Genomic DNA, 111,209 nt, shown 5'->3' with positions numbered 1-111,209 from the left:
CTGCACCGCCCGCAATCGCCGCCGGCCCCGCAGGCCGCGGCGACCTCCTTGGAGGTGGATGCGCCCCGTTCGACGGCGTCGGACACGGTCTGGCTGGTGGCCCCGACGCACAGGCATACGTACATTCAGCGCACCTCCTGCACGTCCAGAACGCTCCTTCACCGACGGGCTCGTGTTAGCGAAGTCTACCCTAACAAGATTAGTGGAGTCTAACCTTACTTCGGCCGCCACCAGGGTGATTCAAGTCACGCCCCACGCACTGAGCGAAGCCATGCCTTGCTGGCAGATCGCCGGTCGGCATGGCAAAGTCCGCTATGGGCGTGCGCGTCACAGTGCCCATGGTCGGCTAGCCAGGACAGCTCATACCGGAGGAGGAACATGCAAGGGGACCCGGACGTTTTGCGGCTGCTCAACGAGCAGCTGACCAGTGAGCTGACGGCAATCAACCAGTACTTCCTGCACTCGAAGATGCAGGAGAACTGGGGTTTCACCGAGCTGGCCAAGCACACCCGCGACGAGTCCTTCGACGAGATGCGGCACGCCGAGGAGATCACCGACCGCATCCTGCTGCTCGACGGCCTGCCGAACTACCAGCGAATCGGATCGTTGCGCGTCGGCCAAACCCTGCGCGAGCAGTTCGAGGCGGACCTGGCCATCGAGTTCGATGTGTTGAACCGGCTCAAGCCGGGAATCATCATGTGCCGGGAAAAACAAGACACCACCAGCGCCAACCTGTTGGAGAAGATCGTCGCCGACGAGGAATTGCACGTCGACTACCTGCAGACCCAACTGGAGCTGATGGACAAGTTGGGCGAGGAGCTCTACTCCGCGCAGTGCGTGTCCCGGCCCCCGACCTGATCCGGCTCGGGGTCCACCGGCACCGACAGGAAGCATGACGACCCCGAGCCCACCAGCGGCTCCGGCCACCCCCGCCGCGGGTTCCGGGCCCGGCAACGTCGCGGTCGACCCGCAGCGCCGCAATTTCATCTTCGTCGCGATCCTGCTCGGCATGCTGATGGCAGCGCTGGACCAGACCATCGTGGCGACCGCGCTCCCGACGATCGTCGCCGATCTCGGCGGTGCCGGCCATCAGTCCTGGGTGGTCACCAGCTACCTGCTGGCCTCGACCATCGTCACCGCGCTGGTCGGCAAGCTCGGCGATCTGTTCGGCCGCAAGCGGGTGTTCCAGGCGGCCGTGGTCTTGTTCATCACCGGGTCGGTGCTGTGCGGGCTCTCCCAGTCGATGGGCACGCTGGTGGCGGCGCGCGCGCTGCAGGGCGTCGGCGGCGGCGGACTCATGGTGACCGCCATGGCGCTGATCGGCGAGATCATTCCGCTGCGGGATCGCGGTCGCTACCAGGGCGCGATGGGCGCGGTGTTCGGGGTGACCACCGTGATCGGGCCGCTGCTGGGCGGCTACTTCACCGACCACTTCACCTGGCGCTGGGCGTTCTGGATCAACGTGCCGATCTCGGTCGTCGTCTTCTTCGTCGCGGCCGCCGCCATCCCGGCGCTCTCCGAGCGCTCCAAGCCGGTCATCGACTACGCAGGGATCGTGTTCGTCGGCCTGGGCGCGACCGGCCTCACGCTGGCCACTAGCTGGGGCGGGACCACCTACGCCTGGGGCTCGCCGACCATCATCGGGCTCTTCGCCGGTTCCGTGGTCTCGCTGTGCGTCTTCGCCTGGGTGGAAAGCCGCGTCGCCGCACCCATTTTGCCGACCCGGCTGTTCGGCAATCCGGTCTTCACGGTGTGCTGCGTGCTGTCCTTCGTGGTCGGGTTCGCGATGCTCGGCGCCCTGACGTTCCTGCCGACCTACATGCAGTTCGTCGACGGGGTCTCGGCCACCACGTCGGGCCTGCGCACGCTGCCGATGGTGCTCGGGATGCTGACCACCTCGATGGGCAGCGGTGTGCTGGTCGGGCGCACCGGCAGGTACAAGATCTTTCCGGTCGCCGGCACGGCGGTGATGGCCGTCGCGTTCTTGCTGATGTCCCGGATGGATCCGTCGACCTCGGCCCTGGTGCAGTCGCTGTACCTGGTGGTGCTGGGCGCGGGGATCGGGATGTGCATGCAGACGCTGGTCCTCATCGTGCAGAACACCTCGAGCTTCGACGACCTGGGCGTGGCCACCTCGGGGGTGACGTTCTTCCGCACGATCGGCAGCTCGTTCGGCGCGGCGATCTTCGGCTCGCTGTTCACCAACTTCCTGCACAGCCGCATCGGGCCGGCGATGGCCGCCTGCCGGGCGCCCGCCGCGGCGGCCGCCTCACCGGAGGCCCTGCACCGGCTGCCCCGCAACGTGGCCGCGCCGATCGTGACCGCCTACGCCGACTCGCTCACCCACGTGTTCTTCTGGGCGGTACCCGTCGCGCTGCTCGGGCTGGTCCTCGCGCTGTTCCTGCGCGAGGTGCCGCTTCGCGAGATCCACGACAGCACAACCGATCTCGGCGACGCGTTCGGCATGCCGAGCGCGGAGACGCCGGATCAGATGCTGGAGAACGCGGTCGAGCGGATGCTGCGCGGCGTCCCCGGCATGCGGCTGCGCAGCATCGCCATGCGCCCCGACTGCCGGCTGGACGTGGCCGGGTTGTGGGGCGTCCTGCGCATCAACCGCTTCGCGCAGCTGAACGGCGCGGCGCGGCTCACCGACATCGCCGACTCCCTGCGCGTCCCGTTCGAGGTCCTCGAGCCCACCTTCGCCCGGCTGATCAGCGCCGGCTTCGCCCAGGGCGACGGCGACCGGATGTGGCTGACGCCGGCGGGCGCTCAGCAGGTCGACTACGTGCACGCGCTGCTGGTGGCCTGGCTGGTCGACAAGCTGGCGCGGTCACCGGGCTTCGAGGGCCGCCCGGACCGGCGCTCGGTGGAGACCGCGCTCAACCGCGTCGCGGGCCGCGTTGTGGCGCAACGCGATTGGAACGACGATCATCCCACCACCAAGATCCTGACGACGGCCGCGGGAGCGGGTAGCCGGTAGGTATTGGTCACGGGCGTAATATCGCGCCATGAGCCGAATCGGAACCTTCGCCGACGACGACATCTACAGCTGGGCCGCCAAGTCCCCCGACCTCGGCGGCGCGATCGCCAACTTCAGCCAGGCCGTCTACACCAAGAACCGGCTGCCGCTGCGCACCCGGGAACTGGCCCGGGCGGTGATCGCCCACGACAACGAGTGCACGGTGTGCCTGAACACCCGCGACGCCGACGGCCCCGCCGCGGGCGTGGACGAGGAGCTCTACGAGCACGCCCTGGAGTGGCGCACCTGGCCCGGATACAGCGAACAGGAGCGGCTGGCCGCCGAGTTCGCGCACCGGTTCGGCACCGAACACACCAAGCTGCGCGACGACGAGGACTTCTGGAGCCGGTGCAGCGAGCACTTCTCGGAGGAGTTGCTCGCCGACCTGGCGATGTCCTGCGCGCTGTGGGTCGGGATGGGGCGGATGCTGCGGACCCTGGACATCGGGCAGGCCTGCAAGCTGACCCTGCCCGGCCGCGCCTAGCCCGCGCGCCTTCCTTCGCGACACTGACGTGGCGGCGACGACACGCCGTGAAACACCGCCCTGGTGCACGTTTCGCGCAGACCCGGGGGAGGGGCGCCGGTGAAGATCCGCTTCGGCGTCGGGCTGGGCGCCGGCACCGGTCCCGGCGAGCTCGCCGGCATCGTCGACCACCTGGAGAGCAACGGCGTCGACTCGCTGTGGTTCTCCGAGCTGGTGTACTCCCCGGCGGTGGACCCGATGGTCGGGATGGCCTACGCGCTGGCCCGCACGAGGAACCTGAAGGTCGGCACGTCGGTGGCCGTGCTGCCGGGGCGACACCCGGTGCTGGTCGCCAAGCAGTTGGCGTCACTGGCGGCGCTCGCCCCCAAGCGGGTGCTTCCCGCCTTCGGGCTGCGCTCGGCGATACCGGCCGAGCGTGAGGTGTTCGTCGTGCCCGAGGGGGAGCGGGCCGCGGTGTTCGACGAGTCGCTGCGGGTGCTGCGGGCGGCGCTGACCGACGACGCGGCCAGCTTCGCCGGCCGGTACTTCACCGTCACCGCGGCCGCGGTCGCTCCCCGGCCGGTGCCCCCGTTGGACATCTGGCTGGGCGGCTCCGCGCCGGCGGCGTTTCGCCGCATCGGCGCGCTCGCCGACGGCTGGCTGGGCAGCTTTTTGACCCCGGCCGAGGCCAAGGCGGGGCGCGTCGCGATCGAACGAGCCGCCGAGCAGGCCGGCCGGCGCATCGAGCCCGATCATTTCGGCATCTCCCTGGCGGTCGCGGACGGCGAGCTGTCCCCAGAGATGGCCGCGGTGGTGCGCCGCCGCCGTCCGGACGTGGATCCGGCCGAGCTGATCGCCGCCGGCTGGGACCGGCTGCACCGCCAGCTGGACGCCTACATCGACGCGGGGCTGTCGAAGTTCGTCATCCGGCCGGCGGGCGGCACACCCGTCGACGGCTTCCTCGACCGGTTCGTCACCGAACTGCTCGCCCGCCAGACTGATCGCGCCGACGCCGGACAATGACTGCCATGACAGGACTGCCATGACGGGCACACCGCTGGCCGCCGCGGCGATCGCCCAGCTGGAGGCCGAAGGCGTCGACACCGTCATCGGCACGGTCGTCAACCCGGCCGGGCTCACGCTGGCCAAGACGGTGCCGATCCGGCGGACCAACGCCTTCGCCGACCCCGGGCTGGGCGCCAGTCCCTCCTGGCACGTGTTCGCCATCGACCAGACCGGCATCGCCTTCACCCCCACTGTCGGGGTGGTCGGCGATCAGCGCCTGCGCCTCGACCTGTCGGCGCTGCGCATGATCGGCGACGGCCTGGCGTGGGCGCCCGCCGGCTTCTTCGAGCAAAACGGCGCGCCCGTTCCGGCGTGCGCGCGGGGCACCCTGGGCCGGATCCAGGACGCGCTGCGTGCGGCGGGGATCGAGGCGGCCGTCGGCCACGAGATCGAATTCCTGCTGGTCGCCCCGGACGGCGGCCGCCTGCCGTCGACGCTGTGGGCGCAGTACGGCCTGGCCGGCGTGCTCGAGCACGAGGCGTTCGTGCGCGACGTCATCGGGTCGGCGACGACGGCCGGTGTCCCGATCGAGCAGTTCCACCCCGAGTACGGCGCCAACCAGTTCGAGCTCTCCCGGGCGCCGCAACCGCCGGTGGCCGCCGCCGACCAGCTGGTCCTGATGAGGCTCATCGTCGGCCGCGCCGCACGCCGACACGGGTTGCGCGTCAGCCTGTCCCCGGCGCCGTTCGCCGGCAGCGTCGGATCCGGCGCGCACCAGCACTTTTCGCTGACCCGGTTCGAAGGGGAGCCGGAGGGCCCGCTGTTCTCCGACGGCACGGGCGCCCAGGGCATGACCGCCGCGGGGGAGAGCGCCGTGGCCGGCGTGCTGCGCGGCGTGCCCGACGCGCAGGGCATCCTGTGTGGATCGATCGTGTCCGGGTTGCGCATGCTCCCCGGCAACTGGTCGGGCGCGTATGTGTGCTGGGGCACCGAGAACCGCGAGGCCGCAGTGCGTTTCATCAAGGGCGGCCCCGGCAACCCGCGCGGGGCCAACGTCGAGGTCAAGGTCATCGACCCGTCGGCCAACCCGTACCTGGCGTCCGCGGCGATACTCGGCCTGGCCCTGGACGGGATCCGGCGCGGCGCCACGCTGCCGCCCGAGACCACCGTCGACCCCGCCCTGCTCTCCGACGCCGACCGCAACCGGGCCGGAACCGTGCTGCTGCCCGCCGACCAGTCCGCGGCGATTGCGGCCCTTGACGATTCCGCGTTGCTGCGTGACATCCTGGGCGATCCCGCGGTCGACATGGTGGTCGCCGTCCGACGCCTGGAGCGGGAGCGCTACGGCAATCTCGCCGCCGAGCAACTGGCGGACAAGTTCCGGATGGCCTGGAGCGTCTGAGTGCATCCGAGTGTGTCTGACCTGGCGCACCGCATCGCCGACGTGACACTGATCGATCAGCACGTCCACGGATGCTGGCTGACGCCGGGGGACCGGCAACGGTTCGAGAACGCGCTCAACGAGGCCAACACCGACCCCATCACGCACCCCGGTTTCGACTGCCAACTCGGCTTCGCCGTCCGCGCCCACTGCGGACCCCTGCTCGGCCTACCCAAACACGTTGCACCGGAAGACTATTGGTCCCGCCGCGGCCAGCTCGGGGAGACGGAACTGGCGCGGCTGTTCCTGACCGCCGCCGGGGTCAGCGACTGGCTGGTGGACACCGGAGTCGGCGGCGGGGTGGCGGACACGGGGGAGATGGCGGCGCTGTCCGGCAACCGCGCGCACGAGGTCGTGCGCCTCGAGGAGGTGGCCGAGCAGGCCGCGCACGCCCCGGGCGACTACGCGGCGGCGTTCGACGAGATCCTGCACCGGCGCGCGGCGGGCGCCCAGAACGCGCGCCACCGGGGGGGCCGGGGCGAGCAGGGGCGGGAGCGGGGCGGCGCGCGGGCCGAGCGGGGCGGAGAACGGGGCCACCCCGGCGGGGGCGTCGCGCAGGGGAGGGGCCGGTGGCGCGACCGCGGCGGTGTGCGGCTGACGGATCTGGTGCTGCTGCGCTTCGGGCTGCACCGGGCGCTGCGGCTGCGCAAGCCGCTGCAGTTCCACGTCGGCTTCGGGGACCGCGACTGCGACCTGGACAGGGCCAACCCGCTGCTGCTGCTCGACTTCCTGCGACAGTCCGGCGACACCCCGATCGTGCTGCTGCACTGCTATCCCTACGAGCGCGAGGCCGGCTATCTGGCGCAGGCGTTCAACAACGTCTACGTCGACGGCGGGTTGAGCGTGAACCACCTGGGGGCCCGGTCGCCGGCGTTCATCGCCCGCCTGCTGGAGCTGGCGCCGTTCGGCAAGATCGTCTACTCCTCGGACGGCTACGGCCCCGCCGAGTTGCATTTCCTCGGTGCGGCGTTGTGGCGCAAAGGCATTCACCGCGTCGTGAGCGGCTTCGTCGCCGACGGCGAGTGGAGCGAGGACGACGCCGTCCGGGTGGTCAACCTGATCGCCCGCGACAACGCCGCCCGCATCTACCGGGTTTGATGCCGGGCGGCGCCGGGGTATACCCGCCGACATGGCGACGATGGGGGACGTCCTGGACTGGGCGCGCAGGCAGGTGGTGTCGCGGGTCCCCAAGGCCGACCTCGACCAGCGCGACCCCGACTACATCCGCGACCAGCTGCCGGGGACCTGGCTGCTGGCCTCGTTCTACTTCCGCGCCGACGTGCGGGGGCTGGACCGCATTCCCGCCGAGGGCCCGGTGCTGCTGGTCGGCAACCACAGCGGCGGCAACGTGCCCCCGGACACGTTCGTCTTCACGCTGGCGTTCTGCTCGTACTTCGGCGTCGAGCGGCCGTTCTACCAGCTGGCCCACAACCTCGTCGTCTCCGCGCCGCCGCTGGGCTGGTTGCGCAAGTTCGGCACCGTCGCCGCGAACCCCGAAAACGCCCGTCTGGCATTGGATTCCGGGGCCGCGCTGCTGGTGTATCCGGGCGGCGACTACGAGGTGTTCCGGCCGTCGTGGGAACGGCACAAGGTCGACTTCGGCGGCCGCATGGGATACGTGAGGCTGGCCCGCGAGGCGGGCGTGCCGATCGTCCCCGTCGCCAGCGTCGGCGGCCAGGAGAGCGCGCTGTTCCTCAACCGGGGGCAGTGGCTGGCCAAGCTGCTGATGGCCGACAAGCTGCTGCGGCTCAAGAGCATCCCGATATCGCTGGCGCTGCCGTGGGGCCTGAACATCAGCGACCTCGCGGGGCACCTTCCGCTGCCGACCAAGATCGTCATCGAGGTGCAGCATCCGATCGACGTCGACGGGGACGATCAGGCGGTGCACGACAAGGTGATGGCGAGCCTACAGGGCGGCGTGGACCGCCTGGCCGCCGAACGCCGGTTCCCGGTGCTGGGCTGATGCGCGTCGAACGCCGCTGTATCGTCCGCGCCGACCGCGACGCGGTGTGGAAGATCATCAGCGACCCCGACCGCTACCCCTCGTTCATGACGAACCTGGAACGGTGGGAGCCGGCCAACGACCAGCCGCCCGGGGCCGGGGCGCGGTACACCGTGCACTGGAAGATCGGCTCGGTGCCCGTCGGCGGCCTGATCGAGGTGGTCGAATTCGACGAGGGCCGCGACCTGGCGTTCGTGGGCATCACCGGAATCACGCTGCGGGGGCGGATGCGGTTGCGTGACTGCGGCGACGGCGGCCGCACGAAGGTGACCTTCCGGCTCTCCTACCAGGCGCCGGGCGGGTTGATGGGCTACATCGCCGACCGGATCGCCGTGCGTCAGGTGGGCCGCACGCTGTCCGAGACCCTCAGGCGGCTCGGACGGCTGGCCGAGTCATAGCGCCCATTGCCCGCGTCACGGCGCCGGGCGTGGCTGACCTCAGACCAGTCCCGACGCGTCGAACACCCAGCTGGTGTCCGCGCTCGCGAGGTTCTCGAAGTGGTTCGGCGGCGCGAAGGCCACCAGGCTGTTGAAGTCCCAATAGTCTTTCCACACAGCCACTTTCCCGTCCGCCACCTTGTGCACGGTGACGAACCTCAGCACGCCCTGCTCGCCGGTGCCGAAAGTCCACGTCTCCGAGTGCTCGTAGATGACGTCGGGGCCGTTGGACACCAGCAGACCGTCGTGGTTCTCATAACCCGCCAGCGGCTCGAGCCCCATCTTCAGCCGCTTCACGATGTCGTCGGGACCGCGCGCCGCCAACGCCGGAACGGGCATGTCGACGTAGAGGCAGTCGTCGGCCAGGAACGTCTTGACCGCGTCCCAGTCCCGCCGGGAAAGGGCCTTCCATAGCCCGAGCACCACATCCTCGACCGCGAGCGTAGAAACGTCTGTCATAGCGGCCAATTAACTAGGTTGTTGGACAGGTGTCAACCGCGGCCGTTGTTGCTCACCACGGTGACCGCACAGCGCCGCCGGACTGGTTCGGCCGCCACCTCGGCGGGCAGTGCACGGCCTCAGCCGTCGACCCGGGCCATCGACCGCGCCGGCCCGAGGGTGACCGGCAGTGACGACCAGCCGCGCAAGACCCGGGTGTCCCGCCTGCTGCCGCTGCCCGCGGCCCGCGCCTCGGGGAATCGTTCGAAGAACGTCCGCAGCCCGACCTCTCCCTCGGCGCGCGCGAGCGCGGCGCCCAGGCAGAAGTGGCGCCCGCCGGAGAATGCGAGATGCCTTCCCGCGTTGGGCCTTTCGATGTCGAAGCGATGCGGATCGTCGAACACGGCCGGGTCCCTGTTGGCGGCCGCGAGGACGATCACCACCAGTTCGCCGCCCTTGACCCGCATTCCGGCCACCTCGACGTCGTTGCGCGCCACGCGCGCGGTGAGCTGCACGGGCGGGTCCAGCCGCAGAATCTCCTCAACCGCATTGGGCCACAGCTCGGGCCGTTGCCTCAGCAAGTCCAGGTGCCCGGGCGTGTCCAGCAGCATGCGAATCCCGTTGCCCAGCAGGTTGACCGTGGTCTCGAAGCCCGCCGCCAGCACCAGACCCGCGATCGCCTGCAGCTCGGTCCGATCGAGATGCGTCTCGGCGGAACCGCTTTCGGCCATCTGGATGAGCTGGCTCATCAGATTGTCGCTGGGGGCCCGGCGCAACCGGTCCAAGTGCCCGGTCAGCCAGGAGTCGAACCCCGCGATGCCCCGCTGGACGTTGCGGTACTGCCGCCACCGCAGCCCGATGTCCAGGCTGGGGGCGGCGAGCTCCCCGAACCCCAGGACGCGCGGCCGGTCACGCTCGGGCACGCCCAAGATGTCGCTGATGATCGCGACGGGAAGCTGTGAGCAGTACCGGCCGACGATGTCGACGACGCCGGAGTCACCGGACTCGTCCGCCAGCCGGTCCAGGAGACCGGACGCGGTGCCCTCGACCCCGTCCCGCAACGCGGCCACGGCGCGCGACGTGAACACCGCCGACACGGTCTTGCGGTAGCGCGTGTGGTCGGGCGGCTCGACGGCCAACAACGACGGCGCGCGCAGCGGATGGAGCAGATCATCTCGGGTGCGGGTTTCCAGCCAGCGCAGCGGCGCCGGCAGATTGGCGCCCATGTTGATCACGCGGAAGTCGTCGGAGCGCAGTAGCTCGTGGGCGAGCGCGTGGTCAGCGGTCAGATAGTTGGTACGGCCCCTGACGAGCGGACCCAGGGACCGCAGTTCCTCGTAGAACGGGATCGGGTCGGCGGACACCGTCGGGTCGGCGATCAACCTGGCCTGCAGATCACCCCGCCGGGCCGCCATGGCCGCCACACCGCGGATGAAGCCGTGTAGCGCAAGCCAGTGCAGTCTCTCCTTCATCGATCCTCCATCGATGAGCCGGTTTTCAACCCAGCGTAGGCCGGATTTCCCTCAGCACTCGGCGGAGATCTTGAAGTCGGTGGTCACCACCTTGTCGGGGTTGCTGCTGTTGATCCCGTAGGCGCTGCCCGAGATGGTGTACAGGTCGTTGGTGGTGTCCGCGTGCGCGCTGCCCACCCCGCCCTCCCAAAAGCTTCCGGTGAACCCGTCGACGTTGCGGATCTTCACCCACTGCGGGATGGCCCGGTACCCGCTGAGCAGCACCACAGCCTCGACCCGCCCGTCATGGTCGCGCAGGTCGAGGGTCCGGTACGACTGGTCCTGGCTGCACGCGGCGGGGCTGACGGTGTGGGTGACGCCGCCGAGCGTGAGGTGGGCCGCTTTGCGGGGTACGGTCTGGGCCTGCGCGCACCCGGCGACGCTGGCGGCCCCGACGATCAGGGCGAAACCCAGTGCGGACAAACGGTTTTGCACCCGTCCTCCTCTGTCTGTCATGGCCTCTTCGGCATCAGCGCCGGCAGGGACTTGACGATGCGAGCCCGCACGAACTCCGGGCTGATGCCCTTGAGCACATCGATGACGCGGATGCTCCTGGGCACGTACCAGTGCAGCCGCGACGGATGCTGGTAGGCCTGCCACGCCGCCTCGGCCACCGCGCTCGCGGGCATGAGGCGGAACAAGCCCTTGGTGGGCGCGCCGGCGCGCAGTTCTTCGGCGGAGGCGGGGACCGCGGCATCGTCGGAATGGTTCGGGGTGTTGGTCAAGATGGCGGTGTCGATCAATCCCGGCAGGACGTCGGCGACCCGCACCCCGTGTCGATCCCATTCGACGCTGAGCGCTTCGGTCAGCCCTTTGATCGCGTGCTTGGTCGACGAGTACACGGCGATGCGCGGCATCCCGTAGGTGCCCGAGGACGACGACGTCGAGAACATCAGGCTGCCGGGCGCCTTCTTGAGGTAGGGCAGCGCCCCGTACGCACCGGTCAGCACGGCCTTGAAGTTCACGTCCACCACCCGCATGGCCGCCTCGTACGGCACGTCCTCAAACCAGCCGGACTCGCCGATGCCGGCGTTGTTCCACATCATGTCCAGACCGCCGCCGGGGTTGCCCGCGCAGAAGTCCGCGAGGGCGGTGTCGAGGGCCGCCTTGTCCGTCACGTCGACGGTGCGGGTCCACAGCCGATCCTCGCCGAGCTCGCGCTGCAGATCCCTCAGCCCCTCCTGGTTGCGGTCCACCGCCCCGACGCGCCAGCCCTTGCCGTGGAAGAGTCTGGCGCCCTCGCGGCCCATGCCACTGCCGGCGCCGGTGATGAAGATCGACTTCACGGCGCCCCGGATGCCGACTGGGCCTCGACCACTTCTTTGATGCGGTTCAGCGTCTTGGTCATGTCCCGGACATTGCGCCGCCTGCGCAAGAAGCCGCCCATCAACCAGTACAGGCCCAGCCAGGGCGCGGGGCTGAGCCGGAACGACTCGGTCACGTCCGTGCCCGCGCCCATCGGCGCCAACCGGTAGTGCCAGTTGTTGACCGCCCGGTCCCCGACCAGAACTTCAAACCCGAACTCCCGACCCGGTTCGCACGCGGTCACCTTGCAGGTGGTCCAATACACCGGCCCAATTTCGTTGCGCCGAACATGCCCCCGAAACTTCGCACCGAGCGCCGGTCCCGTCGCGCCACCGAGCCACTCCGCCTCAAATACCTCGGGGGAGAACTTCCCGGTGTTGCGAATGTCGGCGATCAGGTTCCAGATCTTGTCCGCCGGCGCCGCCATGTGCACTGTCGCCGAACCTTCCATGGCCTGATCCAAGCACATGGCGGCACCGCGTCATAGGTCTCGCGGACCGGCCGCCGATCAGTGCGGAACCGCCGCCTGGATCAGTCCGTTGATGATCTGCTTGATGCCCTGCGCGGGGTGCGAGTACCAGGCGATCGGGACGCCCGACTCGGCGCCGCACTTCGGCCACGCCTCGACGCCCTGGTCGGCGAAAACCCGGTTGGCAACGGCGATTTGCTGTTCGCGCGACGCGGCCGCGGGGTTACCGACGCCGCCGTACTGGGCCCACGTGCCGGGCTTGAATTGCAACCCGCCATACTCACCGTTCCCGGTGTTGGCGTGCCAGTTGCCGCCGGATTCGCATTGCGCGACGGCATCCCAGTTCGGGGTGACATCGGCACTGGCGACGGTGGCAGAGGAAATCAGCGACGCTGCAACGAACCCGCCGACCACCACGGACTTGACGAGAGTCTTGCAGAGTTTTCTCATGTCAAGGTTTTCGGCGGGCGTGTTCAAAGTGTTACCAATCCGAAAATGGCGCGATATAGGCCCTCTATCGGCCAAAATGGCTCATTTGGGAAAGAACTGAACTTTTAAGAATTAATGAGAAATAACTAAATCAACCTTGGCAATACGACCGGGTCGCCGCCCCGAGGGCCTGCTGATACAGGCCGTCGAGCCGGCGAGCGCCGATGACTTCGCGTCGCGCGGTGTCCAGCCAGTCACTGCACGCCGGCGAGCGCAGCGCGTCCCAGTCGACCGCGATCTGCGCCAACATCTGCTGGTTGAGGGCGTCGATCGTCGACCGCGACGCCGACAGGTCCGGCGCCGTGACGGGCGCCGTGGCGGGGTTCAGCTTCCAATCGGCGAAGCGCTGATATTCGATGGCCTCGGTGGCGGCGATCTGATCGCCAAAGATTCGGGCCACGTACTCCGGGTCGGCCCCGCCCATTCGCCGGGCGTCGGCTCGCACGCTATCCAACTCGGCCCGGACGCGTACCGGGTCCTCGATGGCGCCGTGGGTGTTCCACTTCGCGGCGGCCACCGCCTCGGCGACCTGCAATCGCTGCGCGGCGGCGTCGACCAATCCGGTCAGGGGGCCGGCGTCGTCGGCGCGTGCCTGCGGTGCGACCAGCACGGCCGTCAGCGCGGCCACGAGGGCCCACGGTCGCCTGCTCATGGCGTTCATTCTCGCGCGCCGCCGAGGCGCCTTGGGCCGCGAGTTAGCCTGGCTGCAGGTCCCGATGACTGACGTTCCAATTGCCAAGGGGCGCATTCCGAACCGGCGCGGCCGATTCGGCGACTCCCTGCGCTCGACGCCGGGTCGCGCGCTGATCGGCGCCGCGCTGACGCTGCCGCTGTTGCTGGGCGGGGCGTTCGTGTCGGTGGAGCGCCTGCATTCGAAGCCGTCGGACGTCCTCGACCATCCGGCCGACCCGGTCACCGACCAACAGAGCAAGGACCAAGTCATCGCGCCGGCCCGGCAGATCGTCGCCCTCACCGGCCTGAGGACCGCGTCGGCCGGCTACCTGTTGATGTCCTGCAAGAACCGGGACGACCCGCCCTACCAGGGCGCCGTCTACCTGACCTTCGGGCTCCCGGCCGGCGAACGGGCCGACACGTACTTCGACACCATCGCCTCGGCGCTGGGCTCCCACGGCTGGGCCGAGGGGGCGCCGCAGAACGACCACGCTTTCGGGCACGTCTTCTCCCGCGACGCGGTCACGGCGACCGTCTACAGCGACGGCGACGCGCCGGGCGTGGGCGTGGTCCGCATCTACGGCCAGTGCCGGAACCTCAACGACCACCGCACCGACCCGACGGGCTGGGTCGACGTGACCGGCGAGGTCACCTCGCCGCGCTGACCGCCCTCAACGCACTACTGCGCCCGACGATGTCGTCGGGCGCAGTAGCGACGTCGGGGGAGGAAGCGGTTATCCACCGCCCCCGGGGGTGGCGCCCAGGGAGCCCTGCAGGTCACCCTTCATGGCGTTGAGCTGCGCTCCCCAGTACTCCCAGCTGTGAGTCCCGTTGGCGTTGAAGTTGAACACCGCGTTGTGGCCTCCGGCCGCGTTGTAGGCGTCCTGGAACTTCAGGTTGCTGCTGCGCACGAAGTTCTCCAGGAACTCGGCCGGCATGTTGGCCCCGCCCAGCTCCGACGGGGTGCCGTTGCCGCAATAGACCCAGAGCCGGGTGTTGTGCGCGACCAGCTGCGGGATCTGCACGGTCGGGTCGTTGCGCTGCCAGGCGGGGTCGCTGGACGGGCCCCACATCGCGTCGGCCTTATAGCCGCCGGCGTCACCCATCGCCAGTCCGATCAGCGACGGTCCCATCCCCGAGGACGGGTCCATCAGGGCCGACAGCGAACCGGCGTAGATGAACTGCGCGGGATGGTAGACGGACAGGATCATCGCCGACGAACCCGACATCGAGATGCCGATCGCGGCGCTGCCGGTGGGCTTGACGCTCCGGTTGGAGCTCAGCCACTGCGGCAGCTCGCTGGTGATGAAGGTTTCCCACTTGTAGGTGGAGCAGCCGGCCTTGCCGCAGGCGGGCTGGTACCAGTCGGCGTAGAAGCTGGACTGGCCACCGACCGGCATGATGATCGACAGGCCGGACTTGTAGTACCACTCGAACGCCGGGGTATTGATGTCCCAGCCGTTGTAGTCGTCCTGAGCGCGCAAGCCGTCGAGCAGGTACACGGCCGGGGAGCCATCACCACCGCTCTGGAATTGGACCTTGATGCTGCGGCCCATCGCGGCGGAAGGCACTTGCAGGTATTCGACCGGCAGCCCCGGACGCGAGAAGGCGCCCGCGGTCGCCGCCCCGCCGGCGAGACCGACCAGGCCGGGAAGCGTCATAGCCGCTGCCGCGCCGACCAAAAGCCGGCGCCCCCAGGCCCGAAACTTGTCGCTAACGTCTGTCATTCCTGCCCCTTGTCGCTGTGTGATGCTGCTCTCAACCAGGAAATTTACCGTGAGAATCGCCCAAATGTCGATCTAGACGCGGGGACGTATCAATTTCATATCGCTTTTAACGGCGAATTTCGCACTCGGGATAACCGGGTCGGCCCGCCACCGCCGGGACTCATCCGTCGCGAAGGGCCAGGCAGCGGCGCCCCTTCGGAAAAGCCCGGCTGGACCGCGCCCGACCCTGCGCGCACGGCGCCGAGCCTGCGCCCGCGGCGTCCGGGCGGCCCGTTTGACGGCCCTGGGCGCAGTCTCGATCCGGGCGATGGCCGGGTGCGCAGCGCTGCCGCCTGCGGGTTTGCTTCGGGTATTGCACCGGTGTCACAGGATCCGCGGACACCGCGTAGGCTCTCACGAGCAAGCCGACGGAGACCACGCCGTCCCGGGTCGTTCCGGCTCTCACGAAACGTCGCGTCCCCCGCGGTGCGAAGTCTGGGGCCGAGAGCATCGGCGACCGGGACCGATTGAGGTGCAGATTTGGATACGGTACTAGGGCTGTCAGTGACGTCGACCGCCGTCGGGTGGGTCCTCGCTGAGGGGCACGGCGCGGACGGCACCATCCTCGACCATCGGGAGATGGCGCTGCGCGCCGGGCGCGGGGTCCACGCCGTGAGTACCGCAGAGCAGGTGGCGGACGAAGTCTTGCGGGTGGAAGCGCAGGCGGCCGCCAGCGATCACCACCTGCGCGTCGTCGGAGTGACCTGGAACGACGAAGCGTCGGCCCAGGCGGCGCTGGTGCTCGAGGCGTTGACGGGAGCGGGATTCGACAACATCGTGCCGGTCCGACTGCTCGAGGCGGTCGAGACTCTGGCGCGGGCCATCGCGCCGGTCATCGGTTACGAGCAGACCGCGGTGTGCATCCTCGAGCACGAGTTCGCGACCGTGGTCATGGTCGATGCCCACGAGGGTGAGACGCACACGGCGATCAAGCAGGTACGCGGTGGTTTCGACGGGCTGACGACCTGGCTGAGCGGGATGTTCGAACGCGATGGATGGCGGCCGGGCGGTGTGGTGGTCGTCGGCGCGGGCAGCGAACTCAACGGATTCTCCTGGCAGCTCGAGAAAGCGCTGCCGGTGCCGGTTTTCGCGCAAACCATGGCGCAGGTGACGATCGCCCGGGGCGCGGCGCTGGCAGCGGCCCGCAGCACCGAGTTCACCGACGAGCAGCTGGTGGTGCGCCGCGCCGAACCCGCCGCGACGCCCGCGCGGCCCCGGCGGTGGTCCTACACCGGGGCAATGACCGCGCTGACCGCCGGTGCGATCATGTTCGTCAGCTCGGTGTCGGCAGCCGTCGGACTGCAGCTGGCTCCCCAGGGCGAGGGCGCAACACCCCGCCACGCGGTCCATTCACCGACGCCGCAGGTCGCCGAGGCCGTTTCGCCGGCCGTCGGATCGGTACCCCAGCCGGCGGCCGAACCTGCGGTGCCCGCGGGCCGGCCGGGGGAGCGCCAGGACGCACCCGCCGAGCAGCAGCCGGATCCCGACGGCCGCCAGGCGCACTTGACCAGGGTGCTCGAGCACATCCCCGGCGACGCGGGCGGGTCGGAGCCTCAGGCACCGCAGCCTTGATCAGTCCTTGGCGTGGACCGCGCTGAACGACACCGATACCTCGTCGGTGACCTGCACTGAACCCATCAGCAGGGAGTAGGGCTTGACGCCGTAATCCCGTTGGCGGACCGTCGATTCGACGGACAATCTCCACGAGTCGCCGAGATCTTCTGTGCGCAGGTCGATTACGTGGCTTCGCGACTTGCCCTTGATGTGCAGCGTGCCGTCCAGGCGGTACCCGTCGCCGGTGGGGGTGACGGTGTCGGCGACGAAACGGATCTCCGGGTAGCGCCCGGAATCCAATGACCTCATCGCGTTCGACTTCACGATGGCCTTCTCCGGCCCCGACAACGACTTGACGCCACCCTCGCCGCGCAACACCTCGAACGAATCGACGTCGACGGTCAGCTCCGCACCGGCGGGCTCGTCGCCCGCCCAACTCACGGTGGCCCGCCAGCGGGTCATCGCGATCGTGAGGCGATGCCCCATCCGCGCGGCGCGGCCCGTGACACCGGTCCGGATCAACAGCTCGCCGTCCGAGGCGTCCAGGGTCCAGGCGGTGGTCATGACCGACGCCAGGTCACATCGTGAGGACGGTGCGGTAGTGGGCGCGGCCGTCTTCCATGGCCGCATAGCCCTCTGCGGCCTGTGCCAGCGGCAGCTCCTCGATCCACGCGCGCACACCGGAGAGCACCGCGAAATGCATTGTCTCCTCAACCTCTTTCGCGGTGCCGGACGGGTGGCCGACGACGCTGAGGCCGGGGTTGATCAGCTGCACGGGGCTGACCGGCAGCGGGTCGGCCGTCACGCCGATCGCGATCAGCTCGCCGCGGGGCTGCAGCCCCCCGACGGTGTCCGCCATGGCCGCCGAATTGCCGGCGGTGCCCAGCACGACCGCCGCCCCACCCAACGCCTGCAGCGCCTCGGCGACATCACCCCTGGTGGAGTCGATGTAGTGGTGGGCGCCCAGCTTTCGGGCATCCTCGGCCTTGGCGGCGCCGCGGGCGATCGCGATGGTCTCGAATCCCATGGCCCGGGCGAACTGCACCCCGAGATGGCCGAGGCCGCCGACACCCAGAATCGCGACGCGGTCGCCCGGCATGGCCCTCGTCTGGCGCAGCGCGTTGTACGTGGTGACGCCGGCGCAGCCCATGGGTGCGGCCTCCACATCGGAGAGCTCCGACGGAATCCGGGCCAACGCGCTGGACGGCACCGTCACCGACTCCGCATACCCGCCCGGGTAATGCCAGCTGGGAACTTTGCCGTTCGCGCAGAAAATGAAAAGCCCACGGCGGCAAGGATCGCAGCGGAAGCAGCAGCCGCCGAACCACCCGACCGCGACCCGGTCGCCGACGGCGAAGTCCTCGACGCCCTCGCCGAGTTCGGCGATCGTCCCGGCGATCTCGTGCCCCGGGGTCAGCGGCCAGGAAATGTCGGGAAAGCCACCGTGGACGAACGCGCGGTCGGTTCCGCAGATGCCGCAGGCGGTGACCGCTATGCGTGCCTCGCCGCGTCCCGGGGACACCGTGTCAACATCGGAAAGTTCGAGCGGGCCGCCCTCGGACTGGATCAGGACCGCTTTGTGCTTGGGCATGCGTAACGATAACTCAATGGGCGACAGGGGATTTGGCGGCCCCGTCGGAGTGGTAGTCGACCTGCCAGTGCTTGATGCCGTTGAGCCAGCCCGACCGCAACCGCTCGGGCTTGCCGACCGACTCCAGGTTCGGGATGCCGTCGGCGATCGCGTTGAACATCAGGTCGATCGTCATCCGCGCCAGGTTCGCCCCGATGCAGTAGTGCGCGCCGGTGCCACCGAATCCCACGTGCGGGTTCGGGTCGCGCAGAATGTTGAAGGAGAACGGGTCGTCGAACACGTCCTCGTCGAAATTGGCGGAGCGGTACACCATCACGACCCGCTGGCCCTTCTTGATCTGGACTCCCGACAACTCGTAGTCCTGCAGGGCGGTGCGCTGGAACGAGGTGACCGGTGTGGCCCAGCGGACGATCTCGTCGGCGGTGGTCGCCGGCCGCTCCCGCTTGAACAGCTCCCACTGGTCGGGAAAGTCGGTGAAGGCCATCATGCCCTGGGTGATGGAGTTGCGGGTGGTCTCGTTGCCGGCGACCGCCAGCAGGATCACGAAGAAGCCGAACTCGTCGTCGGACAGCTTGTGGCCGTCGATGTCGGCTTGGACCAGCTTGGTGACGAGGTCTTCCCCCGGATTCTTCGCCCGATCGGCGGCCATCTGCATGCCGTACATGATGAGTTCGACGGAGGCGGTAATGGCGTCGTTGTTGGCGAACTCGGGGTCCTGGTCGCCGACCATCTCATTGGACCAGTGGAACAGTTTCTTGCGTTCCTCCTGAGGTACGCCCATCAACCCGGCGATGGCCTGCAACGGCAGCTCGCAGGAGACCTGCTCGACGAAGTCACCGCGCCCCTGGGCGGCCGCCTCCTCGACGATGTGCCGGGCGCGCTCGGCGAGGTCGCCGCGCAGGCGCTCGATGGATCGAGGCGTAAAGGCGCGGGAGATGATCTTGCGCAGCCGGGTGTGCTGCGGCGCATCCATGTTGAGCAGGACGAACTTGCCGCGTTCGACCTGTTCGCCCACCGTGCCATCCTTGTAGCGCGGCAGCGCGGTCTTCTCCAGGCTGGAAAAGACGTCGCTGCGCAGCGATATCTCCTTGACGTCCTTGTGCTTGGTCACCACCCAGAAGCCGCCGTCGTCGAAGCCGCCCGCCCCCATCGGCTGCTCGTTCCACCAGATCGGCGCCGTTCGGCGCAACTCGGCCAGTTCTTCCACCGGCAGCCGCTCGGCGTGGACGTCCGGGTCGGTGAAATCGAATCCGGGCGGCAGGTTCGGTACCGGCTTGGCGGATGACTCGGCGGTTGGCATGGCGCTCCTCGATATGACGTCCTCTAGTGACTGCTAGTGCAAATAAACCATCGCTACACCACGGTTGGGAAGCGCTGCGACAAGATCGCCGGCCAGAACTGCAACGTGTTCAGGGGGCCACGCACCGGCGATGGTGAACCCGCCGGGAAACCACCTTGTGGCCGGCGGCGCACTCGATATGCTTTGGTGCAGGTCATCGGGGACGTGGGGCCCGGTGGCACTGACGCGAAGGGTGGAGCATGATTCGCGAACTACTCACCGCCGTGGCGGCCGGCGCGATGGGAGTGGCCGGCGCGATCGGGGCCGCGCCGCACGCGGCGGCCCAACCGCACTACGACGGCGACGTGCCGAACATGAACTACGACGCGTCGCTGGGGGCGCCGTGCGACAACTACGAGCGCTTCATTTTCGGTCGCGGCCCCAGCGGTCAGGCCGAGGCCTGTCATTTCCCGCCGCCCAATCAGTTTCCCGCGGCCACCACGGGATACTGGGTGATCTCCTACCCCCTGTTCGGGGTGCAGCAGGCCGGGGCAAAGTGTCCTGGGCCGCAGTCGGCGGCCCAGTCCGACGGCGGACTGCCCATGCTGTGCCTGGGCGATCGCGGGTGGCAGGAGGGCTGGTTCACCGGCGCAGGTTTCTTCCCGCCCGCGGGATGACGGCCAAGCCATGACCACCGGCCGTCCCGCCGAAGCATCGGTGCCGCGCTGGCTGCACCTGGTTCTGGCCTCCGACCGTGCCGGCTCGGCCGCCTACGTCGGGACCGGCTTCTTCTTCGCGCCGGCGCTGGCCCTGCTGTCGCCGTGGCCGGCGGTCACCGCGGTGCTCTGGGTGGTCATCGCGCTGGCCGGGCTGTGGCTGGGCCTGCTCGGCATTGCGATGGCGATCGGGCTGGCGCGCGTGATGCGCTCCGGCGCGACGATCCCCGAAGACTACTGGCGCAGGCTGGTGAATTACTGACCACGTTCGGCTGCGTCTAGAGTCGTCTCAAAGACCCTGCAACGAAGGAGATTTCGATGGGCTTCAACCCGAAAGACGCGGTCGACGCCGCCCGGGACATCGCCACCAACGCCGTCGAGAAGGCCTCGGACATCGTCGAGCATGCCAGCGACATCATCCGCGGCGACCTTGCCGGCGGCGCCAGCGGCATCGTCCAGAACTCGATCGACATCGGCACCTATGCGGTGGACCGGACCAGGGAAGTGTTCACGGGCCGGGACGCCGCCGACGAGCTCGACGACGAATAGCCGTCGCTAGACGGTTGCGGCGGCGTTCAATTCGTCCAGTCTGTTCGTCGCCTCGAGGTATTCCTGCACCCACCGTTCGATGACGGTCGCCGTCTTCTCCACCTTGGTGAACTGGCCGACCACCTGTCCGACGGGATTGAACGCCACGTCGACGCTCTCGTTCGGGTACCGGTTGGTGGCGCGCACCGCCATGCCGGAAACCATGTACTGCAAGGGCATTCCCAGCGGCTTGGGGTTGTCCGGCTGCTCCCACGCCTCGGTCCAGTCGTTGCGCAGCATGCGGGCCGGCTTGCCGGTGAAAGACCGGCTGCGGACGGTGTCGCGGCTGCCCGCCTTGACGTAGGCCGCCTGCTGCACCGGCGTATTCGAGGATTCCTCGACCATCAGCCACTGCGACCCGGTCCAGGCACCCTGGGCACCCAGCGCGAGCGCCGCGGCGATCTGCTGGCCGCTCCCGATGCCGCCGGCCGCCAGCACCGGCACCGGGGCGACCTCCTTGACCACCTGCGGCCACAACACGATCGAGCCGACCTCACCGCAGTGCCCGCCGGCCTCGCCGCCCTGGGCGATGATGATGTCTACCCCGGCGTCGGCGTGCTTGCGCGCCTGCGAGGGCGATCCGCACAGCGCGGCGACTTTCAGCCCGGCATCGTGGATGTGCTTGATCATGTCTGCCGGGGGAGTGCCGAGCGCGTTCGCGATCATCTTGACCTTCGGGTGCTTGAGTGCCACCTCCACCTGGGGCGTGGCGGTCGCCTCGGTCCAGCCGAGCAGCTGCAGGCTGTCGCCGTCGCTGTCCTCGATCGGCACGCCGTGGTCAGCGAGGATCTTCTTGCCGAAGTCCAGGTGCTCCTGGGGCACCATCTTGCGCAGCGTCTCGGCCAGCTCCTCGGCCGACAGGTGAGAGTCCATGCCCTCGTACTTGTTGGGGATCACGATGTCGACCCCGTACGGGTGGTCGCCGATGTTCTCGTCGATCCAGTTGAGCTCGATCTCCAACTGTTCGGGCGTGAAGCCCACGGCGCCGAGCACCCCGAAGCCACCGGCCTTGCTGACTGCCACCACGACGTCGCGGCAGTGGGTAAAGGCGAAGATGGGGAACTCGATGCCGAGCTCGTCGCAAATCGCGGTGTGCATGCCTACTCCTCGAACCCGTGCCGAATTGAAACGTGTTCTAGTTTAGTACGGACGTGATTGACGTGGCCAGGGGGTCCCTTCTCGCGCGTTCGCACTAAGACCCGTCGCGCCGCCGCGGTCATCCGGCGGCATCACGGACCACCCACAACGCCAGGAATGCGGCCATGCAGGCCGCGCAGAACAGATGGTCACGGCAGATCGACCGGGCCAGCCGCGACTGCCCGGCCACATCGTCGGTGCGGTGCCCGAGCCGGACGGCGTGCGGGACCGTCCGGGTCGACGCGAGAACGATCGGCGCGCCCGCGAGGCCCGCCGATACGGCGAGCACCCACACCGGGTCTTTGCCGGTGGTGGCCTGAAATGCCAGCGCGGCCAACAGGATCAGCATCACGAGGGCGATCAATCGGCTCATCGGGCGCGATGTGGTGGTGGCGCGGTGGTAGTACCCCGCAATGCAAGCGAGCACGGGCTCGGGCAATTCCGCGTTGGGCGACCGGTGCCCGAAGACCTGCGCATCGAAGATCAAGTCCATCCAGAGGACCGCGAACAAGAAACCACCGCAAGCGGTCAGGACGGCAGCCACGTTGCCCACCTCCGATCGACGAAGCCGTATGGCAATTGCACTCTATTGCGCGCGGCGGCGGTTCGGCCCGGAAATCACTTCTGCCACTTGAGTTTCAGCTTTGTGCGGATAGGGTCTCGTGTCGGTGGGTCGACGTAGTATTCGAACATGCGTTCGGATTGCCGGGAGGGGATCGTCGGGGTGCTCGATGCGCTCGACGCGGCGGTGGACCATGTGTGCGCGTTGTCGTTTGAGACGCTGACCACCCCCGAGCGGATGAACGTGCTGGCGCGCCTGGAACGGGTCGCCCGACGGCTGCCGGTGCCCGGCCACCGGTTGATCAATCAACTCGCCGCGCAGGCCGATCGCGAGGAGCTGGGCGCGCAGCTGCCCGTCGCGCTGGCCACCCGGCTCCACATCACCCCCGGCGAGGCCGGACGGCGGATCGCCGAGGCCGCCGACCTGGGGCCGCGCCGGGCGCTGACCGGGGAGCAGTTGGCGCTCCGCCGATTTCTGGTCCAACTGCCCGCCGCGGTCGACCCCGGAACGCGGGCGGCCGCCGAAGCGCACCTGGCCAGGCTGGCCGCCGAGCACCGCCCCGACGATCTGGCAAAGCTTGCCGAGCGAATCACCGCTTACCTCAACCCCGACGGCAACTACACCGACGCCGACCGGGCACGCCGGCGCGGCCTGACCCTCGGGAAGGAATGCCTCGACGGCATGTCCGAACTACGGGGCCTGCTCACCCCCGAAGCTCGCGCCACCCTCGAAGCGGTGCTGGCCAAGCTGGCCGCCCCGGGTATGTGCAACCCCGACGACGAGCGCCCCGTCGTCGACGGCCCGGCAGATGAGCGGGCGGTGCGGCGCGATGCGCGCTCCGCCGCCCAGCGCAACCACGACGCCCTCAACGCCGCCGGGCGCGCCCTGCTGGCCTCGGGAAAGCTGGGCCAACACAACGGATTACCGGCGGCGATCATCGTCACCGCTGAGCTCAAAGACCTCGAGGCCGCCGCCGGTACCGGACTCACCGCCGGCGGCACCCTGCTACCCATGAGCGATGTCATCCGCCTGACCCGCCATGCGCATCACTACCTGGCGATCTTCGACAAGGGCAAGGCCCTCGCGCTCTACCACACCAAGCGCCTGGCCTCGCCAGGACAGCGAATCGTGTTGTACGCCAAGGACCGCGGCTGCACCCGGCCGAACTGCACAGCGCCGGGCTACTGGTGCGAAGTCCACCACGTCCAGGAGTGGGCCATCAGCCGCCGCACGGACATCAACAGCCTCACCCTGGCGTGCGGCCCCGATCACGCCCTGATCCAGCCCGGCGGATGGACCACCCGCACAAGCGCCAACGGCGACACCGAATGGCTCCCCCCACCACACCTCGACCACGGACAACCCCGAGTGAACGAGTATCACCACCCCGAAAAGATCCTCGGCGAGCGCGACGACGGCGACCCCTAGCGCCCCTTGATCGGCCGCCGCGGCACCGGGTACCGTGATCCTGCCAATTACGGAACTATGAGTAGCGTAATTGGTTGTACCCGCCCACCGAAAGGACCGGCTCGATGCGCAGCCCGTATGCCGGCGATCCCTTCACCACTCCCACCGGGGAGATCGCCGCGGCGCTCGAGGACGTCAGCATTCCGACTCTGCTGCTCTCGCTGGTCCACATCACCGGCGACCCCCGCTTCATCCGGGACTTCAAGCCCCTGGGCATCTTCCTCAACGAGGTCCAGGGCTTCATGTCCGAGGAAGACAAGGCCCGCGCCCGCGCGGTCGCGCTGTCGGTGATCACCGACTACCGCGACCGCGGTTGCCCCGAGCCAAAGCCGCTGAGCCCCGAACTCATCCAGGAGATGATGGACTGGGCCGCCTGCGAACACGTCACCGACGACTACCTGCCCCTGCTCTCCGAAGAGATGGACCTCGAGGGTGTCGACCCCCGTCGCCCCGCGTCCTTGCCCGCCGAGGCCGCCGCCAAACTTCCCGTCGTCGTCATCGGGTGCGGCGAGTCCGGGATCCTGGCCGGCATCCGCCTCAAGCAGGCCGGCGTCCCGTTCACCATCCTGGAGAAGAACGCCGGGCCGGGCGGAACCTGGTGGGAGAACACCTATCCCGGCGCGCGCGTCGACGTGGCCAACCATTTCTATTGCTACAGTTTCGAGCCCAACAACGACTGGACCCACTTCTTCGCCGAGCAGCACGAGCTGCGGGACTATTTCACCAAGGTCATCGACAAGCACGGCCTGGCCGAGCACATTCGCTGGCAGACCGAGGCCCTGTCGGCCGAGTGGGACGACGACGACGGCATGTGGACAGTGTCGCTGCGCGCGCCCGACGGCCAGACCAGCACCCTGCGCGCCCGCGCCCTCATCACGGCGGTCGGGCAGCTAAACCGCCCTAACATACCGGAATTCGAGGGCGCCGACTCCTTCGAGGGTCCGGCTTTCCACTCCGCGGCCTGGGACCATTCCGTCGACCTGACGGGCAAGCGGGTCGCGCTCATCGGCGCCGGCGCCAGCGGCTTTCAGATCGCGCCCGCGATCGCCGACCGCGTCGAGCACCTGACCGTCTTCCAACGGACCGCGCAGTGGATGTTCCCCAACGCCATGTACCACGACGAGGTCGGCGATGGGGTGCGCTGGGCGATGCGCCACCTGCCGTACTACGGCAGGTGGTACCGCTTCCTCGTGATGTGGCCCGGGGCCGACAAGGGTCTCGACGCCGCGCGGGGCGATCCGAACTACGCGGACCAGGACTACGCCGTCAGCGACATCAACGCCGCCGCCCGGATGATGTTCACCCAGTGGATCACCAGCCAGGTCGGCGAGGGCAGCGACCTGTTGGACAAGGTGTTGCCCGACTATCCCGCCACGGGCAAGCGCACGCTGCAGGACAACGGCAGCTGGCTGCAGACGCTGCAGCGCGACAACGTCGAGTTGGTGCGCACGCCCATTCAGCGCATCACCCCGCGCGGCGTCGTCACCGAGGACGGCGTGACGCACGACGTCGACGTCATCGTCTACGCCACCGGATTCCGACACACCGACGTGCTGTGGCCCATGACGATCACCGGCCGCGACGGAGTCGACCTGCACGAGATGTGGGGGTCACGGCCGTACGCCCACCTCGGGATCACGGTTCCGCATTTCCCGAACTTCTTCATCATCTACGGGCCGGGGGCGCATCTCGCGCACGGGGGCAGCCTCATATTCAACTCCGAACTGCAAATGCGCTACATCGACCGGTGCCTCGAGCACCTGGCGACGACGCACGCGCACTCGTTGGAACCGACGGACGAGGCGGCCACCGCCTGGCACGACCGGACGCAGGCCGAAATCAAGAAGATGGTGTGGGCGCACCCGGCGGTCAAGCACTCCTACTTCAAGAACGCCGACGGCGAGATCCACACCGTCAGCCCGTGGCGGCTCTACGAGTACTGGGCCGCGGTCCGCACCCCCGACTGGTCCGAATTCATTATCCGACAAGGGAAGTGAACAGATGCGCACGGTAGTCGTCGACGGCCCGCACAGCATCCGGGTCGACACCCGGCCCGACCCGGTACTCCCGGGACCCGACGGGGCGATCGTCGAGGTCACCGCGGCCGGCATCTGCGGATCCGACCTGCACTTCTACGAGGGCGACTTCCCCCTCGGGGAGCCGATGCCGCTGGGCCACGAGGCGGTGGGCACCGTCGTCGAGATCGGGCCCGACGTGCGCCGCGTCGCGGTGGGCGATCAGGTGATGGTGTCGTCGGTGACGGGCTGCGGCGCCTGCCCCGGCTGCGCCACCAACGACCCGGTCATGTGTTACAACGGTTTTCAGATCTTCGGCGGTGGAGTGCTCGACGGCGCGCAAGCCGACCTGCTCGCCGTGCCCGCCGCCGACTTCCAGCTGCTCAAGATCCCCGACGGAATCACCACCGAGCAAGCGCTGCTACTCACCGACAACCTGGCCACCGGCTGGGCCGCCGCGCAGCGCGCCGACATCCCGTACGGCGGCACCGTCGCCGTCATCGGACTGGGCGCGGTCGGCCTGTGCGCGCTGCAGAGCGCGCTGTTCCAGGGCGCGGCAACGGCTTTCGCTGTCGACCGGGTCGACGGCCGGCTGGAGCGCGCCGCCCGCTGGGGCGCGACGCCCGTCAAGCCCCCGGCGGTGGAGGCCATTCTGGCCGCCACCGGCGGTCGCGGCGCCGACGCGGTGATCGACGCCGTCGCCACCGACGCGTCGATGACCGACGCGCTCAACGCGGTGCGGCCCGGCGGCACCGTCTCCGTCGTCGGCGTGCACGACCTGCAACCGTTTCCGTTCCCCGCCCTGGGCTGCCTGATCCGCAGCATCACCTTCCGGATGACAACGGCCCCGGTGCAGCGCACCTGGCCACAGCTGATCCCGCTGTTGCGGTCCGGCCGGCTCGATGTCGATGGCATCTTCACCACGACCCTGCCGCTGGACGAGGCGGCCAAGGGGTACGCGACGGCGGCGTCGCGCACGGGCGACGACGTGAAGATCCTGCTGACGCCCTAGATCAGCGGGTCGCGGTGATGTACTGCGAGTGCATGAAGCTGTCGATCTTGGCGTCGACCTGGGCCGGCGTCATTCCGTAACCGGCCTGCAGGTCGAGCGTGCTCCGGACCGGGTCGACGGTCCAGCCGTGCGCCGCCAAGCGTTCGGCGGGGTCGGTCTCGGGCTCGTAGGTGAGCGCGGAGAAGTCCACGTCGCCCGACATGTTGACCCCGGGATGGTCGGCCTCCAAGGCCGCGAGTTGCTCGCGGTCCAAGCGTGATCCCAACGCCCCGATGGCGATGCGGCTGCCCGGCGCGCTGAGCCCGCTGAGCCGGGTGAAGAGCGTGTTCTGGGCGTCGTCGGTCAGGTAGGGCAACACGCCCTCCACCGACCAGGCGCTGGGGCGCTCCACGTCGAAGCCCGCGGCCTCCAAATCCCGCGACCAGTCGCTGCGCAGATCGGCCGCCACCTCGACCCTGCGGGCCGTGGGCTCGGCGCCGTGCTCGGCGAGCACCCGCGCCTTGAACTCCAGGACTCGGGGCATGTCGATCTCGAAAACCGTTGTGTCCTGCAGCCATTCGAGGCGGTAGGCCCGCGAGTCCAAGCCGGCCGCGACGATCACCGCCTGCCGGATGCCGGCGTCGTCGGCGGAGGCGAAGAAGTCGTCGAAGAAGCGGGTCTGCACGCCGTAGAGGCGGGGGGAAGGCGCCTCGTCCTCCGAGGTTGCCGGGTTGGCGAGCAAGCCTTCGAGGTAGGGGTCGCCCGACGCGGCGACGAAGAGCTTGGCGTATTCGTCGCGGACCAGCGGATGCGGGCTCACGGCATGCACGGCGCGCCAACCCGCCACGAGCAGGGCGGTGTAGCCGACGCTGCTGACGATGTCCCAGTGGTCGTCGTCGTCGCGAAGCGATCCGAACTCGGGTGTCGTGGTCATCGTCCCCAACGTACCCGCCGCGGCGTCGTCAGAGCTCGACCAGGACCGTGACCGGACCGTCGTTCACCAATTCGACTTGCATGTTCGCCCCGAACACGCCCGTCCGCACGTCGGCCCCCAACGCCTGCAACGCCTGCGCGAACGCGGCGACCAGCGGCTCGGCGACCGCGGACGGAGCCGCCGCGTTCCAGGAGGGCCGGCGACCTTTCGCGGTGTCGGCATACAGGGTGAACTGGCTGACGACGAGGATCGGCGCGCCCACATCGGCGGCGGACCGCTCGTCGCCGAGAATCCTCAGATTCCAGATCTTTTCGGCGAGCCGGCGCGCCGTGTCGGCGTCGTCGCTGTGGGTGACACCGACGAAGGCGAGCAGACCCTGGCCGTCGGGGCGGATGGCGCCGACCACCTCGCCGCCGACCCAGACCGCCGCCGACGAGACCCGTTGCACGAGAACCCGCATGGGGATCGATGCTGCCAGGTCGGCTGAGTAGGCTGTGCGGGTGTCTATGCTCGTCGCGTTTTCCGTCACCCCGCTCGGAGTCGGTGAGAGCGTGGGCGAGATCGTCGCCGAAGCGGTTCGCGTGGTTCGCGACTCCGGCCTGCCGAACACGACGGACTCGATGTTCACCGTCATCGAGGGCGAGTCCTGGGAAGAGGTGATGGGCGTCGTGCAGCGCGCGGTCGAGGCCGTGGCCGCGCGGGCGACCCGGGTCAGCACGGTGATCAAGGTGGATTGGCGGGCTGGGGTCGACGACGCGATGACGGACAAGGTCGCGTCGGTCGAGCGCTACCTGTCCGGCGGGTAGTGGCGATCGCAAGCGCGACGTAGCCGGGCGCAGCGGGTTGCCACGATTCGGCTAGCCCTGCACCGCATCCCGGAAGGCCAGTTCGGCCGCCTGCCCGCGGACGGCGAACACCACGTTCTGCAGTGTGCCCGGGCGATGCTTGGGGCCTGTCGGGCCGCCGAGCTCCATGGTCGGCTCGATCATCGGGACATTGTCCCGCGGGGCGGGCGAGCGCGGGGCTAGGCTCATGCGGCACGCAAGTGCGACGGGGCAGCCCGGACAGCCCGGCCACTGAGCCGCCCGGCCGGCGCACGTGCGTTCGGCGCTGCTAACCCGGCATCGACCAGCGACCTTGCGGGGCAGTGGCTGCTGCGGCGCCAGTAACCTCAACCCTGTGAGCGCACGCGCAGGCATCGTCGTCACCGGAACCGAGGTCCTCACCGGCCGCGTGCAGGACGCGAACGGACCGTGGATCGCCGACCGCCTCCTGGAACTGGGCGTCGAGCTGGCCCACATCACCATCTGCGGCGACCGCGCCCAAGACATCGAGGCGCAGCTGCGTTTCCTGGCCGACGAAGGCGTGGACCTGATCGTCACCAGCGGCGGCCTGGGTCCCACCGCCGACGACATGACCGTCGAGGTGGTGGCGCGGTTCTGCGGCCGCGAGCTGGTGCTGGACACCGAGACCGAGAACACGATCGCCGAGATCCTCAAAAAGCTGATGACGCACTTCGACGAGAAGAACTTCGACGCCGTCCGCGCCGCCAACCGCAAGCAGGCCATGATCCCCGAGGGAGCCGAGGTGCTCGCACCGGTGGGCACCGCCCCGGGCGTCGTGGTGCCCGGCAAACCGGCCGTGATCGTCCTGCCCGGACCCCCGCGCGAGCTGCAGCCGATGTGGCACAGGGCGATCGCGACGCCGGCGGCCCAGCAGGCGATCTCCGGACGAACCATCTACCAGCAGAAGACGATTCGTATGTTCGGGTTGCCCGAGTCGGGCCTGGCCGAAAGCCTGCGCGAAGCCGAGCGGACGGTTCCCGGCTTCGGCGAGCTCGAGATCACCACCTGCCTGCGCCGCGGCGAGATCGAGATGGTCACCCGCTACGAGCCGGGTGCCGTGGGCGCCTACGAGAAGCTCACCAAGTTCCTGCGCGAAAAGCACGGCCAGCAAATCTATTCCGAAGACGGCTCGCGCGTCGACGATCAGGTCGCGCACCTGTTGTCCGGGCGCCGGATCGCGACGGCGGAATCCTGCACCGCCGGGTTACTGGCGGCACGCCTCACCGATCGCGCGGGTTCGTCGGACTACGTGATGGGCGGGGTGGTGTCTTACTCCAACGACGCCAAGGCCGAACTGCTCGGCGTCGACCCGGCACTGATCGAGCAGCACGGGGCGGTGTCCGAGCCGGTGGCCGAGGCCATGGCCCGGGGCGCGCTGGAGCGCTTCGGAGCCGACACCGCGGTCGCGATCACCGGGATCGCCGGCCCGGGCGGGGGAACCGCCGAAAAGCCGGTCGGCACGGTGTGTTTCACCGTGATGCTGGCCGACGGCCGCAAGGACACCCGCACGCTGCGCCTGCCCGGCAATCGGTCCGACGTTCGCGAGCGCTCCACGACGGTGGCCATGCACCTGCTGCGGCGTCTGCTCAGCGAATCCAACTGAGATCGCGCGCCGACCCGCTCACCGCACCGCCGTCGGCAGGAAAGCGCTCTCGTTGGTGCCGAAGCGGATTCCGGTCGCGTCCTTGCCGATCAACGTCAGCACCACGACGGCGATCAGCACGGGCACGATCGTCGCGGCCAGCGCGAAGGGATAGCCGTGCGACTCGGCGAGCCGCTCCTGGATGGGTAAGTTGAACGCCGCCAACAGGTTTCCCAGCTGATAGGTCACCCCGGGGTACAGGCCGCGGATGGCGTCGGGCGACATCTCGGTCAGGTGAGCGGGGATCACCCCCCACGCCCCCTGCACGCAGACCTGCATCAAGAAGGCGCCGAGGCACAGCATCGCCGCGCTGTTCGAGTAGGCGAACAGCGGCACGATCGGCAGGCCCAGCACCGCGCAGAAGATGATCGTGTGGCGGCGGCCGAAACGCCCCGACATGGTGCCGAAGAACAGCCCGCCGATGATCGCCCCCACGTTGTAGACGATCACGATCCACTTGACGGTCGCGCTGTGCAGGCCGGCGCCGTGGTTGGTGGTCGATGTCAGGAAGGTGGGGTAGACGTCCTGGGTTCCGTGACTCATCCAGTTGAAGGCGGTCATCAGCAAGATCAGGTAGACGAACCGGCGAATGATGGCCGCGTTGCGCAGCACGTCGCGAATCCTGGTGCTGGTCAGCCGCATTCGATCCTGCGCGGCCTCCCACACCTCGGACTCCTCCACGCGATAACGGATGATCAGGCTGATCAGCGCGGGGATGATGCTCAGGCCGAACAGCCAGCGCCACGACAACCCGAGCCAATTCATCACCACCAGCGAGGCGACGCTCGCCAACAAGTACCCGAACGCGTAGCCCTCCTGCAGCAGCCCGGAGAAGAAGCCGCGTCGCTCCACGGGCACCTTCTCCATGGCCAGCGCGGCGCCCAGTCCCCATTCGCCGCCCATGCCGATGCCGTACAGCAGCCGCAGGATCACCAGGACGGTGAAGTTGGGTGCGAACGCGCACAGAAAGCCGACCGTGGAGTAGAAGATCACGTCGACCATCAGCGGCAGCCGTCGACCGACCCGGTCGGCCCACAGCCCGAAGATCAGCGCGCCGACGGGGCGCATCGCGAGGGTCGCCGTGGTGACAAAAGCGACCTCGGCCTTGCTGTGGTGGAACGTCTTGGCGATGTCGGCGTACACCAGCACCACGATGAAGTAGTCGAAGGCGTCCATCGTCCAGCCCAACAACGCCGCGACGAAGGAGTTGCGCTGATCGGCCGTCAGCTTCCTTGAGGGACTTTGTGTTGTCACCCCAGCATCGTGCAGTACCGGACGCGATCACGCGAGAGTAAGTTGCGCAGATATGCGGATCATCGACGCCGACGGACACGTCGCCGAGAACTCGTCGCTGGCGGTCGAGGCGATGCAGCGCTGGCCGCAACATGTCAAGCCCGCCCCCGACGGCAGTCGGATGATGTTCGAGGGGCGCAACTACCCCCAGGATGAGGGGCCCGGGGCGGGCTGCCCTCCCGAGCACGGAATCAGCAAGGCGCCCGACATCCATTGCCGGTCAACGGAAGGCGTGCTCGCCGACGCCGATCGCGACCACATCGACACCATGGTGCTGTATCCCAGCCTCGGGCTGTGCGTGCCCACCCTCGAGGACCCGGAGTTCGCCGCCGGGTTCGCCCGCCTGTACAACCAGTGGATCGCGGACTACTGCGCGCCGTCGGGCGGCCGGCTCAAGGGCGTCGCGGTCACACCGGTCGAGCACGGCCGGGTGGCCATCGACGTGATGGTCGAAGCCAAGGAGCTTGGGCTGGTCGCGACGCTGGTCCCGCCCGCGCTCAAGACCCGCAACCTCGACCATCCCGACCTCGACCCGTTCTACGCCGCGGCCGTCGAACTCGGGATGCCGCTCGGCATCCACGGCGCCCCGGGCGTCCACCTGCCCAAGATCGGCGTGGACCGATTCACCAATTACATTCAGGTGCACTGCATCAGCTTCCCGTTCGACCAGATGACCGCCATGACGGCGCTGGTGTCCGGCGGCGTCTTCGAACGGCATCCCGGCCTGCGGGTGGCCTTCCTCGAGGCCGGGGCCGGCTGGGTCCCTTTCTTCATGGACCGCCTGCACGAGCACTACGAGAAACGCGGGGACTGGATCGAGCGCGGATGGCGCCGCGATCCGCACGAGTACCTCGCCGCGGGCAACATCTGGGTCACCTGCGAGCCGGAGGAGCCGATCCTGCCCGGAGTGATCGACGTGCTCGGTGCCGACTTCATCATGTTCGCCAGCGATTACCCGCATTGGGACGGCGAATGGCCGGAGAGCACCAAACACCTGCGCACCCGCCCCGACATCAGCGAAGAGGCCCGCGAAAAGATCGGCGGACGCAACGCGCAACGCTTCTACGGCCTGAACTGAAAGGCGGAACCACGTCATGGGTCCATTTCTGCTGCGCGCGGCGCTGACCGGATTGGCGCTGTGGCTGGTCACGCTGTTCGTGCACGGGATGAGCTTCGTCGGCGGTGATACCAAGCTCGAGCGGGCCGGCATCATCTTCGTCGTCGCGGTGATCTTCGGCCTGGTCAACGCCTTCGTCAAGCCGATCGTCCAGCTGTTGTCCATCCCGCTCTACATCGTGACGCTGGGCCTGTTTCACGTCGTGATCAACGCGTTGATGCTGTGGCTCACCGCCTGGATCACCGAACACACCACCCACTGGGGCCTGCACTTCGACCACTTCTGGTGGACGGCGATCTGGGCCGCGATCGTGTTGTCGATCGTGAGCTGGGCGCTCTCGCTGCTGGTCCGCGACGTCAGCCGCCGCACCCGCTAGCCACGCTCGACCAGGCGCACCACGTCGCGCGCGCAACCCCACGACAGGGTCACGCCGTTGCCGCCGTGGCCGTAGTTGTGCACGCAGCGTGCCCGCCCGAGCGGCTCGGCCTGCACGCGCACCGACGGGCGGTGGGGCCGCAGCCCGGTGATGGTCTCGATCACCTCGGCGTCGCCCAGCCGCGGCTCGATCCGGCGGCAGCGTCGCAGGATGCGCTCGCTGATCTCCGGGTCGGGGGTGGTGTCCCAGCGGTCGGGGATGCCGATCCCGCCGCAGACGACGCGCCGCGGGTGCGGGAAGTAGCAGACCCATTCCGGGTCGTCGTGGATTTCCACGAAGAGTTGCCGCAGGCCGGGATTGGTCAGGACCACGTGCTGGCCGAACAGCGGGCGCAGTGTGTCGTCACCGGTCAGCGCGCCCGCCCCCACGCCGGCGCAGTTCACCACGATCGGTGCGGCCTCGGCGGCCTCCGACAGCGAGCGCACGGATCGCGGTTCGATCTCGCAGCCGGCCGCGCCCAGCCGCGCCGTCAGGTAGTCGAGGTAGCGGGGCATGTCGATCATCGGCAGGGTGGCGCGGAAGCCCGCGGCAAAGCCGTCGCGCAGGTCGGTGGCGTCGGCCGGCCGCACGTCGGCAATCAGCCCGGCGGCCAGCGACATCGCCTCGGCGGCCTTCGAGTCCCCGACGGTCAGCGCCGGCGCCATGCACACTCCGGTGTCGGGGTCGGCGGCCAGCTCGCGGAAGGCGCGTAGCGACTCGTGGCTCCACTGCAATGTCTTCGCCGACGACGGGCGCGGGGGCGCCCATACCGCGCCGGCCGCCGCCGAGGTGGTCTGCCGGGGCATCGCGGCGGCCCACACCCGAACCGTCCAGCCGGCTTCGGCCAGGCACACGGCCGACGTCAATCCGCTGACGCCCGCGCCAACCACGACAATCCGGTGGCTGCCGGCCACCCGCGTCACGTCATCAGGGGTGCGGGGGCTGCGGCCCGTTGCCGCCCAGCAGCCCGTTGAGGATGCCCAGGGTGGTTTGCGCACCCGCGGGCGGCGTGCTGGGGGGCAGAGCGGCGTCGGGGGTCAGTTGCCACGGCTGGCAACCCGACGTCTTGAATGCCTTGTCGGTCGGCTCGATCTGCACCACCTGCGACCTCTTGCTCAACGAGTTGTCGATGAGGGCGCCGTCGGGGTTGCTCGTCCGCTTCCAGTAGCACGTGCCGCTGCCGACCGGCCCCGCGGTGCTGTAGATGCCGGGCGCGATGTCCGAGCCCACCGCGTAGATGCCGTCTTTGTCGATGGTCGTCTTCGGGCCCGAACCCGGGGAGGCCGACGCCGCGGGCGAAGGGGAGGCCGGGGTGGGATCCGAGGACGGCGACGCCGGCGCGGCGACCGGCGACGGTCCGGGTGACGGTGACGGCGAGGGCTCCGGGTCGGCGCCGGCAACCCCGGCCGACACGGCCCAGCCCGCCATCAGCACACCGAGTGCGGCGAACCTGGTCTTGCGGGCTGCGTTCGCGTTGATCCCCATAGCTCAGCAGGATACCCGCGCGAAAAGCCTGGTCCTCCGGTTTGGGGGTCGGGGAAGGCGACGACGGTCCTGCAATGTCGCGATCGCCCGGTTGTGGCGTCCGCCGGAGTCAGCAGCTCACCAGTGTCAGCAGCTCATCTCGGATCGACGTGAGCCCAGCGCTGACGGGAGGCCTCGGCGCGGGGCCCGTTACCCGCCAGCGCGTTGTTCGCCGCCGTGGCGTCACTCACGTCGTAGCGGGCCCACCCGGCGTTGGCGCCCAGCCCGCCAGTCCCAATTCCCGCCGCCTTTGACACGGTGATGCGTGCGAGCGGGGCGGAGGAGAGCCATCCCTCCGCTGGTGGGCCCGGCAAGGGGTGGCCGCTGCCGTGTGGCCGGGAGCGGTTATCACTCGGGCTTGGCGGTGGATCGGGGACTTGCGCACCGCGGTCGTGGGCGCCGTTGGTTTGCGAACCGTTTGAAACCCCGCACTCGGGGCATCGGCCCCAATAGAAGACCTCGGCCTCGTCGACCTGGAAGCCGCTGGCCGCGCGCGCGCTCATGCAGGGTGCCTCACCGGCGTCGCAGTCGACATCCTCAATCGCCCCACACGTGCGGCAAACCACGTGATGGTGGTTGTCGCCCACCCGCGTCTCGTATCGCCCCACCGACCCTGCGGGTTGAATGCGTCGCAGCAATCCCACGCCGGTCAACGTGTTGAGCACGTAGTACACGGCCTGCTTGGACACGTCCGGCAGACCGTCGCGCACCACGCGGATTACCGTTTCCGCGTCGGCATGGGGATTGGTGTGTACCGCATGAATCACCGCGATTCGCGGGCGGGTCACGCGAAGGTCGGCCCGTCGTAATTGTGCGGAGTAGCCCGCCAGCGAGGACGGCTGGATGAATGCCCAGTCTTTTCTGGAACTGGTCAAGCTCCCACCCCTCTTCTTGCCTCATGAAATGCGCCGGGGCTGCAGCAGCCGGGTGAACCAGACGATAAACCAGTTTGGCGGCGCAGCCAAGGCTACGACAATTCGCCTGCAGCCGTTGGGTTTTGGCGTCAATACTTCAGCCCTCAGCTGTACCTACAGTCATACAAAACCCGGCATTCGGGGGGACTTGTCGGCGAAACGGCCAGGGGCGTGTCGGGCGGTCTGATGGAACCGATTGGAGGCCAGGGGACTCACGTCAACCGGCGCACCTTGCCGGCATAGCCGAGCGCGTGCTCGTAGGTCTTCAGGTTGTCGCGAGATATCTTCGCGTGCACCGGGCGTTCGAGGAAGAACCGCAGCACCGGGTTATAGGCGTGATACGTCTCGTGAAAGGTCAGGACGGTCGTGCCGTCTGGCTGCTCCTCGAGTTCGTGGTAGCCCTCGGCGCGCGACCACAGCGGCGCGCCCACCGCCACGTAACGGGACAGCTTGTTGAGCTTGGCCTCGGTCACCGTCTCCCACGAGCGGGCCTTGCCCCGGGTGAGCAGATACCTGGGCACTTGGTAGACGCAGGTGCGGACCAGGCCCTCACCGGCCTCGTTGCCCTCGTTGAGGATCTCCATGCTGCCGCCCGGCCAGGTCAGCACCCGGGGCCGTGGCGCGTCGGGCGGCGCGGGTGGATGCAGCACTTGCCACACCTTTCTCGGCGGCGCGTCGACATGGAATCGCACGGTGTAGGACTGCATCACTCTTCTCCCAGGCTGCCCGAGTCTCCCCAGGTGTCCCAGAACGTGACCGTCTGTGCCGGCGGCCGCGCGGCTGGCCTGAAGTCGGTACCGATCGTGTAGGCGACCGGGAAGAGGGCGGCCTGCGTCACCGTGTCAGGGATGCCGAGAAGTTCGGCGACCTCGCGTTCCTTGGCCAGGTGCATGGTGGTCCACACCGATCCAAGACCGCGCGAGCGCAATGCGAGCAAGAAGCTCCACCCGGCCGGGATGATCGACGCCCACGCGGACGCGGCGGTGAGCAGGGTGGAGTTGTCGATGCGGGTCGTGAGGCACGGGATGACATGCACCGGGACGCGGCTCAGCGTCTCGGTCAGGCTCAGCGCGCTGGCGTAGACCCGCGCGGTCTGCGGATCGGAGGCGTCGTCGGCGGCATGGGCCAGGTACTCGGCGCCGATGCTGCGATAGATGTCGGCGATGGCGGCCCGCTTGTCGGCATCGGTGATGACCAGCCAGCGCCAGTCCTGGGCGTTGCTGGCTGTCGGCGCCTGCATCGCCAGTCGGATGCACTCGATGACCACCTCGCGCTCGACCGGCCGGTCGAGGTCCAGGCGTTTGCGCACCGCGCGCGTCGTGGTCAGCAGTTCGTCGACCGAGTCCCTGTCCATCCCTGCCTACTCTGTTTATTCGCTGCCGTCCGGCTCGCCGTCAAAGGTCGACGGCGCAGGACTGGTCGACACCCAGCACGCTCAGGGAGCGCCCGAGCCCCAGAAAGACGGCGACGCACAGGGTGAGGTCCAGGATCTCCGGGTCGGAGAACGACCCCCGCAGCCGATCGAAGAATGCGTCGTCGATCGACGCGTGATCGGTTGCGAAGCGCTCGGCGTACTCGATGGCAAGGCGCTGGCGTGCCGTGTAGCCGGGGTAGCTGGCGTAGGCGCCCACATGGTCGTAAAGCTCGGGGGAGACCCCGGCGTCCAGCACGGACTGGGCACGGAATCCCGAACAGGCCGTGCAGTCGTTGATCTGGGCGATCCGCATCCTGGCCAGCTCCCGCTCGTCGGCGGGCAGGATGCTTTGTTCGTAGGCACCCCGGATCATCCGATCGACCATGCCGCCCAGCTGCGGCCGCAGCGTCCAGATCATGGCCGCGTCGCCGCCGGGGCCATCCGGCACATCGAGTCGGGCCATCCAACAACTCCTGCCCGGTGGGGGATCCAGGTCGTTGAAGCCTAGAGGAGCGCAGTCTGCAGTCGCAACGATCGGGAAGTAGCCACGCTGTCGTGCTGAAACTCCTCGTCGGGCCCACCGGCCTTGCTGTAATTTGCACCCATGCGTTTCGCGGTCGCGATCGTGTCACCGCCCTCCCATGATGACATCAGCGGCGGAGCCTTTAACGAGGTCGCCGAGGCGTTGCATTACGGTCTTGTGACGCTGGGCCATGACTCGGTGCTGACCAATCGGCTGGACTTCGACGACCGCCGCACCATCGTCCTCGGCGGAAACCTCCTCGTCCAGTACGCATTAGAGCCGCCCAAGAACCCCATCTTCTACAACCTCGAGCAATTGGGCGACGACTTGCCGTGGATGACGATGCCGGAATTCGTCGACCTTTTCCGGCGCTACCCGACGTGGGACTACAGCCAAGCCAACATCGAGTACCTGGCCGCTCGGGGATTGGCCCGGCCCGCCCACGTTCCGATCGGATATGTCCCCGAGCTGACCCGGATCGCACCGGCCCCCGAGGACATCGACGTCCTTTTCTACGGCGCGCTCAACGGGCGCCGTTACGCCGTCCTGCGGGAGCTGCACGACCGCGGTCTTCGCGTCAAATGGCTGTCGGGCGCCTACGGCGCGAGCCGCGATGCCTGGATCGCACGGTCGAAGATTGTCCTCAACGTCCACTACTGGGATGCGAAAATCTTTGAAGTCACGCGTGTTTCGTATCTGCTCGCCAATAGGCGGGCGGTGGTCTCCGAGCGTGGCGGCGATCCGACGTTGGAGCGCGAGCTAGAGTCGGGCATCGCGTTCGCCGACTACGACGAACTGGTGGAGCGCTGCGTGGAGCTCCTCGGCGACGAGCGCGCACGGCGCGAACTCGCCGAGCAAGGCTACCGGGCTTTCTCCGCTCGCGACCAAGCCACCATCGTCGACCGCGCGCTGTCGCAAGGCCCCGAGGATGTCACCCACCAGACCGCTGCGCGCGACGACCCGTGCATCGATCTGCGCCGCGAAGGTCACGGCCACAGCGCAGATCTCCGCGAGCGCCAGTTGTTCACCTTCAGCCTGTTCAAGCACAAGGCTGCGCAGGAGCGCGATTGGTTGCTGGCCAACGTCAATCGCGATCCCGGGGATGCGCGGTCGGTCTTCTTCCTCGCCGAGACCTGCTTTCGCATGGAGGATTTCGTCAACGCGCGCCGGTGGTGTGAGCGGCGGGTCGAGATGGGCGGCTCCGACGAGGAGGTGTACTGGGCGCTGTTTCGGCTGGCGGAGGCGATGGCGGAACTCGGTGAGCCGTGGCCGGACGTTCAGGAGGCCTACCTCAACGCGTGGGAGTTTCGACCGACCCGCGCAGAAGCGTTGCATGCCATCGCTTTTCGGCATCGCAATGAGCAGGGCTACGAGTTGGCATACCAGTTTGCCCAGCGCGCCGCCGAAATCCCCTATCCCGACGAGGACCTCTTTGTCCCCCGATACGCCGACGTCTACACGTGGCGCGCAACCGACGAGCAGGCGGTGTGCGCGTCCTGGACCGGCCGGCACGCCGAGGCGTTCACGCTGTGCCGGACCCTGCTGGCCCGCCCCGACATCCCCGACCCGGACCGGCAACGGATTGCGGCCAACCGCGACTTCTCGGTACCGGCCATGCTCGAGGCCGCCTTGGTGCACCCCCAAGCCGTGGTGTCGTCACTGACCGCAGGGCCCCGTGACGGCGAGATCACCGTCAGCCTGATCGCCGGGCCCGACCGCCAGACCACCGAGCAGACCCTGGACTCGTTTCTCAACTGCTGCCTCGACATCTCACGAGTCGGGCGGTTTGTGGTGCTCGATACCGGCCTGCCCACCGCCGACCGCGCCAGGCTGCGCAAACGTTACGGGTTCCTCGAATTCGCCCGCCGCCGATCCGGCGACAAGCCCGCCCCCCTGCTGGCGCAGCTGCGCGCTCAGATCCACGGCCGGTTCTGGCTGCACCTGGGCGAAGGCTGGCGGTTCTTCGCCCCCGAGAACTACATCACCCGCCTGACCGCAGTGCTCGACGCCGAACCACAGGTGTTCCAGGTCGGCATCAACTTCACCGACGCAGCCAAACTCACCGGCGCCACCGCAGCAGAGGAAACCGTGCGCCGAGCACCCAACGCCGGCCGCTACCTACTCACCGACGTAATAGCCACCGGCCCAGCGATGTTCGACACCACACGCCTAGACCAAGCCCACGGCGCGCGACACCGCGACCCCGATCCACCCGCCGAACCCGGGCCGCGCACCGCCACCCTCGACGAAGTCCTCTGCATCTCAAGCCAGTACCTCTAACGACAACCGTCCTCGACCAACTCACGCATGCCCGCGAGCCGACCTCGTGTGCGGCTCTCACGTCTTCGGTGAGGGGTATCAGCTCGCACCCGAACAGCACCCCACGCGACCGCCCTGGGTCGAGCGGCCCGTCGGTTGGCAACGCGCGCCCCCGACGCTGAGCTAGGAATCGCTGGGTCGCGCGATGGCTATGCGATTCCTGTTTGCGGCTTGGCCGCGATCACGACGTCCTGCCCGCTCATGCCATTTGTTCGGCCGCACCACGTGCCGTAACGCACCGGTTCCCGAAGCTCGAGGCCGCACTGCCCATACAGATACCTCACGAAGCCTTCCGGATAGGCGATCGCCGATTCGGGATTTTCGATGTGGGTCATCCGAAAACCTGGCATCTCATATTCGAACTTGAATAATCCCTTTCCCTCCTTAATGAGGGCTAACGACTCATCGTTGAGCAGGAAGAAAGTGATCAGACTTCGCCCGCCCGGCTTCAGCACACGGACGATCTCGTGCAGATATTGCTTCACATCGGATGGCAGCATGTGCGTGAACACTGAGGCAAGCAACGCGACATCGAACGATGCGTCGGGATACGGGAAACGGAAGTTTGACGACCTGTACCTGCCTGTCGGGTTGTAGACTCCGTTCTGAACATCGACAACTCTGAAATCGAAGTTGGGGTGTGATACTGAGATGTTCTCCGCGCACCAGGAGATCGCTTCCCCCGAGACATCGAAGCCGGCGTAGCGGCTCTCCCGATTCAGGTAACCGGTGAGCGGCAAAGCCATCCGCCCTGAGCCGCAACCAACGTCGAGCACTGCATCACCTGGCTGCAACCCACATAGGTCAATCAGATAACCCAAGAATTCATTGCCGGTTGCCTTGTACGCGTCATCGCCACCGCCGCCTACCCAATCCTGAAGCTCCCGGGGGGGCAGCAAGTCACCGGGCGAGCCGCAGTCCGGTGGCGAAGTGGGATTCGAGCCGGACGGTACACTCCCGATCACTCGCTCCATGATGCCACCTTACTGTCGTTAGAGGTACTGGCTTGAGATGCAGAGGACTTCGTCGAGGGTGGCGGTGCGCGGCCCGGGTTCGGCGGGTGGATCGGGGTCGCGGTGTCGCGCGCCGTGGGCTTGGTCTAGGCGTGTGGTGTCGAACATCGCTGGGCCGGTGGCTATTACGTCGGTGAGTAGGTAGCGGCCGGCGTTGGGTGCTCGGCGCACGGTTTCCTCTGCTGCGGTGGCGCCGGTGAGTTTGGCTGCGTCGGTGAAGTTGATGCCGACCTGAAACACCTGTGGTTCGGCGTCGAGCACTGCGGTCAGGCGGGTGATGTAGTTCTCGGGGGCGAAGAACCGCCAGCCTTCGCCCAGGTGCAGCCAGAACCGGCCGTCGATCTGAGCGCGCAGCTGCGCCAGCAGGGGGGCGGGCTTGTCGCCGGATCGGCGGCGGGCGAATTCGAGGAACCCGTAACGTTTGCGCAGCCTGGCGCGGTCGGCGGTGGGCAGGCCGGTATCGAGCACCACAAACCGCCCGACTCGTGAGATGTCGAGGCAGCAGTTGAGAAACGAGTCCAGGGTCTGCTCGGTGGTCTGGCGGTCGGGCCCGGCGATCAGGCTGACGGTGATCTCGCCGTCACGGGGCCCTGCGGTCAGTGACGACACCACGGCTTGGGGGTGCACCAAGGCGGCCTCGAGCATGGCCGGTACCGAGAAGTCGCGGTTGGCCGCAATCCGTTGCCGGTCCGGGTCGGGGATGTCGGGGCGGGCCAGCAGGGTCCGGCACAGCGTGAACGCCTCGGCGTGCCGGCCGGTCCAGGACGCGCACACCGCCTGCTCGTCGGTTGCGCGCCACGTGTAGACGTCGGCGTATCGGGGGACAAAGAGGTCCTCGTCGGGATAGGGGATTTCGGCGGCGCGCTGGGCAAACTGGTAGCCGGCCTCGTGGCGTTGCTCTTTGCGACACCGAACGGCGATGGCGTGCAACGCCTCGGCGCGGGTCGGTCGAAATTCCCACGCCTTGAGGTAGGCCTTTTCCACGTCCGGCCAGGGCTCACCAAGGTTCGACATCGACTCCGCGAGCCGATACAGCGCCCAGTACACCTCCTCGCCGCAGCCACCCATCTCGACCCGCCGTGCATACCACCGGCGCGCGTTGACGAAATCGCCCAATTGGACGTAGGTTTCGGCGAGGAAAAGGACCGACCGCCCATCTTTGGGGTGGCGTTTGACCTTGGCCAGCAGCAGATTTCGCTCGTGCTCGAATTTTTGCCTGATCAGGTTGCGATCGCGGAGCTCACGATCTGCGCTGAATTCTTCGCCTTCCACGCGTACATCGATGCCAGGGGCATTCCGCGCGTCGGCCTCATGGCTGATACCCTCGAAACTTTCCGACAGCGCGCGCCGCAGGATCGCGGCCTGGTCGCGAGCGGAGAAAGCCCGGTAGCCCCGCTCGGCGAGCTCGCGTCGCGCACGCTCGTCGGCGGCGAGCTCCACACAGCGCTCGACCAGTTCGTCGTAGTCCGCGAACGCGACGCCCGACTCCAGGTCGCGCTCCAAAGCCCGATCGCCACCACGCTCGGAGACCACCGCCCGCCTGTTGGCCAGCAGATACGAAACACGTGCAATTTCGAAGATTTTCGCTTCCCAATAATGCAGGTTGAGGACAACCTTCGAGCGCGCGATCCAGGCGTCACGGCTCGCACCAAGGGCCCCCGATAGCCATTTGACGCGCAGTCCGCGGTCGTGCAGCTCCCGCAGAACGGCGTAACGGCGCTCACTGAGCAAGCCGTAGAAAAGGACGTCGATGTCCTCGGGGGCCGGTGCGATCCGGGTCAGCTCGGGGACATATCCGATCGGAACGTAGATGGGCCGGGGCAGTCCCATAGCAGCGAGCCGCTCGATGTTGGCTTGGCTGTAGTCCCACGTCGGGTAGCGCCGGAAAAGGTCGACGAATTCCGGCATCTCCATCCACGGCGCGTCGGCACCCAATTGCTCGAGGTTGTAGAAGATGGGGTTTCTCGGCGGGGCCAAGCCGTAGTGGACAAGGTGGTTTCCGCCGAGCACGATGGTGCGGCGCTCGTCGAGGTCCAGACGATCGGTCAGCACCGAGTCATGGCCCAGCGCCACAAGACCGTGGTGCAATGCCTCCGCGATCTCGCGAAATCCTCCGCCGATGGTCGGATTGCCAGGAGGTTTGACTACTGCGACGGCGAACAGCATGGGTGCAAAGTACCGAAAGGGGAGCGGGGCTTGACCCCTTCAATTGTGAAGCGGTCTGAACGGTTTCGGCATGTCCGGAGACTGAGGACTCACTGGGAGGTTCAACCCCTCCAGATCTGATTGCGCGTGTCCGCCGTGCACTCCGCAAGTCCGACGAGCCGGCTCTCTCGCGATGGTGCGCGCTAGCTATCCCCAGCTCGACTTCGGAGGCGGCGGGGGGGTGGTCTTCGGCGGCGGCGGGGTGGTGGCCTTCGACGGCGCCGCGGTGGTGGGCAGGACACCGCGCTGTGCCCCTTCCAAGCATGCGAAGGCGTAGGCGAGGTCCGCGAGTTGCCGCGTGGTCCCTTCCGGGAGTGGGCCCGTCTCTACACCCTCAGGCGTGTCGGGGAGTTCCTTCAGAATTCGATGCGCTGCTGCTCGAACGATATTGGTCAGCGCCATTCGCCCGAGTAGCATCGCACTCTCGACGTCCTCGGCGAGCTTCTCTCGGCCGCTTTCCTCTTGTTCCCTCAATTGGATCCCCGTTTCGTTCTCTAGCGAGTGACTCGTGCCAGGCCGACTCTTCGGCTCGTCGGCGAGTTTCTGTTGTCCGCTCGATTGGACCTCTTCGCTGGATCGGATCTCCGCTTCGTTCTGCGGCGAGTGGCTCGTGCCGGGCCGACCCTTCCGGTGTGAACCCAAGCGTCGCATGGTGCCAGTAAACGGTATCCGCAGACGAGCTCGCAAGGCAACACCACATGGCGCCCGGGTGGACACTTTGGACCGGGTCAAGCGCGATAGCTGGCGTGAAACATAGCCTTATCCGTTATCAGGCCGAGCACCCCTCGGCGCTCTGACGAGGTAGCCCCCGGAGGGTTAAGTCCCCCGGAACACTCCACGGACACGGTTACCACCGCTACCCACCGGCGAATCGACGCCGAAGATCTTGGGGGCGTTCACAATGACGGCCAGGTCGTGCTGGATGTGGGCCCCCGTGACCGTCAGTTCGGTCATCGACGGTTCCCGGTTGCCGTCGCGCATGTGCTGTTGATGGTTCAGGCCGTCCAGCAGGCTCTTGACCATGGCCATGGAAGTACGTTGAGCCGACAGTCGGCATTGCCGCCCCAGCCCGGCCCGGAGGGAGCCGCCAGCCCGGGTCAGGGTGGTTGTCATTTGCTTCTTCCTCTCTGTAACGTGACGTCGTTATCCGAGCCGCCGCGCTCCAGCTCACCGGACCGCCGGGGGAGCAGTCTTCGCACGGCCCGGAAGGGCCTTGTGGAGGCGCAAAGAGTGACACGGGCCAGCATAATCTCCGAACGACAGCGAACGATCGACCGAAAGCACCGCAAGAGGAGGGACAATACCGTCATGTTGTGCGGCAATCTGAGAGGTTGCGCCTATCTGAACGGAATTCATGTCCTTGAGAGGGCGGACTGGAGCGGCGCGACGGGTTGCTCAGCTCGTTCCCGTTTGCTGAATTCGCCACGTCACATCAGTAAGGAGCGATAGTAATGAAAACGATTTACGAATACGGCCACAGTAAGGCCGAGTTCGATCCCAAAATAGAAAGGGAAAACTCGCCCGATATATCAGAGGACGATTTCTGGGAACTCGCGGCGATGGTTTGGGACTACACAGAGCTTCACGTTCAGGCGCTGCACAATCTGTATTGTGCGGCGCGATACATAATTGCGGCCAAAATCGAGGGGGACTTCATCGAATGTGGTGTGCTACTCGGCGGGTCGATTATGGCGATCGAGACCGTCCTTGCGCGCTACGAGGGACCTTTGCGCGACGTCTACGCCCTCGATACGTTCTCTGGGTTTGTCGGGAGAAACGCTGACTTCGACATCGATCTGCAAACCGGGGCGGTTGCCGGCCTTCCGGAGGCGGGGCTCGATTTCAGCGAGGGCGCTATCGCCAACATGACCTCGGTCGAATATCCCCGTTTACGCATTGTCAAGGGCGATGTCCTTCAAACAATCCCGACGCTGGATATCGAGCGTATCGCCCTTTTGCGCCTCGACACCGACACCTATGAGACGACCAAGTTCGAGCTCGAATCGCTGTACGACCGCGTTGTCCAAGGTGGCGTCATCATTGTCGACGACTACGGCTACACGGTCGGATGCAAGAAGGCTGTCGATGACTTTCTTGCGACACGCGCGCCTGTTCTGATGCAAAGGATCAACAAGAATGTGCGGTGCTGGATAAAGCCCTGAAACGACGAGTCCTCCCGCGGCTGCAGACCCAGGCGCGAACTTGAGGCTTGCGGAAGTTTAATCGTTTCCAACGTATCGGCTCGCCCGTGCCCGCTTGTGCAGCGTTACCTGTGTCGTCGGTCGCGGCGGCTTTGGATCGCCGGGGCGCCGGAAAGCATGTCACAGTACTGAATTCGCAGTTCCTGCAGGTGCTGGCGCCTCAGATGCCGGAACCCCGCGATTCGCGCGGCTGCGCTACCCGCTGGGCGGATTGCTGGCCATCGCCATCCTGGGCGATAGGAGCGGGAATGCGCTGCTACGCCGAACTTGCTAGCTGGACCGCCACCGCACTGCCGAAGTGCTTGCCCAGGTGGGGATTCGGTTTCATCGCTCCAGCGAAAAGACATTCCGGGCAGTACTGTCCCGACGCGACCGGCCGACCTGGATCGCCGGTTGGGCAACTATTTCGCCGCCTCGGCCGGCGCGACCACGTTTTATAGCCACAAATGAGCCACTTCCCGACCACTGTTCTCCAGAAATTCAATGACGGCGCGCTTGACCTCCTCATCGTCGACTGGTTGATACGCCCTTCGGCCGTTGCCATAAATATCGGGTAACAAGCTTTGGAGATCCACTTTGTCCTTGTAACCCTTCGAACAAAGCCTCTGATAATAGGGTTCGAGGCAGCGAACAATAGTATCCATGTCCGCGTCGGACAATGTCTCGATCACTTTACGATCGTCACCGGAAGCGCAACGTTCCACCACGAAATCAACGAGAGCTTCGCTGTATACCTCTTCGCCGTATATCGCTTCTAGAGCACATCTTTGGACAAGACGCGCGGTCTTCGCGCTTACGTCGCAATATTTTCGACTCCGGCTTTCATTGATCGTCGACTCCCAGGCTCGCGGCAGCGCGTGCTCGCCTGGGGCCGTTCTCACATCATAGTTTCTTACGACTTGAAGCAAATCGCCGAGCCTATCTCCAAGTCCCATGGTATGGAAAAAATCTACAATAATATTTCCGTCCGCTAATTGGTCACGCTCGTAAGGCCGGACTACAAGGTTCAGTTCTGCGTCAGCCTCAATCGTATCGAGAAAACTATTGATCATCAGGCCATAGATATTGCAGCAATACTTGACCCCTTCCGATACATCAACGACGCCAAATCCGTCTGAATATTTTTGCAAATCTCGTATGAAATTCCATGGAAGAGAGTTTTCCGCCGCCCAAGATGCCACTAATTCGACCGGCGGACGAACATACATGATTGCGGTCCGACTATAAGCGGCAAACACTTCGTTCTTGATCGACGCCGGTCGCCCCATCAGCCCCTCTTCAGAGATGATGATGTGGCGGCATGGAGAAGCTTCGATCAAATTTCTCACGCGATGAACGTTAAAATCATTATCGATGATAAAATCGGCATTGGCGTATCTCGGCAAATCGAGACGGAGAGGGGAAAACAAGATATAGTCTACGCCAAGAGCCGTCAACGACTTCTTATTGTCGAATAGGAATTTCTGAACATAAGTGGAACCCGTCTTGATGGTCCCGACATGAAATATTATATGTTTTTCGACATCATCCATTATAACCCCTCGCCAACATCAGACAGTAGCCACTCCGCCATCATCTCCGACCCTGGAAAGCAGCCGGCAGCGAATGTCTCTGGCACGACAAACGCATTCACACCCGTTATTTGCCCCCATAGCGCAGTGAATAGCATGCGTCATGATTTGGTATCTTTGATCAGTTCTTCCACGTTTTGCATGCTTCCTCCGGGGCGTAAACCAGTTCACCCGTGCTACAGCCTATCCTGCCTGCGGCTAGTGTGAACTGGCTCTCGTGTTTTAAAGCGCGTTGATATGTTGGTTGGGGTTGCCGCAGTGCAGGACTGAGCGGATTCGGTAGTGGGTGAAGATTTGGAATCCGAGGGCGTTTCTGCGTAGCGTCGCCAAACGGCCCTTGATCGCTTCGGTCGGCCCGCTGGAGGACGAACCCATCCCCGTGGCCGTGAGGGGTGTATGACCAGCTGTGCTCATCGCCGCCGATGACCCGCACTCCCTCAGGCGAGTCGGGTCGTCAGCCACGATGGTGTGGGTGGTCGACGTCGAGGGAATCAAGGGGTCCTGGGCATTTGGATCCAGCAGAGCGAGGGCGCGAACTTTTGACACGGGGTCCTCACTGAGCTGCGCAGCCGCGGATGCCGCGACGCTCTGTTGTCTGTCGCGACGGGTTGACCGGGCTGGCTGAATCGATCGCGGCGGTGTGGCCGGCCGCGGTGATACAGGCCTGCGTGGGTGCATCTGCTGCGTTCCTCGATGCGCTACGCCTCCTTCACTGACCGCCGCAAGATGGCCGCTACGCTACGGCCTATCTACATTGCGGCCACCGAAGAGGCCGCCAAGCTGGCTCTTGAGGAGTTCCGTTCTCAGTGGCACACCAAATCTCCCAGCGCGGTGGCGGTGGGGGATCGCGCCTGGGCCGAGTGCGTGTCGTTTTTGGCCTTCCCGGTCGAGATCCGCAGGATCATCTACACCACCAATGCCGTCGAGTCGTTGAATTACCAGCTGCACGCCGAGCGAATCCCGCGCCCTTGCACCCTGGCTCGAGCACTACAACACTCAACGACGCCGCAGTGCACTTCCAGGACTAGCCCCGATCAGCCGACTGCGACCAACCTAATGACCGAGTACAGCTAGCCGCAGGGGCTATCCTCCGGTACGAAGAACTCATCTATCCCGGTAATCTGCATTGGAACCGGCCGCCCGAATTCCCGAGGAAATATTACCTTGTAACCAGCAGCTTCCAGCATCGGCCGCACACGATCTTCGGGAGAAAGTTGCGCATGTTGCTCGACACAGATAAATCCGAACCTGTAGCGGTCAAAATCAAAATTGGCAAACACCTCCTTCTCGTGCCCCTCCGTGTCAACGGACAAGAAATCGATATCCCTGGGCGCGTCCTGATCCTTTAGAAGATCCATGAAACTCACCGTCTCGACGGTATAAGAATCCGCAATATTTCCCACATACGGATGCGTTTTATCCAACGAGGAGTTTCCCGGGTGGTCCGATTGATAAAACTGGAGCTGATTTCCGGTAACAGCTGACACACAGCGCTTATCAATACGCGCGGTCCTATTTTTTGAAAGGCTATCATGCCAGTAAGTCGCCGGTTCTGCGAGGATGCCACTCCAACCGAAGTTTCTTTCAAGTGTCAAAGTATTGCTTGCTACCAATCCATTGCAGGCACCGAACTCCACAAAAAACCCATTGCGCTTTCCGCCGCTCAAAAGAAGCGCGAAAATATCTTGAAAACGTTCAGATGGGCTCTCCATCAAAGTCTTGATAATGCAAGAAACGTCGACAGCGTTTTCTGGGTTGACTATCTCGCCGACCATACGGAACAGCGCCATTAGGCGCTCTCTTTGAGCTATGGTATGTTGAAGTCCCAGAACAATTTTTTGATGTTCCCTGTGCAGCTCTTCGAACGTCCAGTCTCTCATGGATTTCTCTCTCGGTGTCGCTAAACAGCAAAGCTCTGCGCGAAATTGTACGCCTTACTCACCTCAAATTTTCACGGTCGCCCGAGTTCTCCCTGACGGCTACTGAGGTCACGAGTTGATCTTGATTTCCGACCTCTGGAAGCGGCGCCGCCGCGTGCCGTGAGCTGACGCCGGTATCGACGATCCCGGGGTGGCTGCTCCTTCCTTGGGGTCAAACGGACACGGGGGTCCGCGGGTCAGGGGATGGCGCGGACGCGGTTGACGACGGCGACGTTAAACTGCCGTCCGATAGCCGGTGCGGCCAAGAAAGCGGCCATGACCTTCCCTAAGCGCCGATTCAGTCTGGTACTCCAGAAACAACAAGCCGACCCGATCGATGCGGCCGTTAGGTGGTGCCTCTCGGCCCGAGGTAGCGAGAGGGTGGAATTCCAGCACCGGCGTCGGCTCGCGGAACCAGAGCGCTTCGTAGTTCGCGTGACCCGCCGTCAACGTGTGGCGCAGGATGTGACGGCGCACTACGGGTTCCCCGCGGCGCACCTGTCTGCCGACAAAATAGGAGGCATAACGCGCTGCGTGCCGTTGGCCGGTGCTGAGTTCGACGAGCCAGGGGTAGAGGTCGCCCGGGCAACGACGGGTCAGCTCGATGAGCCACGGTTTCTGACCGTCCCAGATGAACTGGACATGCAGGAGACCGTCAACCAGGCGAAGCGCTCGGGCAAGGCGCTCGACCGTGGATTTGACGGCCGCAATTCCATCGGCAGGGAAATCGTTGACAACGTACGAAGTGTCCACCGCGAAAGGCGTGACCGACCCGTCTTCGCGAACGATGGCCGCCCCGGCCACCTTCCGGTCTTCCAAGAAGGCGCTGTAACTATGCAACCGGCCGTCGATATAGGTTTCCAGCAACGCCTCGCCATTGCGGCTTTCGGCACGTGCAGTCTTAAGCGCGCGCCGGCCGGCGTCACGGTCCGCCCCGTCGAACACCGTAATCCCGCGACCGCTGAAGGCATCGGAAGGCTTGGCGATGAGCTTGCCCTCAACCGGCAGCTGTTCCATGAACACGCGTCTGGGCGAAGGAAGGTCGAGCTCGGCGCACAGGGCGCGGAAAGCCGACTTGTCGGCGATCTTCTGATAGGTGTCCGGGGTGTCGAATACCGATTCCTTGACCCGCAAGCGAAGGGCCGTCTCGATCGACACGTCGGTGCACCCGGGTACGACGCAGTCTATGTCCAGTCGATCGACATGCGATTGCACGACGACAGCATCTGCGTAGTCGTCTTGCAGATAGCGCCTGGCATCGCGTCGGGCCAGGACATCCCGCGGGCGGTTGCCGATTGTCCAGACCTCGAATCCCTCTTCCAGGAGCCAGTCATGGATCGGCCTGGCCGCAAAACTGGTATCGAGGAGAAGGGCTCGGGTCATTCAGCAATCTCGGAAATTTCAACTTCTCTGCTCGAGTTGGCAGCTTTCACGATGGCCTCGACGATCAACATATTGAGATAGCCATCGCGCGCGGTGACGAGCGGAGCGGCGTTGCCACGTACGACATCAACGAAGTGCCTGAGCTGAGTTGTCAGCGGGTCATGCCGCTGGACCGAGAGTTGCCCTTCATCAAACGGGTGCCACCAGGAGCGATTGGGCGTGCCAAAGTAGGTCCGGAACCGCATCGAGGGGAAATCGAGCGATCCCATGGTCCCGCTGAAGTGATAGCAGTTCTGCTCGGGGAAATGCGGGTAGACCGGGTTCTCACCTGCTGTCATTTCCCAGCTCTTGCTGCTCGCGCTGGCATCCGACAGCAGGAATGTTCCGATGGCGCCATTGCGGAAGGAGAAGATCATGGCGCTGCTGTCTTCGACTTCAAACTCACGCGCCGCCCTGCTGAATTTGGCCGCGACGCTTTCGATCTCGCCGACCAGGAAACGCAGTATGCCTACTTCGTGAATCATGTTGATAAGGATGGGCCCCCCGCCCGGGCGGGTCCGCCACGGCCCGCTGGCGAAGTAGTCCGCCGGCTTGTAGAACAGCGCCGACCCCTGCACGCAAACAGCCTTCCCGAACTTTTCAGAGGCCATGAAAGCCCGAGCGACCTCGAGCAGGGGGCTGTAGGTCCGGTGATGGCCGACAAGCAGAGAGACATTGCTCTCCGCGGCGGCTGATGCGAGACCGGCCGCCGCGGACAGCGAATCCGTGATGGGTTTTTCGACCAAGGCGGGAATGCCGCTCTTCACACAGCGCATCGCCTGATCGTAATGAAAGACATTCGGAGAGCTGATGATCGCAGCATCGACCTCTTCGGTTTCAACCGCTTCTTCGACAGTTGTGAAGAGTCTGACACCTTCGGCTGCAGCAAACTCGAAATTGCGAGAATGCGCGGGCGCCACGATCGCCGCCAGTCGAGTATCGGGATTCTCTTTCAGCAGGGCCGCATGCTTGCGGCCCATCAGCCCGGGACCGGAGAGCAGGAAACGAAGTTCCCTATTCACGATGAGCTACCCTTTGAAGCGTCAGCTTTCGGCTTTTGCAGTGGAATCCAGACAGCACATCGGAAATGATCTCAATATGCTCCGGCTCAACTCCCGAATGGAAGGGCAGACACAGCACGCGATCTTTGACCTTGTTTGCTATGGGCGCAGCATGCACAGTGTGGATCGGCGCGTTTTTGTAGCAGTCGAAATCGGTGCAGATCGGCCAGAAATATCTGCGTGAGAATATCTCCCGTTCCTTCAACTTATCGTATATCTCATCTCGGGTCGCTCCATAGACGCGTGGATCAACGACGACCATATAAAACTGTTCCGATTGTTTGACGCCGGGCTGCTTTATCTGAGACCGCAGGCCGGGCAGCCGATCGATGATCCTGTCATATTCGGCACGCAAGGCCCTGCGGATGTCGCGCTCTTCTTCAAATATCTTCAGATTCAATAATCCGATTGCCGCGTTCACCTCGTTCATCTTCCCGTTGATGCCGACGGTGGTTACGCGCTCCTCATTCACGATGCCAAAATTGCGCACCAGTCGAAGACGCTGTGCCATACCTTCGTCGGTCGACGTGATCAGCCCGCCCTCGAAAGTATTGAACAACTTTGTTGCATGCAGCGAAAAAGTGCTGAGGTCTCCCATCGCCCCCGCGGGGGTGCCGCCTCGCACTGCGGCGAAAGCATGGGCGGCGTCAAAGAGCAGCTTCAGGCCGTGCTGCATGCACACCCTGTCAAGACCTTCAACGTCGCAAAAAGTTCCGTAGACATGAACACCGATCACAGCCTCTGTCTTGCTGGTGATCGCTCGCTCGACCGCACGCGGATCAAGAGTGAGCGTCTCCTCACAAATATCGGCAAACACCGGTTTGTAGCCGCAAGCGGCAATTGCATGCGCGGTCGCCGGGAAAGTCAAAGGTGTGGTAATCACCTCGGCGCCAGGAGACAGGTTCAAGCTCAGCAGCGCACACTGCAGGGCAACCGTGCCGTTGCAGACCAGCTTGGCAACCGGCACATTCAGACACTGAGCAAGCTCGGCTTCGAGCCTGTTGTGGAGCGGGCCCTCGTTCGTGACCATTCTCGATGACCAGATCTCGCCGAGCAGCTCCGTGAGATCTTGCAGACACGGCAACAGGGGTCGCGCAACATAGAGCGGTTTCATCATAAGCTCCGAGGTTCATGTAGTTGACAGCTGCGTCTGAGCGATGGCATCTCGTGCAGCAACCGGCATCGTCGCGGTCGCTGGCACAAACTCACGGGAGTGCCTCCTCAAATCCAGGCGACCCACTGCGAACAATGGACCGGCCCGTTGGGAAGAGTTCGTATTCATTACGCATAAGTTTGACGATGCGCGCCACATAGTCATCGTAGCTATAAAGCTTGTCCCATTTGGCGCGAAGCGCTTTGTTCAGCGCCACATAGCGTTGCCGATCTGCCTCCAATCGCCTGATCGTCGGTACAATTTTCTCGATCATTTCCTCTTCGGTACGGAAGAAGTTTGCGAATTTCTTGTATGAGGCATCCGGGAAAAACTCGTCATTATAGAGCGCAAAGCCGATGCCGCCTTGATACATGGGCTGGGCGACATAACCGTCAAAACCTTCCCCGAAAGACACGGAGAACTTGCAGCGTGTCGCCAAGTCCATGTAGACGTCGAACGTCATGTCCTGGATCTGGACGAGCTTGTAGTCGTGCAATTGCTCGAGCCGCTTGAGGACCGCACGCCGATAGGGCGCGTCATCGTTTGAATATATGATGATATTCTCTTTGTGTTCGAACCCCAGTGCGGGATAGTCGGAAAGGTCCGTAAATGCCGGCATAAGAAGGGTCGGTAAATTGTAGCGATCCGCGAGTTCCTGCGTGAAAAAGGCGCGGTGCGAAACGGACTGCCCCATGCTGTTGGAAATTCGTCGCAAATCCCTGAACATCTCCGACTCCGGCATCATTCGAATATTCTGGTTCATAATATTGATATGCACGGAATCTCGGCGGAGGAGATACTTGACAAGTTCGGGCGAGAGGTGGCGAACGAAATCCACCGTTGCATACTCGGGGATGTGGATCTGGAGTTCGGAGACTTCGGCGAACAGGCGCAATTGTTCCAACCTGAGAACAGTCTCGCTGTTCCTGAACGCAGTGCAACGCACGTACGTCAACCCGCGGGGATTCGCGCGAGTCATGACCAGCACATCATAGCCATGCAGCCGGCGCATTCTTCGCGCGTGGTCGGCGATCGAGAAAAACGAGTAGATTCCACCACTCATTGAATTGTGTTCAGGCACCACGAATACCGCGATCTTCCGCGAGTTGATAATACTCATCGGAACCATCATGTCTTGTGCGCGCTCGAAAATGACCGATTCGTCACCTTCGGGCATCGCCTTTCCCGATCGGTTCCAAATTTCATTGATCTTCTCATTGAAAGTTCCAAGCGAGCGAGACTGCCGCCGTCCGATATTAGCGTAGTGAATGAGCGGCTCCGTGCCGGCCGATTCCACATCCGGGTGCCGCAAAAGATATTCGCGCACGCTGAATTCGGGGTTGGGATTTCTGAACTCCTTCCAGCCCCTCAGAAGATAGTGCGAAAATGCGTCGACGCATGTAAGGTTCAGATCGGGATTCTGTTCTTTGTAGAAGTCCTCGTCGAAGAAATGCGATGCAACTTCGACCGGCTTGGTCATGAGTACAGTGGTTTCTTCCCCGGAGCGAATAAAGATCCGGCGCGCTTCTTCCGGCCAGTAGGTCTTCTCATCCCAGTAGGCATAGGAGTCGACGCCTTCCAAATTGCCATCGGCCTTTGCGCGCATCCACTGGCCTTCGAGGGTGTCGGCGCCGAAAAGCCAGTCGGTAAATTCTTGTCCGGATTCGTGCAAATGCACGTCGAAGATGAAGAGAAAGGGCGAGAATCGGCTGTCCGGCTCTGTGCATCCGAAGTAGTCGATCGATATATCGACGGCAACATTCGATATTCCTTCGGGAGCTGCGATTTCCACCTGCTGATAGTTGTTCAACGTCGTCCCACCGAAAAATTCGCGATCGAACTCCACGGTGTGAACCTCGGTTTCTTGTGTATCGAGGTTTGTGAATTTTACGATCAGGTTTGCATGCGACCTCTGATTGGCGATGTTGGCTCTGAAACTCAGCGGCCGCGAGGCACCTTCCGCGACTATCTGTTGACGAAAGGCCATTCGGTAGGGCAGGTCGGACTTTTCGAGCTGGATCTCGAGCGTATTGAAGCCCGGGACGTTCCAATCTCGATATGTATCGACGGAGAGGTGCGGACCTCTGACGCTATTCCTCCCGTCAAGGATCACATCGATGTTTTTCGTGACGTCGAAATCGAAACGCCTGGGAAGCGAGACCGTACATGGCTCGAACGGGATCTCCTTCGAGCCCTGAATCAGGACGAGATCGGGGCTTTTGGGATGATCTTCCAGATTTGCGTAGACCAGGTCGCCTGTTACGACCACAGCGCGCACGCCTTGAATTTCTCTTTTAAGCATCGATCGGTCACGTCCCGAAAAGTAGTAAAGCGGTTTCTTCGTCAAAGACGCATTGGAGCCCTCGACACCGTGGTCGAGCGCATCGAGCAGAAACGATGATCCGGCGACGCGCTGGCCGGCAGCGAGCTCGAACCGGCCGTGCAGCGTCCAGTGGTCGTAGCCTGACGAGAATCGGCCATCGCGCACCGCCTGGGCGATGTCAGGAAAGGTGCGAAGGTACAGCTCTTCGTTGAACAGTTCACGGCTTGGCAGATCATCCATTCCGGCACTCTCCTGGTGACGGAAGGACTTTGGTGGGAAACATTCCGTCGGACCTCCATCCCCTTCGCGGCAGCGGCACACCGCGGTACAGGCCTAGCAGCCGCCCGCCGGGAGGCTCGTCCTCGGCGACGATCGCGACGTTGCCCCTCGCCGCACGGAGATCGGCGAGCAAGGAACACAGCGCCTCGTCCATGGCCCCCTCTAACGAATCGTCGAGTCCAGGCGCGCAACGCGCATCCATCTCCGCAACGATGCCACAATTGTTGCTGGGATAAAGATTGGTGTGGAAAATGTAATCATCAATCGCGCCGCGGTGCCTGCCCCACCATCACTCCCAGCGGCTCGCGGACAGCTAAAGCGCAGGTCAAGGGCGCTCATCGCGCCTTAGACGGGGACCTTGGAACCTCAAATACGACAAATTCCAATGTATGAATTTGACTGATTCCAATGTGTAAATTGGACTCGTTCCAACATAAAAATCCGACCGGCTCCAGTTTATAAACCCGACCATTTCCAGTGTCGTCGAATCTATTTCGATGACCGCCCGCCTTGCGGTACCGTTTCGTCGGTTCTCGAACGCAGTCTCGCATCATGCCCCCACACAGGCACGGCGATGAAAATGAGGTTGGAACGCCATGAGCTCTCCGTTCTACATTGATCCCGCTGTCGTCCAGTGGGTGACTGCGAACCTCGACAGCATCGGCGCAAACCTGGCCAGCGCCCATGAAGCGGCCGCCGGGCCCACAAGCGGGGTGGCGGCGGCAGCGGCCGACGAGGTGTCGGCCGCGGTCGCATCGGTGTTCGGCCAAGCTGGGGCGGATTATCAGGCGCTGGCCGCGAAAGCGGCGGCCTTCCATGACCAGTTCACGCGCACCATGGCGGCCGGCGCGGCTGCGTATGCCAGCACCGAGGCGGCCAGTGTTCAGCACATGGTGCAGGCTGCGATGCGCGCCCCGGCTGATGCGATCAATGGGTTTTTCACGCAGGCCACAGGGCGTCCGCTGATCGGTAACGGCGCCAATGGATACACCAACGCCCAGGGGGTCGGGACAGCCGGCGGGGCAGGCGGCTGGTTATGGGGGAGCGGCGGTTCGGGTGGTGTTAGCACGGCACAGGGCGCGACCGGGGGTGCTGGCGGGTCGGCCGGGCTGATCGGTTGGGGCGGGGCCGGCGGCCTGGGCGGTCCCGGCGGTGCCGGTGGGGCCGGCGGCAGCGGTGGGTGGCTGTACGGTGCCGGCGGCACCGGCGGTCCCGGCGGGTCAGCCGTTCTCCCCGGTACGACCGGTGGCGCCGGTGGTGCCGGCGGCGCCGGCGGGCTCTTCTTCGGCCCGGGTGGTGCCGGTGGTGCCGGTGGTGCGGGCGCCGCGGGTAGTCCAGGCACTGGCCCCGATGTTGCCGGTAGTCCCGGTGGTGCCGGTGGTGGCGGCGGTGCCGGTGGTCGGGGCGGGCTCTTCGGGGGCGCCGGTGGTGTCGGCGGTGGCGGCGGCCAGGGCGGCGCCGGTGGTAGCGGCGGTCTTCACGCTCCCGGCGGATCCGGCGGCGCGGGCGGCGTGGGCGGTCCCGGAGGTCCCGGCGGTGTCTTGGGTGCCCCGGGTGCTCAGGGCGCACAGGGCGCACAGGGCGCTCACGGCGCGACCGGGTAGCTATTCCCCTCGTGCCGCTGTGACTTTGTCCGAACGAGTAACCGCAGGCTCCGCGATCTGCCTGAACATGATCGTAAAAAACGAGGCCGACGTCGTCGTGGAGACGCTCGATTCGGTCGCGCCCTACATCAGTTCGTGGGTGATCGTCGACACCGGCTCCACCGACGGGACCCAGGCCGTGATCGGCAGACACATGGCCCGCCTGGGCATCCCAGGTGAGCTTCACGAACGACCATGGCGCAGTTTCGGCCACAACCGCACCGAGGCACTCAATCTCGCCCAAGGCCGCGGCGACTACATCTGGGTCGTCGACGCCGACGACATCGTCGTGGGCACCCCCGACTTCACCCAACTGAGCGCCGACATCTACCGCATGCGCCTCGGCGATGCCTCCTTCACCTACTGGCGCCCGCAGGTGTTCCGCGACGGGGTGCGCGTGCGCTATGAAGGCGTCGTCCACGAGAGGGCCGTATGGGAGGCTGACTGCGTGGTCGGGCGCGTCCAGGGCGACTACTACGTCGAATCTCGTCGCCTCGGCGCCCGCAATCAGGATCCGCAGAAGTATGCGCGTGACCGCGATCTGCTGCTGGCCGAGGTCGAACGCAACCCCGAGGATGCGCGGGCGGTGTTCTACCTGGCCCAGAGCTACTTCGATATGAACGACTTCGCCAACGCGCGCAAGTGGTATGAGCGGCGGGTCGAGATGGGTGGCTCGGCCGAGGAGGTCTATTACTCGATGGTCCGGCTCGCCGAGTCGATGGCGAAACTCGAGTGGCCGTGGCTGGTTGTCCAGGACGTTTACCTCCAGGCGTGGGAGTTTCGACCGACCCGCGCCGAGGCGCTGCATGCCATCGCCCGGCGGTACCGCGAGGATGAGCGCTACCTTCCCGGTCACCTGTTCGCCCAGCGCGCCGCCCAAATCCCGCTTCCCGAGGACGACCTGTTGTTTGTCGGAGCGGACATCTACGCGTGGCGCGCCATCGACGAGCAGGCGGTGTGCGCCTCCCAACTCGGCAAGCATGCCGAGGCGTTCATGCTGTGTCGGCGCCTGCTGGCGCGCTCCGACATCCCGGACGGTGACCGGCAACGGATCGCGGTCAATCGCGACGTCAGCGTGCCCGTCATGCTCGCGGCGGCGGCATCGTATCCCGACGCGCTGGTGCAGCGTCTGGTCGCCGGTCCACGCGAAGCCAGGGTGGTCGTGAGCCTGATCGCGGGACCGGACCGCGAGACCACCGAGCAGGCCCTCAACTCGTTTCTGAACTGCTGCCTCGATCTGTCACTTTGGGTCGGCCGCTTCCTGGTGGTCGATGCCGGCCTGTCAGCCCTCGACCGCGCGCTGCTGTGTGAGCGCTACGGGTTCCTCCAATTTGTCGACGGCAGCCCCGGGGAAGGGCCCGCCACGCAGCTCGCGCGGCTCCGCGCTCAGATCCCTGGACGGTTCTGGCTGCACCTGGGCCAGGGCTGGCGGTTCTTTGCGCCCGAGAATTTCATCACCCGCCTGATCGCGGTGCTCGATTCGGAACCACACGTATTCCAGGTGGGAGTCAACTTCGCCGATGCGGACAAGCTGACCGGCGTCTGCGCGGCCGAGGCGGCGGTGCGCCGGGCGCCCTATGCCGACCGCTACGTCCTGACCGACGCGGTGGCCGGCGGCCCGGCGATGTTCGACACCGCACGGCTGGATCGGGCCGGCAGCATCGGGGGCAGCGACCCAGATCCCATCGCCGAACTCGGTTGGCGGGCAGCCGCTGTCGGCCTCCGGACCGCCAGCCTCGACGAGGTGCTCTGCATCGCCGCAGTCCCGTGCGTGGAGCGAGCCAAGGCTCCGGCAAAGGTCGCGAAGAAGACCACACCCCGACCCAAGCCACCAGCCAAAGCCCCGGCAAAAGCCACGAAGAAGGCCACCGCCCGACCCAAGCCCCCACCCAAAGCCCCGGCAAAAGCCGCGAAAAAGACCACAACCCGACCCAAGCCCCCACCCAAAGCCCCGGCAAAAGCCGCGAAAAAGACCACAACCCGACCCAAGCCCCCACCCAAAGCCCCGGCAAAGGTCGCAAAGAAGACCGCCGCCCAACCAAAGCCACCAGCAAAAGCCGCGAAGAAGACCGCACCCCGACCCAGGCAGCAGCCCAAAGCCCCCGCAAAGGTCGCGGGTAAGGGACGCCGGCCGAAAACGTCTCCCCGGTGACCGGAGAGAGTCTCACCCCCGCGGTGCGCTGAGCCGGACGGTAGGCCGGCAACGCAGTACTCCAATCATCGCCGCGCGCCCAACCGCGCTGGCTCGTCCGCACGGCTAAACGCGCCGCGCTTCCCGTAAGCGAGTAAATTACGGTCCGTTGGAGGCGGGGACTGCCACTGGAGCGGTGTTTTGCGGTTGGAGGTCTCGGCATGCTGTTCATCCACGAAGTGCACAAAGTGCGGGGACGGCATGAGGACGAGTTCGAGGCCGCGTTCCGTGAGGGCTGGATGCCCACGCTCGCCGAGGGCGACGACGCCCGGTTGCTCTGGTACACCAACCAGGCGCACGGGAGCGGCCCCGCCTACACGGTCATCACGGTCACCGCGGTCCGCGGCGGGTCGGCCTGGGAACGCCTGACCGACCGGGTCCAGAAGGGCGACCTGCTGGAGTGGACGCGCGGGGTGGACGCGCTTCGCCACGGGGTCGACGCGAAGGTGCTGACGCCGCTCCCGTGGTCGCCGCTGCAGGTAGTGGACTTCGACCAGGTGCCGGCCGACGGGCGAGAGCACGACATGAGCCTCTACATGGAGGACACCATGTGGCCCTATGAGGACAAATTCGAGGAATACATCGTCAGATGCGGCGACGTGTACGCCAGGAGCCTCGAGCAGCCGTCGTCGATGCTGAGGATGCACGCCGCATTCCAGCCGGCGGTCGGCAACCACGTGCGCCGAGAGGTCATCCTGATGCAGCGCATCAGCCGGCCCGAGGCGCTGCTCGACCTGCTCCGCAGCCACATCCCGGCCGAGTATCGCGCCCCCGGGACGTGGCTGCACGACGCGCTGGACCTGCGCGACCAGTGGACCACCCGGCTGCTGCGCACCGCCTCGTGGTCACCGTTGTACTGAGCCGACGTTCAGGATCTGCGCGGCCCGGCTGACCATGCCGGCGACGATCTCCGCGGCCGGGCAGACGTCCCGCACGCCTCCGATGCCCTCGCCGACCAGGATGGCGGCGGTGTCGAAGTCCTCCGCGTCGACGGCCGCCCGGTAGGCGGCCTCCGCCTCGGGCAGCGACGCCGACAGTTGCGCCTCGTTGCCGTGCCACGTGTCGAGGAAGGCGTTGCCCAGGGCCCGCGCGTTGTACTCGGCGGGCCAATCCTGCCGGCGGACAACGTCGTAGACCCGTGTGCGGAACGTGTCGTCGCCGCCGGCCCCGAGGGCCCTTTGCTGCGCTCGCGGCGACACCAACGCCTCCGGCGACGCCCAGAACCTGGTGCCCACGACCGCGCCGTCAGCACCGAGCGCCATGGCCGCGGCGAGTCCCCGGCCGTCGGTGACACCGCCGGCGGCCAGAACCAGGGTGGCCGGGGAGCGTTCGGCGACCAGGTCGGCAACGTCGGGCACGAGCGTGAAGGTCGACCGGGCGTTCATGCCGTGCCCGCCCGCCTCGCCGCCCTGGGCGACGATGATGTCCGCGCCGGCGTCCAGCGCGCGCCGCGCGTGCTCGAGGGTCTGCGCCTGAGCGGTCAGCGGGACGCCGGCCGCGCGGATGCGGTCGGCGAACGGCCGCAGGTCGCCGAACGACAGCATGACCGTGGCGGGCCGCCGGGCCAGGGCGTCGTCGAGCAGATCGGGCTGGCGGGCCAGGCTCCAGGTGATGAACCCGACCCCGACCGGGACCCCGTGCGCCTCGGCGAATTCGCGCCGCAACCAGGCGGCGTCGCCGTAGCCGCCGCCGATCAACCCCAGGCCGCCCGCCGACGTCACGGCGGCCGCGAGCCGGCCCCCGGAGATCATCGCCATCGGTGCGAGCACGATCGGGTGTTCGATGCCGAAAAACTCGGTGAGGCGGGTTCTCATGTCAGCTCTCCGGTGAGGAATTGCGCCCGGCCGTGGCCGAATGACCAGTCCTCGTCGCCGTTTTCGGTGATGGAGACGATCAGGTCGGCCGGGTCGATGCCGCACCGGACGTCCAGATTGGACGCCAGCACCTTGAAGAACTGCTCCTTCATCGCGCGTTCGCGCCGCCGGCTCACCACGTGCACGATGACCAGCCGCGGCGTGCGGTCGATGCCCAGACCGGTGTCGAGGGCGACGATCTCGGCGGCGGGATGGGTGCGCACCACCTGATAGCGGTCGCGCGGCGGCACCCCGAACGCTTCGACCACGGCGTCGTGAATGGCGTCCAGCAGCCGCGCGACCTCCGACTGCGTTCGGCCCTCGATGAGGTCGACGTAGATAAGTGGCATTTCACCCTCCGAATCCTTTGGCCTGCTCCCCACGCTAGGTTCGCGAAAACGCGTTGTGAAATGCCCACCTTGATGCATCTATGCTCTGAAGGCATGGACGGACCGGGCGGACTGTTCAACGGCCGGGTGGAGCTGCGTCACCTGCGGGCGTTCGAGGCGGTGGCGCGGCTGAGGTCGTTCACCGGAGCCGCCGTCGAGCTCGGCATCACCCAGCCGGCGCTGAGCCGCACCGTCCAACAGTTGGAGGACGCGCTCGGGGTCGCGCTCCTGGACCGAAGCTCGCGGCACGTCGAGACGACGGCCGCCGGGCGGGCCTTCCTCGATCACGTCGAGCGGGTTCTCGCCGAGCTCGCCCGCGGGTTCGACGCCGTCCGCCGGCAGTCCAGCCTCCGGCTCGGATTCAGCTGGCTGCTGCCCGATCCGTGGGCGCAGGACACCGTCGCCCGATTCGAGCGGGCCACCGGGATCACCGTCAGCCTGGTCCGCACCGACGATGCGCTCGGCGCCGTGCAGCAGGGGAAGGTCGACGTCGCCGTGGTGCGCGGGCGCGTCACGTCCAGGTCCGTGCGCGTCGTGCACTTGTTCGACGAGGCACGGGTGGCCGTCTGTTCCGTCCATTCGGCTCTGGCGCACAGATCCGAAATGGACTGGGACGAGGTCCCGCGCTGGCCGCTGGTTGTCAACACCGCCAGCGGAACCACCGGACCGTGGTCGTGGCCCGCCGGCGCGGGGCCCGAAAAGATCGTCGAGACAACGAATTTCGACGAGTGGATCGAATCCGTCGCCGCCGACCGCGGCATCGGCGTGATCCCCGACGTCGCCGTGCGACGCAACATTCACCCGGGGGTGCACTTCATCGCGCTGCGCGGCGCACCCGACAGCCCGGTCTGTCTGGCGTTCCCGCCGCGGCCCCGCAACGCCGTGCTGCCTCGATTCGCCGAGGCGGCGGCGGCGAGCGCGCGGGAAGTGTGACGGCGTCAGCCCCCGAACGTCGCGGTGAGCTGCGCCTGCCGGACGCTCACGCGCGCGATCTCCTGCGCCGCGCAGCGAGCCGTAGCCGTGCAGAGCCGCCCACGCGGTCGCGTAGTTGACCGGTATCGCCGCCCCCTGTTCGAAGCTCAGCGCGTCGGGAAGCGTCACGGCATCGGCGGCCGCCACGTTCACGACCTCGGCGTAACCGCCGAATCGGGTGCCCGCCAGGACCCGCTCGCCGACGCGCGCCGGGTCGATGCCGGCGCCGACGGCCGCGACGGTGCCGGCGACTTCGTAGCCCACCACCGCGGGCAGTTTCGGCGCGTCGGGGTAGAGGCCGACGCGGGCCAGGTGGTCGGCGAAGTTGACGCCCGCGGCGCGCACGGCGACCTGTAATTGCCCCGCGCCCGGCGGCGGCGGGTCGGGCCGCTCCTGCACCCGCAGGACGGACGGGTCGCCGTGCTTGGTGATGACGACTGCGCGCATGGTGCGCCCTCCTCGGCGGTGAGCGGGACTACCGCCGATGGTTGCATACACCGCCGTGCCCGGGCGGGCTACGTTTCTGCTTGTGCGTCTGCCCTGGGAGCGGCTGGCCGACGGCGTCCATCGCTGTCGGCTGGAGTTCTGCGACGTCACGGTCGGTCTGGTCCGGGGCGCCGCCGGGGCGCTGCTCATCGACACCGGGTCCACGCTCGTCGAAGCCGCCGCGATCGACGCCGACGCCCGCCGGATCGCGGGCGGCCCGGTCACCCATGTGATGTTGACGCACAAGCACTTCGACCACGTGCTGGGTTCCCCGGTGTTCGCCGACGCGGACGTGTACTGCGCGCCCGAGGTTGCCGACTGCCTCGCGTCGGGAACCGACCGGCTGCGCGACGACGCACTGAGCCACGGCGCGGACGCGGCCGAAATCGACCGCGCGATCGCCGCGTTGCGGCCACCGCGGCACCGGATCCACGACACCGTCATCGACCTCGGCGACCGGCGCGTGACCGTCACGCACCCCGGGCGCGGCCACACGACGGGGGACCTGGTCGTCGTGGTGGCCGCCGCGGACGGCGGCCCGGCCGTGGTCTTCACCGGCGACCTAGTCGAGGAATCCGCCGACCCGTGCGTCGACTCCGATTCCGACCTTGGGGCCTGGCCTGCCACGCTCGAACGGGTGCTGGCGCTCGGCGGCCCGGACGCGGTCTACGTCCCGGGTCACGGCACGGTGGTCGACGCGGAATTCGTCCGCCGCCAACGCGATTGGCTGCTGGCTGCAGGCGGCCACGATCGCGTCGGGATCGGTGACGCCGACCCATAGCGGCGCGCCGATACCGGACGACCGCCGCATTTCGCCCGGCGCATTTTTCACGTACAGGGGCCCCGATTTCACCCACACTTCGCCGGCTTGGGGCCGACCCCGAGGGATACCGGCAGCGGGAGGCACTGCCGGTCGTGGCGGAACGTCGTCGGCACGGTCGTGACCTCTCCGGCAACGGCACGACAACGGTTCCGGTTCGGGACCATTGACCCCTGATTAAGGGGTGGTTTACGGGGATAGACTCACGATCAGCGCAATCTTTGTGAAGATGCGGGTGAACAGGAGCATAAGCCAATGGCCATCATCGACACGGACACCGAGGTCCGGACCTCGTTCGACGACGACGTCGCTGCCACGCAGCGGTACTTCGACGGCCCACGCTTCGACGGCATCACCCGCCTCTACACCGCCCGTCAGGTGGCGGAGCAGCGCGGCACCATCCCCACCGACTACCCCGTGGCGCGCAACGCCGCGGTCGCGTTCTATGAGCGGCTGCGCGAGTTGTTCGCCGAGAAGAAGAGCATCACCACCTTCGGCCCCTACTCGCCGGGTCAGGCCGTCAGCATGAAGCGAATGGGCATCGAGGGGATCTACCTCGGCGGCTGGGCGACCTCGGCGAAGGGCTCCACCACCGAGGACCCCGGACCCGACCTCGCCAGCTACCCGCTCAGCCAGGTGCCCGACGACGCCGCCGTGCTGGTGCGGGCCCTGCTGACCGCCGACCGCAATCAGCAGTATTTGCGCCTGCAGATGAGCGAGCAGCAGCGGGCGACGACGCCCGCCTATGACTTCCGGCCGTTCATCATCGCCGACGCCGACACCGGCCACGGGGGCGATCCGCACGTGCGCAACCTCGTCCGCCGTTTCGTCGAGGTCGGCGTGCCCGGCTACCACATCGAGGACCAGCGGCCGGGCACCAAGAAGTGCGGCCATCAGGGCGGCAAGGTTCTGGTGCCGTCGGACGAGCAGATCAAGCGCCTCAACGCCGCCCGCTTCCAGCTGGACGTCATGCGGGTGCCCGGCATCATCGTGGCCCGCACGGACGCCGAGGCGGCCAACCTCATCGACAGCCGGGCCGACGAGCGCGACCAGCCGTTCCTCCTCGGCGCCACCAACCTCAACATCCCGTCGTACAAGGCGTGCTTCCTGGCGCTGGTCCGGCGTTTCTACGATCTGGGCGTCAAGGAGCTCAACGGTCACTTCCTGTACGCCATGTCCGACGCGGAGTACGCCGCGGCCTCGGCCTGGCTCGAGCGCCAGGGCATCCAGGGCGTGGTTTCCGACGCCGTGAACACCTGGCGGGAGAACGCCCAGCAGTCCATCGACGACCTCTTCGACCAGGTCGAGTCGCGGTTCGTGGCCGCCTGGGAGGACGACGCCGGGCTGATGACCTACGGCGAGGCCGTGGAGGAGCTGCTCGCCTTCGGCGAGAGCGAAGACGAGCCCGTCGGGATGAGCCCCGAGGAGTGGCGGCGCTTCGCCGAGCGGGCGTCGCTCTACGACGCTCGGGAAAAGGCAAAGGAATTGGGGGTCAATCCCGGCTGGGACTGCGAGCTGGCGAAGACGCCGGAGGGTTATTACCAGATCCGCGGCGGCATTCCGTATGCGATCGCCAAGTCGCTGGCCGCGGCGCCGTTCGCCGACATCCTCTGGATGGAAACCAAGACCGCGGACCTCGCCGACGCCCGGCAGTTCGCCGAGGCAATCCACGCGCAGTTCCCCGACCAGATGCTGGCCTACAACCTCTCGCCGTCGTTCAACTGGGACACCACCGGCATGACCGACGAAGAGATGCGGCGCTTCCCCGAGGAGCTGGGCAAGATGGGCTTCGTCTTCAACTTCATCACCTACGGCGGGCACCAGGTCGACGGTGTGGCCTCCGAGGAGTTCGCCACGGCGCTGCGGCAGGACGGCATGCTGGCGCTGGCCCGGTTGCAGCGCAAGATGCGCCTGGTCGAATCTCCCTACCGCACGCCGCAAACACTGGTGGGCGGCCCCCGCAGCGACGCCGCGCTGGCCGCCTCCTCGGGGCGCACGGCCACCACCAAGGCCATGGGCAAGGGGTCGACGCAGCACCAGCACCTGGTGCAGACCGAGGTGCCCAAGAAGCTGCTCGAGGAGTGGCTGGCGCTGTGGAGCGAGCACTACCACCTCGGCGAGAAGCTTCGGGTGCAGCTGCGGCCCCGGCGGGCCGGGTCGGACGTGCTGGTGCTCGGGATCTACGGCAAGGGCGACGAGCAGCTGGCCAACGTCGTCTTCGACCCGATCCTGGACCGCCACGGCCGCAGCATCCTCACCGTGCGTGACCAGAACACGTTCGCCGAGAAGCTCCGCCAGAAGCGGCTGATGACCCTGATCCACCTGTGGCTCGTCCACCGTTTCAAGGCGGACGCGGTCTACTACGTCACGCCGACCGAGGACAACCTGTACCAGACCTCGAAGATGAAGTCGCACGGCATCTTCAGCGAGGTCTACCAGGAGGTGGGCGAGATCATCGTGGCCGAGGTGAACCGCCCCCGCATCGAAGAGCTGCTCAAGCCCGACCGCGTGGCCCTGCGCAGGCTGATCACCAAAGAGGACTGACGGGCTTCAACGGGCTTCAACGGGCCTCAACGGGCTTCGTCGGCTCAGTCGCGGAAGAAGAAGCCGGCAAGCTCATAGCCGACGTTCTGCGCGCCGGAGACCAGGCTCGGCACCGTGAAGGGCAGTGTCCCCGTGTTGAACATGCCCGAGACGCCGCCGCCCAGGTTGTTCATGCCTGAGATGAGCCCGCCGTAGTTCTGGTAGCCGGAGCCACCGGTGAGGCCGCCCAGGGGATTGGTGTTGGACCAGCCGGACAACCCCAGGCCGTTGTTGGCGAACCCGGATTCGCCGCCGGCGCCGGTATTGAAGAAGCCCGACGACGGCGTGGTGCTCGAGTTGAAGACGCCCGGGGCCGCCGGGATGTCGATCCCGGCGATGGTGGTGCTTGGCAGGTGGATGCTCGGGATCGTGAGTGCCGGGGTGGTGAAGCCGGCGAGCCCTATGGGCGGGACCGTGAAGGGCGTCGTGGTGATCGCCGGGGTACTGACCTGGGGGAGCGTGAACCCTGCCAGGCCGATCGGGTCGATCGTGATCGGCGCCGTCGTGATCGCCGGCGTGCTGACCTGCGGCAGCGTGAACCCGGCCAGCCCGATCGACGGGATCGTCAGCGGCGCGGTCGTGATCGCCGGCGTGCTGACCTGCGGCAGCGTGAACTCGCCCAGCCCGATCGACGGGATCGTCAGCGGCGCGGTCGTGATCGCCGGCGTGCTGACCTGCGGCAGCGTGAACTCGCCCAGCCCGATCGACGGGATCGTCAGCGGCGCGGTCGTGATCGCCGGCGTGCTGACCTGCGGCAGCGTGAACTCGCCAACGCCGATCGAGGCAATGGTGAACTGCGGCGTCGAAATCGACGGAACGGTGATCTCGGGGACCGAGATGCCGGTCAGGGCGATGGCACCGATGTTGAGGCCGGGAACCGTGACGGTCGGCAGCGTGAAGCCCGGGACGGTGAACGAGGGGACGTCGAAGCCGAAACCGGGAATCACGCCCCCGCTGATGGTGAGCTGAGCGGGAGGACCCCCCGTGTTGGGTCCGGTACCGGAACCGTTGACCCCGCCACCGATCTGCGGGATGACGCCGACCACCCCCGTCTGCAGGAACGTGATGTTGTTGGGAAGTGTCAGGACGAAGTTCAACGTGAACGTGGGCAGGGTCACGCTGATGCCCAGCGGGTTGATCTCGGGCGTCGAGAACCCGCCCAGTGTGATTCCCGTAATGGTGACGGCGGGCGTATTGATCCCGCTCAGGGTGATCTGGCCGGTGCTGAACGCGGGAATCGTCAAGGGCGGCAGGGCCAGCGGGGGAATGGTCAAGGGGGGCAGGCCGAATCCGCCCACCGTGATGCCCGCCGGCGTCGTCGTCGCCGGAATCGACAACGACGGAATCGTCAACTGCGGCAAGCCGAATCCACCCACCGTGATACCCGCCGGCGTCGTCGTCGCCGGAATCGACAACGACGGAATCGTCAACTGCGGCAAGCCGAATCCACCCACCGTGATACCCGCCGGCGTCGTCGTCGCCGGAATCGACAACGACGGAATCGTCAACTGCGGCAAGCTGAACGCACCCACCGTGATGCCCGCCGGCGTCGTCGTCGCCGGAATCGACAACGACGGAATCGTCAACTGCGGCAAGCTGAACGCACCCACCGTGATACCCGCCGGCGTCGTCGTCGCGGGAATCGTCACCGACGGCAGGGTGATCGTGGGCAGGTCGAAGCCCGGGACGGAGATGACGGGGACTTGCACCGGGGGCAGGGTCAGGTCGGGCGTGGTGATCGCCAAGCGCAGTGAGCCCTGGCCTACGCCCTGGTAGAAGGTGCCGGTGTTCATGTCGCCGGTGTTGGAGAAACCGTTGTTCATGTTGCCGGTGTTGAACGCGCCGGTATTGAGGTTGCCGGCGTTCAAGATTCCGGTGTTCGCGTCGCCGGTGTTGAAGGAACCCGTGTTGGACGAGCCGGGATTGAAATTCCCAGAGTTGTAGTTGCCGACATTCATCACGCCGGTGTTGGCGTTGCCGGTGTCGAGCAGGCCGGTGTTGAAGGAACCGGCGTTCAGGATGCCGGAGTTGGCCTGACCGGAGTTGAACAACCCGGTGTTGAAGCTGCCGGAGTTGCCGAACCCGAAGTTGCCGGTGCCCGAGTTGAAGAACCCCACGTTCCCGTTGCCCGAGTTGAAGAGGCCGAGGTTGCCGCTGCCGGAGTTGAGTGCGCCGATACTCACCGGGCCGTATCCCGTGGGACCCAGACTCACATAGGTATTGCCGGCGCCAATCAGGTTATTGCCGGTCAGCCCGATGCCGAAATTGCCGTTGCCGGTGTTGCCGAGTCCGATATTGGAATCGCCGGTATTGCCGAAGCCCAGATTACCGGCTCCGGCGTTGCCCAAACCGATGTTGTATGCGCCCAGGTTGCCCAGGCCGCGGTTGATGCTGCCGAGGTTGCCGAAGCCGAGGTTGGAGTCGCCGAAGTTTGCGCCGCCGATGTTGGAAAAGCCCACATTGGCGTTGCCCACGTTGCTGCCGCCCACGTTGGCCAGCCCCAGACTGAGCGCCAACGTCTTGACGGGCGCCGAAGCGGCCGGGCTTACGCCGGCCGACGCGAGGGTCTGCAGCACACCGGTGAACGGGGTGAGCGCCGACACCGCCTGCGAGGCGCCGGCGTGGTAGGCAGACATCGTCGACACGGCCTGGGCCCACATGCTCTCGTATTCGGCCTCTACCGCCGCGATCGTCGGCGCGTTCTGCCCGAACAGGTTGGTAATCACCAGCGATACCAGCTGAGACCGGTTGGCGCTCACCATGATTGGTTGCACCATTGCCGCCCGTGCGGACTCGAACTCCTCGGCGGCAGCGCGAGCCATAGCGGCCGCCTCTTCGGCCTGACCCGCGACCGCGGCCAGCCACCCGGCATAGGGGGCAGCCGCCGCCGCCATCGCCGCCGAGGACGCGCCCTGCCACGCGCCACCCACCAGTTGAGCGATCACCGCGTCGAACGACGTGGCTCCGGAAGCCAACTCTGCCGCCACCCCGTCCCAGGCGGTCGCTGCGGCCAGCATGGGTGCCGACCCCGAGCCGGTGAACAGATTCGCCGCGTTGATCTCCGGCGGCAAGACGAAAAAGCTCATGGGTCAACCTTTCTCGGGCGCCCTGGATCCGACGGCGGTGCACGAGGCCGGACGATCACGTCCGATCGGCGAGCGATTCGTAAGCGCATAAGCTACGCGAATTCGCCGCATGATTGTGCGAATATTTCGAAAAATTGGCGACCGTTATGCAAACGTTATAATCCGGACCGCGCAATGTCTATTTCGTTTACACGCCCCCGGTAGCTGGGCCATAAATTCTCGTTGTAAATGATCTTGATCGTGAATTCACGGATGTCCGTCGGCGCGGGCGTGCCGCCGGAGTCGGCTCAACGTTACGTGTTAGAAATTGTTGCACAGGTGTATAGTTAGGCCTGTCGGATGTGTGGCTCGACGTGAGCACATGTGACGAAAGGAGAGTCCGATGAAGAAGGCGATGGCGGTGTTCGGCAGCGCGAGCGCGCTGGCTTTGGTGGTCGGCATCGGCGGCATCGGCGTCAACCCTGCCGGCGGCCCGCCGACGGCGACGCACCAGCCGTCCGCTGTGCCGTCCGCGCTGGGCGCGGCGCCCGGCCATGATGGCACGGCGGTTCATGTGGCGACCCTTGTCGGCTGCGTGGCCGGTCTCGACTGCTGAGGCCCGCCGCCGTCGGCGGCGGCAGCGGTGGCCCGGGCGGTGGCGGCGGCTGCGTCGGCAACATCTGCGGCGGTTACTGACGAACCGACTTGTTTCGTAGTCGGCGGGGCCGGGTCACCGGCCCCGCCGGCTGAGCAAACGAGGCGTGGCCCTTAGTCGCGTGCGGCGGGGCTAGGGCGGACCCCGGCGTCGGAGTTATGGTTCTCCGCAACGCGAACGCAAGGGGAACCCCATGAAGCTCAGGTTCGGGTATTTCATCGCACCGTTTCACCGGGCGGGCACCAATCCGACTCTCGCGCTGCAACGCGATCTGCAATTCATCGAGCACCTCGATGCCCTCGGGTTCGACGAAGTCTGGTTGGGCGAGCACCACTCGGCCGGAAGCGAAATCATCAGCTCTCCGGAAGTCTTCATCGCGGCCGCCGCGGAACGCGCGAAGCGAATCCGGTTCGGGACCGGAGTCATCTCGCTCGCCTACCACAACCCGCTGTGGGTCGCCGACCGGTTGATGCTGCTGGATCACCTCACCCACGGCCGCGTGATCGGCGGCATGGGACCGGGCTCGCTGCCCACCGACTCCGCGATGATCGGGCTGACCCCCACGGACACGCGGGAGCTTCTGGAAACCAATCTCGACATCGTCGTGCGCCTGCTGGCCGGGGAAACGGTGTCCGCCAAAACCGCCACGCACCAATTGGTCGACGCCCGACTCCAGCTCGCCCCGTACTCCGACGCCATCCCGCTGGCGGTCGCCGCCGTCGCCTCACCGACGGGTGCCCGGCTGGCCGGCAAGCACGGCATCGGCCTGTTGTCCATCGGGGCGACGCTGACCGTCGAGGGCTTCAACGCGCTGTCGTATCACTGGGGCATCGTCGAGGAACGCGCGGCCACGTTCGGCACCAAGGTGGACCGCTCGAACTGGAGCCTGGTCGGGCTGTTCCATCTGGCCGAGACGGAAAAGCAGGCCCGCGAGGAGGTGAAGTTCGGCATCGAACCCTGGTTCCGGTACTTCCAGAAGATCGCGGCTTTTCCCCAGATGACCATGCCCGGCGAACAGCTCGACGAGATGATCGACGTCATCAACGACAACGGCGCAGGCGTCATCGGCACGCCCGAGCAGGCGCGGGCGCAGGTGCAGCGGCTGTGGGATCAATCCGGCGGGTTCGGCTGCATGCTGCAGATGGGGCATGAGTGGGCGAACCCGGCGGCCACCCGGCGGTCGGCCGAGTTGTTCGCCGCCGAGGTGATGCCCCACTTCCAGGGCCAGGCTCAACCGACGCTGGACGCCGCGGAGCGGGCCGGCCAGGCGCGGGACAACCTCGCGCAATCGCAACTGGACGCCGTCGCGCACATGACGAAGAAGTATCAGGACGAGCTCGGCTCGACGTAAGGGCGTAGCGCCCGATCTCATACCCCGGCGACAGCCGTGTCCCAGCGTGTGGCTAGCAACGCGGCGCACACCTGAAGGATGACCAACACCCCTCACCACCAGCGCTCTGAAGTCCCTACAGCCGACGCCCGGCATCGCCGATTCCGAACGGCGTACCCGGTTTTTGCCGGGGCCGCGGCCGTTGCCGCGTTCGCCCTGTTCCAATCCGCACCCCCGATCGGGGCACCGCCGGTGCGCCTGGCGAACGCGGCGATCGAGCTGACGGCCCCGGCCGCCGGCCCGCTCGGCGGCGGCGGCTTTGCCACCGATGGCGACGATGATCAAGAGGCCCAGCTCCAGGAACAGCTGGCGCAGCAGGAGATGCAGCAGGCCCAGCAGCAGGCCGAACAACAGAACGAACAGGCCCAGCAACAGGCTCAGCAAGCCGAGCAGCAAGGCCAGTAGGTCGAGGACCATCCCGGCCCGTGAACGCTAGTGCGCTGACTCGCGCTCGGCCGCCTCTACCAGCTTGCCCGCGAAGAACTTGACGGCGCCGCCCAGGGCGGCGCGCAAAGCCGGGCCGGTCCCGGGAATCCGCTCGGTGAACGAGCCGGTCCAGCGGATGTCCGTTCCGCCCGCGGCGTTCGGCGTGAAGACGACCTCGCCGACGTAGTCCTTGGCCGGAGTCGCGCCGACCATCTTGTAGGCGTGGCGGCGATCCTGCTCGTATGCGACGGTCTCCTCCTGCACCAGCACCGGCCACATTCCCAGCTTGCGGATCGCGCCGACGCCGCCGGGGGCCGGATCGCCCTGCCGGGCCCAGCTGGACTGCACCACGATCGGCTTGGCCCACGTCGACCAGTTCCCACCGTCGGCGACGAGCCGGAACAGCGTCGCCGCCGGCGCGGTGCTGGTGCGGTTGACCTCGAAGGAAAACGTGCGTCCCGACATCCCCAACTCCCGGTGCTAGCAGCGAAATGACCCCGCGTGGAACTGGCGCGTACCCTACCGCGCGTCGGCCCGCCCGCGCGCTCGGGCCAGCACTTCTGGGCGCACAACGGTGGCCGGCCGGGTTGCCCGCGAGTGTGCGGCCGGCCGCACGCTCGACGCCGAGCGTGCGGCTGGCCGCACGTTCGATCGAGGCGCGGCGCACCGAAACGCAGTGCCGACGATCACCATTGAGGTAGGCGAACTCGGGGAGGCGGTTGCTTAGACTGCGCGTATGAATCGCGGTTCCCGACCTCACACGGCCGCCGTCCCCGGCCTGCTGCAGATCGAGGACTGCCTGGACGCCGACGGCGGGGTCGCGCTGCCGCCGGGCACCACGCTGATATCGCTCATCGAGCGCAATGTCGCCAATGTCGGTGACGCCGTGGCGTTTCGGTACCTCGACCACAGCCGCGCCGCCGAGGGGCAGGCCGTCGAAGTGACCTGGACGCAGTTCGGTGTCCGGCTGCAGGCGATCGGTGCGCGCGTGCAGCAGCTCGCGGACCGCGGTGAGCGGGTCGCGGTCCTCGCGCCGCAGGGCATCGACTACGTCGCCGGCTTCTACGCGGCCATCAAGGCCGGGACCATCGCGGTGCCGTTATTCGCACCCGAACTTCCAGGTCACGCCGAACGCCTGGACAGGGCGCTCCGCGACTCCGAGCCCAGTGTCGTGCTCACCACCACGGCGGCCAAGGACGCGGTGGAGAAGTTCTTGGCCAACCTCTCACCCGGGACGCAGCCCAGCGTGCTCGTCATCGATCAGATTCCCGACTCCGACGGCCAGCGGTTCGCCCCGACCGAGCTGGCCATGGACGACGTCTCGCACCTGCAGTACACCTCGGGCTCGACGCGCCCCCCCGTCGGCGTGGAGATCACCCACCGCGCGGTGGGCACCAACCTGGTGCAGATGATCCTGTCCATCGACCTGCTGGACCGCAACACGCACGGGGTCAGCTGGTTGCCGCTCTACCACGACATGGGCCTGTCGATGATCGGCTTCCCGGCGGTGTACGGCGGGCACTCCACGCTGATGTCGCCGACGGCGTTCGTCCGCCGGCCGCTGCGGTGGATTCAGGCCCTGTCCGCGGGATCGCGGCAGGGCCGGGTGGTGACCGCCGCGCCGAACTTCGCCTACGAGTGGACCGCCCAGCGTGGCCTGCCCGCGCCCGGCGACGACGTCGACCTCGGCAACGTCGTGATGATCATCGGCTCCGAGCCGGTGAGCATCGAGGCGATCCGGACCTTCACCAAGGCGTTCGAGCCGTATGGTTTGCCGCGCACGGCGTTCAAGCCGTCCTACGGCATCGCCGAGGCCACGCTGTTCGTCGCCAACATCGCCCCGGACGCGGAGCCCTCGGTCATCTACCTCGACCGCGAGGAACTGGGCGCCGGCCGCGCGGTGCGGGTCCCGGCCGACGCCCCCACCGCGGTGGCGCAGGTGTCGTGCGGGCGCGTCGCGCGCAGCGAGTGGGCGGTGATCGTGGATCCCGAGACCGAGACCGAGCTGCCCGACGGCCGGGTCGGCGAGATCTGGGTGCAGGGCGACAACCTGGGTCGCGGCTATTGGGGGCTGCCCGACGAGACGCAGCGGGCGTTCGGCGCGAAGTTGCAGGCGAGGCAGGAGCAGGGCAGCCACGCCGAGGGCGCGTCCGCCGACCGCACCTGGCTGCGGACCGCAGATCTGGGCGTCTACGTCGACGGCGAGCTGTACGTGACGGGCCGCATCGCCGATCTGGTGACGGTCGACGGCCGCAACCACTACCCCCAAGACATCGAGGCCACGGTGGCGGACGCCTCGCCGATGGTGCGGCGCGGATATGTCACGGCCTTCGCGGCGCCGGTGCGCGGCGGCGAGCGCCTGGTGGTCGTCGCCGAGCGCAGAACCCGCAACCGGCGATCGAGGCGATCGGCGCCGCGGTGGCGCGCCGGCACGGGGTGGCGGTGTCCGACGTGCGCTTCCTGCCGGCAGGCGCCATTCCGCGCACCACCAGTGGCAAACTGGCGCGCCGAGCCTGTCGCACCCAGTACCTCGCCGGCACCCTGGGATCGCATTAGAGACGCACTGCAGAGGCCCGCCGGAACGCCACGCGTGAGCGCGCGACGTCGCCGACACCGCGCGACCAACGGAGGACTGATGGTTGACCTGCCACCCGCGGACCCGGAGTTCGACGGTGTCATCAAGCCTTTTGCGAGGGATTCCACTCCCGCGAGGCCGTCGATCACGCGCCCACCGGCCGGGGCGCCGAACGTCGTCGTCGTGCTCCTCGACGACGTCGGCTTCGGCGCCCCATCGACGTTCGGTGGACCCGTCCCGACGCCCGCGCTGGACCGCGTGGCACGAGAAGGCTTGCGCTATAACCAGTTTCATACCACAGCGCTGTGCTCACCGACCCGCGCCGCATTGTTGACCGGGCGCAACCACCACACCGCGCACATGGGCACCATCTGCGAGATCGCCTACGGCTTCCCCGGGTACGACAGCGTGATACCGCAGAGCACGGCCACCGTCGCGCAGGTCTTGCGCATGAGCGGTTATGGCACGGCCCTGTTCGGCAAGGCACACTTCACGCCGACCTGGGAGACCGGCCCCGCCGGCCCGTTCGACCGCTGGCCCACCGGACTCGGGTTCGAACGGTTCTACGGTTTCCTGGGCGGCGACACCTCGCAATACGAGCCCGCCCTCTACGACCAGACCACACCCGTCGAGCCGCATCTCGGCCGCGACGACTACCACCTGAGCGAGGATCTGGCCGACAAGGCGATCGACTGGATTCGGTTGCAGCACACGTCGGCTCCCGACAAGCCGTTCTTCCTGTACTTCGCGCCGGGCGCGACGCACAGTCCCCATCACGTGTGGCCGCAGTGGGCTGAGGAGTTCGCCGGCCAATTCGACGACGGATGGGATGCGTTGCGGGAGCGCACATATGCCCGCCAGCTCGAGGCGGGGATCATCCCGCCCGGCACGCGGCTCACCCCACGCCCCGAGCAGATACCCGCCTGGGCGGACTACGACGACCGGTACAAGCCCGTGGCGCGCCGCCTGATGGAGGTCTACGCCGGCTTCCTGGCCCACACCGACGCCCAGATCGGGCGCCTCGTGGACGCCATCGACGAATTGGGGCGTTGGGAAGACACGCTGTTCGTCTACGTGTGTGGCGACAACGGGGCGTCGGCGGAGGGGACGATTCACGGGGCCTGGAGCTCGCCGGCCTTCCAGAATGGGCTGCCCGAGGATCCCGAGTGGCTGTTGGCACACATCGCCGACTTCGGAACGGCTCGCTGCGAGAACCACTACAACGTGGGGTGGGCCTGGGCGCTGGACGCACCGTTTCAGTGGATGAAGCAGGTGGCGTCGCATTTCGGCGGGACGCGCAACGGGCTGGCCATCTCGTGGCCGCGGGGGATCGGCGCGGCGGGGGAGCAGCGCAGCCAGTTCCACCACGTCATCGACATCGTCCCGACCATCCTCGACGCCGCCGGCATCGAGATGCCCGCCCGGGTCAACGGCGTGCAGCAGACACCCATCGAGGGTGTCAGCATGCGGTACTCGTTCGACGACGCCGCCACCGACAGCCGCCGAACCACGCAGTATTTCGAGATTTTCGGCAACCGCGCGGTCTACCACAACGGTTGGATGGCGTCCTGCTTTCACGGCCGGCTGCCGTGGGTCCGCACCGGGAGCCATCCGTTCGGTGACGGCGAGCGCTGGGAACTCTACGACCTCGCCGGCGACTTCAGTCAGAGTGTGGACCTGGCCGGCCGATACCCGGACAAACTGGCCGAGCTGCAGACCGTGTTCGACGCCGAGGCGCGCAAGTACGGCGTGTACCCCCTCAGTGACGCGACGCTGGCCCGGGCCCTGCCGGTCAACCGGCCGAGCCTGCTCGGCGAAAGAACTTCCGTCACTTACTTTCCCGGCCAGGTGCGCATCCCCGAAACCGCGACGCTGGCTTACACCAGCACGTCCTTCGAACTCCGGGCGCACCTACGGATACCGCCCGGCGGCGCGAAGGGCGTGGTCATCTGCATCGGTGGGGCGATGGCCGGGTGGAGTCTATACCTGCAAGACGGCGTCCCGGCTTTCGTCTACAACTATCTGGGGCACGAGCTCACCACCGTCGCCGGCCCGGGGGCCCTTCCGGAAGGCCCGGTGGCCCTTGGTCTTTCGTTCGCTTACGACGGCGGCGGGCTGGGCCGGGGCGCGTCGGCGTCGCTCCTGGTCGACGACGAGCTGGTGAGCAGCGGGCGCATCGAACGGACGGTGCCCTTCCGGTTCTCGATGAGCGGCGAGACGTTGGATGTCGGGGTCGACACCGGTTCGCCGGTTGCGCCGTACGGGCACGCCTTTGAATTCACGGGCGGTATCGACCGGATCGACGTCACCGTGTCCCCGCGTCCCGCCGACCTGGCCGCTGCGATCGCCGAGGCCGAGATGCGCTCCGCAGTGGCCGGGCAATGACGACGCGCACGCCACGGCGGCTTGCTACCGGCTTGCTACCCTCCACCGGTGCTGGGCGTGTGGAGCGGTCTCGTTCCTCTGATCCTCGGAAGCGCGCTGGAGCCGATCGAGATCGCGATCACGCTCATGCTGCTCGGCACCCCCGCTCGCCTGCGGGCGGCCGGCGCCTGGATCGCCGGCCATGCCACCACTCGCCTGCTGCAGGGCCTGATCTTCGGGACGATCCTCCATTGGGGTGCGCGCAGCGCCAACCCGACGTCCGCGCGCCACTGGATCGTGTCGACCGTGCTGTTGCTCGTCGCCCTGCTGTTCCTGGTCACCGCCGCGCGCGAGTGGCTCAGCGACGACGATCCGGGTGCCCCGCCGCCGAAGTGGATGACGATGCTGACGTCCGCCAGTCCCACCAAGGCGTTCTTCATCGGCGCCGGGGTCATGGCGGTGTCGGTCAAGGCGTGGGTCTTCACGCTCGCCGCGATCGGCGTCATCGGGGAGGCCGGGTTGGGCCACGCCGGCAACGTCGTCACGTACCTGGCCTTCGTCGGCCTCGCCGCCGGCGGGAACCTGCTCGTCGTCGGGGCGGCGGCGTTCTCGCCCCGCCACTCGGGCCCCGTGCTGGATCGGACCCTGCGCTGGGTCCAGGACAACGACCGGCCCATCGTGATCCTTGTGGGCCTCGTGTTCGGGATATGGTTCGGGCTCAAGGCCCTGCACGGTTTCGGGATTCTCTGAGCGCAAACCCGCTACTCTCCCCTCGGAGGCACGATGGTTCTCAAAGTTGCGGTATCACCGGACCTGATCCAGGGCGACGTCGACGCCGGCTACGGCAAGGTCGCCGACGCGTTCCGCGCGAATTTCCGTGACGGCTCCGAAGTCGGCGCCGCCGTCGCCGTCTACCGCGACGGCGTCAAGGTGGTGGACCTGTGGGGCGGCTACCGCAACGGGGCGACCAGGGACCCGTGGCAGCGCGACACGATGGTCAACATGTTCTCCACGACCAAGGGGGTCGCCGCCCTGGTGGTGGCGGTCGCGGTGTCCCGCGGGCTCCTTTCGTACGACGCCAGGGTCGCCGACTACTGGCCGGAGTTTGCGCAGGAGGGCAAGGGCGACGTCACGGTCCGCCAGCTGCTGGGGCACCAGGCCGGGCTGTGCGCGCTGAGCCCGAAGCCCACGCTGGAAGACGTGGCCGACCCAGGGCGCCTCGCCCCGATCCTGGCCGCCCAGACGCCGGCCTGGCGACCGGGTTCGCGGCACGGGTACCACGCGATCACCCTCGGCTGGTACAAGTCGGAGCTGATCCGTCGGACCGACCCCGCCGGCCGCACCCTGGGGCGGTTCATGGACGACGAGATCGTCCGCCCACTCGGCCTCGACCTGCACATCGGCCTGCCCGACTCGGTGGACCGTGCGCGCCTCGCCCACGTCCACAACTGGGTGCGCGCGGAAACGCTGCTGCACCTGGGCGTCATGCCGGTCGGCTTCCTCGGCGCCTCGCTCAACCCGGTCGGCCTGACGGCGCGGGCGGTGTCGGTCCCGCGCGGCGTCGACGCGTTCAACGGCGACTACAACCGCGACGACGTGCGCGCGGTCGAAATCCCGTCGGCCAACGGCATCGGCACCGCCCGGTCGGTGGCGCGCATGTACGGCAGCGCAGCCACCGGCGGCGCCGAACTGGGGTTGAGCGCCGACACTTTCGCGGCGCTGAAGGCGCCGGCGGTGTCGCCGACCCGGGGCGTTCGGGACAAGGTGATGCGCATCGACGTGGCGTATTCGCTCGGCCTCTGCAAGCCCGTCCCACGCTTCGAGTTCGGCTCCTCCGGCGAGGCCTTCGGAACACCCGGCTTCGGCGGCTCGTTCGGTTGCGCCGACCCGGAAACCGGGATCGGTTTCGCCTACGTCATGAACCGGCTGGGCTTTCACCTGTGGAGCGACCCGCGCGAACTCGCCCTGCGCCAGGCGCTGTTCCGCGACGTGCTGGGGGTCCGGCCGCAAAGCTGAGTTCTCGCGCGGGCACCGACCGTGGGCAACACGCTCGGCGGGGGCCGGCTCCTGCCCACTGGTGGCATCCTGGCCGTATGGGCCTGCTGTTCCGATTGGCGGAACTTCTGATCGTGCTGCTGCCACTCGCGGGGGTGCTGTTGGCCGCGGTGAGGGCGTTCACCAATCATCAGCGACGCGCCCTGCAACCGCCGCCGCTCGACCGGCCGCAGATCCCGGACAACGCCCGCACGGGCAACAACCCGGCGGCCCAGTGGACTTCGCTGCGACGCGTCATCGAGGAGCACAACCGCACCGACGAGCGATGGCTCGACTACGAGCTCGACGTCGCCAAGCTCCTCGACTTTCCACTGATGACGGACATGCGTGACCCTCTGACGATCGCCTTCCACAAAGCCAAGCTGCGGGCCGAATTCCTGCGCCCGGCCAAAGCCGAAGACCTGCTCGACGATCCGGAAGCCGCCGCCGGTTACCGGGCCGCGGTCGAGGACTACGTGACCGCGTTCAATGTCGCCGAGAGCGAGGCGATGCGCAAACGCCGCACTGGCTTCTCGCGGGCAGAGCAGCAGCGGATCGCCCGCGCCCAGAGCCTGTTGCGGGTGGCGTCGGATTCCGCGGCGGCGCCGCAGGAACGACAGAGCGCCTACGACGTGGCCCGCAGGGAACTCGACGGCCTGGTGGTGCTGCCGGCCACCACGCAGCTGGGCATCGAACGAGGGATTTCCGGGGAGATAGCGGGGTAGCGCCCGGCCCTCGGTGACCTTGTGCTCTTATCCCCGCGCGGGTGCCGAGAGCATCATGGCGCCATGATCGACTACCACCTGGACGCCGAACACTCCATTCTCGAGGTCCATCCGACGGCGGCGCTCGACAAAGACGACTTCGCCGAACTCGCCAAGGCGGTGGATCCGCACATCGAGGCCAAGGGCGACCTCGCCGGCCTGATCCTCAGCGCGCCGTCGTTCCCGGGCTGGGACAGCTTCGGGGCGCTGGTCACCCACTTCCGCTTCGTCCGCGATCACCAAAAGCACGTCAAGAAGATCGCGGTGGTCACCGACTCCCACCTCGGGGATGTCGCCGAGCACCTGACCTCCCACTTCGTCTCGGCGCAGATCCGGCACTTTCCCGCCGGGGACATCGACCAGGCGCGACAGTGGATCACCGGCGCGTAATGCGTTGAGCCCATTGCGTCGTCCCGACCCACCGCGTCACCAACACGTGTATCCGCCGTCGATCACCACGTCGGAGCCGGTCATGTAGCTGGATGCGTCGCTGGCCAGATACACGTACAGGCCCACGAGTTCCTCGGGCCGGCCCATCCGCCCCATCGGTATCTTGGGCTCCCACTGGGCGTGGTACTCGGACAGCGGCTCGACGAGTTCGGTGCGGATGTATCCGGGGCTGACGCTGTTGACGCGGATGTTGTGGGGGGCGAATTCCACGGCCATGGCCTTACTCATGTGGATGACCGCCGCCTTGGACGTGCAGTAGTGACCGACCCGCTGCGGCACGTTGATGATGTGGCCGGACATCGAGGCGGTGGTGATGATGCCCCCGCCGCTGCCCTGCCGGACCATCGCCCTGGCCGCCGCCTGGGCGGTGAGGAACACGCCGTTGACGTTGGTGCTCTGAATTCGCTGGAATTCCTCCGGCGACATGTCCAGCATGCCCTGCACCGCGACGATGCCGGCGTTGCACACCGCGATGTCGATGCCGCCCAGTTCGGCGGTCACCCGGTCCAGCATGGCGGCCACGTCGCCCGGCTGGGTCACGTCGCACCGGACGGGCACCACCCTGCCGTCACCGGCCGCTGCCAGCTCGTCGGCGACCCGCTCCAATGCCTCGAGATGCCTTGCGGCAACGGCAACCTGGGCCCCGGCCTCCAGGTAGGCCTGCGCCACCCGGAGGCCGATGCCGCTGGACGCGCCGGTGACCAGCGCCCTCTTACCTTGCAAGCCGAACAAGTCCATGACATTCATTCGATATCCCTATCCGCGAGTGACCTGCAATTGGTTCTAGTCTGTCCGCCATGGGCAAATTCAGCAGGGCCGAAATCGAACAAGCCGTCGCGAACTACACCGCCGTCGTCGAGAAATGCAGCGCGACGGGGGACTGGCGGCCTTTTGCCGACCTCTTCACCGAAGACGTCGTCTACACCGAGCACCACTACGGCGTCTACCACGGGCGCGAGGCGGTGCGCGACTGGATCGTCGCCGTCATGGCGCCGTTCCCGCACATGCGATTTCCGTCGGACTGGATCGCCTACGACGACGAGAACGACGCCGTGGTCATCATGATCAAGAACCTGCTCGACCACCCGACGGATCCCGACGGCGAGCCCTTCTGGTTCCCCAACTGGACGCGGCTGGTGTACGCCGGGAACGGGTTGTTCTCCAGCGAGGAGGACATCTACAACCCGAACCGGGACGCGCCCCGCGAGGTCGCCGCCTGGCTGCAGGCCGGCGGCCAGCTGGCCTCGACGGACTTCATCCAGCCCCAGGCAAGCGCCTAATCGCCCGAAGGGCACTGCGCGGCGGCGAATGCCAACGCTTCGTCGAGCATCGCCGACCACGATTGCCATCGGGCCCGATCGATGGCCGCCCATTCCCGGAACCGGCGGCCGGCAGGCGCAAAGGCCTCGGCCTCACCGCGTTCGACGAGCTCGCTCACCCTGGCCGCCGGAAGCTTGACCACCAACGCGGCGCTGCGCCGGTCGAACGAGGCGAAGAACCGACCGTCGACGCGCAGACAGGGCAGGCCCATCATCGTCGAGCGGATCACCGTGGCGCGGGACAGGAGTGGTTCGGCGAGGGACCAGAAGTCGGCTTCGGTGAACCCGCCCGTCACCCGGCCCGCTCCTCGCGGCTGGGCACCCGGCGATCGGCCCACGGATCGGCGCCCACGTCTTCGCCCTCGGCGGTCCGCCGCATCCGGTCGAGGTAGTGCGTCCAACCCCCGCGGTGGGCGTCGGCCGCGCCCCCTTCGAGCCCACGATGCAGAAGCGTGACCAGGGTGCCGCCGTCGTCCTGGGCGACCAGGTCGATCTCGACGGTGGTGGATCCGGGGGGTATCCCGACGTCGGCGCGCTCCCATCCGTAGGTGAACACGATCCGCCGCGGCGGCTCCAGCTCGACGTAGCGCCCCGACACCGTATCGCCGTTCGGGTGCGTCCAGCGGATCACACCCCCGGCGGTGGCATCCAGGACCGCATCCTGGGCCATCCACCGCCCGAAAAGCTCGGAGTCGGTGAACATTTCGAAGACCCGCTCCGGGCGAGCGCGCACCACCAGCTGCTGGACGACGAGCTTCATGGCGGGTCCATTTCGGCGGCCGCGCGCAGCCGTTCCAGCGGCGCGGCCCAGAAGTCGTCCAGCAACGCGGCGACTTCGGCGACCCGCGACAGGTCGGCCCGATACAGCCGCCGCGTCGAGTCCGCGCGCACATCGATCAAGCCGGCCTCGCGCAGGATCCGAAGGTGTTGGCTGGCAGCCGATTTCGACAGCCCGGCCGCCTCGGCGAGCTCGGATGCCGGCCGCTCTCGATCCCACACCAATCGCAGCATGGTCCGCCGGCCCGGGTGCGCCAGCGCCCGGATGGCATCCTCGACGGCGGGTTGCGTCATGGCGTGCGGCCCATGGCGGCCAGCAGCCGATCCTGCGCCGACGCCCCCGGCGGCACCGGCACCTCCGGCCCGACGATGCCGGCCTCCCGCCCACGCTCGGGCATGTCCGGCAAAAACATTGCGGCGCAAGCGCCCACCAGGTCGGGGTCCAGCCGATCGTCCTGCCCGGTCGCGCGGGCGAGGTCCCAACTGTGGATCAGCACGTCCATGAACGTTCCGGCGACGGCCTCGGCCACCGACCACTCGAAGCCCAAGGGGGAGACACAGACGCGCGCCGTCGCCCCCGGTGATGCCACCGCCGTCAGCACCCGTTCCACCCACGTCCGGTAGCCGGTGATCGGCGCGCCCTCGGGCGGGGCGGGCTCGGCGCCCGTCGCGGCAGCGAGCAGATACTGCGCGCCGCCGACCAAGTGATCGATCAGCGCCTGCACGCTCCACTCCGAGCACGGCGTCGGCCAACCCAATTGGTCGGGCCGCACCGCCTCCACGACGGCGACGGCTCGATCGGTCGCGGCGCGGTAGAGCGAGAGCGGGTCGGGCGCGTCCGCATTGTTTAGCATACGCTAAATTTAGCGATGGCTAAACAATCCTGTCAAGAAGCGTATCCGGGAAGGCCCGGTCAGCCGACCGCCGCCTTGCGCCGCCGCCCCCGCACCGCGCCCAGCGCCTGATCCCACGCGAGCAAGGTCGCCGCCTTCAGGTTGGCCGGCTTCACGCTGTCCCGCGAAAGCAGTGCGGTGGCAGCGGCTTTGGTGGCCGCCGACGCCTTGGACATGTGGCCACAGTCAAACGGCGGCTGCGGGTCGTATTCGATCGCGAGCTGGATCGCCTTCGCTCGGCCCTCCCCGGCGATCTCCCCGGCCAGCCAAAGCGCGAGGTCGAGTCCGGCGGACACCCCCGCGGCCGTGACGATGTTGTCCTGCCGCACGATGCGCTCGTCTCCGACGGGGATTGCGCCGAACGCCTTGAGCGCGGGCACGGTCAGCCAGTGCGACGTCGCGCGCCGGCCCTCGAGCAGTCCGGCGGCCGCCAGGATCACCGAGCCGGAACACACCGACGTCGTCCACGCGGCCGCCCGGGCGGAGCCGCGCAGCCAGTCGAGCAGCGCCTCGTCGCGGGCGTGCACCGGAGTCGCCGGTCCGCCCGGGACGAGAACCACGTCCGGCGAAGGGGTTTCGCTCAGTGAATGGGTGGCCCCGACGACCAGGACGCCGGAGTCGGCGGTCACCGGTCCCGGTTCGTGCCAGACGAAGCGCACCTCGGCGCCGGGTAGCTGGCGCAGCACCTCGTAGGGGCCGATCATGTCCAGTGCGGTGAACCCGGGATAGGTCACGATGGCGATCTGGGTCATCTGCGGTGTCCTTTCTCGATCAGGCGAATGCCTTGCGGTACTGATCCGGCGAGATGCCGACACGGCGAATGAAGTTGCGCCGCATGGTTTCCGCCGTCCCAAAGCCGCAGCGGGCGGCGATCGCGACGACGGTGTCGTCGGTTTCCTCGAGCTGGCGGCGCGCGGCCTCGGTGCGGACGCGTTCGACGTAGTGGCCCGGCGCCTCCCCGACCTCGTCGGTGAACACCCGGGTGAAGTGGCGCGGGCTCATCGCGATCCGGCCGGCCAGTTCGGCGATGCTGTGCGGCCCGCCCGGTTCGGCCTCGATGGCCTCCTGGATCTCGCGGATCGACGCGCGCTTGGCCCGCGGCATCCACACCGGCGCCGCGAACTGGGTCTGGCCACCGGGACGACGCAGGTACAGCACGAGCCAGCGGGCGACGGTCTGCGCGACCTCGGTGCCGTGATCGTCCTCGACCAGCGAGAGCGCCAGGTCGATCCCCGCGGTGACGCCCGCGGCCGTCCATACCGTGTCCGAGCTCCGGACGAAGATCGGATCGGGGTCGACGAGCACGGACGGGAACTCGCGGGCCAACCGCCCGGCGAAGGCCCAGTGCGTGGTCACCCGGCAGCCGTCCAGCAGGCCCGCCTCGGCCGCGAGAAACGCGCCCGTGCACACCGTGACGACGCGCCGCGCGGTTCCGGCGACCGCCTTGATCCAGCTCACCAGTTCCGCGTCGGAGCGGGCGCCGTCGACACCGCCGCCGCCCGGCACCACGACCGTGTCGATGCGGGAGTCCGGGTCGGGCAGCGGCGTGCCGGCGAAGGCCAGCCCGGTGGCGGTCGTCACCGGCTGCCCTCCGACCGAGCACACGTGCACGTCGTAACCGCCGTCGGTCAGCATCGCCGCACCGGAGAACACCTCGTGGGGCCCCACCACATCGAGCGCCTGAACGCCGGGGAAGCCGGCGATCACCACCTTGCGAACCATGGACTCAGTGTTCGCCGCGAGCCGCGATGTCGTCTACGCCTAGCACCCCACCATTTAGGACACGCCACCTGACCCCAGACGCCCGCACCGGCCTTGGCAGACTGTGCCCATGGCACAGATAACCTTGCGTGGAAATCCGATCAACACCGTCGGCGAACTCCCGGCCGTCGGGTCGCCCGCCCCTTCCTTCAACCTGACCGGCGGTGACCTCGGACCGGTCAGCAGCGAGCAGTTCAGCGGTAAGCCCGTGGTGCTGAACATCTTTCCCTCGGTCGACACACCGGTCTGCGCGACGAGCGTGCGCAAGTTCAACGAGCGCGCCGCCAGCGGCGGCGTCTCGGTGGTGTGCGTGTCCAAAGACCTGCCGTTCGCGTTCTCCCGCTTCTGCGGCGCCGAGGGCATCGAGAACGTGAAGACGGCGTCGGCATTCCGGGACAGCTTCGGCGAGGACTACGGCGTCACCATCACCGACGGCCCCATGGCCGGGCTGCTGGCCCGCGCCATCGTGGTGGTCGGCGCCGACGGCAACGTCGCCTACACCGAGCTGGTGCCCGAGATCGCCCAGGAGCCGGACTACGACGCCGCTCTGGCTGCGGTGGGCTAGTCCGGATCGCCACGGCGCCGGCGGTGCATCTCACCGCCGCGCGGGTCGATCATGTTGCGGAAGCTCTCCGCCGGGAAGACGCCGGCGCCCAGGCTCCTGACCCTCTCGGCCAACCCTCGGTCCGAGGTCACCACGAGAACCTCCTGTGGTGAGGCATCGGCGTGGACCAGCCGCACGATCTCGTCGTCGGCGGAGTTCGCGCGCGGCTTCGGCGCGTGCGCGATCCTGATCACCGATGCCGCGATCGGCGCCCGCGGCGGCCGCTCCAGCACCACCGTGACGTTCGCCCCCTGCGCGGCCGCCCAGCGCTCCAGCTTCTCCACCAGAGCGGCCGTCGCGGCGGCGCGGTCCTTCCACCAGCCGTCCGGGCGGCTGCCGATCACGTTCATGGCGTCGACGATCCACCGGCGGGCATCGGGTTCGGTCACGCCGTCCTCCTTCGCTGAATGCTTTGTGCCGCAGTCACTTCGAGATCATCAGGCCGAGGCTGATCACAACCAGCACGGTCAACGTCAGCAGCTGGGGCCACGGCCGCCACGGCGAGTCCTGGATCGCGTAGGACATCTCCTTCAGCGGCGAGGTCGGCGGCGGGGCCGCACGCTGCGCCGGAACCGGCCGGTGAAACTGATGGAAGTACAGCTGGATCAACGTGGCACCGATCCACAGTCCGCCCAGGAAGCTCACCGCCTCGACGCCGCGCCACAACAGGAGCGCGGCGATGGCCACGGTCAGCGCCATGAGGACGAGGTCCGAGGCGGCGGTGGCGGAAGCCCTGTCGCCGTACTGCTTGTCCAGCAGGGCGCGGCGTCGGCGGTAGGGCAGCGCGAAGAAGGCGAACTTTCCGATGACGTGGACGCCCAGAACCGCGACGATGACGGTGGCGACGGTATCGAGCACAGAATCTCCTGCAGGCATCGGCGGTGATCCGCCGGGTGTAGCGGGGCAACACATGGCGGGCGGGACCATTTCCGGTGTCGAAGGTGCCGGACGCGGTCACCGACTACAGTTTCCTCGTTGCACCGTCATCGACGATGGGAAGTGGCCAATGACGTCTTTAGCCGAGACGGACAGTCGGGTTGTCTCGCTGGCGCGGGGCATGCGGGAGCTGGTCCAAGCCGAGGCGGCCGAGTCCGAGCGGGCGCGCACGCTCACCAAGGCGATCGTCGACGAGATGTGGGCCACCGGGCTGATGTCGGCGTTCAACCCCGTCGCGGCCGGCGGAGTCGAGCCGTCATTCACCGAGATGATCGAAACCTGGATCGAAATGGCTTGGCAGGACGGCTCATTCGGCTGGATCGGCATCGCCAACCTGCCGTCGTCGTTCGCCGCGGCGGCGTACCTGCCCGACGAGGGTTTCGCCGAGGTGTTCACGGCGCACGACAACCGGGTCACCATGGGCGGGCAGTTCTTCCCGAACGGGCAGGGGACCGCGGTCGACGGCGGGTACCGGGTGAGCGGGGCGTGGAATTTCGGCTCGGGCACCGGTCACTCCGAGTACGTCGCGGCCGGCTTCTTCCCGATGGACGACGGCGAGATGCGCTGGATCAGCGAAGGCTTCCCCGAGATGCGGGTGGCCGTCATCCCGCGCGAGCAGATCAGCTTCAACGACGGCTGGTTCGTCCAAGGGCTCAAGGGGACCGGTTCCTACGACTACAGCGCCCAGGACGTGTTCGTGCCCGCGAGCCGCACGTTCGAACTGTTCGTCCGCGAGCCGTATCGGGGGGCCTCGCCGGCCACCCGCATGGGGCTCATGCCCGTCACCGCCGCCGGTCACGCGTCGTGGGCGCTGGGTGTCGCCAAGAGCATGCTCGACGACGTCCAGGAACTGGCGGCGACGAAATACCGGATGAGCGACATGGCCGCGCTGGCCAGCCGCCCGACGTTCCAGAAAGGCCTGGCCCATCACCGGGCGGCGTGGCGCGCCGCCCGCCTCCTGGTGCTCGACGCGTTCACCACCGCCGAGGCCGCCGTCGGCGCGGGCGAGGACCTGACACCGGCCCTGCGCGCGGACATGCGGGTGGCCGCCGTCTACGCCACCGACGTCGCGCGCGCCTGCGCCGAGTGGGCCCATCTGGTGGCGGGCACCAGCTCCATCCGCGAGGGCAGCCGCCTGGAGCGCGCCTTCCGCGACATCTACACCGGAACGCAGCACGCCTTCATCAGCGAGAAGGTGGCCATCGACGTGGCCCAGATCTGGCTGGGCATCATCGAGGACCAGCCGGGCCTGTGACGCCGGCTTGGTAGCGGGCGCATTGCCCTGGCGGTCAGGGGTGCGGGGTACTGGGGACCGAGGGGGTGGATGTCGGGGGCGGGGCCATCATCCCGCCGGGCATCATCTCGCCCGGGCCCATCATCCCGCCCGGCATCATTCCGCCCGGGCCCATCATCCCGCCCGGTTGCATCATTCCGCCGCCGCTCATCATCGGGCAGGTGCCCATCCGTCCACCCGGCCCCATGCGGCCGGCGTTGTGCCAGGATCCGCCGTAACCACCCCAGGACGCGCCCAGGGCGACGCCCGAGAAGAACACGACCGCGACGACGAACACCACCCCGGCGATGATGCCCACGACCGCCGCGGCCTGAAAGATCCGCGTGGACCGCTCGTGCGCGACTGTCTCGGTCATGGCCGCCGTCTCGGCGGTGGAATCGCTTGGGGCCGTCATGATTCGAATGATCCCTCAGCCGGGACCGGGACAGTAGGGACCATCGACCCTAGTCCGGCCCAGATCGGCGGGTCGCACTCGCCGACGATCGCTGACGCGGCGTCGCCTACCATCAGCGCATGCGCGGCTCAAAGATTCTCATCACCGGTCCGACAGGCCAACTCGCCACCCCCGTCGCGGTGGCCCTCGCGGCGGAAAACGAGGTGTGGGGCATCGCGCGCTTCACCGACCCCGCGGCGCGCGACGCCCTGGAAAAAGCCGGCGTGCATTGCCAGCCGGTGAACCTGGCGGCGGGGGACTTCTCGGCTGTGCCCAACGATTTCGACTACGTCCTGAACCTGGCGGTCGCCAAGAGCGGCGACTGGGACAAGGACATGGCGGCCAACGCCGAGTCGGTCGGTCTGCTGATGGCCCACTGCCGCGGCGCCAAGGCCTTCCTGCATTGTTCTTCCGGAGCCGTATATGACCCGCCGGGCGACGAGCCGCGCACCGAGGACGCCGCGCTGGGGGACAACCACAAGTTTCTGTTCCCCACGTACTCCATCTCCAAGATCGCGGGGGAGGTCGTAGCCCGGTCGATGGCCCGGGTTCTCGGCGTTCCCACCACGATCGCGCGGCTCAACGTTCCCTACGGCAACAACGGGGGCTGGCCGTACTACCACATGGAGATGATCCTGGCCGGCATCGCGATCCCGGTACCGCCGGGGGGCCCGGCCCGCTACAACCCGATCCACGAGGACGACATCATCGCGACCATCCCGAAGCTGCTGCAGGCGGCGTCGGTGCCGGCGACGACGGTGAACTGGTGCGGCGAGCAGGCCGTCAGCATCCAACAGTGGTGCGAGTATCTCGGCGAACTCGTCGGCCGGGAGCCGATCTTCGAGGAGGACCACCACGCGCTGCGGGGAAACCCGACCGACACCGCCCGGATGCGCGAACTCGTGGGCACCAGCACGGTCGACTGGCGCGACGGGTTCCGCCGGATGGCGGCGAAGTTCCACCCGGAACTTGTCACCGCGTAAAACGTTGGCGCCCAAGCGGATACGCGGCTGACGGAGTCGGCTAGCGGCGCTCGGCGGTCCTGACGACGCGGGCCGCCGCCTCCACCGCGGCGGCGCGGCGGCGCGCGACGACCTGTGGGTCCGTGGTCGCTGCGGCCGGGTCGGGCCACTGGGCCCAGGCCAGGCCGATCGCGAACAGGAGCACCAACAGTTGCTGCGGATCCCACGCGGGATCGACATGGCCCTCCGCCTGGGCCCGTTGCACTTCGGCAATCGCCCGCTCGGGTGGGTATTCGCCGTCGAACTCGGGTTTGTCGAGCGGAAACCCCTCGAGGTGGGCCCAGGTGATCATCCGGATGTGTTCGGGTCGACTCTGCGCGAGATCGAAGATGTCGCCCACGAATTCCGGTACCGCATCGGGACGCAGCTCCACGGCGCGGAAGAACTCCGCACCGTCGGTCGCGACGACGTCGCGAAACAGGGTCTCCTTGTCACCGAAGTGCGCGTAGAGGCGTTCCTTGCTCGCGTTGGCCGACCGCGCGATGCGGTCGATCCGCGCTCCGGCCAAGCCGTGCTGCGCGAACTCGGCGCGGGCGGCGGCAAGGATCTCGCCCCGGAGTTCGGTCTTCGTTCTCACGGATACATCATAGGCAGACGAACTGGTTCGTTTGTTATAGTGGTCCGAGAACACGGCAAGCGACGAGGAGGAGCGCGACGATGATGCGAGCGGGTGTGCTGGATCGAGATGTTGTCGGGATGCCGCGAGGCGGCCCCAACGCGTCGTGGCTGGACCGCCGATTCGAGACGGGGGCGCTGGAATATCTGGACCGCGACGACGTGCCGGACTCGGTCAAGCAGAAGGTCATCGGCACGCTCGACCGGCTGGGCGCCCTGACCCGACAGCACGAGACGAACGCGCGCACGGCACTCGACGCGGTCGCACACATCGCCAATCCGCGGATCCTCGAACTGGGCGCCGGCCACGGCAAACTGTCCGAACAGATCCTGCTGCACCACCCGACCGCCACCGTCACCGTCAGCGACGTTAACCCGAAATCGGTCGCCAACATCGCGGCCGGCCGACTGGGGAGCCATCCCCGCGCGCGCGTCCGGGTCATCGACGCCACGGCGATCGACGCCGCCGACAACTCCTACGACCTGGTCGTGTTCGCGCTGGCGTTCCACCACCTGCCGCCCGCCGTCGCCGGCCGGGCCATCGCGGAGGCCACCCGGGTGGGCAAGCGGTTCCTGGTCATCGACCTCCAGCGGCGAAACCCGTTGCAAATCCTGCTATTTCCTGTGGTGGCGCTTCCGATGAACCTGGCGCTGGTGCCGTGGTCGTGGGTTTGGCCGACCCTGCACGACGGCTTCATCAGCGCCCTGCGCGCCTACAGCCCGTCGGCTATGCGGGCCCTTGGCCGGGCCGTGGACCCGGCGATGCGCGTCGAGACCCTGCCGTCGGCAACACGGTTCGGGCCACCGACGATGGCGGTCACGTTCTCGCGTCCCGAAGCGAACGACCGTGGCTGACACCACCGAACTCTCGTCGATCATGGAACCGAGCGCACGGGTTCAGGTCCTGCGCCGGGTGCTCGACACGGCGACCGATCGGCTGCGCCCGGTCCTCGATCTCGCCCGTCCGTACATCGACGGCCTGCAGCATCTGCCCGCCGACGGGCGATTTCTGTTGGTGGGCAACCACACCCAGTTCGGTTCGGAGATCTTTCTGATCTCCGATGCCATACGCCGGTCGATCGGAACCCGCGTGCGGCCACTCGCCGATCGTGGGTTCGGGCGCATGCCCCGATTGGCCGGCGACCTGTTGGCCGCGTACGGCGGCGTCGTCGGCGCACCCGAGACGGCACGCGAACTGATGCGCAACGACCAGACCATTCTGGTGTTCCCCGGCGGCGGCCGGGAGATTCCCAAGTTCAAGGGCGAGGAGTACACCCTGCGCTGGCAGGGTCGCGCGGGGTTCGCGCGGCTATCGGTGGAGAACGGCTACCCGATCGTGCCGGTCGGACTGGTCGGCGGCGACGACGTCTACCGCAGCTGGACCACCCGCGACAGCGTCTTAGGCAGATTCGGTGCGGCGCTGGGCCGCAGGCTGAACGGCCGTTCGGACATGGCGATGCCGTTGCTGCGGGGGATCGGCCCCACCCTGATTCCCCGGCCTCAGCGCATGTACCTGCGTTTCGGGACACCGATCGACACGACGACGCCCGTCGGTGTGGACCCGGAAACGTGGGCCGGCGCCGTCAAGGAGGACACACAACGGGCTTTAGAGCAGATCCTCGCCGACCTGATGCGGGTGCGCCGCACCGATCCGTTCCGTGACCTCAGCCCGCTGGGCTGGAGTGGCGCTACGATGGCCTGACCGACACGCTCCCGGGGAGCCGTGGCTGCCGCGACACATAACCAGCTGCGAAGAAACGCCGACACTAATCGCAGCGGTTTATGTGTCGACGATCGGAGCAACCCGCCGGCCGCCAACCCCGGCATCACCGATGACGAGCGCCGCTCCTGCTGGCCACGCCGGATCTCGACGGGGCGTTCGAGCGGCTCCAGGCCCGCGACGCCGACATCGTCCAGGAACCGACCGAGCAACCGCACGGCCTTCGCGATTGCGCCGTCAGGGATCCCGCCGGCAACCTGATCCGCATCCAGCAAGTGCGCTGAGCGGCGAGGTTCATGACCCCCGGTGGTACCGGGCGAGGAACCCGACGGCCGCGACCCCCGCGACGGTGCCGACCACTCCCCAGAGCACCACCTGGAAGATCATCGACCCGAGGAACCAGCCGAACGTCATACCGATGTACAGCGTCCAGAACAGGCGGAACACGCTCCACGCGGTGACCAGGCCGGCGCTGATCCCGATGTAGAGGCTGCGCTGCCGGTCGACCCGGTTGATCTGCTCTTCGATGCTGGCGGGCACGATCTTCATCTGCTGACTTCCTTTCGTGTGGCGCCGCCCCCTTGGCGACGTCGTTGCCGCAAGTACAGGACGCCGGCGCCGCTACCGATCCCAACCGGCCGCGCCGGGGACTCTGCGCGGGCTGGCGCCGGGGAGGTGGCCCAATCCGGCAAACCGGGCAATCATGGGGGAGCACCGGGCGACCCCCCGCCCGGCCCCGCGATACGGAAGGCACGATCCCGATGAACCCATTGCTGAACCCCATCAAGCTGGCCGAGCAGGTTGTCGAGGGGATGTTGGGCGTCGTCGGCATCCGCGTCGGCGCCGAGGAACCGAAGTACACGAGCCGTCAGCTCACCGACTCCGTCGAAATTCGCCGCTACGGCCCGCGCATCGCCGCCGAGACGACGGTCCTCGACGACGAGAACAGCGCCCGCAACGAGGGCTTCCGGAGGCTGGCGGGTTACATCTTCGGCGGAAATCGCGGCAATCAGGCGATCGCGATGACCGCACCCGTCAGCCAGCAGTCGGCGCGGGGCGGCCAGCAGATCGCGATGACCGCGCCGGTGGTCCAGGCCACCGGCGGCGAGAACGGCTCGGTGATCCGGTTCTTCATGCCCTCGAAGTGGACGATGGAGACGCTGCCGACGCCCAAAGACGATCGGGTCCGGCTGGTCACCGTGGCCCCCGAGACCGTGGCGGTGCTGCGATTCAGCGGCGACCGCAGCCCCAAGGCGGTCGCCGCCCGCACCAGTGATCTGCTGAAAGCCTTGCAGGACAACGGGATCGAGCCCACAGGTGACGCCGAGGCGTGGTTCTACGACCCGCCCTGGACGCTGCCCATGGTACGCCGCAGCGAGATCGCGGTCCCGGTGGACGCGGAACAGGCACCGGTCTAGCCGCGGTGCCGGACGCCCCCGCCACAGCCCCAAGCCGGTACGGTCTGGCGTGATGGAACGCGCAGCGAACGAGAAGGTCGACGCCAGCATCCTGACCGGCGTCTCCGAGACGGCCCTGATGACCCTCTACGGCAGGGCCCATCAGGCCGGGCTCCCCGACCCGATCATCGATGACCCGATGGCCGTCCGCCTCGTCGACTCCATCGACTTCGACTTCGAGAAATTCGGGCGCAGGGGCCAGGAGATGGCGTTGCGCTCCCTGGCCGTCGACCGGTGCGCGATCGACTACCTCGGAACGCACCCCAAGGCCACCGTCGTCGCGCTCGCCGAAGGCTTCCAGACCACCTTCTGGCGGCTGGACCGGGCCCTGCCCGACGCCCAATTCGCCTGGGTGTCAGTCGATTTGCCGCCGGTCATCGAACTGCGCCGCCGGCTGCTCCCGCAGTCGCCGCGGATCACCTATCTGGCGCAATCCGCGCTGGACTACAGCTGGATCGACAAGGTCGACACCACCCACGGGGTGTTCGTCACCGCCGAGGGCCTGCTGATGTACCTGCAACCGTCCGAGGCGATGGGGCTGATCGCGCAGTGCGCCAAGCGGTTGCCCGGCGGGCAGATGTTCTTCGACCTGCCGCCCACGATCGTCAAGAGGGTCGCCGGACGCAAGGGGCTGCGTTCGTCCAAGCACTACCGGGTGCCGCCGATGCCGTTCAGCCTCTCGCCGAATCAACTGGCGGATCTGGTCCACACCATGCCCGGCGTGCGGGCGGTTCACGACCTCCCGATGCCCACGGGCCGGGGCACGTTCTTCGGGACCCTCTACCCGAGCTTCTGGCAGTTCGGGCCTACGAAGGCGTTCCGCGGCGCCTACACGCTGCTCGAGTTCGGCTGACGGTCAGCCGAGTTTGACGACCAGCTTGCCGACGTTCTTGCCGTCGAAGAGCATGTTGATCGCCGTGGGCAGTTGCTCGAAGCCCTCGACCACCGTCTCCAGCGGCTTGAGCTTGCCGTCGGCGATGAGGCCGCCGATCTCTCCGATCGCCTCCGCGGCCCGGCCGAAGTGGTCGAGGACGATGAAGCCCTGCACCATGGCCCGCTGCACGAGCAGGTTGCCGAACGCCCGCGGGCCCGGCGGGGGATCGGCCGCGTTGTAGCCGGAGATCAGCCCGCAGAGCGCGACGCGGGCGCCGATGTTGAGCCGCGCGAACACCGCGTCCATGAGTTGGCCACCGACGTTCTCGAAGTCGACGTCGATGCCGTCCGGGGTCGCCGCGGCGAGTTGGGCGGCCCAGTCATCGGCGCGGTGGTCGACGGCCGCGTCGAACCCCAGCTGCTCGGTGAGCAGCGCGCATTTCTCCGGTCCGCCGGCGATGCCGACCACCCGCGCGCCGGAGACCTTGGCGAGCTGCCCGGCGACCGAGCCGACCGCGCCCGCCGCCGCCGACACGACGACCGTCTGGCCCGGCTGCGGCTTGCCGATGTCGCGGATCCCGACCCATGCCGTGAGCCCGGTCATGCCCAGCGCACCCAGATAGGCGCTCGGCGAGACGCCCTCGGCGACGTCGACGGGATTGACCATCGACGTGGCCGAGACGACCGCATACTCCTGCCAGCCGAGCAGGCCCTGAACCGTCTGCCCGACAACGTAATTGGGATTCTTCGACGCCACGACCCGGCCGAGCCCGGCGGCGCGCATGACCTCGCCGAGGCCGACCGGCGGCAGATATGTGGGGGTGTCGTTGATCCACATGCGGTTCGTCGGGTCGAGCGAGATCCAGTCGACGCGAACGAGCGCCTCCCCGTCGCCGAGCTCGGGAACCGCCTCCTCCCTCAGCTCGAAGGTGTCCGGCCCGATGCGTCCGCTGGGTCGTTCGCGGAGGAGGAAGCGGCGGTTTCGTTCGGTCATGAACGCACGGTACCCAAGGACGCCCGAAGACCAGCCACCGGCCGCGACGCACGCAAGGCCGTACCGCCCGATCGACCAACGGCGCGCGGGAGGGGAGCGCTATAAGCTGCACCGGGGGTTTGGATGAAGAGGTGAGCCCGGTGCATGTGGTGTCGCGAGTTGCCCTGCCGTCGATCTTCACCATGATGATGGCCGTGTGTTCGCCGGTCGGGCCGGCGGCCGCCGATCCGCCGCCCACCCAGGTCATCACCGCGGTCGCCGTCGGGCCCAACGGACAGCCGGTCAACGGCTACCACGAGGTGCCTCCGGACGGTAACCTTCCCGCCGTCAACGACTGCACGACACCGTCGCCGTCGGCCGTGGCCGACAACATCTACTCGTGCCTGCCCGCGGTGGCCGACGCCGGCACGTGCTGGCCGTCCACCCCCGGGACGCTGCTGTGCGTGGACAACCCCTGGGACAATCGGTTGAATCGGGTGGCCTACGGCGGTCAGCTCCCGCCCGTGCTCCACCCCGCAACACCCGACCCGTTTGCGCTGGTTCTCGACGGCGGCACACGTTGCACGCTTCGCCACGGCGGCGCCTGGGGTGGGCGCGACGACGGCTACGTGGGCGTCTACAGCTGCGACTCCGCCAACCCGAACACCTCGGTGCTGTGGCTGCCCAGCCAGGGCGCCGGGAGCTGCATCGACCGTTCGAGTCTGGTTTGGACGGTCAAAGTCGGCCAACTGGGCGCAGCGAACCCCCACTTTCCGCAGCCCGAGACTCGCGCCGTCACCACGGTGTGGTTCGCCGGAGATTGACCGCCGCCCGGCTCCCGTCGCCGTCGGCCGTCGCGGACAACGTCTACTACTGCTCACCGAGCGCGGCCACCGCCAACGCCTGCTGGCCGTCGACGCCCGGAAGACTGCTGTGCGTCGACAATCCGTGGAACCGGAGCCTGCACCGGGTGACGTACTCGGGCGCGCTGCCGCCCGTGCAGGGCCCCGCGACACCCGATCCGTTCGCGCTGACCCTGCGGCCCCAACCCCGCCGTACTGTGGCTGCCCGGCCAGGGCGAGGGCACCTGCATTGACCGCTCCCGGCCCCCGCAGACCCGGGCGGTGACGGAGGCCTGGTTCGCCGGGGGCAAGGCCGGGCAATAGCGCGTGCTGCTATAACGCAACGTATGGCAGCCAGCGGCGCGATCACCCATGTGTCCGACACGGCGCGGTGGACGGCGCTCCACCGGGCGACCGAATCAGCCCGTCCCGACGCGTTGTTCCACGACCCGCTCGCCGAACGCCTCGCCGGTGACCAGGGCCGGGCGATCGTCGCCAAGGCCCCCAGGGGGACCCGCGACGGGTGGTGGCTGGTCGCGCGCACCAAGCTCATCGACGATGCGATCGCCGACGCCATCGCCAACGGTTGCGACCGGGTGCTGAACCTGGCCGCCGGCCTGGACACCCGGCCCTACCGCCTCGACCTGCCGGCCGACTTGACCTGGATCGAGGGGGACCTGCCGAGGCTCCTCGGCGAAAAAACGGAGTTGCTCGCCGACCAGGTACCGCGCTGCCGGTTGACGCGGACCGCGGTCGACCTGGCCGACCCGCGGGCCCGCGACGCCTTCCTCGACGAGGCGCTGCGCGGCGCCAGCAAGGCGCTGATCCTGACCGAGGGCCTGCTGGTCTATCTCGACGACGCCGACGTCGCCGCGCTCTCGGCGGCCTTCCAGCGACCGGAGGTCGCGTGGTGGATGCTCGACTTCGGCGGTCCGGGCCTGAAGAAGATGATGAACGACAAGATGGCCGGCATGATGCAGAACGCCCCGTTCCGGTTCGCGCCCGAGAACGGGCTGGCCTTCTTCGAGGATCTGGGCTGGCGCGTGGCCAGGTGGGAAGCGCTGTACAAGGCGGCCCGGCGGTTGCAACGCCTGCCGCTGATGATGCGCCCGCTGACGTGGCTGCCGGAACCGGATCCGCGGCGCCCGGGCGGCCGGTCGTGGAGCGCCTTCGCCCTGCTGACTCGGTGAGCGCTTACCAAACTCGCAGGTAGTCGACGAGCATCTGGGCCGGGTAGCTGCCCGAGGTGGGGTCCCCGCCGCCGGACCCCGCCACCGCGAGGTTGAAGACGGGATAGACCGTGTAGCCGGGGCCGTTGAACGGCCAGTCCGGCAGCGAGCTCGCCGGCACGTCGAAATAGGGCTGGGCGCCCTCGGCGTAGTCCTTCCAGAAGCGGATCCCGGCCTCGTCCCACTGGACCCGCCAGGTGTGCCAGGCGCTGTCGACGGCGATGTTGTGGGTCTTCCACTCGCCGCCGTTCGCCTTGGCGTGCACGGTGGTGGCCGACGGCCAGCTGCCGTTGCCGTACCACTCCATGGTGTCGATCTCGCCCTCGCCCTCGTTGCCCATCCAGAACGCAGGCCAGCACCCGGGGGTCAGGCAGTCCAGCTTGATGCGGGCCTCCCAGGTGTGGCCGACGCCGCCGCGCCAGAGGCTCTGCACCTTGCCGCTGTAGTAGGTCGGCCCGTCCTTGGCGGCGCGCAGCACCAGGTTGGACTTGCCGTCGAGGAACACGTTCTGCCGGTCGTCGCGGTATTGACCGATGTGCTCCGGCAGCTCCCAATACGTCGGGTCCTTGATCTGCTCGCGCGCCCGCGCCACCGTCCACTTCGACGCGTCGGGGGCCGAGCCGGCCGCGCCGTCGAACTCGTCCTGAAAGACGTAGGTTCCGGTCTGGCCGCTGGGGGCGGCGGGCGGTGCGATCCGGCGCGGCAGGGCGCGGGCCTCGGGGATCGGCATGGCGGTGGCCAGCACCCCGATCCCGGTCGTCAGCACCATGCGGCGGCGATCCATCTCCGGCATAAGCAAGCGACGATAGCAGCCGGTGCGGTTGGCCCCGAAACCGAAAAGCTGTCGGTGGCAGCCGCTAACGTCCCTCGCGCCACTCCGCCCGGAGGCGGCCGCCCCAAGGCGCCGACGGAAATAGGGAGGAATTCATGGCCAATTTTCATCTTCGGGCGTGGTTTGGTCTCAGGAAATGGGGGGCATCCTGGAATCACGAACCGATAACCACCGTTAATGGCATTACAGGTCGGACCTGGGAGGAGTTGGGGATCGTGGCGAATTCATCAGGAGCAACGGTCATTTTCCTGCACTCGCACCCGGTATGGCTTGCTGCCCAGCGCCACGCCCGCGAGCGCGGGGAAGCCATGCGCCGCCACCCCTCCGCCCGGTTCCGCCAGCGTTCCGCCACGTCGGCCACCCGCGACTTCACGATCTGCACCAGCAACAACACCCCGGCCTGAATTTCGCGTCCCCGAAAAATCCCGTCGCCGGAGCAATTCAACGGCGACCTTCAGGGTTTTCGGCTCACCGGTTCACCTGACCCGGCATATCGCATCTATAGCCCCGGCGGCAAAACCGTCCGGCAGCCCCCTCTGCTGATGTCCGTGCGCCCGTCGCGTCGCCGGCGAAGGTCCGTCGACTAGAGGCGTTTCGGCCCTAGTTTCTCTCCGGCGACGATGCCAATGTCGATGGCACGCGACGAATCCTGGAGGGAGAGCAGCGGTGACACATGCCACCGACAAGCTCACCGAGTTGCCCCTGCCCCAGTTACTGGCCGAATTGGGCAGCTCCGCAGCGGGTTTGACGACGGCCGAGGCCCAGCAGAGGCTGGAGCGCTACGGCCCCAACGAAATCGCCGAACGGCAGCGCAATCCGGTGCTGGAGTTTCTGGGTTATTTCTGGGCGCCGATACCGTGGATGATCGAGGTCGCTCTGGCGTTGTCGGTGGCCGCCCGGCACTGGACCGACGCGGCGATCATCGGGGTACTGCTGGCGATGAACGGGCTGGTCGCCTTCTTCGAGGAGCACCAGGCGGCCAACGCGATCGCGGCGCTGAAGCAGCGGCTGGCTACCGAGGCGCGGGTGTTGCGCGACGGCGCATGGCTCACGGTGGCGGTGCGTGAGCTCGTTCCCGGCGATGTTGTGCGCGTGCGGCTCGGTGACGTGGTGCCGGCCGACCTGCGCGTCCTCGACGACGTCACCCTCGAGGTCGATCAGTCGGCGCTCACCGGCGAATCACTGGCCGTCAGCCGCGGGCGGGGCGACAGCGTGTATTCCGGGTCGGTGCTGGTCCGCGGTGAGGCCGACGCCCTGGTGTGCGCCACGGGGGCGTCGTCATACATGGGGAAGACCACCGCGCTCGTCGAGAGCGCCGGCACCGTCAGTCACTTCCAGCGCGCGGTGCTCCGCATCGCCAACTACCTGATCGTGATCGCGCTCGCGCTGGTCACCCTGACCGTGGTGATATCGCTGGTCCGCGGCAACCCGGTGCTGCAGACGCTGGAGTTCGCGCTGGTGGTGACCATAGCCTCGATCCCGGTGGCGCTGCCGGCGGTGCTGTCGGTGACCATGGCGATCGGCGCGCGGCAGCTGGCGCGCCACGAGGCGGTGGTCAGCCACCTGCCCGCGGTTGAGGAGCTGGGCGGCATCGACCTGTTGTGCTCGGACAAGACCGGCACCCTGACTCAGAACCGGCTTGCGCTCACCGCCCGCTGGACCGCCACCGCCGTGAGCGAGGACGAGCTGCTGGTCGCGGCCGCGCTGGCTTCGCGCGCCGAAGACAACGACCCCATCGATCTGGCGGTGCTCACCGCCGTCGGCGAGCGGCGGCCGTGGGCGTCGGTCGACCGGTTCGTCCCGTTCGACCCGGTCAGCAAGCGCACGGAAGCGCTGGTCCGCGACTCCGGCGGTCGGGTTTTCCGGGTCAGCAAGGGAGCGCCCCAGGTCATCGCCGCGCTGTGCGACGGTGATGGCGCCGCCGCCGAGGTCAACGACGTGGTGGAACGGTTCGCGACCCGCGGATACCGATCCCTGGGTGTGGCCCGTACGGACGGCGACGGTTCCTGGCGACTGATGGGTGTGCTGGCGCTGGCCGACCCGCCGCGGGACGATTCCGCGGCGACCATCGCGGCCGCCAGGGAACTGGGCATCGACGTCAAGATGGTCACCGGTGACCAGGTCGCCATCGGCCGCGAGATCGCCCGTCAGGTCGGCCTGGGCGAGCAGATTCTCGACGCCGGCATGCTCGACGACGCCGCTGACGGCGACGACCTCGGCGCGCGGGTGGAGAGGACCGACGGGTTCGCGCAGGTGTTCCCCGAGCACAAGTACCGCATCGTGCGGCTATTGCAGGCCCGCGGGCATATCGTCGGGATGACCGGCGACGGCGTCAACGACGCCCCCGCCCTCAAGCAGGCCGACGCCGGCATCGCGGTATCCGGGGCCACCGACGCGGCCCGCGCAGCCGCGGACGTGGTGCTGCTGGCGCCCGGGTTGTCGGTGATCGTGTCCGCGATCGGGCTCGCCCGCGAAATCTTCGCCCGGCTGACCAGCTACGCCACCTACCGCATCGCCGAAACCATCCGGGTACTGCTGCTGATCACCCTGGCCGTGGTCTTCATGAACTTCTTCCCGGTCACCGCCGCGATGATCGTGTTCCTGGCGCTGCTCAACGACGGCGCGATCCTGTCGATCGCCTACGATCACGTGCGCGGCTCGGCCAAGCCCGTCAAGTGGGACATGCGCGCGGTGCTGACCATCGCGACCGTACTGGGTGTCGTCGGTGTCGTCGCGACCTTCACGCTGTTCTTCATCGCCGACAAGGTCTTCGGCCTCAACCACGACCTGATCCGCACCATGATCTACCTGAAGCTGTCGGTCGCCGGCCAGCTGACCATCTTCCTGACCCGCTCCCGCGGCCCGTTCTGGTCAGGGCCCGCGCCCGCACGGTTGTTGCTGGGCGCGGTCATCACCGCGCAAACGGTGGCCACCCTGATCGCCGTGTACGGTGCGGCGATGACGCCGCTCGGGTGGCGTTGGGCCGGTGTCGTGTGGGCCTACGCGGTGGTGTGGTTTTTATTCAACGACCGGGTCAAGCTCGCCGCCTACTGGTGGCTCGACCGCCATCCTCGCCGCGACAAGTCTGAAATCGCCGGCGCCCGAGTCTGACGCCGCTGGGGACAGCTGTGTGGTGCGATCGCCTAGATCCTGCTGGCGACGAAGTCGGCCGCCTGGTTCGCCATGCCGGCCTGGATGTAGGCATTGGCGAGATGTTGCGGCCAGTTGGCCTGCCAGGTGTGCGGGTCGGCCGGGTTGCAGATCGGGTCGTCGCCGTGGCACAGCTCGATGGTCCTGTCGCTGTAGATCGGGTTGAAGTTCGTGATCGGCCCCACCCATTGGCTGCCGTTGCCGAACAGGGCGACGGCGGCGACGTGCTGGTCGATGCCCGGCGGCAGCGGGCTGTCGAAACCGAACGCGCTGATCGGCGCCGCGAGCACCACGTCGGTGACCGCGGCGCCCAGTGAGTAGCCGCCCAGCACCAGCCGGGTGTTCGGGCAGTTGTTGACCATGTCCTGGACGTGGTGGCTCATGTCGTTGGCGCCGATGTCGATCTGCGTGTCCGCGGGGTAGCGCACGGCGTACACGCCGATGTTCTTGTTGCCCGCCTTGGACTGCAGCGCGTCGATGAACGCGCTGCCCAGCACGCCCGGCCCCGGTGGTTCGTATCGGCCGCGGGCGAAGACCACCTGGACTTGCGGGCAGTTCACGGCCGCGGCGGTGGGTGGGCCGGACGGCACCGCAACGCCCAATGCGACCAGTGCGGCCAATGCGGCCGCGGTGACGACCGCCGCCAGGCCGACGTGAACCAGTTTGCGGGCAGGCACAGTCCCGATGGTAAGTCGGCGGCGGGTGGGCCGCTGCCTAACCGCGACTCTCAGGGCAAACGCTCATCGGCGGCCGCGCGCGGCGGCGCGGACCGGGCTTCGACCACCCTGTTTGCGCGGCCGCGACAACCGATAGGTTCGGCTGATGAGCCCCGCCGAGACCACCGCACCCGATCGCCTGTTCGCCCTGGCCGAGCAGGTGCAAGGTTTCATGCCGCCCGACGAGGGCCGCGCGCTGTATGACGCCGCGCGGCGGTACCTGCAGGCCGGCGTCGGCGTCGAGATCGGCACCTACTGCGGCAAGTCCACGCTGCTGCTCGGCGCCGCGGCCCAGCAGACCGGCGCCGTGCTTTACACCGTCGACCATCACCACGGCTCCGAGGAGCATCAACCCGGCTGGGAGTTCCACGACGCCTCGATGGTCGACGAGGTCACCGGATTGTTCGACACGCTCCCGACGTTTCGCCGCACCCTCGATGCCGCCGGCCTGGACGACCACGTCGTCGCGGTCGTCGGCAAGTCGCCGGTCGTGGCCCGGGGATGGGGGACGCCGCTGCGATTTTTGTTCATCGACGGCGGCCATTCGGAGGCCGCCGCCAACCAGGACTTCGAGGGATGGGCGAAATGGGTGGCCGTCGGCGGCGCCCTGGTGATCCACGACGTGTTCCCCGATCCCCGCGACGGCGGGCGCCCGCCGTACCTCATCTATTGCCGCGCAATCGATTCCGGTCAGTTCCGGGAGGTTTCGGCCACCGGGTCGCTGCGGGTGCTCGAACGGGTCAGCGGTCAGTCGGGGGAGCCCGTCAGCGGCCGGTGACCACGCACTCGCAGTCGAAGTCGGTCTGCAGGCCCATCGGAAGGTCCTCGCCGCGGAAGATGCCGGCGCCCGCCGTGGTGTTCGACAGCGCGTCGGCCGCCAGGATCATCGCCGCCCCGGTCCAGGTGGTGCGCTCCTCGGGCCAGCGTTTCCCGTCGGCGAAAACCAGTCCCGTCCAGTAGGAGCCGTCCTGCTCGCGCAGGTGCTGCATGGCGGCGAACTGCCGGTGCGCGGCCGACCGGTGGCCGATGGCCTCGAGCGCCATCACCAGCTCGCAGGTCTCGGCGCCGGTCACCCACGGCCGGTCGTCGACGCACCGGATGCCGATGTCGCCGACCACGAAGTTGTCCCACCGCTGCCGGATCCGCGCGGCCGCCTCCGGGCCGCGCAGCGCGCCGCCGAGGATGGGGTAGTACCAGTCCATCGAGTAGCGGTCCTTCTCGGTGAACGCCTCGGGGTGAGCGGCGATCGCGTGACCGAGCCGGCCCAGCGCCAATTCCCACTCCGGCTGGGGTTCGCCCACCAGTGCCGCCAGCGCCAGGGCGCACCGGATGCTGTGGAACACGCTGGCGCAGCCGGTCAGCAGCGCCTCGGCGACGGGGCCGGATTCGCTTCGCGCCCAATAGATCTCGCCGTAGCCGAACTGCAGGTCGATGACGAAGTCTGTTGCTTTCGCCACCACCGGCCACATCTGGGCGGCGAACGCCTTGTCACCGGTGACCAGGACGTGATGCCACACGCCGGTGGCGATATAGGCGCAGAAGTTGCTGTCGCTGTTGGCGTCTTCGACGGCCCCGCAACGGGTCTGGATCGGCCAGGAACCGTCGGGCCGCTGCGTGCGTCGGCTCCACTCGAACGCGGCCCGCGCCTGCTCGATCAGCCCGGCGGTCGTCAGCGCCATCGCGCACTCCACGTGGTCCCACGGGTCGGTGTGGCCGCCCTCGAACCAGGGGATGGCCCCCGACGGCTCCTGGGCCGCGGCGATCGAGAGCGCGGTCTGCCGGCATTCCTCCGGGGTGATCACACCCGGGACGCCGGGCGGATCAACCCGACGCAACGGAGTACCCCAGCGTCGCCCGGCTTTGCGTCCGGCCCGGTTTGGTGAAATACATCGCCACGCTCTTGCCGACGAGCGGGTTGAGCAGCGACTCGGCCAGCCGGGTCGCCTTGGGCCGGCGCATCAGGTCCCACACCAGCAGCTTGTGATAGGCCGCGACCGCGGGATGATCGGGATTCGACACGCCCACAGCGCATTTCAGCCACCAGAACGGCGAGTGCAGGGCGTGGGCGTGATGGGCGTGCGTCATGCGCATCCCGCCGCCGACGATCTTGCGGCGCAACTCGCTGGCCCGGTAGATGCGCACGTGGCCGCCCTCGTTGCTGTGGTACTCGTCGGACAGCAGCCAGCACAGCCGCTCCGGCAGCCACCGGGGAACGCTGACCGCCAGCGTGCCACCCACTTTGAGCACCCGGACCAGTTCGGCGATCGCGGCGTCGTCCTGCGGTATGTGTTCGAGGATCTCCGAGGCGATCACGCAGTCGAACGTCTCGTCGGCGTAGGGCAGGTTCAGCGCGTCACCGAGAACTGCCGTCGCCGACGCGGTCGCGGGCGCCTCGCCCTCCTCGGCCATCGCCTGCAGGATCGCCTCCACCGAGCGCAGTTCGGCTGCGTCGCGGTCGAAGGCGACCACGTCGGCTCCGCGCCGGTACGCCTCGAAGGAATGCCGTCCCGCGCCGCAACCCACGTCGATCACCTTGACGGACGGCCCAACCCCGAGCCGCTCGAAATCGACCGTCAGCATTGGCCTTCCCCAGGGACGGCCCGGCGCGCGATCGCGCGCTCGTAGATTCGCACGGTCTGCGCGGCGACGGCTTCCCAGCTGAACACGTCCACGGCGCGCGCCCGCCCCGCCGTGCCGAGGCTTCGTCGTTTTTCCGGCGAGTCGAGCAGTTCGCCGAGGGCGTGGGTGAGCGCGTCGACGTCGGCGGGGGGCACCAGTTCGGCGCACGCGCCGTCGGTGCCCAGGACCTCGGGCAGCGCGCCGACCCGGCTGGCCACGATCGGGGTGCCACTCGCCATGGCTTCCACCGCGGGCAGCGAGAACCCCTCGTAGAGCGACGGGATGCAGGCCACCTCGGCCGAGGCGAACAGCGCCGCCAGGTCCGCGTCGGAAAGCCCGCTGGTGATGTGGACGATGTCGGAGATGCCCAGCTCGGCGATGAGCTTGTGGGTCGGCCCGTTGGGTTCGACCTTGGCGACCAGCCGCAACTCCAGGTTGCGGCGCGTGCGCAGCCGGGCCACCGCGTGCAGCAGGGTGCGGACGCCCTTCAGCGGGGTGTCGGCGCTCGCGATCGCGATGATCCGCCCGGCTTGCCGCGGGTGCTCGCCCGGCGTGAACAGGTCGGTGTTCACCCCGAGCGGCACGGTGTGCAACTGCTCCGGCGAGACACCGAAGTCGGTGACGATGTCGGCGGCCGATGACGAGGAGACCGTGAGTAGGTCCGGGATCTGGCGGGCGACCTGCTTCTGCATCTTGGCGAAGCCATACCACCTGCGCACCAACGGCTTTCGCCACCACCGTGCGGCGGCGACGTCGAGCACCAGGTCGCGGGTGATCGGGTGGTGCACCGTGGCCACCACCGGGAGGCCCGCGTCGGCGATCGCCAGCAGCCCGGCGCCCAGGCTCTGGTTGTCGTGGACGACGTCGAACTCACCGGCCCGGGCGGCCAGCAGCCGGGCGACCCGCATCGTGAAGGTGCGCGGTTCCGGGAAGCCCGCGGTCCACACGGTCAGCAACTCCAGCAGGTCGATCGAGTCACGGATCTCGCTGGGACGCGGCACGCGGAACGGGTCGGGCTCGCGGTACAGGTCCAGGCTGGGCACCCTGGTCAACCGCACCCGCGGATCGAGCAGGTCGGGGTACGGCTGCCCGGAAAACACCTCCACGTCGTGCCCCAGTTCCACCAGGCCGTGGCTGAGATGTCGCACGTAGACGCCCTGTCCGCCGCAATGGGTTTTACTACGGTAGGACAGCAAGGCAATTCGCATACTCAACTCTTCTGTGCTGGTGAACGATGGGGGAACGGCGCCGGACCCATCGCGGTCAACGGACTCCCGAGTCCCGTGACAGCAAACTGGACATGTGTCCAGACTATAGTTCGATCGCCTAAGCGAGCGCAACGACCTCGGGCGTTGGCGCCCGGTAAGCCGGTCGTCACGGAAATGTCCCCCACGCGAAGATCATGCCACCCGGGGCGTGCGCCCCGCTCCTCGGACCGCTCGCGGCCCCGGTGTTGAACGTTTCGGACCGCGTCCTCGTGATCTGGGTTTAGTTGCCTGAACCCAGAGGGAGGAGTCGCACGTGGATGCTGTGCTCGAGGAGCGTTACGACGTGGTCGTCTGTGGCGCCGGGTCGTCGGGGTCGGTGATCGCCCGCAGGCTGGCCGAAAACCCGGCCGTGACGGTCTTGCTGCTCGAGGCGGGCGGCACCGACGACGTCCCGGCCGTGACCGAGGCGGGGCAGTGGCCGTCGAACATCGGCAGCGAGCGCGACTGGGCGTTCGCCTCCGAACCCGATCCGCGCCTCGCCGGGCGGTCGATCCCGTTCTCGATGGGCAAAGTGCTGGGCGGCGGGTCGAGCATCAACCTCATGGTGTGGGCGCGCGGGCACCGCAACGACTGGGACCACTTCGCGGCCGAATCCGGCGAACCTGCCTGGGGTTACCGGCCGGTGCTCGAGCTCTACCGGCGGATCGAGGATTGGCAGGGCACCGGAGAGCCGGGCCATCGCGGCAGGGGCGGGCCCGTGTTCGTCGAACCCGCCCGCGACGCCCATCCGCTCGCCACCGCGACCTTGGACGCGGCCCGGGCCGGCGGGATCCCGACGTTCCAGAGCCCCAACGGCCCCATGATGGAGAGCGCGGGCGGCGCGGCGATCCTGGACCTGCGCAGTCGCGACGGCAAACGCCTGTCGGTGTTTCGCACCTACACCGCCCCATACCTGGGCAGGCCCAACCTGACCGTGCTGACGCACGCGCTGGTGACGCGGGTGCTCTTCGACGGCAACCGGGCCACCGGCGTCGAGGTCCGCCACCGCGGCGGGGTACACCGCGTCACGGCCGGCGCAGAGGTTGTCCTGTCGCTCGGCGCGATCCACACACCGAAGGTGCTGATGCAATCCGGCGTCGGGGACGCCGAGGAACTGCGTCGCGCCGGGGTGCCGGTCCGCCACCACCTGCCCGGGGTGGGACGCAATTTCCAGGATCACTACGGCTTCGACTGCGTGTGGGAGTTTCCCGAGGCGGTCCGCGGCGGCGCCCAGCCGGCGGCGGCGCTGTTCTGGGGGTCGGGGGCCGCGGGCATCGAGGGGCCGGATTTGTTCGCGTGCCTGGGGCCGTTCCCGAAGTCCACCCCGGAGAACATCGCGAAATACGGCCTGCCGCTGGAAAGTTGGATCCTTTTCGGCGCGCCGACGCACCCCGCGAGCCGGGGCCGGTTGCGATTGTCGGGGCCGGACCCGGCCGATCCCGTCCGCATCGAAGCGAACGCCCTGTCGGAACCCGAGGACCTCAAGGCCGCGGTCGCCTGCGTCGAAACCTTGCGCGAAATCGGGAACTCCGCCGACCTGCGCCCGTTCGTGGCGCGCGAGGTCATGCCGGGCGACCTCACGAACGCCGGGTTGCACGACTACCTGCGCAACGCCGTCACCACGTACTGGCACGAGTCCGGAACGGCGAAGATGGGTCGCGACACCATGTCGGTGGTCGACGGGCGCCTGAAGGTTTACGGCGTCGAGGGTCTGCGCGTCGCCGACGCGTCGATCATGCCGCGCATCACCAGCGGCAACACGATGGCCCCGTGTGTGGTGATCGGTGAACGCGCGGCCGAGTTCGTCAAGGCCGAGCACGGGATCTGACTTTGTTACCATCGCGCGGTGCGCGGATTCACCCGGCGCGATGCCTTCAAACTCGCTGTCGCGCCGGTCTTCCTGGGACTGGCAACGGTGTCGGGCCCGCCCGTGGCCTCGGCCGCCGGCACGCAGCTCATCGATTTCGCCGAGCGGCGGATCCCGCCGGATGAGATCAAGGCGGCCGGGTACGACGGCGTCGTCAACTACGTGTCGGAGTCGCGACCGGGCGCCAACTTCGAGGCCAAACCGATCACGCGCGAGTATGCCGACGCGCTGCGCGCCGCGGGCCTGCACATCGTCAGCAACTTCCAGTACGGCAAACCCGGCTGGCCCGACCCGTCGGATTTCACCCGCGGATACGACGGCGGGGTGGCCGACGCCCAGACCGCCCTGCGGTTGCACAACGCCGCCGGCGGGACGGCGTCGGCGCCGATCTTCTTCAGCGTCGACGACGACATCGACGAGGCCACCTGGAACGGCGCTGCGGTGCAATGGTTTCGGGGCATCAACTCGGTGCTGGGCGTCGGCCGCACCGGCGTCTACGGCGATGCCGGGGTATGCGGGTGGGCGATCCGCGACGGCGTGATCGGCAACTCCAGCAGCGCGGGGCACCGGTGGGCGTGGCAGACCAAGGCCTGGTCGCACGGCGAGCGTGAGCCCGCGGCCGTCCTGTATCAGGCCGTGGTCAACAGCCCGTCCAACCCGAGTCCGCTGCTCGGTGGGATCAACGTCGACATCGACGACGTCCTCGCCCCGGACTACGGGCAGTGGGATTTGAACCGCTGATCCCGCCTCACCTGCCGGCGGGCACCGAACCCTCGGTGGTCGCCTGGGGCGTCGTCGAGGCGATGAAGTCCTCCAGGATGTCCGCGACGGCCGATGGCGCTTCCGCGTGCGGGAAGTGTCCGACGCCCTCGATCACCTCGAGGCGGCTGCCCGCCAGGGCGTCGTGGGCCGCGTAGGCATGCGCGACCGGGATGATCCGGTCGTGATCTCCCCAGATCAATAGCGTGGGCAGGTCGGCCGCGACGTGCAGCTTGTTCAAAGCGCTGACGGCCTGACCCCGGTAGTCGACCACCGAGCGCAGCGTCCGCAAGAACGCGCGCCGGGTCTGGGCATCCGACAGCGAGGCGTAGGCATGCCACATCTGGCCGGTGCGCGGTGACCGAATCCCGGCCGACGTCAGCCACGAACCCAGCTTTTCGCCCACGTTCAGCACCGGCTGCGGTGCGATGACGGGAAGCAGCAACTCGGCACCGGGGGCAGACAGGAATCGCAGCAACGGGCTGAGCTCGGGTCCCAGGCCACCGCTGCCGATCAGCACCAGCCGCTCGCAGTAGTCGCGGTGCTGGTGGGCGAACTGCATCGCGATTCCGCCGCCGAGAGACTGCCCGACCACCGTTGCCCGGTCGACCCCCAGTTCGTCGAGCAGGTCGCGCAGAAAGACCGCGAAGGCTCCCAGCGAGTAGTCGCCGCGCGGCTTCGCCGACATGCCGTGCCCGAGGAGGTCCGGCGCGATGACGCGGAACTGTTTGGACAGCCGCGGGATGATTGCGCGCCAGGTGTCCGAGCTGCCCGCCATCCCATGGATCAGCAACAGGGCGGGGCCGTCGCCGGCGTCGCGGTAGGCGATCCGGTCGCCGTGCAGTTCGAGGTACGTCAATTCGCTCATGTCAGCAGTTACCCGGCTCGTAGGTGGACGCATCGGTCTCTACCGACGATAACGCAACCTACGCTACCGTAGGTTACCCATTGGTATTTTTGTGGCTGGACTCACTGACACGACACACCCCGCGAGCCGGTGACTCGCGGGGTGTCGGGGTGTCGCACCGATCGACTCTTACCTCAGGTCGAACCGGTCGTTGTTCATGACCTTGACCCACGCCGCGACGAAGTCCTCGACGAACTTGCCCTGGCTGTCGTCCTGCGCGTAGACCTCGGCCAATCCCCGCAGCACCGAGTTCGAGCCGAACACCAGGTCGTTGGCGGTCGCGGTCCACTTCTTCTCGCCCGTCGAACGGTCACTGCCCTCGTAGACGTTCTCGGCGGTCGCCGACGGCTTCCATACCGTGCCCATGTCGAGCAGGTTGACGAAGAAGTCGTTGGTCAACGCGCCCGGCCGGTCGGTGAACACGCCGTGCTTGCTGCCGCCATGGTTGGCGCCCAGTGCGCGCAGGCCGCCGATCAGGGCCGTCGTCTCCGGCGCCGTCACGCCCAGCAGGTAGGCCCGCTCCATCAACAGGTGCTCGAGCGGCGCCTTCTCGCCGGGACGGATGTAGTTGCGGAACCCGTCGGCCCGCGGCTCGAGGACCGCGAACGACTCCACGTCGGTGTTCTCCTGCGAGGCGTCGGTCCGTCCGGGCGCGAAGTGCACCTCGATCTCGTACCCGGCGTCCTTGGCGGCCTTCTCGACCGCGGCGGACCCGGCGAGCACGATCACGTCGGCCAGCGAGACCTTCTTGCCGCCCGATGCGGAGGCGTTGAAGTCCTGCTGGATCCGCTCGAGAACCGGCAGCACCTTGTCCAGCTCGGACGGCTCGTTGCACTCCCAGTTGCGCTGCGGCTCGAGCCGCAGGCGGGCGCCGTTGGCGCCACCGCGCTTGTCGGTGTTGCGGTAGCTGCCGGCCGCCGACCAGGCCGTCTTGACCAGCTGCGGAACCGACAATCCCGACTCGAGCACCTTCTTCTTCAGGGCCGCCACGTCCTGCTCGTCAACCAGGGGGTGGTCGACGTCCGGGACCGGGTCCTGCCACAGCTGCGGCTCGGGAATCCACGGCCCCAGGTAGCGGCTGATCGGCCCCATGTCGCGGTGCAGGAGCTTGTACCAGGCCTTGGCGAACGCCTCGGTGAGCTCCTCGGGGTGGTCCAGCCAGCGCCGCGTGATCTCGCGGTAGATCGGGTCCTCCCGCATGGAGATGTCGGTGACCAGCATCGTGGGCGCTCGACCGGGCCCGCCGAACGGGTCGGGGATGGTGCCGGCTCCCGCGCCGTCCTTGGCGACGAACTGCCAGGCATCGCCGGGGCTCTTGGTGAGCTCCCACTCGTAGCCGTAGAGGGTCTCCAGGAAGGTGTTGTCCCACTTGGTCGGGGTGGGCGTCCAGACGACCTCGAGGCCGCTGGTGATGGCGTCCTTGCCCACGCCGGTGCCGTAGCTGCTCTTCCAGCCCAGCCCCTGCTGTTCGATCGGGGCGGCCTCCGGCTCGGGGCCGACCAGGTCGCCGCTGCCGGCGCCGTGCGTCTTGCCGAAGCTGTGCCCGCCGACGATCAGCGCGGCGGTCTCCTCGTCGTTCATCGCCATCCGGCCGAACGTCTCGCGGATGTCGATCGCCGCGGCGATGGGGTCCGGATTGCCCTCGGGGCCCTCGGGGTTGACGTAGATCAGGCCCATGGTGGTGGCGCCGTACGGCTGGGCGAGGTTGCGCTCGCCGGAGTAGCGCTTGTTGGTGCCCAGCCAGGTGTCCTCTTCGCCCCAGAGGGTCTCCTCGGGTTCCCAGACGTCCTCGCGGCCGAACGCGAAGCCGAAGGTCTTGAAGCCCATCGACTCCAGCGCGCAGTTGCCGGCGAAGATGATCAGGTCCGCCCAGGAGATCTTGTTGCCGTACTTCTTCTTGACCGGCCACAGCAGCCGGCGCGCCTTGTCCAGGCTGACGTTGTCCGGCCAGCTGTTGAGCGGGGCGAACCGCTGCATGCCCTGGCCGCCGCCGCCCCGGCCGTCGAAGATGCGGTAGGTGCCGGAGGCGTGCCAGCTCATCCGGATGAACAGGCCGCCGTAGTGGCCGTAGTCGGCGGGCCACCAGTCCTGCGAGGTGGTCATCACGTCGATGACGTCCCGCTTGAGCGCGTCGACGTCCAGCTTGGCGAACTCCCTGGCGTAGTCGAAGTCGTCGCCGAGGGGGTTGGACAGCGGGTTGTGTGGCTGCAGCGTCGAGGGGTCGACCTGGTCGGGCCACCAGTCCCGGTTGGTCAGCGGGCCGCGCGCCTTGGGTTCGGGCGCCGAGATGACCGGGTTTTCGCTCTCGCTATTGCTCACTACGTTCCTTTCGGGGGTGGGGTGAAACGGGCTGCAATCAGGTCGTAGCCGTCGAACAGTCGGGGCAGCTGCCCCAGTAGATGACCTCGGCCTCGTCGAGGACGAAGCCATCCAAAACGTTGTCGACGTCCGCCGGGGTGAGGCAGGGCGCCTCGCCGACGGCGCAGTCGATGTCGGCGATGACGCCGCAGTACCGGCAGACGACGTGATGGTGGTTGTCGCCGACGCGCGACTCGTAACGCGCCACCGAACCCAGCGGCTGGATCCGGCGGACCAGACCGACCGCCGTCAGGGCGTTGAGCACGTCGTACACGGCCTGACGGGAGACGTCGGGCAGTGCGGCGCGCACCGCCGCGAAGAGGGTTTCGGTGTCGGCATGGG

General features: G+C 67.5%; 109 protein-coding genes and 6 pseudogenes (2 of these 115 running past the window's edge). 56 read left to right on the top strand and 59 right to left on the bottom strand.

Annotation, left to right across the window (positions count from 1 at the left end):
• Positions 1-125: the 5' portion of a (2Fe-2S)-binding protein gene (locus BN971_RS03560; protein ID WP_085182439.1), read on the bottom strand. Its footprint begins 55 nt before the window's first position; the window shows 125 of its 180 coding nt (coding positions 1-125); its start codon is at positions 123-125; its stop codon lies off the left edge, out of view.
• Positions 126-378: 253 nt separating this feature from the next.
• On the opposite strand from BN971_RS03560, the gene bfr reads away from it, so the two are divergent.
• The 8 genes from bfr (at position 379) to BN971_RS03520 (ending at position 8,328) form a co-directional block, all read left to right on the top strand.
• A complete protein-coding gene (gene bfr, locus BN971_RS03555) occupies positions 379-858 on the top strand; it encodes a bacterioferritin (protein WP_085182440.1) in 480 nt (159 codons plus the stop codon).
• 34 nt (positions 859-892) lie between these two features.
• The gene (locus tag BN971_RS03550; protein ID WP_085182441.1) at positions 893-2,980 is read left to right on the top strand and encodes an MDR family MFS transporter; all 2,088 of its coding nucleotides are present in this window, start codon (positions 893-895) and stop codon (positions 2,978-2,980) included.
• Positions 2,981-3,008: 28 nt separating this feature from the next.
• Positions 3,009-3,503: a carboxymuconolactone decarboxylase family protein gene (locus BN971_RS03545; protein WP_085182442.1), complete on the top strand. Its 495-nt coding sequence runs from the start codon at positions 3,009-3,011 to the stop codon at positions 3,501-3,503.
• Positions 3,504-3,602: 99 nt separating this feature from the next.
• Positions 3,603-4,505 carry a TIGR03854 family LLM class F420-dependent oxidoreductase gene (locus BN971_RS03540; RefSeq protein ID WP_085182443.1) on the top strand — a complete coding sequence of 301 codons (903 nt, stop codon included), beginning with the start codon at positions 3,603-3,605 and terminating at the stop codon, positions 4,503-4,505.
• A gap of 19 nt (positions 4,506-4,524) precedes the next feature.
• On the top strand, positions 4,525-5,889 hold the full coding sequence (locus tag BN971_RS03535) for a type I glutamate--ammonia ligase (RefSeq protein WP_090349796.1): 1,365 nt from the start codon (positions 4,525-4,527) through the stop codon (positions 5,887-5,889).
• 12 nt (positions 5,890-5,901) lie between these two features.
• A complete protein-coding gene (locus BN971_RS03530; RefSeq protein ID WP_249262701.1) occupies positions 5,902-7,026 on the top strand; it encodes an amidohydrolase family protein in 1,125 nt (374 codons plus the stop codon).
• Between the two features lie 31 nt (positions 7,027-7,057).
• Positions 7,058-7,891 carry a lysophospholipid acyltransferase family protein gene (locus tag BN971_RS03525; protein ID WP_085182446.1) on the top strand — a complete coding sequence of 278 codons (834 nt, stop codon included), beginning with the start codon at positions 7,058-7,060 and terminating at the stop codon, positions 7,889-7,891.
• Positions 7,891-8,328: an SRPBCC family protein gene (locus BN971_RS03520; RefSeq protein WP_085182447.1), complete on the top strand. Its 438-nt coding sequence runs from the start codon at positions 7,891-7,893 to the stop codon at positions 8,326-8,328. The genes BN971_RS03525 and BN971_RS03520 overlap by 1 nt, the downstream gene beginning before the upstream one ends.
• A 39-nt stretch (positions 8,329-8,367) precedes the next feature.
• Here the strand turns inward: BN971_RS03520 and BN971_RS03515 are convergent, their stop codons facing one another.
• The 7 genes from BN971_RS03515 to BN971_RS03485 all read right to left on the bottom strand — a co-directional run bounded on the left by BN971_RS03515 (position 8,368) and on the right by BN971_RS03485 (position 13,231).
• Positions 8,368-8,826, bottom strand: a complete 459-nt coding sequence (locus BN971_RS03515; protein WP_085182448.1) for a nuclear transport factor 2 family protein — start codon at positions 8,824-8,826, stop codon at positions 8,368-8,370.
• A 119-nt stretch (positions 8,827-8,945) separates the two neighbouring features.
• Positions 8,946-10,277: a cytochrome P450 gene (locus tag BN971_RS03510; RefSeq protein WP_085182449.1), complete on the bottom strand. Its 1,332-nt coding sequence runs from the start codon at positions 10,275-10,277 to the stop codon at positions 8,946-8,948.
• Between the two features lie 51 nt (positions 10,278-10,328).
• Positions 10,329-10,751 (bottom strand): lipoprotein LpqH, encoded by a 423-nt coding sequence (locus tag BN971_RS03505; RefSeq protein ID WP_249262700.1) that lies wholly within the window; start codon positions 10,749-10,751, stop codon positions 10,329-10,331.
• 17 nt (positions 10,752-10,768) lie between these two features.
• Entirely contained in the window at positions 10,769-11,602 is an 834-nt protein-coding gene (locus BN971_RS03500) for an SDR family oxidoreductase (RefSeq protein ID WP_085181747.1), read from the bottom strand.
• Positions 11,599-12,090 (bottom strand): SRPBCC family protein, encoded by a 492-nt coding sequence (locus tag BN971_RS03495; RefSeq protein WP_169718615.1) that lies wholly within the window; start codon positions 12,088-12,090, stop codon positions 11,599-11,601. Before BN971_RS03495 ends, BN971_RS03500 begins: the two co-directional genes overlap by 4 nt.
• Positions 12,091-12,129: 39 nt before the next feature.
• Positions 12,130-12,540 (bottom strand): resuscitation-promoting factor RpfC, encoded by a 411-nt coding sequence (gene rpfC, locus BN971_RS03490; protein WP_170322106.1) that lies wholly within the window; start codon positions 12,538-12,540, stop codon positions 12,130-12,132.
• 130 nt (positions 12,541-12,670) lie between these two features.
• A complete protein-coding gene (locus BN971_RS03485; RefSeq protein WP_085181755.1) occupies positions 12,671-13,231 on the bottom strand; it encodes a chorismate mutase in 561 nt (186 codons plus the stop codon).
• A gap of 64 nt (positions 13,232-13,295) precedes the next feature.
• Here BN971_RS03485 and BN971_RS03480 point away from each other — a divergent pair, with 64 nt between their 5' ends.
• Positions 13,296-13,916 carry a hypothetical protein gene (locus BN971_RS03480; RefSeq protein WP_211279822.1) on the top strand — a complete coding sequence of 207 codons (621 nt, stop codon included), beginning with the start codon at positions 13,296-13,298 and terminating at the stop codon, positions 13,914-13,916.
• Positions 13,917-13,985: 69 nt separating this feature from the next.
• On the opposite strand, the gene ag85B is transcribed toward BN971_RS03480, so the two are convergent.
• Positions 13,986-14,978: a diacylglycerol acyltransferase/mycolyltransferase Ag85B gene (ag85B, locus tag BN971_RS03475; RefSeq protein ID WP_085181745.1), complete on the bottom strand. Its 993-nt coding sequence runs from the start codon at positions 14,976-14,978 to the stop codon at positions 13,986-13,988.
• 519 nt (positions 14,979-15,497) lie between these two features.
• Here ag85B and BN971_RS03470 point away from each other — a divergent pair.
• Positions 15,498-16,589 carry a DUF7159 family protein gene (locus BN971_RS03470; RefSeq protein WP_085181744.1) on the top strand — a complete coding sequence of 364 codons (1,092 nt, stop codon included), beginning with the start codon at positions 15,498-15,500 and terminating at the stop codon, positions 16,587-16,589.
• Here the strand turns inward: BN971_RS03470 and BN971_RS03465 are convergent, their stop codons facing one another.
• From BN971_RS03465 to BN971_RS03455, 3 genes are read right to left on the bottom strand one after another with little or no spacing between them, the layout of a single operon-like run.
• On the bottom strand, positions 16,590-17,135 hold the full coding sequence (locus tag BN971_RS03465) for a YceI family protein (protein WP_085181743.1): 546 nt from the start codon (positions 17,133-17,135) through the stop codon (positions 16,590-16,592).
• 13 nt (positions 17,136-17,148) lie between these two features.
• Complete coding sequence (locus BN971_RS03460; RefSeq protein ID WP_085181742.1) at positions 17,149-18,162, bottom strand: alcohol dehydrogenase catalytic domain-containing protein; 1,014 nt, start codon at positions 18,160-18,162, stop codon at positions 17,149-17,151.
• A 13-nt stretch (positions 18,163-18,175) separates the two neighbouring features.
• The gene (locus BN971_RS03455) at positions 18,176-19,462 is read right to left on the bottom strand and encodes a cytochrome P450 (protein WP_085181741.1); all 1,287 of its coding nucleotides are present in this window, start codon (positions 19,460-19,462) and stop codon (positions 18,176-18,178) included.
• Between the two features lie 239 nt (positions 19,463-19,701).
• On the opposite strand from BN971_RS03455, the gene BN971_RS03450 reads away from it, so the two are divergent.
• Genes BN971_RS03450 through BN971_RS03440 form a run of 3 tightly spaced genes read left to right on the top strand, consistent with a single transcriptional unit; the run spans position 19,702 to position 20,706 of the window.
• Positions 19,702-20,118 carry a hypothetical protein gene (locus BN971_RS03450; protein ID WP_085181740.1) on the top strand — a complete coding sequence of 139 codons (417 nt, stop codon included), beginning with the start codon at positions 19,702-19,704 and terminating at the stop codon, positions 20,116-20,118.
• Between the two features lie 10 nt (positions 20,119-20,128).
• Positions 20,129-20,419, top strand: coding sequence for a hypothetical protein (locus BN971_RS03445; protein ID WP_085181739.1), 291 nt, complete (start codon positions 20,129-20,131; stop codon positions 20,417-20,419).
• A gap of 56 nt (positions 20,420-20,475) precedes the next feature.
• The gene (locus BN971_RS03440) at positions 20,476-20,706 is read left to right on the top strand and encodes an Rv1893 family protein (RefSeq protein WP_085181738.1); all 231 of its coding nucleotides are present in this window, start codon (positions 20,476-20,478) and stop codon (positions 20,704-20,706) included.
• A gap of 6 nt (positions 20,707-20,712) precedes the next feature.
• On the opposite strand, the gene BN971_RS03435 is transcribed toward BN971_RS03440, so the two are convergent.
• Both BN971_RS03435 and BN971_RS03430 read right to left on the bottom strand, forming a co-directional pair.
• Positions 20,713-21,843 carry a nitronate monooxygenase gene (locus BN971_RS03435; protein WP_085181737.1) on the bottom strand — a complete coding sequence of 377 codons (1,131 nt, stop codon included), beginning with the start codon at positions 21,841-21,843 and terminating at the stop codon, positions 20,713-20,715.
• Positions 21,844-21,961: 118 nt separating this feature from the next.
• Positions 21,962-22,426, bottom strand: a complete 465-nt coding sequence (locus tag BN971_RS03430; RefSeq protein WP_085181753.1) for a hypothetical protein — start codon at positions 22,424-22,426, stop codon at positions 21,962-21,964.
• Positions 22,427-22,573: 147 nt separating this feature from the next.
• Here BN971_RS03430 and BN971_RS03425 point away from each other — a divergent pair, with 147 nt between their 5' ends.
• From BN971_RS03425 to BN971_RS03415, 3 genes are all read left to right on the top strand, one after another.
• Complete coding sequence (locus BN971_RS03425) at positions 22,574-23,872, top strand: HNH endonuclease signature motif containing protein (protein ID WP_090349791.1); 1,299 nt, start codon at positions 22,574-22,576, stop codon at positions 23,870-23,872.
• 104 nt (positions 23,873-23,976) lie between these two features.
• Positions 23,977-25,908 (top strand): flavin-containing monooxygenase, encoded by a 1,932-nt coding sequence (locus BN971_RS03420; RefSeq protein ID WP_085181735.1) that lies wholly within the window; start codon positions 23,977-23,979, stop codon positions 25,906-25,908.
• Between the two features lie 4 nt (positions 25,909-25,912).
• On the top strand, positions 25,913-26,938 hold the full coding sequence (locus BN971_RS03415; protein ID WP_085181734.1) for an alcohol dehydrogenase family protein: 1,026 nt from the start codon (positions 25,913-25,915) through the stop codon (positions 26,936-26,938).
• A 1-nt stretch (position 26,939) separates the two neighbouring features.
• On the opposite strand, the gene BN971_RS03410 is transcribed toward BN971_RS03415, so the two are convergent.
• Together BN971_RS03410 and dtd are read right to left on the bottom strand one after the other, a co-directional pair.
• Complete coding sequence (locus tag BN971_RS03410) at positions 26,940-27,851, bottom strand: class I SAM-dependent methyltransferase (protein ID WP_090349790.1); 912 nt, start codon at positions 27,849-27,851, stop codon at positions 26,940-26,942.
• Positions 27,852-27,879: 28 nt separating this feature from the next.
• Complete coding sequence (dtd, locus tag BN971_RS03405) at positions 27,880-28,311, bottom strand: D-aminoacyl-tRNA deacylase (protein ID WP_085181732.1); 432 nt, start codon at positions 28,309-28,311, stop codon at positions 27,880-27,882.
• A gap of 40 nt (positions 28,312-28,351) precedes the next feature.
• On the opposite strand from dtd, the gene BN971_RS03400 reads away from it, so the two are divergent.
• Positions 28,352-28,657, top strand: coding sequence for an MTH1187 family thiamine-binding protein (locus tag BN971_RS03400; protein WP_085181752.1), 306 nt, complete (start codon positions 28,352-28,354; stop codon positions 28,655-28,657).
• Positions 28,658-28,708: 51 nt separating this feature from the next.
• Here the strand turns inward: BN971_RS03400 and BN971_RS26235 are convergent, their stop codons facing one another.
• A complete protein-coding gene (locus tag BN971_RS26235; protein ID WP_264025914.1) occupies positions 28,709-28,840 on the bottom strand; it encodes a hypothetical protein in 132 nt (43 codons plus the stop codon).
• A gap of 190 nt (positions 28,841-29,030) precedes the next feature.
• Between BN971_RS26235 and BN971_RS03395 the strand changes: the two genes are divergently transcribed.
• On the top strand, positions 29,031-30,299 hold the full coding sequence (locus BN971_RS03395) for a competence/damage-inducible protein A (RefSeq protein WP_085181730.1): 1,269 nt from the start codon (positions 29,031-29,033) through the stop codon (positions 30,297-30,299).
• 18 nt (positions 30,300-30,317) lie between these two features.
• Here BN971_RS03395 and BN971_RS03390 read toward each other — a convergent pair whose 3' ends face one another.
• Complete coding sequence (locus tag BN971_RS03390) at positions 30,318-31,592, bottom strand: sialate:H+ symport family MFS transporter (RefSeq protein WP_170322105.1); 1,275 nt, start codon at positions 31,590-31,592, stop codon at positions 30,318-30,320.
• Positions 31,593-31,644: 52 nt separating this feature from the next.
• On the opposite strand from BN971_RS03390, the gene BN971_RS03385 reads away from it, so the two are divergent.
• Together BN971_RS03385 and BN971_RS03380 are read left to right on the top strand one after the other, a co-directional pair.
• The gene (locus BN971_RS03385; protein ID WP_085181729.1) at positions 31,645-32,709 is read left to right on the top strand and encodes an amidohydrolase family protein; all 1,065 of its coding nucleotides are present in this window, start codon (positions 31,645-31,647) and stop codon (positions 32,707-32,709) included.
• A gap of 16 nt (positions 32,710-32,725) precedes the next feature.
• Positions 32,726-33,124 carry a phage holin family protein gene (locus tag BN971_RS03380; protein ID WP_085181728.1) on the top strand — a complete coding sequence of 133 codons (399 nt, stop codon included), beginning with the start codon at positions 32,726-32,728 and terminating at the stop codon, positions 33,122-33,124.
• Here BN971_RS03380 and BN971_RS03375 read toward each other — a convergent pair.
• From BN971_RS03375 to BN971_RS03350, 6 genes and pseudogenes are all read right to left on the bottom strand, one after another.
• Positions 33,121-34,077 carry an FAD-dependent oxidoreductase gene (locus BN971_RS03375; RefSeq protein ID WP_085181750.1) on the bottom strand — a complete coding sequence of 319 codons (957 nt, stop codon included), beginning with the start codon at positions 34,075-34,077 and terminating at the stop codon, positions 33,121-33,123. The two genes, BN971_RS03380 and BN971_RS03375, sit on opposite strands and share 4 nt — an antisense overlap.
• Before the next feature lie 13 nt (positions 34,078-34,090).
• Positions 34,091-34,648: an Rv1352/Rv1906c domain-containing protein gene (locus BN971_RS03370; protein WP_085181727.1), complete on the bottom strand. Its 558-nt coding sequence runs from the start codon at positions 34,646-34,648 to the stop codon at positions 34,091-34,093.
• A 440-nt stretch (positions 34,649-35,088) separates the two neighbouring features.
• Positions 35,089-35,532, bottom strand: a pseudogene (locus BN971_RS25555) (Fur family transcriptional regulator); the annotation flags it as partial.
• A gap of 281 nt (positions 35,533-35,813) precedes the next feature.
• Positions 35,814-36,308 (bottom strand): SRPBCC family protein, encoded by a 495-nt coding sequence (locus BN971_RS03360; RefSeq protein ID WP_085181726.1) that lies wholly within the window; start codon positions 36,306-36,308, stop codon positions 35,814-35,816.
• Entirely contained in the window at positions 36,308-36,955 is a 648-nt protein-coding gene (locus BN971_RS03355) for a nitroreductase family protein (protein ID WP_085181725.1), read from the bottom strand. The genes BN971_RS03360 and BN971_RS03355 overlap by 1 nt, the downstream gene beginning before the upstream one ends.
• 40 nt (positions 36,956-36,995) lie before the next feature.
• A complete protein-coding gene (locus tag BN971_RS03350; protein ID WP_085181724.1) occupies positions 36,996-37,478 on the bottom strand; it encodes a carboxymuconolactone decarboxylase family protein in 483 nt (160 codons plus the stop codon).
• A gap of 141 nt (positions 37,479-37,619) precedes the next feature.
• On the opposite strand from BN971_RS03350, the gene BN971_RS03345 reads away from it, so the two are divergent.
• A complete protein-coding gene (locus BN971_RS03345) occupies positions 37,620-39,818 on the top strand; it encodes a glycosyltransferase family protein (protein ID WP_090349788.1) in 2,199 nt (732 codons plus the stop codon).
• A 188-nt stretch (positions 39,819-40,006) separates the two neighbouring features.
• Here BN971_RS03345 and BN971_RS03340 read toward each other — a convergent pair whose 3' ends face one another.
• Together BN971_RS03340 and BN971_RS03335 are read right to left on the bottom strand one after the other, a co-directional pair.
• A complete protein-coding gene (locus tag BN971_RS03340; RefSeq protein WP_085179139.1) occupies positions 40,007-40,831 on the bottom strand; it encodes a class I SAM-dependent methyltransferase in 825 nt (274 codons plus the stop codon).
• 18 nt (positions 40,832-40,849) lie between these two features.
• Entirely contained in the window at positions 40,850-43,036 is a 2,187-nt protein-coding gene (locus BN971_RS03335; RefSeq protein ID WP_090349787.1) for a glycosyltransferase family protein, read from the bottom strand.
• Positions 43,037-43,208: 172 nt separating this feature from the next.
• Here BN971_RS03335 and BN971_RS24900 point away from each other — a divergent pair, with 172 nt between their 5' ends.
• On the top strand, positions 43,209-43,352 hold the full coding sequence (locus BN971_RS24900; protein ID WP_169718596.1) for a hypothetical protein: 144 nt from the start codon (positions 43,209-43,211) through the stop codon (positions 43,350-43,352).
• A gap of 539 nt (positions 43,353-43,891) precedes the next feature.
• On the opposite strand, the gene BN971_RS03330 is transcribed toward BN971_RS24900, so the two are convergent.
• Positions 43,892-44,188 carry a hypothetical protein gene (locus BN971_RS03330; protein ID WP_139027035.1) on the bottom strand — a complete coding sequence of 99 codons (297 nt, stop codon included), beginning with the start codon at positions 44,186-44,188 and terminating at the stop codon, positions 43,892-43,894.
• Between the two features lie 338 nt (positions 44,189-44,526).
• Between BN971_RS03330 and BN971_RS03325 the strand changes: the two genes are divergently transcribed.
• Positions 44,527-45,237: a TylF/MycF/NovP-related O-methyltransferase gene (locus BN971_RS03325; RefSeq protein WP_085181129.1), complete on the top strand. Its 711-nt coding sequence runs from the start codon at positions 44,527-44,529 to the stop codon at positions 45,235-45,237.
• A 473-nt stretch (positions 45,238-45,710) separates the two neighbouring features.
• Here the strand turns inward: BN971_RS03325 and BN971_RS24425 are convergent, their stop codons facing one another.
• Entirely contained in the window at positions 45,711-46,808 is a 1,098-nt protein-coding gene (locus tag BN971_RS24425; RefSeq protein WP_139027034.1) for a hypothetical protein, read from the bottom strand.
• Between the two features lie 505 nt (positions 46,809-47,313).
• Between BN971_RS24425 and BN971_RS03320 the strand changes: the two are divergent.
• Positions 47,314-47,792: pseudogene (locus tag BN971_RS03320) on the top strand (IS256 family transposase); the annotation flags it as partial.
• A gap of 125 nt (positions 47,793-47,917) precedes the next feature.
• On the opposite strand, the gene BN971_RS03315 reads toward BN971_RS03320, so the two are convergent.
• The 5 genes from BN971_RS03315 to BN971_RS03295 all read right to left on the bottom strand — a co-directional run bounded on the left by BN971_RS03315 (position 47,918) and on the right by BN971_RS03295 (position 54,965).
• Positions 47,918-48,727, bottom strand: a complete 810-nt coding sequence (locus BN971_RS03315; protein ID WP_085181128.1) for an FkbM family methyltransferase — start codon at positions 48,725-48,727, stop codon at positions 47,918-47,920.
• A gap of 273 nt (positions 48,728-49,000) precedes the next feature.
• A complete protein-coding gene (locus BN971_RS03310) occupies positions 49,001-50,149 on the bottom strand; it encodes an ATP-grasp domain-containing protein (RefSeq protein WP_085181127.1) in 1,149 nt (382 codons plus the stop codon).
• A complete protein-coding gene (locus tag BN971_RS03305; protein WP_211279809.1) occupies positions 50,146-51,210 on the bottom strand; it encodes a Gfo/Idh/MocA family protein in 1,065 nt (354 codons plus the stop codon). Before BN971_RS03305 ends, BN971_RS03310 begins: the two co-directional genes overlap by 4 nt.
• Positions 51,203-52,366, bottom strand: a complete 1,164-nt coding sequence (locus tag BN971_RS03300) for a DegT/DnrJ/EryC1/StrS family aminotransferase (protein ID WP_085181125.1) — start codon at positions 52,364-52,366, stop codon at positions 51,203-51,205. The genes BN971_RS03305 and BN971_RS03300 overlap by 8 nt, the downstream gene beginning before the upstream one ends.
• 88 nt (positions 52,367-52,454) lie before the next feature.
• Positions 52,455-54,965 carry a hypothetical protein gene (locus tag BN971_RS03295; protein WP_085181124.1) on the bottom strand — a complete coding sequence of 837 codons (2,511 nt, stop codon included), beginning with the start codon at positions 54,963-54,965 and terminating at the stop codon, positions 52,455-52,457.
• A gap of 635 nt (positions 54,966-55,600) precedes the next feature.
• On the opposite strand from BN971_RS03295, the pseudogene BN971_RS26565 reads away from it, so the two are divergent.
• The 3 genes and pseudogenes from BN971_RS26565 to BN971_RS03280 all read left to right on the top strand — a co-directional run.
• Positions 55,601-56,605 (top strand): annotated as a pseudogene (locus BN971_RS26565) (PE family protein); the annotation flags it as partial.
• Positions 56,606-56,675: 70 nt separating this feature from the next.
• Positions 56,676-58,799 carry a tetratricopeptide repeat-containing glycosyltransferase gene (locus BN971_RS03285; protein WP_249262717.1) on the top strand — a complete coding sequence of 708 codons (2,124 nt, stop codon included), beginning with the start codon at positions 56,676-56,678 and terminating at the stop codon, positions 58,797-58,799.
• A 200-nt stretch (positions 58,800-58,999) separates the two neighbouring features.
• Complete coding sequence (locus BN971_RS03280) at positions 59,000-59,698, top strand: hypothetical protein (RefSeq protein ID WP_085181121.1); 699 nt, start codon at positions 59,000-59,002, stop codon at positions 59,696-59,698.
• On the opposite strand, the gene BN971_RS03275 is transcribed toward BN971_RS03280, so the two are convergent.
• Complete coding sequence (locus BN971_RS03275; protein ID WP_085181120.1) at positions 59,684-60,652, bottom strand: NAD(P)H-dependent flavin oxidoreductase; 969 nt, start codon at positions 60,650-60,652, stop codon at positions 59,684-59,686. The genes BN971_RS03280 and BN971_RS03275 overlap by 15 nt on opposite strands.
• Positions 60,649-61,041: a tautomerase family protein gene (locus BN971_RS03270; protein ID WP_085181119.1), complete on the bottom strand. Its 393-nt coding sequence runs from the start codon at positions 61,039-61,041 to the stop codon at positions 60,649-60,651. Before BN971_RS03270 ends, BN971_RS03275 begins: the two co-directional genes overlap by 4 nt.
• Before the next feature lie 93 nt (positions 61,042-61,134).
• On the opposite strand from BN971_RS03270, the gene BN971_RS03265 reads away from it, so the two are divergent.
• On the top strand, positions 61,135-62,013 hold the full coding sequence (locus tag BN971_RS03265) for a LysR family transcriptional regulator (RefSeq protein ID WP_085181118.1): 879 nt from the start codon (positions 61,135-61,137) through the stop codon (positions 62,011-62,013).
• A gap of 53 nt (positions 62,014-62,066) precedes the next feature.
• On the opposite strand, the pseudogene BN971_RS03260 reads toward BN971_RS03265, so the two are convergent.
• Positions 62,067-62,499 (bottom strand): annotated as a pseudogene (locus BN971_RS03260) (alcohol dehydrogenase catalytic domain-containing protein); the annotation flags it as partial.
• Positions 62,500-62,581: 82 nt separating this feature from the next.
• Here BN971_RS03260 and BN971_RS03255 point away from each other — a divergent pair.
• Positions 62,582-63,319, top strand: coding sequence for an MBL fold metallo-hydrolase (locus tag BN971_RS03255; RefSeq protein WP_090349785.1), 738 nt, complete (start codon positions 62,582-62,584; stop codon positions 63,317-63,319).
• 294 nt (positions 63,320-63,613) lie between these two features.
• The gene (gene aceA / locus BN971_RS03250; RefSeq protein WP_085181114.1) at positions 63,614-65,902 is read left to right on the top strand and encodes an isocitrate lyase ICL2; all 2,289 of its coding nucleotides are present in this window, start codon (positions 63,614-63,616) and stop codon (positions 65,900-65,902) included.
• A gap of 44 nt (positions 65,903-65,946) precedes the next feature.
• Here the strand turns inward: aceA and BN971_RS03245 are convergent, their stop codons facing one another.
• Complete coding sequence (locus BN971_RS03245) at positions 65,947-69,027, bottom strand: PPE family protein (protein ID WP_090349784.1); 3,081 nt, start codon at positions 69,025-69,027, stop codon at positions 65,947-65,949.
• 382 nt (positions 69,028-69,409) lie between these two features.
• Here BN971_RS03245 and BN971_RS03240 point away from each other — a divergent pair, with 382 nt between their 5' ends.
• From BN971_RS03240 to BN971_RS24415, 3 genes are all read left to right on the top strand, one after another.
• On the top strand, positions 69,410-69,622 hold the full coding sequence (locus BN971_RS03240; RefSeq protein WP_090349782.1) for a hypothetical protein: 213 nt from the start codon (positions 69,410-69,412) through the stop codon (positions 69,620-69,622).
• Between the two features lie 232 nt (positions 69,623-69,854).
• A complete protein-coding gene (locus BN971_RS03235; protein ID WP_085181112.1) occupies positions 69,855-71,012 on the top strand; it encodes an LLM class flavin-dependent oxidoreductase in 1,158 nt (385 codons plus the stop codon).
• A gap of 78 nt (positions 71,013-71,090) precedes the next feature.
• Complete coding sequence (locus BN971_RS24415) at positions 71,091-71,456, top strand: hypothetical protein (protein WP_139027033.1); 366 nt, start codon at positions 71,091-71,093, stop codon at positions 71,454-71,456.
• 27 nt (positions 71,457-71,483) lie between these two features.
• Here BN971_RS24415 and BN971_RS03225 read toward each other — a convergent pair whose 3' ends face one another.
• On the bottom strand, positions 71,484-71,942 hold the full coding sequence (locus BN971_RS03225; RefSeq protein WP_085181110.1) for an SRPBCC family protein: 459 nt from the start codon (positions 71,940-71,942) through the stop codon (positions 71,484-71,486).
• Between the two features lie 271 nt (positions 71,943-72,213).
• Here BN971_RS03225 and BN971_RS03220 point away from each other — a divergent pair.
• From BN971_RS03220 to BN971_RS03195, 6 genes and pseudogenes are all read left to right on the top strand, one after another.
• Positions 72,214-74,033, top strand: a pseudogene (locus BN971_RS03220) (fatty acyl-AMP ligase).
• Positions 74,034-74,112: 79 nt separating this feature from the next.
• Positions 74,113-76,437: an arylsulfatase gene (locus BN971_RS03215; protein WP_085181108.1), complete on the top strand. Its 2,325-nt coding sequence runs from the start codon at positions 74,113-74,115 to the stop codon at positions 76,435-76,437.
• Positions 76,438-76,485: 48 nt separating this feature from the next.
• Positions 76,486-77,166, top strand: a complete 681-nt coding sequence (locus BN971_RS03210) for a GAP family protein (protein WP_245836747.1) — start codon at positions 76,486-76,488, stop codon at positions 77,164-77,166.
• A 33-nt stretch (positions 77,167-77,199) separates the two neighbouring features.
• Entirely contained in the window at positions 77,200-78,432 is a 1,233-nt protein-coding gene (locus BN971_RS03205; RefSeq protein ID WP_085181107.1) for a serine hydrolase domain-containing protein, read from the top strand.
• A gap of 77 nt (positions 78,433-78,509) precedes the next feature.
• Entirely contained in the window at positions 78,510-79,175 is a 666-nt protein-coding gene (locus tag BN971_RS03200; protein WP_085181106.1) for a hypothetical protein, read from the top strand.
• Positions 79,176-79,238: 63 nt separating this feature from the next.
• Entirely contained in the window at positions 79,239-79,604 is a 366-nt protein-coding gene (locus BN971_RS03195) for a SpoIIAA family protein (protein WP_085181105.1), read from the top strand.
• Positions 79,605-79,640: 36 nt separating this feature from the next.
• Here BN971_RS03195 and BN971_RS03190 read toward each other — a convergent pair whose 3' ends face one another.
• On the bottom strand, positions 79,641-80,411 hold the full coding sequence (locus BN971_RS03190; protein ID WP_090349781.1) for an SDR family oxidoreductase: 771 nt from the start codon (positions 80,409-80,411) through the stop codon (positions 79,641-79,643).
• 50 nt (positions 80,412-80,461) lie between these two features.
• Between BN971_RS03190 and BN971_RS03185 the strand changes: the two genes are divergently transcribed.
• Entirely contained in the window at positions 80,462-80,944 is a 483-nt protein-coding gene (locus BN971_RS03185; protein ID WP_085181103.1) for a nuclear transport factor 2 family protein, read from the top strand.
• Here the strand turns inward: BN971_RS03185 and BN971_RS25270 are convergent.
• The 6 genes from BN971_RS25270 to BN971_RS03155 are packed head-to-tail and all read right to left on the bottom strand — an operon-like array spanning position 80,941 to position 84,375.
• Positions 80,941-81,279, bottom strand: coding sequence for a hypothetical protein (locus BN971_RS25270; protein WP_211279808.1), 339 nt, complete (start codon positions 81,277-81,279; stop codon positions 80,941-80,943). The two genes, BN971_RS03185 and BN971_RS25270, sit on opposite strands and share 4 nt — an antisense overlap.
• Positions 81,276-81,743 (bottom strand): SRPBCC family protein, encoded by a 468-nt coding sequence (locus BN971_RS03175; protein ID WP_085181102.1) that lies wholly within the window; start codon positions 81,741-81,743, stop codon positions 81,276-81,278. Before BN971_RS03175 ends, BN971_RS25270 begins: the two co-directional genes overlap by 4 nt.
• The gene (locus BN971_RS03170; protein ID WP_085181101.1) at positions 81,740-82,054 is read right to left on the bottom strand and encodes an ArsR/SmtB family transcription factor; all 315 of its coding nucleotides are present in this window, start codon (positions 82,052-82,054) and stop codon (positions 81,740-81,742) included. The genes BN971_RS03175 and BN971_RS03170 overlap by 4 nt, the downstream gene beginning before the upstream one ends.
• Entirely contained in the window at positions 82,051-82,614 is a 564-nt protein-coding gene (locus BN971_RS03165; protein WP_085181100.1) for a TIGR03086 family metal-binding protein, read from the bottom strand. Before BN971_RS03165 ends, BN971_RS03170 begins: the two co-directional genes overlap by 4 nt.
• A 59-nt stretch (positions 82,615-82,673) precedes the next feature.
• Positions 82,674-83,405, bottom strand: a complete 732-nt coding sequence (locus tag BN971_RS03160; RefSeq protein ID WP_085181099.1) for a DJ-1/PfpI family protein — start codon at positions 83,403-83,405, stop codon at positions 82,674-82,676.
• A gap of 19 nt (positions 83,406-83,424) precedes the next feature.
• Positions 83,425-84,375, bottom strand: coding sequence for a GlxA family transcriptional regulator (locus tag BN971_RS03155; protein ID WP_085181098.1), 951 nt, complete (start codon positions 84,373-84,375; stop codon positions 83,425-83,427).
• Positions 84,376-84,484: 109 nt separating this feature from the next.
• On the opposite strand from BN971_RS03155, the gene tpx reads away from it, so the two are divergent.
• On the top strand, positions 84,485-84,979 hold the full coding sequence (gene tpx, locus BN971_RS03150; RefSeq protein ID WP_085181097.1) for a thiol peroxidase: 495 nt from the start codon (positions 84,485-84,487) through the stop codon (positions 84,977-84,979).
• On the opposite strand, the gene BN971_RS03145 is transcribed toward tpx, so the two are convergent.
• Entirely contained in the window at positions 84,976-85,368 is a 393-nt protein-coding gene (locus BN971_RS03145; protein WP_085181157.1) for an NYN domain-containing protein, read from the bottom strand. The two genes, tpx and BN971_RS03145, sit on opposite strands and share 4 nt — an antisense overlap.
• 73 nt (positions 85,369-85,441) lie before the next feature.
• A complete protein-coding gene (locus tag BN971_RS03140) occupies positions 85,442-85,876 on the bottom strand; it encodes a hypothetical protein (RefSeq protein ID WP_085181096.1) in 435 nt (144 codons plus the stop codon).
• A 148-nt stretch (positions 85,877-86,024) separates the two neighbouring features.
• On the opposite strand from BN971_RS03140, the gene BN971_RS03135 reads away from it, so the two are divergent.
• Positions 86,025-87,209 carry an acyl-CoA dehydrogenase family protein gene (locus tag BN971_RS03135; RefSeq protein WP_085181095.1) on the top strand — a complete coding sequence of 395 codons (1,185 nt, stop codon included), beginning with the start codon at positions 86,025-86,027 and terminating at the stop codon, positions 87,207-87,209.
• Between the two features lie 34 nt (positions 87,210-87,243).
• Here the strand turns inward: BN971_RS03135 and BN971_RS03130 are convergent, their stop codons facing one another.
• The gene (locus BN971_RS03130; RefSeq protein WP_085181094.1) at positions 87,244-87,642 is read right to left on the bottom strand and encodes a hypothetical protein; all 399 of its coding nucleotides are present in this window, start codon (positions 87,640-87,642) and stop codon (positions 87,244-87,246) included.
• A 119-nt stretch (positions 87,643-87,761) separates the two neighbouring features.
• Here BN971_RS03130 and BN971_RS03125 point away from each other — a divergent pair, with 119 nt between their 5' ends.
• A complete protein-coding gene (locus BN971_RS03125; protein ID WP_085181093.1) occupies positions 87,762-88,664 on the top strand; it encodes an NAD-dependent epimerase/dehydratase family protein in 903 nt (300 codons plus the stop codon).
• Positions 88,665-88,704: 40 nt separating this feature from the next.
• Here BN971_RS03125 and BN971_RS03120 read toward each other — a convergent pair whose 3' ends face one another.
• Positions 88,705-89,280 (bottom strand): TetR/AcrR family transcriptional regulator, encoded by a 576-nt coding sequence (locus tag BN971_RS03120; protein WP_085181092.1) that lies wholly within the window; start codon positions 89,278-89,280, stop codon positions 88,705-88,707.
• 80 nt (positions 89,281-89,360) lie between these two features.
• Between BN971_RS03120 and BN971_RS03115 the strand changes: the two genes are divergently transcribed.
• The 3 genes and pseudogenes from BN971_RS03115 to BN971_RS03105 all read left to right on the top strand — a co-directional run.
• Positions 89,361-90,173 (top strand): class I SAM-dependent methyltransferase, encoded by an 813-nt coding sequence (locus BN971_RS03115; protein ID WP_085181091.1) that lies wholly within the window; start codon positions 89,361-89,363, stop codon positions 90,171-90,173.
• Positions 90,166-91,020 (top strand): lysophospholipid acyltransferase family protein, encoded by an 855-nt coding sequence (locus BN971_RS03110; protein ID WP_085181090.1) that lies wholly within the window; start codon positions 90,166-90,168, stop codon positions 91,018-91,020. The genes BN971_RS03115 and BN971_RS03110 overlap by 8 nt, the downstream gene beginning before the upstream one ends.
• Positions 91,021-91,119: 99 nt before the next feature.
• Positions 91,120-91,322 (top strand): annotated as a pseudogene (locus tag BN971_RS03105) (VOC family protein); the annotation flags it as partial.
• 10 nt (positions 91,323-91,332) lie between these two features.
• Here the strand turns inward: BN971_RS03105 and BN971_RS03100 are convergent.
• On the bottom strand, positions 91,333-91,587 hold the full coding sequence (locus BN971_RS03100; protein ID WP_085181089.1) for a hypothetical protein: 255 nt from the start codon (positions 91,585-91,587) through the stop codon (positions 91,333-91,335).
• Between the two features lie 212 nt (positions 91,588-91,799).
• Here BN971_RS03100 and BN971_RS03095 point away from each other — a divergent pair, with 212 nt between their 5' ends.
• Complete coding sequence (locus BN971_RS03095) at positions 91,800-92,456, top strand: SOUL family heme-binding protein (protein ID WP_170322104.1); 657 nt, start codon at positions 91,800-91,802, stop codon at positions 92,454-92,456.
• 52 nt (positions 92,457-92,508) lie between these two features.
• The gene (locus BN971_RS03090) at positions 92,509-93,348 is read left to right on the top strand and encodes a class I SAM-dependent methyltransferase (RefSeq protein WP_085181088.1); all 840 of its coding nucleotides are present in this window, start codon (positions 92,509-92,511) and stop codon (positions 93,346-93,348) included.
• A 3-nt stretch (positions 93,349-93,351) separates the two neighbouring features.
• Here the strand turns inward: BN971_RS03090 and BN971_RS03085 are convergent, their stop codons facing one another.
• Entirely contained in the window at positions 93,352-94,362 is a 1,011-nt protein-coding gene (locus tag BN971_RS03085) for an NADP-dependent oxidoreductase (protein WP_085181087.1), read from the bottom strand.
• 131 nt (positions 94,363-94,493) lie between these two features.
• Between BN971_RS03085 and BN971_RS03080 the strand changes: the two genes are divergently transcribed.
• From BN971_RS03080 to BN971_RS03070, 3 genes are all read left to right on the top strand, one after another.
• Positions 94,494-95,165 carry a hypothetical protein gene (locus BN971_RS03080; RefSeq protein ID WP_245836745.1) on the top strand — a complete coding sequence of 224 codons (672 nt, stop codon included), beginning with the start codon at positions 94,494-94,496 and terminating at the stop codon, positions 95,163-95,165.
• Positions 95,162-95,437: a hypothetical protein gene (locus BN971_RS03075; protein ID WP_249262699.1), complete on the top strand. Its 276-nt coding sequence runs from the start codon at positions 95,162-95,164 to the stop codon at positions 95,435-95,437. Before BN971_RS03080 ends, BN971_RS03075 begins: the two co-directional genes overlap by 4 nt.
• 93 nt (positions 95,438-95,530) lie before the next feature.
• Positions 95,531-96,373, top strand: coding sequence for a class I SAM-dependent methyltransferase (locus tag BN971_RS03070; protein WP_085181086.1), 843 nt, complete (start codon positions 95,531-95,533; stop codon positions 96,371-96,373).
• Between the two features lie 4 nt (positions 96,374-96,377).
• Here the strand turns inward: BN971_RS03070 and BN971_RS03065 are convergent, their stop codons facing one another.
• Positions 96,378-97,205, bottom strand: coding sequence for a glycoside hydrolase family 16 protein (locus BN971_RS03065; protein ID WP_085181085.1), 828 nt, complete (start codon positions 97,203-97,205; stop codon positions 96,378-96,380).
• A 134-nt stretch (positions 97,206-97,339) separates the two neighbouring features.
• On the opposite strand from BN971_RS03065, the gene BN971_RS25540 reads away from it, so the two are divergent.
• Positions 97,340-97,648, top strand: a complete 309-nt coding sequence (locus BN971_RS25540) for a hypothetical protein (protein WP_245836743.1) — start codon at positions 97,340-97,342, stop codon at positions 97,646-97,648.
• Between the two features lie 262 nt (positions 97,649-97,910).
• Positions 97,911-100,355 carry a plasma-membrane proton-efflux P-type ATPase gene (locus BN971_RS03055; RefSeq protein ID WP_085181084.1) on the top strand — a complete coding sequence of 815 codons (2,445 nt, stop codon included), beginning with the start codon at positions 97,911-97,913 and terminating at the stop codon, positions 100,353-100,355.
• A gap of 32 nt (positions 100,356-100,387) precedes the next feature.
• On the opposite strand, the gene BN971_RS03050 is transcribed toward BN971_RS03055, so the two are convergent.
• Positions 100,388-101,080, bottom strand: coding sequence for a cutinase family protein (locus BN971_RS03050; RefSeq protein ID WP_090349778.1), 693 nt, complete (start codon positions 101,078-101,080; stop codon positions 100,388-100,390).
• A 136-nt stretch (positions 101,081-101,216) separates the two neighbouring features.
• Between BN971_RS03050 and BN971_RS03045 the strand changes: the two genes are divergently transcribed.
• Positions 101,217-101,888 (top strand): class I SAM-dependent methyltransferase, encoded by a 672-nt coding sequence (locus BN971_RS03045; RefSeq protein WP_085181082.1) that lies wholly within the window; start codon positions 101,217-101,219, stop codon positions 101,886-101,888.
• On the opposite strand, the gene mmpH is transcribed toward BN971_RS03045, so the two are convergent.
• Genes mmpH through manT form a run of 3 tightly spaced genes read right to left on the bottom strand, consistent with a single transcriptional unit; the run spans position 101,875 to position 104,937 of the window.
• Complete coding sequence (gene mmpH / locus BN971_RS03040) at positions 101,875-102,912, bottom strand: MMP endo-(1,4)-3-O-methyl-alpha-D-mannosidase (protein WP_372511828.1); 1,038 nt, start codon at positions 102,910-102,912, stop codon at positions 101,875-101,877. The genes BN971_RS03045 and mmpH overlap by 14 nt on opposite strands.
• Before the next feature lie 19 nt (positions 102,913-102,931).
• A complete protein-coding gene (locus tag BN971_RS03035; protein WP_085181080.1) occupies positions 102,932-103,690 on the bottom strand; it encodes a class I SAM-dependent methyltransferase in 759 nt (252 codons plus the stop codon).
• Entirely contained in the window at positions 103,684-104,937 is a 1,254-nt protein-coding gene (manT, locus tag BN971_RS03030; protein ID WP_085181079.1) for an MMP alpha-(1->4)-mannosyltransferase, read from the bottom strand. Before manT ends, BN971_RS03035 begins: the two co-directional genes overlap by 7 nt.
• A gap of 313 nt (positions 104,938-105,250) precedes the next feature.
• Between manT and BN971_RS03025 the strand changes: the two genes are divergently transcribed.
• Both BN971_RS03025 and BN971_RS03020 read left to right on the top strand, forming a co-directional pair.
• Positions 105,251-106,804, top strand: coding sequence for a GMC family oxidoreductase (locus BN971_RS03025; RefSeq protein WP_085181078.1), 1,554 nt, complete (start codon positions 105,251-105,253; stop codon positions 106,802-106,804).
• Positions 106,805-106,822: 18 nt separating this feature from the next.
• On the top strand, positions 106,823-107,584 hold the full coding sequence (locus BN971_RS03020) for a DUF1906 domain-containing protein (protein ID WP_085181077.1): 762 nt from the start codon (positions 106,823-106,825) through the stop codon (positions 107,582-107,584).
• Positions 107,585-107,591: 7 nt separating this feature from the next.
• Here the strand turns inward: BN971_RS03020 and BN971_RS03015 are convergent, their stop codons facing one another.
• From BN971_RS03015 to BN971_RS03005, 3 genes are all read right to left on the bottom strand, one after another.
• Positions 107,592-108,470: an alpha/beta fold hydrolase gene (locus BN971_RS03015; RefSeq protein WP_085181076.1), complete on the bottom strand. Its 879-nt coding sequence runs from the start codon at positions 108,468-108,470 to the stop codon at positions 107,592-107,594.
• Positions 108,471-108,638: 168 nt separating this feature from the next.
• Positions 108,639-110,828, bottom strand: a complete 2,190-nt coding sequence (gene katG / locus BN971_RS03010) for a catalase/peroxidase HPI (protein ID WP_245836736.1) — start codon at positions 110,826-110,828, stop codon at positions 108,639-108,641.
• A gap of 37 nt (positions 110,829-110,865) precedes the next feature.
• Positions 110,866-111,209: the 3' portion of a Fur family transcriptional regulator gene (locus BN971_RS03005; protein WP_139027032.1), read on the bottom strand. Its footprint extends 97 nt past the window's final position; only the last 344 of its 441 coding nucleotides appear in the window; its start codon lies beyond the right edge, outside the window; it ends in the stop codon at positions 110,866-110,868.

It is taken from the genome of Mycobacterium bohemicum DSM 44277, assembly GCF_001053185.1.
In the GTDB taxonomy this organism is placed as follows: domain Bacteria; phylum Actinomycetota; class Actinomycetes; order Mycobacteriales; family Mycobacteriaceae; genus Mycobacterium; species Mycobacterium bohemicum.
Note: the sequence above shows the minus strand (reverse complement) of the source record. Positions and strands in the feature narration are given on the sequence as shown.

What these genes read in the sequence shown, in the direction of transcription:
- bfr (WP_085182440.1), top strand. Translation starts at nt 379, where the DNA reads ATGCAAGGGGACCCGGACGTTTTGCGGCTGCTCAACGAGCAGCTGACC.
- BN971_RS03550 (WP_085182441.1), top strand. Translation starts at nt 893, where the DNA reads ATGACGACCCCGAGCCCACCAGCGGCTCCGGCCACCCCCGCCGCGGGT.
- BN971_RS03545 (WP_085182442.1), top strand. Translation starts at nt 3,009, where the DNA reads ATGAGCCGAATCGGAACCTTCGCCGACGACGACATCTACAGCTGGGCC.
- BN971_RS03535 (WP_090349796.1), top strand. Translation starts at nt 4,525, where the DNA reads ATGACGGGCACACCGCTGGCCGCCGCGGCGATCGCCCAGCTGGAGGCC.
- BN971_RS03525 (WP_085182446.1), top strand. Translation starts at nt 7,058, where the DNA reads ATGGCGACGATGGGGGACGTCCTGGACTGGGCGCGCAGGCAGGTGGTG.
- BN971_RS03520 (WP_085182447.1), top strand. Translation starts at nt 7,891, where the DNA reads ATGCGCGTCGAACGCCGCTGTATCGTCCGCGCCGACCGCGACGCGGTG.
- BN971_RS03515 (WP_085182448.1), bottom strand. Translation starts at nt 8,826, where the DNA reads ATGACAGACGTTTCTACGCTCGCGGTCGAGGATGTGGTGCTCGGGCTA.
- BN971_RS03510 (WP_085182449.1), bottom strand. Translation starts at nt 10,277, where the DNA reads ATGAAGGAGAGACTGCACTGGCTTGCGCTACACGGCTTCATCCGCGGT.
- BN971_RS03495 (WP_169718615.1), bottom strand. Translation starts at nt 12,090, where the DNA reads ATGTGCTTGGATCAGGCCATGGAAGGTTCGGCGACAGTGCACATGGCG.
- rpfC (WP_170322106.1), bottom strand. Translation starts at nt 12,540, where the DNA reads ATGAGAAAACTCTGCAAGACTCTCGTCAAGTCCGTGGTGGTCGGCGGG.
- BN971_RS03485 (WP_085181755.1), bottom strand. Translation starts at nt 13,231, where the DNA reads ATGAGCAGGCGACCGTGGGCCCTCGTGGCCGCGCTGACGGCCGTGCTG.
- BN971_RS03480 (WP_211279822.1), top strand. Translation starts at nt 13,296, where the DNA reads ATGACTGACGTTCCAATTGCCAAGGGGCGCATTCCGAACCGGCGCGGC.
- ag85B (WP_085181745.1), bottom strand. Translation starts at nt 14,978, where the DNA reads ATGACAGACGTTAGCGACAAGTTTCGGGCCTGGGGGCGCCGGCTTTTG.
- BN971_RS03465 (WP_085181743.1), bottom strand. Translation starts at nt 17,135, where the DNA reads ATGACCACCGCCTGGACCCTGGACGCCTCGGACGGCGAGCTGTTGATC.
- BN971_RS03460 (WP_085181742.1), bottom strand. Translation starts at nt 18,162, where the DNA reads ATGCCCAAGCACAAAGCGGTCCTGATCCAGTCCGAGGGCGGCCCGCTC.
- BN971_RS03455 (WP_085181741.1), bottom strand. Translation starts at nt 19,462, where the DNA reads ATGCCAACCGCCGAGTCATCCGCCAAGCCGGTACCGAACCTGCCGCCC.
- BN971_RS03450 (WP_085181740.1), top strand. Translation starts at nt 19,702, where the DNA reads ATGATTCGCGAACTACTCACCGCCGTGGCGGCCGGCGCGATGGGAGTG.
- BN971_RS03445 (WP_085181739.1), top strand. Translation starts at nt 20,129, where the DNA reads ATGACCACCGGCCGTCCCGCCGAAGCATCGGTGCCGCGCTGGCTGCAC.
- BN971_RS03440 (WP_085181738.1), top strand. Translation starts at nt 20,476, where the DNA reads ATGGGCTTCAACCCGAAAGACGCGGTCGACGCCGCCCGGGACATCGCC.
- BN971_RS03435 (WP_085181737.1), bottom strand. Translation starts at nt 21,843, where the DNA reads ATGCACACCGCGATTTGCGACGAGCTCGGCATCGAGTTCCCCATCTTC.
- BN971_RS03425 (WP_090349791.1), top strand. Translation starts at nt 22,574, where the DNA reads ATGCGTTCGGATTGCCGGGAGGGGATCGTCGGGGTGCTCGATGCGCTC.
- BN971_RS03420 (WP_085181735.1), top strand. Translation starts at nt 23,977, where the DNA reads ATGCGCAGCCCGTATGCCGGCGATCCCTTCACCACTCCCACCGGGGAG.
- BN971_RS03415 (WP_085181734.1), top strand. Translation starts at nt 25,913, where the DNA reads ATGCGCACGGTAGTCGTCGACGGCCCGCACAGCATCCGGGTCGACACC.
- BN971_RS03410 (WP_090349790.1), bottom strand. Translation starts at nt 27,851, where the DNA reads ATGACCACGACACCCGAGTTCGGATCGCTTCGCGACGACGACGACCAC.
- dtd (WP_085181732.1), bottom strand. Translation starts at nt 28,311, where the DNA reads ATGCGGGTTCTCGTGCAACGGGTCTCGTCGGCGGCGGTCTGGGTCGGC.
- BN971_RS26235 (WP_264025914.1), bottom strand. Translation starts at nt 28,840, where the DNA reads ATGATCGAGCCGACCATGGAGCTCGGCGGCCCGACAGGCCCCAAGCAT.
- BN971_RS03385 (WP_085181729.1), top strand. Translation starts at nt 31,645, where the DNA reads ATGCGGATCATCGACGCCGACGGACACGTCGCCGAGAACTCGTCGCTG.
- BN971_RS03380 (WP_085181728.1), top strand. Translation starts at nt 32,726, where the DNA reads ATGGGTCCATTTCTGCTGCGCGCGGCGCTGACCGGATTGGCGCTGTGG.
- BN971_RS03370 (WP_085181727.1), bottom strand. Translation starts at nt 34,648, where the DNA reads ATGGGGATCAACGCGAACGCAGCCCGCAAGACCAGGTTCGCCGCACTC.
- BN971_RS03360 (WP_085181726.1), bottom strand. Translation starts at nt 36,308, where the DNA reads ATGCAGTCCTACACCGTGCGATTCCATGTCGACGCGCCGCCGAGAAAG.
- BN971_RS03355 (WP_085181725.1), bottom strand. Translation starts at nt 36,955, where the DNA reads ATGGACAGGGACTCGGTCGACGAACTGCTGACCACGACGCGCGCGGTG.
- BN971_RS03350 (WP_085181724.1), bottom strand. Translation starts at nt 37,478, where the DNA reads ATGGCCCGACTCGATGTGCCGGATGGCCCCGGCGGCGACGCGGCCATG.
- BN971_RS03345 (WP_090349788.1), top strand. Translation starts at nt 37,620, where the DNA reads ATGCGTTTCGCGGTCGCGATCGTGTCACCGCCCTCCCATGATGACATC.
- BN971_RS03340 (WP_085179139.1), bottom strand. Translation starts at nt 40,831, where the DNA reads ATGGAGCGAGTGATCGGGAGTGTACCGTCCGGCTCGAATCCCACTTCG.
- BN971_RS03335 (WP_090349787.1), bottom strand. Translation starts at nt 43,036, where the DNA reads ATGCTGTTCGCCGTCGCAGTAGTCAAACCTCCTGGCAATCCGACCATC.
- BN971_RS24900 (WP_169718596.1), top strand. Translation starts at nt 43,209, where the DNA reads ATGGTGCGCGCTAGCTATCCCCAGCTCGACTTCGGAGGCGGCGGGGGG.
- BN971_RS03330 (WP_139027035.1), bottom strand. Translation starts at nt 44,188, where the DNA reads ATGACAACCACCCTGACCCGGGCTGGCGGCTCCCTCCGGGCCGGGCTG.
- BN971_RS03325 (WP_085181129.1), top strand. Translation starts at nt 44,527, where the DNA reads ATGAAAACGATTTACGAATACGGCCACAGTAAGGCCGAGTTCGATCCC.
- BN971_RS24425 (WP_139027034.1), bottom strand. Translation starts at nt 46,808, where the DNA reads ATGGATGATGTCGAAAAACATATAATATTTCATGTCGGGACCATCAAG.
- BN971_RS03315 (WP_085181128.1), bottom strand. Translation starts at nt 48,727, where the DNA reads ATGAGAGACTGGACGTTCGAAGAGCTGCACAGGGAACATCAAAAAATT.
- BN971_RS03310 (WP_085181127.1), bottom strand. Translation starts at nt 50,149, where the DNA reads ATGACCCGAGCCCTTCTCCTCGATACCAGTTTTGCGGCCAGGCCGATC.
- BN971_RS03300 (WP_085181125.1), bottom strand. Translation starts at nt 52,366, where the DNA reads ATGATGAAACCGCTCTATGTTGCGCGACCCCTGTTGCCGTGTCTGCAA.
- BN971_RS03295 (WP_085181124.1), bottom strand. Translation starts at nt 54,965, where the DNA reads ATGGATGATCTGCCAAGCCGTGAACTGTTCAACGAAGAGCTGTACCTT.
- BN971_RS03285 (WP_249262717.1), top strand. Translation starts at nt 56,676, where the DNA reads ATGATCGTAAAAAACGAGGCCGACGTCGTCGTGGAGACGCTCGATTCG.
- BN971_RS03280 (WP_085181121.1), top strand. Translation starts at nt 59,000, where the DNA reads ATGCTGTTCATCCACGAAGTGCACAAAGTGCGGGGACGGCATGAGGAC.
- BN971_RS03275 (WP_085181120.1), bottom strand. Translation starts at nt 60,652, where the DNA reads ATGAGAACCCGCCTCACCGAGTTTTTCGGCATCGAACACCCGATCGTG.
- BN971_RS03270 (WP_085181119.1), bottom strand. Translation starts at nt 61,041, where the DNA reads ATGCCACTTATCTACGTCGACCTCATCGAGGGCCGAACGCAGTCGGAG.
- BN971_RS03265 (WP_085181118.1), top strand. Translation starts at nt 61,135, where the DNA reads ATGGACGGACCGGGCGGACTGTTCAACGGCCGGGTGGAGCTGCGTCAC.
- aceA (WP_085181114.1), top strand. Translation starts at nt 63,614, where the DNA reads ATGGCCATCATCGACACGGACACCGAGGTCCGGACCTCGTTCGACGAC.
- BN971_RS03245 (WP_090349784.1), bottom strand. Translation starts at nt 69,027, where the DNA reads ATGAGCTTTTTCGTCTTGCCGCCGGAGATCAACGCGGCGAATCTGTTC.
- BN971_RS03240 (WP_090349782.1), top strand. Translation starts at nt 69,410, where the DNA reads ATGAAGAAGGCGATGGCGGTGTTCGGCAGCGCGAGCGCGCTGGCTTTG.
- BN971_RS03235 (WP_085181112.1), top strand. Translation starts at nt 69,855, where the DNA reads ATGAAGCTCAGGTTCGGGTATTTCATCGCACCGTTTCACCGGGCGGGC.
- BN971_RS24415 (WP_139027033.1), top strand. Translation starts at nt 71,091, where the DNA reads ATGACCAACACCCCTCACCACCAGCGCTCTGAAGTCCCTACAGCCGAC.
- BN971_RS03225 (WP_085181110.1), bottom strand. Translation starts at nt 71,942, where the DNA reads ATGTCGGGACGCACGTTTTCCTTCGAGGTCAACCGCACCAGCACCGCG.
- BN971_RS03215 (WP_085181108.1), top strand. Translation starts at nt 74,113, where the DNA reads ATGGTTGACCTGCCACCCGCGGACCCGGAGTTCGACGGTGTCATCAAG.
- BN971_RS03205 (WP_085181107.1), top strand. Translation starts at nt 77,200, where the DNA reads ATGGTTCTCAAAGTTGCGGTATCACCGGACCTGATCCAGGGCGACGTC.
- BN971_RS03200 (WP_085181106.1), top strand. Translation starts at nt 78,510, where the DNA reads ATGGGCCTGCTGTTCCGATTGGCGGAACTTCTGATCGTGCTGCTGCCA.
- BN971_RS03195 (WP_085181105.1), top strand. Translation starts at nt 79,239, where the DNA reads ATGATCGACTACCACCTGGACGCCGAACACTCCATTCTCGAGGTCCAT.
- BN971_RS03190 (WP_090349781.1), bottom strand. Translation starts at nt 80,411, where the DNA reads ATGAATGTCATGGACTTGTTCGGCTTGCAAGGTAAGAGGGCGCTGGTC.
- BN971_RS03185 (WP_085181103.1), top strand. Translation starts at nt 80,462, where the DNA reads ATGGGCAAATTCAGCAGGGCCGAAATCGAACAAGCCGTCGCGAACTAC.
- BN971_RS03175 (WP_085181102.1), bottom strand. Translation starts at nt 81,743, where the DNA reads ATGAAGCTCGTCGTCCAGCAGCTGGTGGTGCGCGCTCGCCCGGAGCGG.
- BN971_RS03170 (WP_085181101.1), bottom strand. Translation starts at nt 82,054, where the DNA reads ATGACGCAACCCGCCGTCGAGGATGCCATCCGGGCGCTGGCGCACCCG.
- BN971_RS03165 (WP_085181100.1), bottom strand. Translation starts at nt 82,614, where the DNA reads ATGCTAAACAATGCGGACGCGCCCGACCCGCTCTCGCTCTACCGCGCC.
- BN971_RS03160 (WP_085181099.1), bottom strand. Translation starts at nt 83,405, where the DNA reads ATGACCCAGATCGCCATCGTGACCTATCCCGGGTTCACCGCACTGGAC.
- BN971_RS03155 (WP_085181098.1), bottom strand. Translation starts at nt 84,375, where the DNA reads ATGGTTCGCAAGGTGGTGATCGCCGGCTTCCCCGGCGTTCAGGCGCTC.
- tpx (WP_085181097.1), top strand. Translation starts at nt 84,485, where the DNA reads ATGGCACAGATAACCTTGCGTGGAAATCCGATCAACACCGTCGGCGAA.
- BN971_RS03145 (WP_085181157.1), bottom strand. Translation starts at nt 85,368, where the DNA reads ATGAACGTGATCGGCAGCCGCCCGGACGGCTGGTGGAAGGACCGCGCC.
- BN971_RS03135 (WP_085181095.1), top strand. Translation starts at nt 86,025, where the DNA reads ATGACGTCTTTAGCCGAGACGGACAGTCGGGTTGTCTCGCTGGCGCGG.
- BN971_RS03130 (WP_085181094.1), bottom strand. Translation starts at nt 87,642, where the DNA reads ATGACGGCCCCAAGCGATTCCACCGCCGAGACGGCGGCCATGACCGAG.
- BN971_RS03125 (WP_085181093.1), top strand. Translation starts at nt 87,762, where the DNA reads ATGCGCGGCTCAAAGATTCTCATCACCGGTCCGACAGGCCAACTCGCC.
- BN971_RS03115 (WP_085181091.1), top strand. Translation starts at nt 89,361, where the DNA reads ATGATGCGAGCGGGTGTGCTGGATCGAGATGTTGTCGGGATGCCGCGA.
- BN971_RS03100 (WP_085181089.1), bottom strand. Translation starts at nt 91,587, where the DNA reads ATGAAGATCGTGCCCGCCAGCATCGAAGAGCAGATCAACCGGGTCGAC.
- BN971_RS03095 (WP_170322104.1), top strand. Translation starts at nt 91,800, where the DNA reads ATGAACCCATTGCTGAACCCCATCAAGCTGGCCGAGCAGGTTGTCGAG.
- BN971_RS03090 (WP_085181088.1), top strand. Translation starts at nt 92,509, where the DNA reads ATGGAACGCGCAGCGAACGAGAAGGTCGACGCCAGCATCCTGACCGGC.
- BN971_RS03085 (WP_085181087.1), bottom strand. Translation starts at nt 94,362, where the DNA reads ATGACCGAACGAAACCGCCGCTTCCTCCTCCGCGAACGACCCAGCGGA.
- BN971_RS03070 (WP_085181086.1), top strand. Translation starts at nt 95,531, where the DNA reads ATGGCAGCCAGCGGCGCGATCACCCATGTGTCCGACACGGCGCGGTGG.
- BN971_RS03065 (WP_085181085.1), bottom strand. Translation starts at nt 97,205, where the DNA reads ATGCCGGAGATGGATCGCCGCCGCATGGTGCTGACGACCGGGATCGGG.
- BN971_RS25540 (WP_245836743.1), top strand. Translation starts at nt 97,340, where the DNA reads ATGGCCAATTTTCATCTTCGGGCGTGGTTTGGTCTCAGGAAATGGGGG.
- BN971_RS03045 (WP_085181082.1), top strand. Translation starts at nt 101,217, where the DNA reads ATGAGCCCCGCCGAGACCACCGCACCCGATCGCCTGTTCGCCCTGGCC.
- BN971_RS03035 (WP_085181080.1), bottom strand. Translation starts at nt 103,690, where the DNA reads ATGCTGACGGTCGATTTCGAGCGGCTCGGGGTTGGGCCGTCCGTCAAG.
- manT (WP_085181079.1), bottom strand. Translation starts at nt 104,937, where the DNA reads ATGCGAATTGCCTTGCTGTCCTACCGTAGTAAAACCCATTGCGGCGGA.
- BN971_RS03015 (WP_085181076.1), bottom strand. Translation starts at nt 108,470, where the DNA reads ATGAGCGAATTGACGTACCTCGAACTGCACGGCGACCGGATCGCCTAC.